Annotated in this window: 90 protein-coding genes; 35 read left to right on the top strand and 55 right to left on the bottom strand. The window is 68.2% G+C overall.

Features of this window, described 5'->3' with window-relative positions:
- The 3 genes from B2869_RS09290 to B2869_RS09280 all read right to left on the bottom strand — a co-directional run.
- The coding region (locus tag B2869_RS09290; protein ID WP_292765457.1) for a hemolysin family protein at positions 1–1,040 on the bottom strand (1,040 nt) is incomplete at its 3' end.
- A complete protein-coding gene (locus B2869_RS09285; protein WP_021199868.1) occupies positions 1,037–2,353 on the bottom strand; it encodes a hemolysin family protein in 1,317 nt (438 codons plus the stop codon). The genes B2869_RS09290 and B2869_RS09285, both read right to left, overlap by 4 nt.
- A 112-nt stretch (positions 2,354–2,465) precedes the next feature.
- Entirely contained in the window at positions 2,466–3,920 is a 1,455-nt protein-coding gene (locus B2869_RS09280) for a GuaB1 family IMP dehydrogenase-related protein (protein ID WP_292765452.1), read from the bottom strand.
- Between the two features lie 160 nt (positions 3,921–4,080).
- Between B2869_RS09280 and B2869_RS09275 the strand changes: the two genes are divergently transcribed.
- On the top strand, positions 4,081–7,758 hold the full coding sequence (locus B2869_RS09275; protein ID WP_292765449.1) for a multifunctional oxoglutarate decarboxylase/oxoglutarate dehydrogenase thiamine pyrophosphate-binding subunit/dihydrolipoyllysine-residue succinyltransferase subunit: 3,678 nt from the start codon (positions 4,081–4,083) through the stop codon (positions 7,756–7,758).
- Positions 7,759–7,821: 63 nt separating this feature from the next.
- Here the strand turns inward: B2869_RS09275 and B2869_RS09270 are convergent, their stop codons facing one another.
- From B2869_RS09270 to B2869_RS09260, 3 genes are read right to left on the bottom strand one after another with little or no spacing between them, the layout of a single operon-like run.
- The gene (locus B2869_RS09270) at positions 7,822–9,123 is read right to left on the bottom strand and encodes a GNAT family N-acetyltransferase (protein ID WP_292765446.1); all 1,302 of its coding nucleotides are present in this window, start codon (positions 9,121–9,123) and stop codon (positions 7,822–7,824) included.
- A gap of 34 nt (positions 9,124–9,157) precedes the next feature.
- The gene (locus B2869_RS09265; protein ID WP_021199864.1) at positions 9,158–9,403 is read right to left on the bottom strand and encodes a zf-HC2 domain-containing protein; all 246 of its coding nucleotides are present in this window, start codon (positions 9,401–9,403) and stop codon (positions 9,158–9,160) included.
- Complete coding sequence (locus B2869_RS09260) at positions 9,400–10,062, bottom strand: sigma-70 family RNA polymerase sigma factor (protein ID WP_021199863.1); 663 nt, start codon at positions 10,060–10,062, stop codon at positions 9,400–9,402. The genes B2869_RS09265 and B2869_RS09260 overlap by 4 nt, the downstream gene beginning before the upstream one ends.
- A 70-nt stretch (positions 10,063–10,132) precedes the next feature.
- Here B2869_RS09260 and aroA point away from each other — a divergent pair, with 70 nt between their 5' ends.
- Genes aroA through bcp form a run of 3 tightly spaced genes read left to right on the top strand, consistent with a single transcriptional unit; the run spans position 10,133 to position 13,005 of the window.
- Entirely contained in the window at positions 10,133–11,449 is a 1,317-nt protein-coding gene (gene aroA, locus B2869_RS09255) for a 3-phosphoshikimate 1-carboxyvinyltransferase (protein ID WP_292765443.1), read from the top strand.
- Between the two features lie 2 nt (positions 11,450–11,451).
- Entirely contained in the window at positions 11,452–12,522 is a 1,071-nt protein-coding gene (gene rsgA / locus B2869_RS09250; RefSeq protein ID WP_136023837.1) for a ribosome small subunit-dependent GTPase A, read from the top strand.
- Between the two features lie 9 nt (positions 12,523–12,531).
- A complete protein-coding gene (gene bcp / locus B2869_RS09245) occupies positions 12,532–13,005 on the top strand; it encodes a thioredoxin-dependent thiol peroxidase (RefSeq protein WP_021199860.1) in 474 nt (157 codons plus the stop codon).
- 54 nt (positions 13,006–13,059) lie between these two features.
- Here the strand turns inward: bcp and B2869_RS09240 are convergent, their stop codons facing one another.
- Complete coding sequence (locus B2869_RS09240; RefSeq protein WP_292765440.1) at positions 13,060–13,446, bottom strand: hypothetical protein; 387 nt, start codon at positions 13,444–13,446, stop codon at positions 13,060–13,062.
- A gap of 230 nt (positions 13,447–13,676) precedes the next feature.
- Between B2869_RS09240 and B2869_RS09235 the strand changes: the two genes are divergently transcribed.
- Complete coding sequence (locus B2869_RS09235) at positions 13,677–13,925, top strand: WhiB family transcriptional regulator (RefSeq protein ID WP_017203224.1); 249 nt, start codon at positions 13,677–13,679, stop codon at positions 13,923–13,925.
- A 63-nt stretch (positions 13,926–13,988) separates the two neighbouring features.
- On the opposite strand, the gene B2869_RS09230 is transcribed toward B2869_RS09235, so the two are convergent.
- Positions 13,989–15,473, bottom strand: a complete 1,485-nt coding sequence (locus tag B2869_RS09230) for a sensor histidine kinase (protein WP_029266826.1) — start codon at positions 15,471–15,473, stop codon at positions 13,989–13,991.
- Between the two features lie 24 nt (positions 15,474–15,497).
- Entirely contained in the window at positions 15,498–15,884 is a 387-nt protein-coding gene (locus tag B2869_RS09225) for an Rv3235 family protein (protein WP_292765411.1), read from the bottom strand.
- 131 nt (positions 15,885–16,015) lie between these two features.
- Between B2869_RS09225 and B2869_RS09220 the strand changes: the two genes are divergently transcribed.
- On the top strand, positions 16,016–16,627 hold the full coding sequence (locus B2869_RS09220) for a hypothetical protein (protein WP_292765408.1): 612 nt from the start codon (positions 16,016–16,018) through the stop codon (positions 16,625–16,627).
- Here B2869_RS09220 and B2869_RS09215 read toward each other — a convergent pair.
- Positions 16,615–16,893: a helix-turn-helix domain-containing protein gene (locus B2869_RS09215; protein ID WP_292765405.1), complete on the bottom strand. Its 279-nt coding sequence runs from the start codon at positions 16,891–16,893 to the stop codon at positions 16,615–16,617. The two genes, B2869_RS09220 and B2869_RS09215, sit on opposite strands and share 13 nt — an antisense overlap.
- A 97-nt stretch (positions 16,894–16,990) precedes the next feature.
- On the opposite strand from B2869_RS09215, the gene B2869_RS09210 reads away from it, so the two are divergent.
- The gene (locus B2869_RS09210; protein WP_292765402.1) at positions 16,991–17,611 is read left to right on the top strand and encodes an SAF domain-containing protein; all 621 of its coding nucleotides are present in this window, start codon (positions 16,991–16,993) and stop codon (positions 17,609–17,611) included.
- Entirely contained in the window at positions 17,608–18,849 is a 1,242-nt protein-coding gene (locus B2869_RS09205) for an AAA family ATPase (RefSeq protein ID WP_292765399.1), read from the top strand. Before B2869_RS09210 ends, B2869_RS09205 begins: the two co-directional genes overlap by 4 nt.
- Here B2869_RS09205 and B2869_RS09200 read toward each other — a convergent pair.
- Positions 18,773–19,999, bottom strand: coding sequence for a pyridoxal phosphate-dependent aminotransferase (locus tag B2869_RS09200; RefSeq protein ID WP_021199852.1), 1,227 nt, complete (start codon positions 19,997–19,999; stop codon positions 18,773–18,775). The genes B2869_RS09205 and B2869_RS09200 overlap by 77 nt on opposite strands.
- Before the next feature lie 64 nt (positions 20,000–20,063).
- Positions 20,064–22,865, bottom strand: coding sequence for a preprotein translocase subunit SecA (gene secA, locus B2869_RS09195; protein WP_029258246.1), 2,802 nt, complete (start codon positions 22,863–22,865; stop codon positions 20,064–20,066).
- 190 nt (positions 22,866–23,055) lie between these two features.
- Here secA and B2869_RS09190 point away from each other — a divergent pair, with 190 nt between their 5' ends.
- Both B2869_RS09190 and B2869_RS09185 read left to right on the top strand, forming a co-directional pair.
- The gene (locus B2869_RS09190; protein WP_292765392.1) at positions 23,056–23,676 is read left to right on the top strand and encodes a PadR family transcriptional regulator; all 621 of its coding nucleotides are present in this window, start codon (positions 23,056–23,058) and stop codon (positions 23,674–23,676) included.
- 105 nt (positions 23,677–23,781) lie between these two features.
- The gene (locus B2869_RS09185) at positions 23,782–25,107 is read left to right on the top strand and encodes a hypothetical protein (protein ID WP_029258248.1); all 1,326 of its coding nucleotides are present in this window, start codon (positions 23,782–23,784) and stop codon (positions 25,105–25,107) included.
- A gap of 76 nt (positions 25,108–25,183) precedes the next feature.
- On the opposite strand, the gene hpf is transcribed toward B2869_RS09185, so the two are convergent.
- The 5 genes from hpf to mtrA all read right to left on the bottom strand — a co-directional run bounded on the left by hpf (position 25,184) and on the right by mtrA (position 30,796).
- Positions 25,184–25,840 (bottom strand): ribosome hibernation-promoting factor, HPF/YfiA family, encoded by a 657-nt coding sequence (gene hpf, locus B2869_RS09180; protein WP_029258249.1) that lies wholly within the window; start codon positions 25,838–25,840, stop codon positions 25,184–25,186.
- Positions 25,841–25,975: 135 nt separating this feature from the next.
- Positions 25,976–26,620: a ComF family protein gene (locus B2869_RS09175; protein ID WP_029258250.1), complete on the bottom strand. Its 645-nt coding sequence runs from the start codon at positions 26,618–26,620 to the stop codon at positions 25,976–25,978.
- 93 nt (positions 26,621–26,713) lie between these two features.
- A complete protein-coding gene (locus tag B2869_RS09170) occupies positions 26,714–28,432 on the bottom strand; it encodes an LpqB family beta-propeller domain-containing protein (RefSeq protein WP_292765384.1) in 1,719 nt (572 codons plus the stop codon).
- On the bottom strand, positions 28,429–30,108 hold the full coding sequence (mtrB, locus tag B2869_RS09165; RefSeq protein ID WP_021199845.1) for an MtrAB system histidine kinase MtrB: 1,680 nt from the start codon (positions 30,106–30,108) through the stop codon (positions 28,429–28,431). Before mtrB ends, B2869_RS09170 begins: the two co-directional genes overlap by 4 nt.
- A gap of 7 nt (positions 30,109–30,115) precedes the next feature.
- Complete coding sequence (mtrA, locus tag B2869_RS09160; RefSeq protein WP_021199844.1) at positions 30,116–30,796, bottom strand: MtrAB system response regulator MtrA; 681 nt, start codon at positions 30,794–30,796, stop codon at positions 30,116–30,118.
- 119 nt (positions 30,797–30,915) lie between these two features.
- Here mtrA and B2869_RS09155 point away from each other — a divergent pair, with 119 nt between their 5' ends.
- Genes B2869_RS09155 through B2869_RS09135 form a run of 5 tightly spaced genes read left to right on the top strand, consistent with a single transcriptional unit; the run spans position 30,916 to position 36,462 of the window.
- Positions 30,916–32,316, top strand: coding sequence for a hypothetical protein (locus B2869_RS09155; RefSeq protein ID WP_292765380.1), 1,401 nt, complete (start codon positions 30,916–30,918; stop codon positions 32,314–32,316).
- Positions 32,313–32,954 carry a DUF4129 domain-containing protein gene (locus B2869_RS09150; protein ID WP_292765377.1) on the top strand — a complete coding sequence of 214 codons (642 nt, stop codon included), beginning with the start codon at positions 32,313–32,315 and terminating at the stop codon, positions 32,952–32,954. The genes B2869_RS09155 and B2869_RS09150 overlap by 4 nt, the downstream gene beginning before the upstream one ends.
- A complete protein-coding gene (locus B2869_RS09145; RefSeq protein WP_292765374.1) occupies positions 32,951–34,186 on the top strand; it encodes a DUF4350 domain-containing protein in 1,236 nt (411 codons plus the stop codon). Before B2869_RS09150 ends, B2869_RS09145 begins: the two co-directional genes overlap by 4 nt.
- 44 nt (positions 34,187–34,230) lie before the next feature.
- Positions 34,231–35,154 carry an AAA family ATPase gene (locus B2869_RS09140; RefSeq protein WP_292765475.1) on the top strand — a complete coding sequence of 308 codons (924 nt, stop codon included), beginning with the start codon at positions 34,231–34,233 and terminating at the stop codon, positions 35,152–35,154.
- Positions 35,155–36,462, top strand: coding sequence for a DUF58 domain-containing protein (locus B2869_RS09135; protein WP_292765371.1), 1,308 nt, complete (start codon positions 35,155–35,157; stop codon positions 36,460–36,462).
- A 16-nt stretch (positions 36,463–36,478) separates the two neighbouring features.
- Here the strand turns inward: B2869_RS09135 and B2869_RS09130 are convergent, their stop codons facing one another.
- Positions 36,479–37,471: a stage II sporulation protein M gene (locus B2869_RS09130; protein ID WP_021199838.1), complete on the bottom strand. Its 993-nt coding sequence runs from the start codon at positions 37,469–37,471 to the stop codon at positions 36,479–36,481.
- A gap of 16 nt (positions 37,472–37,487) precedes the next feature.
- On the opposite strand from B2869_RS09130, the gene B2869_RS09125 reads away from it, so the two are divergent.
- Complete coding sequence (locus tag B2869_RS09125) at positions 37,488–38,297, top strand: RDD family protein (RefSeq protein ID WP_292765367.1); 810 nt, start codon at positions 37,488–37,490, stop codon at positions 38,295–38,297.
- Between the two features lie 60 nt (positions 38,298–38,357).
- Here B2869_RS09125 and B2869_RS09120 read toward each other — a convergent pair whose 3' ends face one another.
- The 4 genes from B2869_RS09120 to B2869_RS09105 form a co-directional block, all read right to left on the bottom strand.
- Positions 38,358–39,572 carry an ABC transporter permease gene (locus B2869_RS09120; protein ID WP_292765364.1) on the bottom strand — a complete coding sequence of 405 codons (1,215 nt, stop codon included), beginning with the start codon at positions 39,570–39,572 and terminating at the stop codon, positions 38,358–38,360.
- On the bottom strand, positions 39,569–40,321 hold the full coding sequence (locus tag B2869_RS09115; RefSeq protein ID WP_081859744.1) for an ABC transporter ATP-binding protein: 753 nt from the start codon (positions 40,319–40,321) through the stop codon (positions 39,569–39,571). The genes B2869_RS09120 and B2869_RS09115 overlap by 4 nt, the downstream gene beginning before the upstream one ends.
- Entirely contained in the window at positions 40,318–41,244 is a 927-nt protein-coding gene (locus B2869_RS09110; protein ID WP_136023848.1) for an efflux RND transporter periplasmic adaptor subunit, read from the bottom strand. Before B2869_RS09110 ends, B2869_RS09115 begins: the two co-directional genes overlap by 4 nt.
- A 100-nt stretch (positions 41,245–41,344) precedes the next feature.
- A complete protein-coding gene (locus tag B2869_RS09105) occupies positions 41,345–41,551 on the bottom strand; it encodes a DUF3499 family protein (RefSeq protein WP_021199833.1) in 207 nt (68 codons plus the stop codon).
- 78 nt (positions 41,552–41,629) lie between these two features.
- Between B2869_RS09105 and B2869_RS09100 the strand changes: the two genes are divergently transcribed.
- The gene (locus B2869_RS09100; protein WP_292765355.1) at positions 41,630–42,058 is read left to right on the top strand and encodes a hypothetical protein; all 429 of its coding nucleotides are present in this window, start codon (positions 41,630–41,632) and stop codon (positions 42,056–42,058) included.
- 30 nt (positions 42,059–42,088) lie between these two features.
- Here B2869_RS09100 and B2869_RS09095 read toward each other — a convergent pair whose 3' ends face one another.
- The 4 genes from B2869_RS09095 to manA form a co-directional block, all read right to left on the bottom strand.
- Entirely contained in the window at positions 42,089–43,474 is a 1,386-nt protein-coding gene (locus B2869_RS09095) for a DUF5719 family protein (RefSeq protein ID WP_292765352.1), read from the bottom strand.
- A complete protein-coding gene (locus B2869_RS09090; protein WP_292765349.1) occupies positions 43,471–46,530 on the bottom strand; it encodes a glycosyltransferase in 3,060 nt (1,019 codons plus the stop codon). The genes B2869_RS09095 and B2869_RS09090 overlap by 4 nt, the downstream gene beginning before the upstream one ends.
- Before the next feature lie 102 nt (positions 46,531–46,632).
- Entirely contained in the window at positions 46,633–46,953 is a 321-nt protein-coding gene (locus B2869_RS09085; protein WP_081859749.1) for a WhiB family transcriptional regulator, read from the bottom strand.
- Positions 46,954–47,117: 164 nt separating this feature from the next.
- On the bottom strand, positions 47,118–48,248 hold the full coding sequence (gene manA / locus B2869_RS09080; protein WP_292765344.1) for a mannose-6-phosphate isomerase, class I: 1,131 nt from the start codon (positions 48,246–48,248) through the stop codon (positions 47,118–47,120).
- Positions 48,249–48,316: 68 nt separating this feature from the next.
- Here manA and B2869_RS09075 point away from each other — a divergent pair, with 68 nt between their 5' ends.
- Both B2869_RS09075 and B2869_RS09070 read left to right on the top strand, forming a co-directional pair.
- On the top strand, positions 48,317–49,732 hold the full coding sequence (locus tag B2869_RS09075; protein WP_292765341.1) for an O-antigen ligase family protein: 1,416 nt from the start codon (positions 48,317–48,319) through the stop codon (positions 49,730–49,732).
- Entirely contained in the window at positions 49,729–51,027 is a 1,299-nt protein-coding gene (locus B2869_RS09070) for an O-antigen ligase family protein (protein WP_021199826.1), read from the top strand. Before B2869_RS09075 ends, B2869_RS09070 begins: the two co-directional genes overlap by 4 nt.
- 13 nt (positions 51,028–51,040) lie before the next feature.
- On the opposite strand, the gene galE is transcribed toward B2869_RS09070, so the two are convergent.
- On the bottom strand, positions 51,041–52,030 hold the full coding sequence (gene galE, locus B2869_RS09065) for a UDP-glucose 4-epimerase GalE (RefSeq protein WP_292765335.1): 990 nt from the start codon (positions 52,028–52,030) through the stop codon (positions 51,041–51,043).
- Positions 52,031–52,180: 150 nt separating this feature from the next.
- Here galE and B2869_RS09060 point away from each other — a divergent pair, with 150 nt between their 5' ends.
- The 3 genes from B2869_RS09060 to B2869_RS09050 are packed head-to-tail and all read left to right on the top strand — an operon-like array spanning position 52,181 to position 55,627.
- Positions 52,181–54,079 carry a glycosyltransferase gene (locus tag B2869_RS09060; RefSeq protein ID WP_292765332.1) on the top strand — a complete coding sequence of 633 codons (1,899 nt, stop codon included), beginning with the start codon at positions 52,181–52,183 and terminating at the stop codon, positions 54,077–54,079.
- Positions 54,076–55,038 carry a glycosyltransferase gene (locus B2869_RS09055; protein ID WP_292765329.1) on the top strand — a complete coding sequence of 321 codons (963 nt, stop codon included), beginning with the start codon at positions 54,076–54,078 and terminating at the stop codon, positions 55,036–55,038. The genes B2869_RS09060 and B2869_RS09055 overlap by 4 nt, the downstream gene beginning before the upstream one ends.
- A 4-nt stretch (positions 55,039–55,042) precedes the next feature.
- Complete coding sequence (locus tag B2869_RS09050) at positions 55,043–55,627, top strand: hypothetical protein (protein WP_292765326.1); 585 nt, start codon at positions 55,043–55,045, stop codon at positions 55,625–55,627.
- Positions 55,628–55,645: 18 nt separating this feature from the next.
- Here B2869_RS09050 and B2869_RS09045 read toward each other — a convergent pair whose 3' ends face one another.
- Both B2869_RS09045 and B2869_RS09040 read right to left on the bottom strand, forming a co-directional pair.
- The gene (locus tag B2869_RS09045; RefSeq protein WP_292765323.1) at positions 55,646–56,011 is read right to left on the bottom strand and encodes a hypothetical protein; all 366 of its coding nucleotides are present in this window, start codon (positions 56,009–56,011) and stop codon (positions 55,646–55,648) included.
- A gap of 44 nt (positions 56,012–56,055) precedes the next feature.
- Positions 56,056–56,754: a hypothetical protein gene (locus tag B2869_RS09040; protein WP_292765320.1), complete on the bottom strand. Its 699-nt coding sequence runs from the start codon at positions 56,752–56,754 to the stop codon at positions 56,056–56,058.
- Between the two features lie 128 nt (positions 56,755–56,882).
- Between B2869_RS09040 and pseI the strand changes: the two genes are divergently transcribed.
- The gene (gene pseI / locus B2869_RS09035) at positions 56,883–57,944 is read left to right on the top strand and encodes a pseudaminic acid synthase (RefSeq protein ID WP_292765317.1); all 1,062 of its coding nucleotides are present in this window, start codon (positions 56,883–56,885) and stop codon (positions 57,942–57,944) included.
- Here the strand turns inward: pseI and B2869_RS09030 are convergent, their stop codons facing one another.
- Entirely contained in the window at positions 57,945–59,375 is a 1,431-nt protein-coding gene (locus B2869_RS09030) for a bifunctional UDP-2,4-diacetamido-2,4,6-trideoxy-beta-L-altropyranose hydrolase/GNAT family N-acetyltransferase (protein ID WP_292765314.1), read from the bottom strand.
- A 174-nt stretch (positions 59,376–59,549) separates the two neighbouring features.
- Here B2869_RS09030 and pseB point away from each other — a divergent pair, with 174 nt between their 5' ends.
- From pseB to B2869_RS09015, 3 genes are read left to right on the top strand one after another with little or no spacing between them, the layout of a single operon-like run.
- Entirely contained in the window at positions 59,550–60,539 is a 990-nt protein-coding gene (pseB, locus tag B2869_RS09025; RefSeq protein ID WP_292765311.1) for a UDP-N-acetylglucosamine 4,6-dehydratase (inverting), read from the top strand.
- Positions 60,540–60,541: 2 nt separating this feature from the next.
- A complete protein-coding gene (pseC, locus tag B2869_RS09020) occupies positions 60,542–61,666 on the top strand; it encodes a UDP-4-amino-4,6-dideoxy-N-acetyl-beta-L-altrosamine transaminase (protein WP_292765307.1) in 1,125 nt (374 codons plus the stop codon).
- Positions 61,552–62,394, top strand: a complete 843-nt coding sequence (locus B2869_RS09015; RefSeq protein WP_318391109.1) for a glycosyltransferase family protein — start codon at positions 61,552–61,554, stop codon at positions 62,392–62,394. Before pseC ends, B2869_RS09015 begins: the two co-directional genes overlap by 115 nt.
- A 19-nt stretch (positions 62,395–62,413) precedes the next feature.
- Here B2869_RS09015 and B2869_RS09010 read toward each other — a convergent pair whose 3' ends face one another.
- The 10 genes from B2869_RS09010 to rfbA form a co-directional block, all read right to left on the bottom strand.
- Positions 62,414–63,151: an ABC transporter ATP-binding protein gene (locus B2869_RS09010; protein ID WP_292765302.1), complete on the bottom strand. Its 738-nt coding sequence runs from the start codon at positions 63,149–63,151 to the stop codon at positions 62,414–62,416.
- On the bottom strand, positions 63,151–63,969 hold the full coding sequence (locus B2869_RS09005; protein ID WP_292765299.1) for an ABC transporter permease: 819 nt from the start codon (positions 63,967–63,969) through the stop codon (positions 63,151–63,153). The genes B2869_RS09010 and B2869_RS09005 overlap by 1 nt, the downstream gene beginning before the upstream one ends.
- Before the next feature lie 10 nt (positions 63,970–63,979).
- Positions 63,980–65,116, bottom strand: a complete 1,137-nt coding sequence (gene glf, locus B2869_RS09000) for a UDP-galactopyranose mutase (protein WP_292765296.1) — start codon at positions 65,114–65,116, stop codon at positions 63,980–63,982.
- A gap of 93 nt (positions 65,117–65,209) precedes the next feature.
- Positions 65,210–67,273, bottom strand: a complete 2,064-nt coding sequence (locus B2869_RS08995; protein WP_292765293.1) for an acyltransferase family protein — start codon at positions 67,271–67,273, stop codon at positions 65,210–65,212.
- 99 nt (positions 67,274–67,372) lie between these two features.
- Entirely contained in the window at positions 67,373–68,638 is a 1,266-nt protein-coding gene (locus B2869_RS08990; RefSeq protein WP_292765290.1) for a lipopolysaccharide biosynthesis protein, read from the bottom strand.
- A complete protein-coding gene (locus tag B2869_RS08985; protein ID WP_292765285.1) occupies positions 68,635–69,528 on the bottom strand; it encodes a glycosyltransferase in 894 nt (297 codons plus the stop codon). Before B2869_RS08985 ends, B2869_RS08990 begins: the two co-directional genes overlap by 4 nt.
- A gap of 134 nt (positions 69,529–69,662) precedes the next feature.
- Positions 69,663–71,807, bottom strand: coding sequence for an acyltransferase family protein (locus B2869_RS08980; protein WP_292765282.1), 2,145 nt, complete (start codon positions 71,805–71,807; stop codon positions 69,663–69,665).
- Positions 71,804–73,219 carry a bifunctional dTDP-4-dehydrorhamnose 3,5-epimerase family protein/NAD(P)-dependent oxidoreductase gene (locus B2869_RS08975; RefSeq protein WP_292765279.1) on the bottom strand — a complete coding sequence of 472 codons (1,416 nt, stop codon included), beginning with the start codon at positions 73,217–73,219 and terminating at the stop codon, positions 71,804–71,806. The genes B2869_RS08980 and B2869_RS08975 overlap by 4 nt, the downstream gene beginning before the upstream one ends.
- A 5-nt stretch (positions 73,220–73,224) precedes the next feature.
- Complete coding sequence (gene rfbB / locus B2869_RS08970; protein WP_292765276.1) at positions 73,225–74,223, bottom strand: dTDP-glucose 4,6-dehydratase; 999 nt, start codon at positions 74,221–74,223, stop codon at positions 73,225–73,227.
- Entirely contained in the window at positions 74,223–75,092 is an 870-nt protein-coding gene (gene rfbA, locus B2869_RS08965) for a glucose-1-phosphate thymidylyltransferase RfbA (protein ID WP_058632643.1), read from the bottom strand. Before rfbA ends, rfbB begins: the two co-directional genes overlap by 1 nt.
- Positions 75,093–75,195: 103 nt before the next feature.
- Here rfbA and B2869_RS08960 point away from each other — a divergent pair, with 103 nt between their 5' ends.
- Genes B2869_RS08960 through B2869_RS08950 form a run of 3 tightly spaced genes read left to right on the top strand, consistent with a single transcriptional unit; the run spans position 75,196 to position 78,453 of the window.
- Positions 75,196–77,274: a hypothetical protein gene (locus tag B2869_RS08960; RefSeq protein ID WP_292765265.1), complete on the top strand. Its 2,079-nt coding sequence runs from the start codon at positions 75,196–75,198 to the stop codon at positions 77,272–77,274.
- Positions 77,275–77,311: 37 nt separating this feature from the next.
- On the top strand, positions 77,312–78,049 hold the full coding sequence (locus tag B2869_RS08955) for a glycosyltransferase family 2 protein (RefSeq protein WP_292765262.1): 738 nt from the start codon (positions 77,312–77,314) through the stop codon (positions 78,047–78,049).
- 11 nt (positions 78,050–78,060) lie between these two features.
- Entirely contained in the window at positions 78,061–78,453 is a 393-nt protein-coding gene (locus B2869_RS08950) for a DUF2304 domain-containing protein (protein WP_292765259.1), read from the top strand.
- Between the two features lie 3 nt (positions 78,454–78,456).
- Here B2869_RS08950 and B2869_RS08945 read toward each other — a convergent pair whose 3' ends face one another.
- The gene (locus B2869_RS08945; RefSeq protein ID WP_292765256.1) at positions 78,457–79,380 is read right to left on the bottom strand and encodes a glycosyltransferase family 2 protein; all 924 of its coding nucleotides are present in this window, start codon (positions 79,378–79,380) and stop codon (positions 78,457–78,459) included.
- A complete protein-coding gene (locus tag B2869_RS08940) occupies positions 79,373–80,221 on the bottom strand; it encodes a glycosyltransferase (protein ID WP_292765253.1) in 849 nt (282 codons plus the stop codon). The genes B2869_RS08945 and B2869_RS08940 overlap by 8 nt, the downstream gene beginning before the upstream one ends.
- A 54-nt stretch (positions 80,222–80,275) precedes the next feature.
- On the opposite strand from B2869_RS08940, the gene B2869_RS08935 reads away from it, so the two are divergent.
- The gene (locus B2869_RS08935) at positions 80,276–81,526 is read left to right on the top strand and encodes a glycosyltransferase (protein WP_292765250.1); all 1,251 of its coding nucleotides are present in this window, start codon (positions 80,276–80,278) and stop codon (positions 81,524–81,526) included.
- Here B2869_RS08935 and B2869_RS08930 read toward each other — a convergent pair.
- Genes B2869_RS08930 through B2869_RS08920 form a run of 3 tightly spaced genes read right to left on the bottom strand, consistent with a single transcriptional unit; the run spans position 81,510 to position 86,013 of the window.
- On the bottom strand, positions 81,510–83,435 hold the full coding sequence (locus B2869_RS08930; RefSeq protein WP_292765247.1) for a DUF6541 family protein: 1,926 nt from the start codon (positions 83,433–83,435) through the stop codon (positions 81,510–81,512). The genes B2869_RS08935 and B2869_RS08930 overlap by 17 nt on opposite strands.
- Positions 83,432–84,331 carry a glycosyltransferase family 2 protein gene (locus B2869_RS08925; RefSeq protein ID WP_292765244.1) on the bottom strand — a complete coding sequence of 300 codons (900 nt, stop codon included), beginning with the start codon at positions 84,329–84,331 and terminating at the stop codon, positions 83,432–83,434. Before B2869_RS08925 ends, B2869_RS08930 begins: the two co-directional genes overlap by 4 nt.
- Positions 84,328–86,013: a glycosyltransferase gene (locus B2869_RS08920; RefSeq protein WP_292765241.1), complete on the bottom strand. Its 1,686-nt coding sequence runs from the start codon at positions 86,011–86,013 to the stop codon at positions 84,328–84,330. Before B2869_RS08920 ends, B2869_RS08925 begins: the two co-directional genes overlap by 4 nt.
- Positions 86,014–86,247: 234 nt before the next feature.
- Between B2869_RS08920 and B2869_RS08915 the strand changes: the two genes are divergently transcribed.
- Both B2869_RS08915 and B2869_RS08910 read left to right on the top strand, forming a co-directional pair.
- Positions 86,248–87,084: an ABC transporter permease gene (locus B2869_RS08915; protein WP_292765238.1), complete on the top strand. Its 837-nt coding sequence runs from the start codon at positions 86,248–86,250 to the stop codon at positions 87,082–87,084.
- Positions 87,068–87,817 (top strand): ABC transporter ATP-binding protein, encoded by a 750-nt coding sequence (locus B2869_RS08910; RefSeq protein ID WP_292765234.1) that lies wholly within the window; start codon positions 87,068–87,070, stop codon positions 87,815–87,817. The genes B2869_RS08915 and B2869_RS08910 overlap by 17 nt, the downstream gene beginning before the upstream one ends.
- 1 nt (position 87,818) lies before the next feature.
- On the opposite strand, the gene B2869_RS08905 is transcribed toward B2869_RS08910, so the two are convergent.
- Complete coding sequence (locus B2869_RS08905) at positions 87,819–88,892, bottom strand: glycosyltransferase (RefSeq protein WP_292765231.1); 1,074 nt, start codon at positions 88,890–88,892, stop codon at positions 87,819–87,821.
- 122 nt (positions 88,893–89,014) lie between these two features.
- Here B2869_RS08905 and B2869_RS08900 point away from each other — a divergent pair, with 122 nt between their 5' ends.
- Together B2869_RS08900 and B2869_RS08895 are read left to right on the top strand one after the other, a co-directional pair.
- Positions 89,015–90,778 carry a DUF4012 domain-containing protein gene (locus tag B2869_RS08900; RefSeq protein ID WP_292765228.1) on the top strand — a complete coding sequence of 588 codons (1,764 nt, stop codon included), beginning with the start codon at positions 89,015–89,017 and terminating at the stop codon, positions 90,776–90,778.
- A gap of 143 nt (positions 90,779–90,921) precedes the next feature.
- Positions 90,922–91,506 (top strand): hypothetical protein, encoded by a 585-nt coding sequence (locus B2869_RS08895; RefSeq protein WP_029258296.1) that lies wholly within the window; start codon positions 90,922–90,924, stop codon positions 91,504–91,506.
- A gap of 209 nt (positions 91,507–91,715) precedes the next feature.
- On the opposite strand, the gene B2869_RS08890 is transcribed toward B2869_RS08895, so the two are convergent.
- The 6 genes from B2869_RS08890 to B2869_RS08865 all read right to left on the bottom strand — a co-directional run bounded on the left by B2869_RS08890 (position 91,716) and on the right by B2869_RS08865 (position 97,659).
- Positions 91,716–93,170: an LCP family protein gene (locus B2869_RS08890; protein ID WP_292765223.1), complete on the bottom strand. Its 1,455-nt coding sequence runs from the start codon at positions 93,168–93,170 to the stop codon at positions 91,716–91,718.
- Positions 93,167–93,634, bottom strand: a complete 468-nt coding sequence (gene purE / locus B2869_RS08885; RefSeq protein ID WP_292765469.1) for a 5-(carboxyamino)imidazole ribonucleotide mutase — start codon at positions 93,632–93,634, stop codon at positions 93,167–93,169. Before purE ends, B2869_RS08890 begins: the two co-directional genes overlap by 4 nt.
- Before the next feature lie 141 nt (positions 93,635–93,775).
- Positions 93,776–94,900, bottom strand: coding sequence for a 5-(carboxyamino)imidazole ribonucleotide synthase (locus tag B2869_RS08880; protein WP_292765220.1), 1,125 nt, complete (start codon positions 94,898–94,900; stop codon positions 93,776–93,778).
- A 115-nt stretch (positions 94,901–95,015) separates the two neighbouring features.
- Positions 95,016–95,519 carry a PH domain-containing protein gene (locus B2869_RS08875; protein WP_292765466.1) on the bottom strand — a complete coding sequence of 168 codons (504 nt, stop codon included), beginning with the start codon at positions 95,517–95,519 and terminating at the stop codon, positions 95,016–95,018.
- Between the two features lie 86 nt (positions 95,520–95,605).
- Positions 95,606–96,376: a biotin--[acetyl-CoA-carboxylase] ligase gene (locus B2869_RS08870; RefSeq protein ID WP_292765217.1), complete on the bottom strand. Its 771-nt coding sequence runs from the start codon at positions 96,374–96,376 to the stop codon at positions 95,606–95,608.
- 2 nt (positions 96,377–96,378) lie between these two features.
- Positions 96,379–97,659: a CDP-glycerol glycerophosphotransferase family protein gene (locus tag B2869_RS08865; RefSeq protein ID WP_292765214.1), complete on the bottom strand. Its 1,281-nt coding sequence runs from the start codon at positions 97,657–97,659 to the stop codon at positions 96,379–96,381.
- A gap of 117 nt (positions 97,660–97,776) precedes the next feature.
- Between B2869_RS08865 and B2869_RS08860 the strand changes: the two genes are divergently transcribed.
- Positions 97,777–98,850, top strand: coding sequence for a glycosyltransferase family 2 protein (locus tag B2869_RS08860; protein ID WP_292765211.1), 1,074 nt, complete (start codon positions 97,777–97,779; stop codon positions 98,848–98,850).
- A gap of 91 nt (positions 98,851–98,941) precedes the next feature.
- Here the strand turns inward: B2869_RS08860 and B2869_RS08855 are convergent, their stop codons facing one another.
- From B2869_RS08855 to B2869_RS08845, 3 genes are all read right to left on the bottom strand, one after another.
- Positions 98,942–100,378, bottom strand: a complete 1,437-nt coding sequence (locus B2869_RS08855) for a CDP-glycerol glycerophosphotransferase family protein (RefSeq protein WP_292765208.1) — start codon at positions 100,376–100,378, stop codon at positions 98,942–98,944.
- Positions 100,375–101,628, bottom strand: coding sequence for a CDP-glycerol glycerophosphotransferase family protein (locus B2869_RS08850; protein WP_292765205.1), 1,254 nt, complete (start codon positions 101,626–101,628; stop codon positions 100,375–100,377). Before B2869_RS08850 ends, B2869_RS08855 begins: the two co-directional genes overlap by 4 nt.
- A 48-nt stretch (positions 101,629–101,676) precedes the next feature.
- Positions 101,677–103,017, bottom strand: a 1,341-nt coding sequence (locus B2869_RS08845; protein WP_292765203.1) for a S1C family serine protease, incomplete at its 5' end; no start/stop codon positions are given.

The following is a 103,017-nucleotide window of genomic DNA, read 5'->3' as shown; positions in this document are numbered from 1 at the left end:
GTCGCGTCCTGCACCTCCCCGACCAGCTCCTCGAGGATGTCCTCGAGGAACAGCACGGCGGTGGTGTTGCCCTGCGCGTCACGCACCTTCGCCAGATGCCGACCCGCGCGACGCATGACCGCGAGGGCGTCCTCGAGATCCGTGTCCTCCTGCACCGGCACCATGTGGTGGATGCGCTTGGCCGGAACCGGCTCGACCATCTTGGCCTCGGCGTCGGGGCCTTCGGACGCGCGGAGGATGTCTTTCAGGTGCACATAGCCGATCGGTACGGATGCATCGTCGACGATCACGTAGCGCGAGAACCCGTATCGTGCGACCGCCTTCTCGATGTCGTCGGGCGTCGTCGACTGGGGCAGCGTGACCAGATCGCTCAGTGGCACCGCGACGTCCCGCGCCTTCTTGTCGGTGAACTCGACCGCTGCGGCGACTGTTCCCGCCGTGTCCATGAGCACGCCTTCACGACGCGACTGGCTGACGATGGTCGCGACCTCATCGAGCGTGAACGTCGATGCGGCCTCGTTCTTGGGCTCGACCCGGAACAGGCGCAGGACGCCGTTGGCTGCCGCGTTGAGCACCCAGATCACGGGCATGAACACCTTCGACACCCACACCAGCGGTGGGGCGAGGATCAGCACGGCACGGTCCGGCACCGAGAACGCCAGGTTCTTCGGCACCATCTCGCCGAACACCACGTGCAGGAAGGACACGATCACCAATGCGATCGTGAACGACACGGCGTCGACCGCACCGTCCGGCCACCCGAGCGCGTGCAACGGCACGGAGAGCAGATGGTGGATCGCCGGCTCGGACACATTGAGGATGAGAAGCGAGCAGATCGTGATGCCCAGCTGCGACGTCGCGAGCATCAGCGTCGCGTGTTCCATCGCGTACAGCGCGGTCTTCGCGGCGCGCGAGCCCTGGTCGGCTCGAGGCTCGATCTGCGATCGTCTGGCCGAGATCACCGCGAACTCGGCACCGACGAAGAACGCATTCGCGACCAGGAGCACGACGAGCCAGGCGAGTCCTGCCCAATCGCTCATCGGGTCACCTCCTCATCGCCATCGAGGGGATTCGGCACGTAGCGCACCCGATCCACCCGTCTGCCATCCATGCGGACCACCTGCAGCACGCCGCTGTCGAGAGAGACCTCGTCGCCCACCGCGGGCACGCGCTCGAGCACGCTCATGACGTAGCCGCCGACGGTGTCGTACACATCGCCCTCGGGTACTTCCACACCGGCACGGCGACGCAGCTCGTCCGGGCGCAGCTCTCCGGGGAACGTGACGCCCTCCCGGTTGCGGATGACTCCCGCGCGGGTGCGATCGTGCTCATCGGCGACTTCTCCGACGAGTTCTTCGACGAGGTCTTCCAAGGTCACCAGCCCCGCGGTCCCGCCGTACTCGTCCACGACGATCGCGAGTTGATAACCGCGTGCACGGAGTTCCGCGATCAGGGCGTCGACGTGCACGGTCTCCGGAACGCGCAGCGGTTCCGTCGCGAGGGCGCCCACCGGCACCTCCGTGCGCCGCTCGCGCGGAACCGAGATGGCGGCTTTCAGGTGCACGACGCCGGTGATGTCGTCGAGGTCGTCGTCGTACACGGGGAAGCGGCTGTGGCCCGTGCGTCGCGCGAGCTGGATGACGTCGTCCACCGAGTCGCCTGCGGCGATCGCGTGCATGCTCGGTCTGGCCGTCATCACGTCGGCGGCCGTGAGGCGCGAGAACATGAGGGTGCGGTCGAGCAGCGAGGCGGTGTCGGCCTCCAGCAGGCCCGCGTTGGCGGACCGCCGCACGAGCGATGACAGCTCCTCCGCGCTGCGGGCGCCTGAGAGCTCTTCTTTCGGCTCGATCCCCATGCCGCGCAGTACGCCGTTCGCACTGCCGTTGAGCACCACGACGGCAGGTTTGAACACGGTCGTGAACGCGATCTGGAAAGGGATCACGAGCTTCGCCGTGGCCAGCGGCAGAGCGAGGGCGAAGTTCTTGGGCACGAGTTCGCCGAGGATCATCGAGAGCACCGTCGCCACCAGCATCGCCACGATGGTCGCGATCGGCGCGACGGCCGCTTCAGGGAGGTTCCAGGCGATGAGGGTCGGGCGCAGGAGGTTCGACAGCGCCGGCTCCATCGTGTAACCGGTCAGAAGCGTCGTGAGCGTGATGCCGAGCTGGGCCGCCGAGAGATGCGTCGATGTGTGCCTGAGGGCGCTGATCGTGAGCGAGAGCCGCGATTCGCCGCGTGCCTGCCTGGCTTCGAGTTCGGCGCGATCGAGGTTCACCAATGCGAACTCGCTCGCCACGAAGAGGCCGGTGCCGACCGTGAGCAGGAGCCCCACGCCCAACATGATGTAGTCCATCAGAGGTTCCTCTCCTGTGAGAGAGGCGGACAGTGGGGCGATGTTCTACAACTGGGAGGGTCGTCCATTATGCCGACGATTGTACCGAAGACGACGGGGAGTGCGCTCGCGGTCACCAGCTGACCGGCAGCGCCTTGCCCTCTTCGTAGCCGGCCGCAGACTGCAGGCCCACCACGGCGCGCTCATGGAACTCCGGTACAGACGAGGAGCCGGCGTAGGTGAAGGAAGAGCGGACACCGGAGGTGATCATGTCGAGAAGGTCCTCGATCCCGGGACGGAGCGGGTCGAGATAGATCTTCGATGAGGAGATGCCCTCGGCGAAGAGCTCCTTGCGAGCACGCTCGTAGGCGTCGAGGCGACCGAAGCGCGCCTGGACAGCCTTGGTCGACGCCATGCCCCAGGACTCCTTGAACAGACGCCCCTCTGCGTCGCGCTGCAACTCTCCCGGCGCCTCGATGGTGCCGGCGAACCAGGATCCCACCATGACGGAGGCCGCGCCGGCGGCGAGGGCCAGAGCGACATCGCGCGGATAGCGCACGCCACCGTCGGCCCAGACGTGCGCACCGAGCTCGCGTGCCGCCTGCGCGGTCTCGAGCACGGCGGAGAACTGCGGGCGACCGACCGCGGTCATCATGCGGGTGGTGCACATGGCGCCGGGGCCGACGCCGACTTTGAGGATCGAGGCCCCCGCGTCGACCAGATCGGCCACGCCGTCGGCAGTGACGATGTTGCCTGCGACGACGGGGAGGCCGAGGTCGAGCTCGGCGACCGCGCGCAGAGCCCGCAGCATCCCCTCCTGGTGGCCGTGGGCGGTGTCGACAACCAGAACGTCGACGCCTGCCGCTGCGAGTGCCTTGGCCTTGGCCGCGACGTCGCCGTTGATCCCGACGGCCGCGGCGACCGCGAGGCGCCCATCGGAATCGACCGCAGGGCGGTAGAGCGTCGAGCGCAGCGCACTCCGGGCGCTCAGCGTTCCGACGAGGTGTCCGTGGTGCACGACGGTCACCATCTCGACGCCTGCGTCGGTGATCACATCGAACGCGTGGCGCTCCGAGCCGATGTCGTCCGCGTCGATCGCCGGCGTGCCGTGGTGCACGAGATCGCCGAGCTGCGCATCGGGGAGCGCCGTGGCCAGGCGGGTCGCCGGGAGGATCCCGAGGATGCGCTCGACGTCGATCGGCGCCGTGCCGCGGGCGACGACGATCCCGTGACCGCTGGTCGCCGGGAGCAGACGGAGCGCATCGGCCGCCGATGCTTCGGGAGGCAGCACGATGGGCGTGTCCCAGAGCACGGGCTGCGACTTCACCTCGCGGATCGCCGCATCGAGATCCTGCAGCGGCAGGTCCTGGGGCAGCACGCCCAGCGCGCCACGCCGCGCGAGCACGGCTGCGATGCGCGGGCCGGTCACGGAGTTCATGTTCGCGGCAACGAGTGGCAGGGTCGCCGGGGTGCCGTCCTGCGGGGCGAGGTCGACCTGGAGACGGCTGGTGACCGCGGATCTGCGCGGCACCAGGAAGACGTCGGAGTAGGTCAGATCGACGGTCGGCTGCTCTCCAGAGAACTTCATGCTTCCACGGTACCCAGATCGCGACGCGGTGGGCGCTCAGCTTCGACGATTCCCATAGCGAAACACGTTAGGCTTGTTGGTCGAGAGTGTGCGGGCCCGAACGCATCCTGCGTCGACGTCCGCACCAGAGAGCTTCAGCGATGAAAGAGGGCGATCGAGAGTGTCGAACCAGGTGACCGGCGTCAACGGCGACGGGGGGTTCGGAGCCAATTCCTGGCTCGTTGAAGAGCTCTACGAGCAGTTCAAGGTGAACCGCGACTCCGTCGACAAGGAGTGGTGGCCCATCCTGGAGAAGTACCACTCCGAGACGGCTTCCGCAGCTCCCGCGGCAACACCCGATGCGCCGGCGGCTCATCCCGTCACCGCACCGATCCCGGTGATCGGTTCGCAGCCGGTGGCGCGCACGACGGCCAAGCCCGCCGCTGCCGCGCCGATCCCCGCCCAGGCCCCGAAGCCGGCGAAATCCGAGTCGAAGGACGCTCCGGCGCCCGCCGAAGAGGACAAGGTCACGCCGCTGCGCGGTCTGCCCAAGACTCTCGCCGCGAACATGGACGAGTCGCTCACCGTCCCGACCGCCACCAGCGTGCGTACCGTCCCGGCCAAGCTGATGATCGACAACCGCATCGTCATCAACAACCACATGGCACGCACCCGCGGCGGCAAGGTGAGCTTCACCCACCTCATCGGTTGGGCACTCATCCGGACACTCGACGAATTCCGCAGCCAGAACGTGTTCTACGCGGAGGTCGACGGAAAGCCCTCCGTGGTCGCGCCGGCGCACGTCAACCTCGGCATCGCGATCGACCTGCCCAAGCCCGACGGCACACGCGCCCTCATGGTGCCCAGCATCAAGCGCGCCGACACCCTCACCTTCACCGAGTACCTCTCCGCCTACGAGGACCTGGTCACCCGCGCCCGCGGCAACAAGCTGACGGCCGGCGACTTCCAGGGCACCACGGTGTCGCTGACGAACCCGGGTGGCATCGGAACCGTGCACTCGGTGCCGCGTCTGATGAAGGGCCAGGGCTGCATCATCGGCGCCGGTGCCCTCGAGTACCCCGCCGAGTTCCAGGGCGCGAGCGAGAAGACGCTCAACGAACTCGCCATCGGCAAGACGATCACACTGACCAGCACCTACGACCACCGCGTCATCCAGGGCGCCGGCTCCGGCGAGTTCCTCAAGAAGGTGCACGAGCTGCTCATCGGCCAGCGCGGGTTCTACGACGACATCTTCGCGGCCCTGCGCATCCCCTACGCGCCGATCCGCTGGAACCCCGACATCGCCGTCGACCTCGCCGAGCGCGTCGACAAGCAGTCCCGTGTGCAGGAGCTCATCAACTCGTTCCGTGTGCGCGGACACCTGATGGCCGACATCGACCCGCTCGAGTACGTGCAGCGCTCGCACCCCGACCTCGAGATCGAGAGCCACGGCCTCACCTTCTGGGACCTGGACCGCGAGTTCGTCACCGGCGGGTTCGGCGGTCGGCGCATCGCGAAGCTCCGCGACATCCTCGGGGTGCTCCGCGACTCGTACTGCCGCACGCTCGGTATCGAGTACATGCACATCCAGGACCCGGAGCAGCGTCGCTGGTTCCAGGAGAAGGTGGAGGTCAAGTACCAGAAGCCCGGCCACGACGAGCAGCTACGGGTTCTCCGCAAGCTCAACGAGGCCGAGGCCTTCGAGACCTTCCTGCAGACCAAGTTCGTCGGTCAGAAGCGCTTCTCGCTCGAGGGCGGCGAATCGCTCATCCCGCTGCTCGACGAGATCCTTCAGGGCGCCGCGACCGCCGGCCTCGAGGGCGCCGCGATCGGCATGGCGCACCGCGGCCGTCTGAACGTGCTCACCAACATCGCCGGCAAGACCTACGGCCAGGTGTTCCGTGAGTTCGAGGGCACGCAGACCCCGGGCAACCAGCGCGGTTCCGGCGACGTCAAGTACCACCTCGGCACCGAGGGCACCTTCGTCGCCGACGACGACTCCGAGCTTCCGGTCTACCTGGCCGCCAATCCCTCGCACCTCGAGACCGTCGATGGCGTGCTGGAAGGCATCGTCCGCGCCAAACAGGACCGCAAGCCGATCGGCACCTTCGCCTGGCTGCCGATCCTCGTGCACGGCGACGCGGCCTTCGCCGGTCAGGGTGTCGTGGTCGAGACGCTGCAGATGTCGCAGCTGCGCGGCTACCGCACCGGTGGCACGATCCACGTGGTCGTGAACAACCAGGTCGGATTCACCACGACGCCGAACGACGGCCGCACGTCGATCTACTCGACCGACGTCGCCAAGACGATCCAGGCGCCGGTGTTCCACGTGAACGGCGACGACCCCGAGGCCGTCATCCACGTCGCGCAGCTCGCGTTCGAGTACCGCGAGCGCTTCCACCGTGACGTCGTGATCGACCTCGTCTGCTACCGCCGACGTGGTCACAACGAGGGCGACGACCCCTCGATGACGCAGCCGTTGATGACCGACCTCATCCAGGCGAAGCGTTCCGTCCGCCGCCTGTACACCGAGTCGCTCGTCGGCCGTGGTGACATCACCGAGCAGGAGTACGACGAAGCCAAGGCCGATTTCCAGAATCGCCTGGAGATCGCGTTCGCCGAGACGCACGCCGCCGAGACCGGCGCTCTGCCGATCGCTCCAGAGCAGGCCCCCGTCGACGACCAGGTCGGTGCCCCCGAGATCACCGGTGTGCCGAGCGAGGTCATCCAGATGATCGGCGACGCCTTCGTGAACAAGCCCGAGGGCTTCACGGTGCACCCGAAGATCCAGCAGCTGCTGGACAAGCGCCTCGACATGAGCCGAAACGGCAATATCGATTGGGGCTTCGGCGAACTGCTCGCATTCGGTTCGCTGCTGGTGGAGGGAACGCCCGTCCGGCTCGCCGGCCAGGACGCTCGCCGCGGCACGTTCGTGCAGCGACACGCGACCCTGCACGACCGTGCGAACGGCCAGGAATGGCTGCCGCTGTCGAACCTCTCCGACGCTCAAGGGCGCTTCTTCGTCTACGACTCGCTGCTCAGCGAGTACGCCGCCCTCGGCTTCGAGTACGGCTATTCGGTGGAGGCTCCCGAGGCGCTCGTGCTCTGGGAGGCCCAGTTCGGCGACTTCGTCAACGGTGCCCAGTCGGTCATCGACGAGTACATCTCGGCCGCCGAGCAGAAGTGGGGACAGCAGTCCAGCGTGACCCTGCTTCTCCCCCATGGCTACGAAGGCCAGGGGCCGGACCACTCGTCGGCACGCATCGAGCGCTTCCTGCAGATGTGCGCGCAGGACAACATGATCGTGTCGCGTCCGTCGACCCCCGCGTCGTACTTCCACCTGCTGCGCCGCCAGGCCTACGCCCGACCGCGCAAGCCGCTCATCGTCTTCACACCGAAGGCGATGCTGCGTCTGCGCGGCGCGACGAGCCCGGTCGAGGCGTTCACGCAGGGTCGTTTCGAGCCGGTCATCGATGACGACCGCGGGCTCGACCGCACCGCCGTCAAGCGGGTGCTCGTGCACTCGGGCAAGGTGCACTGGGATCTGCGTGCCGAGCTCGAGAAGAACCCGAACCCCGAGGTCGCCCTCGTCCGGCTCGAGCAGCTGTACCCGACGCCGATCGACGAACTCAAGGCCATCACCGACTCCTACCCGAACGCAGAACTGGTGTGGGTGCAGGAAGAACCGGAGAACCAGGGCGCCTGGCCGTTCCTGGCGCTCGCCTTCGCCGACGTTCCCGGAGACCGCGCGTTCCGCCCGGTGTCGCGCCCGGCCTCGGCATCGCCGGCGACCGGATCCTCGAAGGTCCACGCGGCTGAGCAGGCCGCGCTGATCCGCGCGGCGGTCACCCTCGGCTGATCGTCAGACGAGAAGGGGCGCCGCGACTTCGGTCGTGGCGCCCCTTTCGTTTCCCCTCCGGAATCAGTACCAGATGTCGAGCGACGGTGCCGGGAAGGCGACGAGCGCCCGATCGAGCGCCTCGACCGCCGCGGATTCGGCGGAGATCCGTCCGGCACCCTGCAGTGTGGACGCGCGGACACCTCCCGCGTAGAGCGCGGAGAGCGTCGAGACGTCGAGTGTGACGTCGACCGCGGAGCCTCCCGCGGCCGCGTCCACCGTCCCGACCCCGGCGCCGTCGACGCGCAGACGCCAGTCGCCGCTCGCGAAGCCCAGAGAGTCCTCCACGCGAAGGACCGTGTCGATCGGTGCGGAGTAGCGGCGCGCGGTCAGGGCGGTCGGCAGATCCAGGATGCGCAGCCACCCGTGATCGTGCACCTCCTGCTTCACCCCGCGGGTGTCGTGGACCAGCCACAGCAGCGGGTCGTCGATCGGGCGGAGGTCGGCGACCACCTCGTCGACGAGATCGTGCTGCAGCGCGAAACGCCACAGCGCGGTGCGCGCATCGTCGGTCTCGGCGGCCAGCAGGCGCACGTCCATCCGGAAGCGGAAGGTTCCGCCGGCCTCCCCCACCGTGTACGCCATCACACCGCGCAGCGCACCCTCCTCGTCGAGGTAGCGCACCCCACGCGCCTGGTCGCGATCCGGGGTGGGCGCGACGCCCGCGTACCCCTCCCATCGACCCTGCCAGCCGGGGATCTGGCCCGACGCCCGGCCCCGGGCGCGCTCGTGCACCGTGCCGAGATCGGCGGCGAGGGTCTCGCCATCGATGTACTCGAGCCGGCCGGTCGGCGTCGGACCGCTCCAGCCTGCGCGTCGGGTGTCGACCGTGTGACGCGCGACCGGGATCGCCGATCCGAACCCGTACCGACCGTAGATCGTCGCCTCAGACACGGTGAGCCCCGCGATCGGCACTCCTGCGGATGCTGCCGCGCGCAGTTCGCCCTCGAGCAGTGCCCGGGCGATCCCGCGACGCCGGTGCGTCGCCGAGACCGTGACCACGCTGATGGCCCACATGGGGATCTCGCCGCCGGGGACGGTGAGCGGAGTCACCCAGCTGTTGATCGTCGCCACCGGCAGAGCGGTCGCCGGCGGTGTCTTCTCGAAGACACCGATGTTCCGTCGCTCGGCGAACGTCTTCCGCACCTGAGCCCGCATCTCGGCGTTCGGGTCGGACCCGAGGAACCCTCGGTCGACAGCGCGGGCGACGGCGGAAGCGCTCGCCTCGTCGCTCAGATCGACGACTCGGTACTCGAGCCCGGATCCGGCCAGTCTTTCCGTCGAGGTGTTGTCAGCGGGAACGTCGCGCGCATCGATGGAGGTCATCCATCCACACTAGCGACGGCCTCAGACGCGTGTGTCAGTGCTGTGTCGCCTGAACGGCCCGCAGACGCGCGAACACCTGGTCGCGCAGCTCCTCCGGAGCCGTCTCCTTGCAGGCACGAGCGATCACATCGGTGAGGGTGGTGGCGACGAGCGCCTCGTCCCTGCACGACGGGCAGTTCTCGAGATGCTCGCGGATCTCGGTGTGCTCGGTCTTGCACACCTCGTTGCGGAGGTACTCCTCCAGATCCTGACGGGCTTTGTCGCAGCCGCAGTCGCTCATTTCTTGCTCCTCGTCTCAGCCGCGGCGATGCCCCGCTCAGCGGCGTAATCTGCCAACAGCTCCCGCAGCATCCGCCTGCCACGGTGCAGACGGCTCATGACGGTGCCGATGGGGGTCTTCATGATGTCGGCGATCTCCTGGTACGCGAAGCCCTCGACGTCGGCGAGATACACCGCCAGCCGGAAATCCTCCGGAACGGCCTGCAGCGCGTCCTTGACGACCGACGCGGGCATCCGGTCGATGGCTTCGGCTTCGGCCGACCGGCTGTGCGACGCCGTGGTCGACTCTGCTCCGCCCAGCTGCCAGTCCTCGAGCTCGTCGATCGTTCCCTGGAACGGCTCCCGCTGGCGCTTGCGGTAGATGTTGATGTAGGTGTTCGTGAGAATCCGGTACAACCACGCCTTGAGGTTCGTGCCCTGCGAGAACGTCGCCCAGGACCCATAGGCCTTGACGAAGGTCTCCTGCACGAGGTCGGCGGCGTCGGCCGGGTTGCGCGTCATGCGCATCGCCGCGGCGTAGAGCTGATCCATGAAAGGGATCGCCTGCTCCTCGAACTCGCGCCGAGGGTCGCTGACGGTGTCTGCGGTTGCGGTGTCATCCATCATCGGCCAGTCTAGGCCGCTGAGGTCGAACACCTCGCGCTCCAACGTCGCCGGCATACTCTCTCCTTCGCGTCGGGATGCCTGTCTTTCGCGACGAAGCTCCCTGTGTTTACTAAGGTGAGAACCGATGAGCGCCAACAGGTATTCCCCTTCCCGTGTGCAGGGCGCCTATGCCGCGCCCACGACCGACGTGCCGGTGCACGCCGAGCTCACGATCCCCGGTTCGAAATCGCTGACGAACCGCGAGCTGATGATCGCCGCGATCGCCGACGGGCCCGGCCGCCTGATCTCGCCGCTGCACTCCGACGACTCCGCGCGCATGGTCGACGCTCTCCGCGCTCTCGGGGTCGGTATCGAGGAGGTGGACGCCGGACACGAGTTCGGACCCGATCTGGTCGTCACCCCTGCGAAGCTCCGTGGCGGCACCACGATCGATTGCGGGCAGGCCGGAACCGTGATGCGATTCATCGCCCCGCTCGCCGGACTCGCGGAACATGACGTGCATCTCACCGCCCATGAGACCGCCCTCCACCGTCCGATGGGCGGCCTGATCAGCGCGCTGCGCGATCTCGGCGTCGACATCGACGACGAGGGCACCTGGGCCCTCCCCTTCACGATCCGCGGTCACGGTCGGATCCGCGGTGGACGGGTCGAGATCGACGCCTCGGCATCCAGCCAGTTCGTCTCCGGGCTTCTGCTCGCCGCTCCTCGGTTCGACGTCGGCCTGCACCTCGTCCACACCGGCGAGCACCTGCCGAGCCTCCCGCACATCGACATGACGATCGAGGCCCTCAGCCGACGCGGCATCCGCATCGAGCGCCCCGCTGCCGGCGAATGGCTGGTCGAAGCGGGCGTGCCGCGCGCCAAGGAGATCGCGATCGAACCCGATCTCTCCAACGCCGCACCGTTCCTCGCTGCGGCACTCGTCACGGGCGGATCGGTGTCGATCACGGGCTGGCCCGCCCACTCCACCCAGCCCGGTGCGCTGCTGCCCGAGATCCTCCAGGCCATGGGAGCGCACGTCGGCCGTCACGGCGGCACGCTCACCGTGCGCGCCGGCTCCGGAATCCGCGGCCTCGATCTCGACCTCTCCGCGGCCAGCGAATTGACGCCGACCCTGGTCGGCCTCGCCGCCTTCGCGGAGTCTCCGACCACGATCCGCGGCATCGGGCACATCCGTCTGCACGAGACCGACCGGATCGCCGCACTCATCGGCAACCTCCGAAAGCTCGGCGGCGAAGCCGAAGAACTTCCCGACGGCCTCCGCATCATCCCCCGCCCACTGCAGGGCGGCGGATGGGCCGCGCATCACGATCACCGGATGGCCACCACCGGAGCGCTCATCGGCCTGCGCATCCCCGCCGTCGAGATCGACGACATCGGTACGACCGCCAAGACCCTCCCGGAGTTCACGATGCTCTGGGAGCGGATGCTGCGGGGCTGAGGATGAGCTGGCTCGACGACGCCGACGACCTCGAAGACGACTTCGAGGACTTCGACGAGAGCAGCATCCGGACGCGCCCCAACCCGAAGGCGAACCGCCCGCGCACCAAACGTCGCCCAGCGCACGAGGATGCGCAGGTGGGTCGAGTGCTCGGCGTCGACCGCGGCAGGTACTCCGTCCTCCTCGGCGAGGACACCGCCGAGGAGCGCATGATCACCACCACGCGCGCCAGAGAGCTGCGACGTATGCCGATCGTCACCGGCGATCAGGCACGAGTCGTCGGCGACACATCGGGAGACGAAGGCACCCTCGCCCGCATCGTCGGCATCATCGACCGCACCTCGTTGCTGCGACGCAGTGCCGACGACACCGACCAGGTCGAGCGCGTGATCGTCGCCAACGCCGATCAGATGCTCGTCGTGGTCGCGGCTGCCGACCCCGAGCCCCGCGCCCGACTCGTCGACCGCTATCTCGTGGCCGCGCTGGATGCCGGCATCCGCCCACTCCTCGTCGTCACCAAGACCGACATCGCGGATCCCACCGAGTTCCTCACGCACTTCGACGGGCTCGACCTGCGGGTGTTCACCAGTGCGCAGGATCAGATGCCCGTTGACGAGATCGGCGAATCCCTCGTCGGACACTCCACCGTCTTCGTCGGCCACTCCGGAGTGGGCAAGTCCACGCTCGTCAACGCGCTCGTCCCGACGGCGTTGCGCGCCACCGGCCACGTGAATCAGGTCACCGGACGCGGGCGGCACACCTCGTCGTCGACGGTGTCGCTGCGCTACGAAGGCCCCCGCGGGACCGGCTGGGTCATCGACACCCCCGGCGTGCGCTCGTTCGGTCTCGGACACGTCGATCCCGCGAACATCCTTGCGGCGTTCACCGAGCTCGCCGCGATCGCCGAGAACTGCCCACGCGGCTGCACCCACCTCGCCGACGCCCCCGACTGCGCCCTCATCGAGGCCGCGGAGAGCGGCGAACTGGGCGAGACCGGTCGAGCGCGGCTCGACTCCCTGCAGCGGCTCCTGCAGACCTTCGCGGACAAGGCGGAGCAGGCGCCCGGCCGTTAGGCTGGACACGTGACTCAGCGCCTCGAACCCGGAACCGCCGCCCCCGACTTCTCCCTCCTCGACCAGGACGGGAACACCGTCCGTCTGGACGACCTGCGCGGCCAGAAGACCGTGCTGTACTTCTATCCGGCGGCGATGACCCCCGGATGCACCACCGAGGCCTGCGACTTCCGCGACAGCATCTCCTCACTCCAGGGCGCCGGCTATCGGGTGATCGGCATCTCGCGCGACGAACCCGCCACGCTGACGAAGTTCCGCGAGCGCGACGGGCTGACCTTCCCGCTCCTGAGCGATCCCGACCACGCGGTGCACACGGCGTACGGCGCGTGGGGCGAGAAGATGAACTACGGCAAGCGCATCGAGGGCGTTATCCGCTCGACCTTCGTGCTCGACGAAGAGGGCAAGATCGCTCTCGCGCAGTACAACGTCAAGGCCACCGGCCACGTCGCACGACTGCGCAAGCAGCTCGGAATCGACGCCTGAGCCGCGACTTTCGATCCGAGGCCGATGGGCCCCGCGGCCCGCACGGCGCTGAGGTCACTCGGCAGCGCGCTGCGGGCCTTCCAGACGCGCGCTCGAGATCAGCAGGACGAATCCGAGCAGCCCGGGAAGCCCGACGCCGAGGGTGAATGTCCACGCGATCGGCTGCAGCGTGAGAGACGCCAGCGCGAGAGCCACGGCGAGCACCTGGAAGACCACTCCCCCGGACCGCGCCCACGACTTGCCCACACGTGTGCCGACGGCGAACGCGACGAGGGCTGCGGCACCGATCAGGGTGAGCACGATGAGTGCCAGCGCCGTCGGCAGCGAGGCCGCGTCGCCCGCACCGAGGCCGGCGAGCTCGATCACGGCGAAGACCAGGAGAGCCACCGCCTCGAGGGCGAGGACCGCCGCAGCCGCGAGGGCAATTCCGGGTGCGCGCACGGTGTCTCCCAAGGATCGAAAGAGGAGAAAACCCTTGATTTCACGGTTTTCATGTAACAGAATAGAGAAAGTCATGTGCTCCCACAGCGGCGTGGGGCGAGCGTTCGCGCTCGCATCACAATTCGCGGGCATTCCGTCCGCATCTCAACAGGGTAGCGGAACCCGAACTACTACCCGAATCCGAGAGGTCGCATCGCGACATCTCTTGAAATCCACACCGAGGAGCCCCCATGGACTGGCGCGATAAGGCCGCCTGCCTGACTGTCGACCCCGAGCTTTTCTTCCCCGTGGGGAACACCGGCCCGGCCGTCGATCAGATCGAGAAGGCGAAGACTGTGTGCGCCACCTGCACCGTCACCGAGATCTGCCTGCAGTACGCCCTGGAGACCAGCCAGGACTCGGGCGTGTGGGGCGGTCTCTCCGAAGACGAGCGCCGCGCTCTGAAGCGTCGCGCCGCCCGCGCCCGCCGCGCCTCCTGATCGTCCGGAAGCGGCCTGAGATCGACTCTCAGGCCGCTTCCGTCTGTTCGGGAGCGGCCTGACTCACCTCTCGAGCCAGCGCAGCGGGATGTCGATGACCACCTCGGTGCCTTCTCCGTCGCTCCCGTGCCATTCGATCGTTCCACCGAGTTCGCCCTGGATGAGGGTGCGGATGATCTGAGTGCCGAGCCCCTGGCCGATCCGCCCCTCCGGCAGGCCGAGTCCGGTGTCCCTCACCGTCACGCGGAGGTTCTCCTCGGTGCGCTTGGCGTCGATCGTCACGACGCCCTCCTGCCCGGCGAGACCATGCTCCACGGCGTTGGTCACGACCTCCGTCAGCGCGAGTGCGAGCGGAGTCGCATACTCGCTCGGCAGCACTCCGAAGCGTCCGGTCGACTGTGTGCGTGCGCGCGTGTTGGGCGCAGAGGCAACCTCGGCGACGAGCTTGAGCACGCGGTGGAAGACCTCATCGAAATCGACCTTCTGCGTGAGTCCCTGAGCGAGCGTGTCATGCACGACGGCGATGGCATCCACGCGGCGCATGGCCTGCGTGAGCGCGTCCCGCGCCTCGTCGGAATGCGTACGACGTGCCTGGATCCGCAGCAGGGAGGCCACCGTCTGCAGATTGTTCTTCACCCGGTGGTGGATCTCGCGGATCGTCGCATCCTTGGTGATGAGCTCCTGCTCCTGATGGCGCAGCTCCGACACATCGCGACAGAGGACGATCGCCCCGATCCGGGTACCGTGGTCCTTCAGCGGAATGGCGCGCAGCGACACCGTCACCCCGCGGGCCTCGATATCGGTGCGCCAGGGCGCGCGTCCGGTGACGACGACGGGCAGAGACTCGTCTACCTGTCGGGAAGGCGGCACCAGCCGAGTGGTGACCTCGGCGAGCGACTCCCCCTCGAGCTCGTCGTCGAAACCCATCCGGTTGAAGGCGGAGAGCGCATTCGGGCTGGCGAATGTGGTGATCCCGTCGACGTCGATGCGGATGAGTCCGTCGGAGGCTCGCGGGGCGCCGCGACGCGGTGACGTCGGTGCGGTGAGGTCGGGGAAGCTTCCGTCGGCGATCATGCGGAAGAGATCGTTCGCGCACTCGTCGAAGGTGATCTGCTGACGGGAGGGCGTGCGCACCTCGCCGAGGTTGGTGTGCCGGGTGACGACTCCGATCACGGTGGACTGGGCATCGGCGCCGCGGCGGACGCTCACGATCGGCACGGCTCGCACTCTGGTGGGCGTCTCTTCGAACCAGTCAGGTGAAGAGGAATCGACGATCTCGGCGGACTCGAAGGCGCCCTGGACCTGCGTGCGCCACTGCGGCCGCACCCGTTCACCGACGATGTCGCGATAGAAGAGGGTCGCGGCGCCGCTCGGTCGCGCGTGTGCGACCGCGATGAAGGAGCCGTCGTCGGTCTGGATCCAGATCACGATGTCGGCGGAGGCCAGGTCCGCGAGGAGCTGTCCGTCGCCGGCGAGACGGTGGAGCCATTCGACATCGCTGTCGTTCAGGAGTCCCTGGGCATGGGCGAGATCGCTGAGGGTTGACACCTGACCAGCCTACGGTCACATGCCTCAGAGAATCGCCAGCGAAGTCGCGCGCCAGCGACGATCCGTCCCTTCCAGGCGCACGGCGACCGCCCGGGTTCGACCGGGACCCGCGACCACCACCACGGCTTCGATGACACCGTCGAGGGGCTCGGCGACTCGTAGCGCTCGGATCTCGAAGGTCGGACGTGCAGGAGGTACTCCGCGCGCGCTGCGTGCCCGCGCGGAGAGATTCGATCGGGTGACCAGGCTACGGAACGCCTCTTCGCTGAACCATCGGGCGAGCTGATCGACTTCTCTGACACCGGCGAGGACCTCGAGCACGCCGTGCGTGAGGCTGCGCAGAAGCGGCACAGGGTCTGGCAGCTCGATGGTCGGTGTCGGCTGGGGTGCGAAGTACTCGTGGGGCATCATGTCGAACTCTCGATCGGGGAGGTCTGCGAGTGAGCAAGTACAGCACCGCGATGCCCGGACGAGGGAGGAAAAGGTGGAGGAATGTGGATAACTCGTACAGCCGGGGAATGGTGTCGCCTACGCTCTGTCGAATGCACTGGGACCGACTGTTCGAAGACCTCGAAGGCCAGCTGGCATCGGAATGGGAGGCCGAGCGCGCTGTGCTGGATGCCGAGTCGGAACGGCTTCGCATCGCGCGACTGGATCTGCGCTCTCGGCTGCGCGCGCTGTGCCGCACCGGTGCGGACGCCACGATCGACCTCACGAACGGGAGACGGATTCCCGTCTCGCTGCAGTGCCTCGGTGCGGATTGGGTCGCGGTTTCCACGCGCGGCACGGGCGCGGCGCACGGCGGCTCCACCGCCCTCTTCCTTCCGCTCGCGGCCGTCAGCGGTGTCGCGACGGATCACGGCCTGCTCCTGGCGAGCCTCGACGCACCGCCCTCTGCTGACATACCGCTACGAGAGCGGATGACTCTCGGCTTCGTGCTGCGTGACCTCGCGCGGCGACGCGTCCCGGTGCACATCAGCACCCGGGTGGGCGACGACGTCCATGGCACGATCGACCGCGCCGCCGCCGATCACCTCGATCTGGCCGTGCACGACGCGGGACAGGCTCGGCTCGCCGGGGCCGTGCACGGGTTCCGCATCATCCCGTTCTCAGCATTGGTCGCGGTACGCGCCCCCGGCGATCAGCTGCGATGAGCCGATGATGTGCCCCAGACCTCGGGGAAGCTCGCGGTCTGGGACTGGTGCCACAGCGCCATCCGTCGGGAGTTCTCGGACTCCTCGGCCAGATACCCCTCGAGACTGGTCTCTTCCACGCGCCACCGAGGCGGCGATCCGAGTTGCGCGCCCCGAAGTCGTCCCTCATGCACGAGCGAGATGACCTCATCCACCTCGATGCTCAGCAGCTCGGCCACCTGTGCCGGCGCGAGATAACGCGAGGCGCGAACGGGAGAGGCGGACATGTCCTCATTCTCTCCCACGGAGAGCCAGAATTCCGGTCCGATCGCCTCCTGTGGATAACTCACGGACCATCGACGTCGTTTCTGTGACGATATCGGCATGGCATCCCTCCCTCCTCCTCGACGTGCGTTCTGGGGCGACGTCCGCTTCCTCGTGGGCATCGCACTGGTAGCGCTCTCCATCGCAGGCGTCTGGCTGATCGTGTCGGCGTCAGACCATGCAGTACCGGCCCTCCAGACCACGCGGACGATCACGCAGGGAGAGGAGCTGACCTCCTCCGACTTCCAGGTCGTCGACGTCGGTCTGGGCTCGTTGGCCGACGACTATCTCGGGCCCGATGACGTCCGGCCCGGCAGCGTGGCGGCGCGCACTCTGCAGAGCGGCGAGCTCGTTCCGACGTCAGCCCTCACCGACGCCGACAGCAGCCGTTCCACGACCGTCGTGATCCAGAGCAGCACCGGGATCCCGGAAGGAGTCGAGGCGGGCACGGTTGTGGAGATCTGGCAGGCGCCGCCCCTCGACGAGGGCCGATCCCACGATGTCCCGCGCATCCTCGTCGCCGACGTGATCGTGCACGACGTGCTCGACCAGGAGGGCGTGCTCGCCGATACCGGAAGCCAGCTCGAAGTCGTGATCGACCGCGCCGATGTGGCCGACGTGCTCGCCGCGATCACCGGTGGGGCCGCCCTCTCGGTCGTGCCGGTCGGGTCCGGATCGTGACGGCCGTCGTCGTGGCGGTTCCCGAGCCCCGCGCGAGCGTGCTGGCCGCGGAACTCGGGCTGGAAGGCATCGAGGTGGTCTCGATCGTCGCGCCCGGCCCGGGCGTCGAGATCCCTCCCGGCACCGAAGCCGTCATCGTCCCCGCCACGCGCGCGGTGCTGACCCCAGAACTGATCTCCACGTGCGATCGAGCCGGTGTACGCATCCTGGCTCTCGGCGGAGCGGACAGCCGCTTGCTGGGCCGTCTCGGACTGTCCGCGGCCCTGCGCGCCGACGCCGCGGGATGGGAGGTCGCAGCGACGTTGGCGACAGAGGCGGATGCGGCGCCGCGGCCGCCGTCCATCCTCCCCCACCGCGTCATCGCCGTCTGGGGTCCGCATGGCGCCCCGGGGCGATCCACGCTGGCTATCCAGCTGGCGGCGGAGCTCGCCCGCACCGGACGCAGGACCGCTCTGGTCGACGCCGATACCGTCGCTCCGGCTCTCGCTCTCCTGCTCGGGCTCGGTGACGACTCACCGGGTGTGGCCGCCGCGTGCCGGCGGGCGGAGCGCGGGGCTCTCGACTCCGCCGAACTGACCAGACTCGCCACCACGGTCTCCACGGGCGGAGGGGACATCGAGGTGCTGCCCGGCATCAACCGTCCCAGCCGTTGGCCGGAGCTCTCTGCGACGCGCCTCAGAGCGACGTTCGCCGCCTGCCGCGAGTGGATCGAGGACACCGTCGTGGACGTGTCCGACGCCTTCGATGCCGACGACGAGGTCACGTACGATCTCGCGGGGCCGCGTCGTCACGCGGCGACCTCGGCGACATTGGAAGAGGCTGATCTGATCATCGCGGTCGCCTCGGCCGATCCGCTCGGAATCAGCAGATTCGTGCGCGACCATGCCGAGCTGCGACGCATCGCCGCACGCACTCCCGTGGTCGTCGTGGTCAATCGGGTGCGACCGGGGCCCCTCGGGATCGATGCGCGAGGGCAGGTACGGCGCACGCTCGAGCGGTTCGCGGGCATCACCGACGTCGCCTTCCTGCCGTTCGACCAGCGCGCGGCCGACGCGGCGCTGCTGCATGCGCGCCCCATGACCGATGTGGCTCCTCGCTCGCCCTTCGCTGCCGCCGTGAGACGACTGGCGACGACGCTCTGTCCCGCCGAGGCGGAGACCGCTACTGCCGGTAGCTCGAGAGGAAGTTCCCCAGTCGTTCGACGGCTTCGCTCAGCACTCGGGGTTCGGGGAGCGTGACGAGCCGGAGGTGGTCCGGGGTCGCCCAGTTGAAGCCGGTACCCTGGACCAGCAGGATGTGCTCCGAGACCAGCAGGTCGTACACGAGCCGTGCGTCATCCCTGATCTCGTGCACATTCGGGTCGAGCCGCGGGAACGCATACAGGGCCCCCTGCGGCTTGACGCAGGAGACGCCGGGGATCGACTCGAGCCCCTCCCATGCGATGTCGCGCTGCTCGTGCAGGCGGCCGGTCGGAGCGATCAGCGCCTCGATCGACTGCACTCCGGAGAGCGCCGCCTGCACGGCGTGTTGGGCCGGGACGTTCGGGCAGAGTCGCGTGGACGCCAAGAGCGTGATTCCCTCCAGGAAGCCCTTGGCGTGGTCCTGCGGTCCCGTGATGACCATCCATCCGGACCGGTATCCCGCCACCCGATACGTCTTGGACAGGCCGTTGAAGGTCAGGCACAGCAGATCGGGAGCAAGGGTCGCCGTCGGGATGTGCACGGCGCCGTCGAACAGGATGCGGTCATAGATCTCGTCCGACAGCAGTAACAGCTGGTGCTCGCGGGCGATCTGCACCAGCCCCTCGAGGATCTGACGGGAGTACACGACGCCCGTGGGGTTGTTCGGGTTGATGATGACGAGCGCCTTGGTGCGTGGCGTGATCTTCGAGCGGATGTCCTCGAGGTCCGGCTGCCACTCGTCATCCTCGTCGCAGAGGTAGTGCACGGGCGTCCCGCCGGCGAGGCTGGTCATCGCCGTCCAGAGCGGGTAGTCCGGCGCCGGGATGAGCACTTCGTCGCCCTCATCCAGCAGCGCCTGCATGGTCATCGTGATGAGCTCGGAGACACCGTTGCCGAGATACACGTCATCGGGGTCGAATCGAGGGAAGCCCTCGATCTCCTCATAGCGGCTCACGACAGCACGCCGGGCGGAGATGATGCCCTTGCTGTCGCTGTAGCCGTGCGCCGTCGGCAGCGCCGCGAGCATGTCGCGCACGATCTGATGCGGAGCGTCGAAACCGAAGATCGCCGGATTGCCCGTGTTCAGCTTGAGGATCTTGTGTCCCTCGGCTTCCAACCGCGCCGCCTCGACGAGGGCGTTTCCGCGAATCTCGTACAGGACGTTCTTGAGCTTCGACGACTGGTCGAAGTTGCGCGTTGGGGTCATCGGCCAAGCCTACAGCGACGAAAGGAGGGCCAATCCACGCGGACTGGCCCTCCTTGCGCTGACGCTACTTCTTCTTCTTGCCCTGGGCGCGACGCTGCTCGCGGTTCCCGGCAGCGGGCGCCTCTGCATCGGTGCGCTGACCGAAAGCCCCGCGCGGCGCTTCCTCCGGCTCGGTCTGCGGTGCCTGCGCGCGAGCCGCCGCCTGGCGTACGCGATCGGTGGCCGCCTGCTGGACCTGACCGCGGTCGTTGCGCACCTCGACCTCTCCCGCATCGTTCGCGGCGGAGTACTCGAGTCGCTGCTCGCCGCCGTCCGTGGCGAGGCCCTTCGCCTCGACCTCTGCGGTCTGCGAGTCACCGGCACGACGCACCTCGACCTCGAGGTTGTAGAGGTAGCCGACCGACTCCTCCTTGATCTGCCCCATCATCGACTGGAACATCGCGTAGCCCTCGCGCTGGTACTCGATGAGCGGGTCGCGCTGAGCCATCGCACGCAGGCCGATGCCGTCCTTGAGGTAGTCCATCTCGTAGAGGTGGTCGCGCCAGCGGCGGTCGAGCACCTGGAGCACGACACGACGCTCGAGTTCACGTGTGGCGGCTTCGCCGAGCGACTCCTCGCGCGCCTCATACGCGATCTTGGCGTCGGAGAGCAGCTCACGGGTGAGTCCATCGGCATCGATTCCGCCCTTGCGGTCGGCGGCCTCGGCCACCACCTCATCGATCGTCACGCCGACGGGGTAAAGGGTCTTGAGCTCGGTCCAGAGAGCATCGAAGTCCCAGCTCTCATTGTGACCTTCCCCGGTGTGATCCTTCACGACGCCGCTGATGGCGTCTTCGATGAAGTGCTGCACCCGGTCGGCGATGTCATCGCCCTGGAGGATGTGTCGGCGGTCGGCGTAGATGGCTTCGCGCTGGCGGTTCAGGACGTCGTCGTACTTGAGGACGTTCTTGCGCATCTCCGCGTTGCGGGATTCGACCTGCGACTGCGCGCTGCGGATCGCACGGGACACGAGCCCCGACTCGATCGGCACGTCGTCCGGGAAGTTCGTGCGGGCGAGGATCGCCTCGGCCGCCCCCGACTGGAACAGACGCATCAGGTCGTCGGTGAGGCTCAGGTAGAAGCGGCTCTCACCGGGGTCGCCCTGACGTCCGGAACGGCCACGGAGCTGGTTGTCGATGCGGCGGGACTCGTGACGCTCGGTGCCGAGCACGTAGAGGCCGCCGGCCTCGATGACCTTCTCGGCCTCCTCCGCGACGACGGCCTTCATCGCCTCGTAGGTCTCATCCCACGCGACCTCGTACTCCTCGGGCGTCTCCACGGGGTCGAGGCCCTTGCCCTTGAGCTCCTGGACGGCGAGGAACTCGGCGTTACCACCGAGCATGATGTCGGTTCCTCGTCCGGCCATGTTCGTGGCGACGGTGACGGCTCCCAGGCGACCGGCCCGAGCGACGATCTCGGCCTCGCGTGCGTGGTTCTTCGCGTTGAGGACCTCGTGCTTGACGCCCTTCTTCGCGAGCAGGCGCGACAGGTATTCGCTCTTCTCGACGCTCACCGTTCCCACCAGCACCGGCTGACCGGATGCGTGACGCTCGGCGATGTCCTCGACGACCTGTGCGAACTTCGCCGTCTCGTTCTTGTAGACGAGGTCGGACTGGTCCTTGCGGATCATCGGACGGTTCGTCGGGATCGGGATGACACCGAGCTTGTACGTGGACATGAACTCGGCGGCCTCGGTCTCGGCCGTACCGGTCATGCCGGCGAGCTTGTCGTACAGGCGGAAGTAGTTCTGCAGGGTGACGGTGGCGAGGGTCTGGTTCTCGGCCTTGACCGGCACGCCCTCCTTGGCCTCGATGGCCTGGTGGATGCCCTCGTTGTAGCGACGACCGACCAGGATTCGGCCGGTGTGCTCGTCGACGATCATGACCTCGTCGTTCATGACGACGTAGTCGGTGTCCTTCTTGAACAGGGCCAGCGCCTTGATCGAGTTGTTGAGGAAGGAGATCAGCGGGGTGTTCGCGGACTCGTAGAGGTTGTCGATGCCGAGGTAGTCCTCGACCTTCTCGATACCGGGCTCGAGCACGCCGACGGTGCGCTTCTTCTCGTCGACCTCGTAGTCCTCGCCGACTTCGAGCGTGCGGGCGATCTTCGCGAACTCGGCGAACCAGCGGTTGGCCTCGCCCGACGACGGACCCGAGATGATGAGCGGCGTGCGCGCCTCGTCGATGAGGATCGAGTCGACCTCGTCGACGATGGCGAAGAAGTGCTCGCGCTGCACGAGGTCTTCCTTGCGCCACGCCATGTTGTCGCGCAGGTAGTCGAAGCCGAACTCGTTGTTCGTGCCGTAGGTGATGTCAGCGGCGTACTGCTCGCGGCGCACCGCGGGAGTCTGACCGGAGACGATGATGCCGGTGGTCATCCCGAGCGCGCGGAACACGCGCCCCATGAGCTCGGCCTGATAGCTGGCGAGGAAGTCGTTGACCGTGATGACGTGGACGCCCTTGCCGGCGATCGCGTTCAGGTAGGCCGGGAGCGTGGCGACCAGCGTCTTGCCCTCACCGGTCTTCATCTCGGCGATGTTGCCGAGATGGAGGGCGGCGCCGCCCATGATCTGCACGTCGTACGCGCGCATTCCGAGCGTGCGCTTGGCGGCCTCGCGCACCGCGGCGAACGCCTCGGGCATCAGCTGGTCGAGCGTCTCGCCCTTCTCGAAGCGAGCACGCAGCTCCGTGGTCTCGTTGCGCAGCTCGTCGTCGGTGAGCTTGGAGATGTCCTCTTCCAGCGCCCCCACTGCCTTGACGACCTGATTCAGGCGGCGGATGACCCGCCCTTCGCCCGCACGCAGCAGCTTCTCAAGAGGATTGGCCACGGATGTCATCTCCCTGTCAGTGGGTAAATCGCCGGTCATCGGTGAACCCGACGCCAGGCATACTTCGCCATGTTACCGGGCTGTGACCTGCACGTCGCCTGCATGGCGGTCCCGCGCGTCGGATCGTCGGGTTGCCCGGCAACCATATACTCGGTATCGCATTCCAAAGAACGGTCACGGGGGACGAACGATGTCAGTACGCCAGAGTCTGCTCGCCATCCTCGCGCAGGGGCCCTGCTACGGATACCAGCTCCGCCACGAATTCGATCGCCGCACCGGATCGGTCTGGCCGTTGAACGTCGGACAGATCTACAACACCCTCGAGCGCCTCGAACGTGACGGCCTGGTGTCGCGCGGCGAGGCCGACGATCGCGGACACGTGTACTGGCGGATCACGGATGCCGGGATCGCCGACGTCGACGAGTGGCTCTCCTCCCCCGTCGTGCGCCCCCAGGGCACCCGGGACGAACTCGCGATCAAGCTCGCGGTCGCGGCGACTCTTCCGGGCGTCGATGCGACTGCAGCGATCCTCGCCCAGCGATCGACCTCCCTGCGACAGCTGGAAGCTCTTCGGCAGGAGCGCCGAGCACGGGGCGACGCCGACGATCCCGAAGGACTCGCGTGGGCCCTCCTGACCGACTCCATGATCTTCGCCGCGGAGGCCGAGGTGCGCTGGCTCGATCACACCGCTCAGCGCCTCAGCGGGCATCCCCGCCATGCGATGGCGCTCGAGCTCACCGCCGATCGCCCCAAGCGCGGGCGACCCGCGAAGACCGTGTCGGCGATGTCCGACGCCCTCCCGGCACTCTGACCCACGTCACAGGCGCGCTCCGCACGCCAAGACGGACACGGGATCGCCGTTCGCCCCGAGCGGATGCTCAGCCATCCCTGTGCCCGGGGAAACTAGGATCGGGTCATGGCTGGATTTTGGGGCAGACGCAAACGCGAACAGGAAGAACTCGCCGCACAGGATGCCGATCTGGCTCGACGTGCTGAGCAGGCCCTGGTCAGCGCCGACGAGCGGATCCGCACGACCTCCGACGAGCTCTCCTTCGCGGAAGCCGAGCTCGGCGAGTCGCTCACCGCTGATCTGCGCACGGCACTCGCTGCGGTGCGCACCCACTTGCGCGAAGCGTTCCAGCTCCACCAGCTGAACCACGACGAGATCCCGGACACCGACGAGGAGCTGCGTACGCGCAACGCGCGCATCCTCCAGCTCTGCGACTGGGCGCAGGACCTGCTCGACGAGAAGACCTCCGTCCTCGCCGAGTCGGTCGCCAAGGTGCGACGCGCCCCGGAGATCATCGCGCAGGTGCGGGCCGAGGCAGCCGCGCTCAGCGCCCGCATCCCCCAGACCAACGAAGCCGTCTCCCGTCTCTCGGCCCGGTACGCCGATTCCGCCATGCACCAGATCACCGCCAGCGCGGCGGAGGCGGAGCAGCTCATCAGCTTCGCTACGCACAGCGCCGACGTGTCGGAACGCCGTCGCGCGGCGAAGCAGAACGAGGAGGCCAACGTCGCCCTCGAGACGGCGACGGAAGCCACCCGCCGTGCGTCTGCCCTGCTCGATGCGGTGGAGGACTTCGAGATCGAGGCCCTGCGCGCCGAATCCACCCTGGCCGAGGTGGTCGCCGACTCCCGCGGCGATCTCATCGCGGCGCGGACAGCCCCGAACGTGCCTGCCGTCGCCCAGGCGGTCGCCGCACTCCAGGCCGCGCTGGGCGCGCTGACGCCCTCCGGACAGCCCAACGATCCGTTTGCCGAGCTGTCCCAGCTGCGCGACGCGAACTCGGCCCTCGACCAGGCGATCGCTCAGGCCCGTCACCGCGCCGAGAACCCTCTCCCGAGCATCGCTCAGGTGCAGCACGCGATCGACGATGCCGACCGGCAGCTGGGGGTGGCGCGCGGCCTCATCTCCGGACACCGCGGCTGGATCGGTGCCGACGCCCGCACCCGCCTCGCCGAGGCGGAGCGCCTTCGCGTCGATCTGTCCGACCTCCTCCCCGCCGAGGACACTCGCGAAGCGGCGCTCGTCCAGGCGCGTCGCGTCGCGCACCTGGCCTCCGAAGCGCTGCAGCTCGCGCAGCGCGACATCGATTCCTCGCGTCCCCAGGATCAGAACTGGGGCGGCGGTGGCGGCTGGGGCGGCGGCGGACGGCGCGGCGGTGGCGGCGGCGATCTCGCCTCGGGCATCCTCGGTGGCCTCGTGATCGGCAGTCTGCTGGACGGCATCTTCGACTGACATTCAGTCTCCGCCGCATCCCTCGACACAGAAACGGCCCGGTCCCTCACGGGATCGGGCCGTTCTGCGATTCAGATCAGGAGGCGAGCGCCTCGGACGGCGGAGCCTGAGTGCTCAACGCGATGACACCGTAGTCCCAGCCCTTGCGTCGATAGACGACGCTCGGGTGGTCGGTGCGGACGTCGACGAAGAGGAAGAAGTCGTGTCCGACCAGCTCCATCCTGTCGACCGCCTCTTCGACGGTCATCCATTCGGCGTCGAAGCTCTTCGTGCGGATGACGACGGGCGAATAGTCGTCTTCTTCGGTCTGCTGCACCGGCACGCTGCCGGTCGCGACCGCGTGGAGGATGTCGGCCGATGCCGGCTGGACGTCGATGCCCTCGAGCGCTCCGCTCTCCTTCTCGAAATGCGCGCCGCGCGGGTGCTGTCGTCCGTCGACTCGCTTCTCCTTCGCGCGACGCAGCTGCTCCGACATCTTGTCGACCGCGAGGTCGAGGGCCACGAACTTGTCTCCATCCGTCGCCTCTGCGCGGACGACCGGACCCTTGCCGATCAAGGTCAGCTCGACGGTCTCATCCGGGACATGACCGTTGCGATACACGCGATGGGTGACTTTCACGTCCAGCCGTTGCGCGCGAGACGCGAGCATCTGGATCTTGGCGATCTTCTCTTCGACAACGGTTCGGAAGCGATCGGTGATACCCACTCCGACGCCAACGATGCTTGTTTCCATTGCTGCCTCCTTGTCCCGGTCCTCCCGGCCAAGGGCGGACCGTGGTCGCCTTGTGTCCCCCCACCGTAGTCCGCCCGCCGACGGATGTCACGGGATCATTCCGCTGTGTCGCCGGTGCATTCCCGATGAGGTTCATCAGAATCCGCCACGACGCGGCGTGGCGGCGAGCGCGACCGCCGCCACGACGCGGAAGCCGGTCGATCCCAGTGCGCGTGCCGCTTCGTCGAGGGTCGCGCCCGTGGTGACGACGTCGTCGACGATGACCGCCTCTGCGCCCCCACCTGACCGGCGTGCCTGCATCGCACCATGCACGTTGGACTCTCGTGCGCGTGCACCGAGGCCGCGCTGATCGGCGGTATGGTCCGCAATCGAGAGCAACCGGTGAGGCTCTGCGTGCGCGCGACGGATCAAGAGCTCGGGCACGCGGTATCCGCGACGCCGAAACGCGCTTCTCCTGGTCGGGACCGGCACGACCCACGTGCTCGGCGTGACCACAGGCTCGAGCACCGCCGCCAGGGCGGCGCCGAGGGGGCGGGCGAGAAGCGTCTCCCCCTCTCCCTTCAGACGGCGGATGCAGCGCGCAGCCACCCCATCGAACACGAGGGCGGTTCGGACCGGAATGCCTCCAGGAGTCTGCCCGAGCTGCAGGGCGGGCCGGAGTGCCGCTTCACACCGCCCGCACAGGAGCGTGGCCGGCTCATCGCATCCGGCACACGTGGCAGCGAGGAGGAATGCGGCGATCTCGGCACCGACGCCGCGGGGCCCCCTTGTCTTCCACATCCGAAGATCCTGCGCCCTCGACCTCCGCCGGAGCTGCCGATCATCCCCGTTGCGCGAATGAGCTGAAGGCAGGTCCCCTCCGTGCAGGGAAGGTCATTCACCCACGCGTGTCGCGAGCACGGAGACGTCGGAGGCGACCTCGCGCCAGGCCGACCCCGCGTGCGCGAACAGCTCGCCGTTGGAACCGAGGATCCTCACCCCGGATGCGGTGCGTGCGCCGGCGATCGAGACGGCGTTGCTCGGTGCGGCCTCCGCCGACCCCGGACCGCCGACCACCTGGGTGAGGAGACGCGGGCTGCTCTGGTCGGCGAGCACACCCACACGATCGGCCCCCAGCCACACCAATCCCATCGCCGGCTCGGAGAGCTGGGTCAGCTGCGTGAACTCGCCGAGCTCGATCGGGATGCCGGCGGCGTCACGGACGACCGCCGCGACGACCACCCACATCTGCTTGCCGACGGTCACCACGGCCGCCACCCTGGCGCCGTCTGCCGATACCCGCAGATGAGAGATCGCCGATGCGCTCGGCCATGCCTTCGCGATCTGATGCCCGACGGCATCGCTTCCCGCCGCCTGCACCGCCGCCGGTGCTCCCGCGGGGACCGACCAGGTGTAGCCGTACGGATCGAGTGAGGGCTTGATGAGACCAGGGCGGGCGTCCAGCTCGTCGAGACTGCCTTCGCCGATCAGATACACGTGCTGATCGGCGAGCTGCACGGCGGCGCGGGAGTCATCGGCGGCGACGTCTATGGAGACGATCGGCTGCGTGACGGCGCTGATCTCCGAGCTGATACCGGGGATGGGCGAGATCTCATCGCCGACGATCCGCCCGAACGCGCCGTTCTGCAGCACGAGAGTGCCCGTCGTGGCCGACGGGGGGACGACATCCGCCACCCCGGCCTCGAGGTTGCGGCCGTCCACCGTGAACCGGACCTCGGTCACCGCGACGCCGGCAGCGCGGAGGGTCGCCTGGAGCTGGGTGCGCATCCGGGAGAGCGTGGCGGCATCGAGGCCCGAGGCGGGCCGGGTGAGCGCGACATCCGCGATCTGACCGACGATGGGAACCGCGTCCTGCGCCAACTGCACGTCGGCGGGGAAAGCGTTCTGCACTGCGGGGTCCAACCACTCGCTGGGCTCGCCGCCGATGAGCGCCCGTGTCACCGTCGTCGCGGGGCTCTGGCGCCGCGGGAACCAGCGCATGTCGGGCACCAGCCTCGACCAGCCGAGGTCGAAGTACTGCAACGGATACCCTTCGAACACCTTGGTGAATCGCGTCTCATCGATCACCACGCCGTCCGGCGCCTGCGTGATGCGCCATTCGCCGTTCTCCATCCGCTGCAGCGTGAATGCCACGTTGGACGATCCGAGGGCCTCGGAGTACTCCCCGGCGTCATCGACACTCGCGACCAGGTCGAGCGTGACCTGGACCTCTGCGGTGTCCGCACTCTCCACCTCATCGTCGGGGACCGAAGAGGTGACGGTTCTGGTGTCCGTTCCGATGTCGATCGACACCCCTGCCGACGGGCTCCAGCTGCGCTGCAACGAAGGCGCGAGGAAGTCGCGCGCGGTGTCCCAGTTGTCGGTCGTCGTGATACCGGCCTCGAGGAAGCCCTCGACGATCTCCTCGGGTCCCGCACCGGTGATCGGGCCGGAGGCCACGGGGAGGATGTCGACGTCCTGCGGGGACTCCCCCAGCTTGAGGCCGACCGCGACGTCACCACTCGTCGGCAACCCCGCGCATGCGGGAAGCAGCGCTGCGACGAGTATCAGCGCGAGGCCTCGCAGCCGCCGATTCGGTCTCCGCTCGGTCACGACCAGTCCTCCTCATCGAACATGCCGGCGGGCGCGTCCGTCAGCGAGATCGGCTGGGTCGCGTCGCCGAGCTCCGCGAAGGGCTCCTGGGGTTCGATCGGGATCGGGCTCGGACCGTCCAGGACTCCACCGTGTCGGGGAATCGTGAGCACGAAGTTCGTCCCGACGCCGAGTTCGGACCAGACGTCGAGGGTACCGCCGTGCAGGGTCGCATCTCCCAGGGCGATCGACAGCCCGAGTCCCGTCCCCCCGATCGTGCGCTGACGCGAAGGGTCGGCGCGCCAGAAGCGATCGAAGACACGCTCCGCATCGGCCGGCTCCATGCCCAGGCCGAAATCCCGCACCCCGGCGGCGACCGCGTGCTGGTTGCTGTCGACCGTGACGACCACCGGGCGTCCCTCGCCGTGCTCGATCGCGTTGCCGATCAGGTTGCGCAGCACCCGGCGCACCCGACGCGGATCCATGTCGACGGGCGAGTAGCCGCCCGGTGCCACCAGCCGCAGCTCGGTGCCGTGCCCCTCGGCCAACGGACGCATCTGCTCGATGATGTCCTCGGCCAGGTGGGTGAGACTTGTCGCTTCCAACTCGAGCTGCACCGATCCCGCGTCGTAACGGCTGATCTCGAGCAGATCCGACAGCAAGGTCTCGAAGCGCTGCACCTGGGCGTGCAGCAGCTCGGCCGTGCGGGCGGTGGTGGGGTCGAACTCCTCACGCTGGTCGTTGAGCATGTCCGCGGCGAGACGGATGGTGGTCAGCGGAGTCCGCAGCTCATGCGACACGTCCGACACGAACCGCTGCTGCACCATCGACAGCTCGCCGAGTTCCTTGATCTGCGACTCGATGCTGTCGGCCATCGCGTTGAACGACCGTCCGAGAGTGGCGAGTTCGTCCTCTCCGTGTACTTCGAGGCGCACGCCGAGATCCCCCGCCGCCAGCCGCGCGCTGGTCTCCGCAGCCTGCACGATCGGGGTCGAAACGGCGCGGAGGACGATCCATGAGATCGCGGCGACGATCGCCACGAGACCGATCCCCGCGATCCACAGCGTCCGCTGCACGAACACCAGGGTCTGGTCCGCGTCGCCGAGGTCGTAGGCGAAGTAGATCGCGAACGCGCCGGCTTCCGGCACCTGGAGCTGCTGCCCGACGATGATTCCGGGAACCTCTCCCCCGTCCGGGGAGGGCAGAGCCACCGACTGCCAGGCCTGGCGGTCGTCGAACTCCACGACGCGCGCCTGGAGCTCCGGGCTCAGCAGGCTCCTGCTCAGCCCGGCCTCGAAGCCGTTCAGTCGGACGCCGTTCGCATTGTCGATCTTGAAGCCGGCGAGCTGATCGGTGCTCGACGTGCGGGTGAGATTCGACTGGACGCTGTTCCACAGTTCGGTGAGGGCTGCGGAGTCGTCCCCCACCTCGGCCACGTCCAGGATCCCCTGCGCCTGATCGACCGCGCGGCGGGAGTCCTCGAGGGCGACGTCCTTGCGGGAGATGAAGAGATCGTTCTGGATGACGAGTGCCATCGTCACACACGTGATGAAGATCGCCAGGGAGGTCGCGAGCAGGGTGATCGAGAGCGTGCGGAACCGCAAGGAGCGGCGCCACAGGATGCCGAGCATCGTCGGCCAACCTCGCCAGTCGCGCAGGACAGCGACCGTCGCGGTGGTCGCTGTCGTCGCGGCCATCGTGCTCCTAGCCGACGCTCCCGGCGCGGTAGCCCACGCCGCGCACCGTCATGACGATCTTCGGGTTGTCGGGGTCGAGCTCCACCTTCGCGCGCAGGCGCTGCACATGCACGTTCACCAGTCGGGTGTCGGCCTTGTAGTGGTAGCCCCACACCTGCTCCAGGAGCATCTCCCGGGAGAACACCTGCTGGGGCTTCGACGCGAGTGCGACGAGAAGCTGGAACTCCAACGGCGTGAGCGCGATCGGAGCCGTCCCCCGACGGACCTCGTGCGCATCGACGTCGACGGTGAGGTCGCCGACGCGGAGCTGCTCGCTCGTGGCCTGCGGCGTGGGACGAAGCCGGGTGCGGATGCGGGCGACCAGTTCCTTCGGGTTGAAAGGCTTGACCATGTAGTCGTCGGCGCCCACCTCGAGCCCGCGGACGACGTCGGCGGTGTCGCTGCGCGCGGTGAGCATGATGATCGGCACGCCGGACTCGGCACGGATGCGGGTGCAGATCTCGATCCCGTCCATGCCGGGGAGCATGAGGTCGAGCAGCACGAGGTCGGGTCGCTGCGCTCGCCACTCGTCGACGGCGCGCGCACCGTCCGCGCAGAAGACCGGCTCGAAGCCTTCGGTCCGCAGCACGATCCCGATCATCTCGGCGAGCGCGGTGTCGTCGTCGACCACGAGAATACGTGAGGTCATAAGAGTTACCTTATGGCACCGAGTCCCAGCGATCCCAGGTCTGCGCACCGTGTGCGGGATATGACGCGCCGCGCGAGGGATATGACACGATGGGAGCGCACGATGGAGAGGGAGTGCCTGTGACCGGACAGACGTGGACGCCTGCCCCGAAGAAGGGCATCATCCCCCTTCATCCGCTCTCGTTCGGAATGCTGCTGGGAAAGGCCTTCGCCGCGCTTCGGCACAACCCGAAGGTGCTCTTCGGCTTCGCCGTGGTCATCCAGCTCGTCGTGGTGGTCGTCACGGCCGTGGTCATGGGCGTCGTCTTCTTCACGACGTTCAGCCGCCTGGAGACCGTCTCTCCCTCTTCTCCGGACTTCGAAGCGGTGATGGCGGGGACCATCGCGGTGAACCTGATCGCCGGGCTCGCCGTGGGTGTCGCCTCGATCGCCTTCACGGCGATGATGCAAGGCGTCGTCGCCGCGGAGATCGGCTATGCCGCGATCGGAGTGAAGGCGACGCTGCGGATGCTGTGGCGCCGGATGGCCCCGGCGTTCTGGCGACTCGCCGGCTTCGCTTCCCTCTCCGTCGCGGCCGTGTTCGGCATCTTCATCATCGCTGCCGTCATCATCGCGGCCTTCATCGCCGGCGGCATGGGCGGGAGCGCCGAGATGGTCGGCGTCGTCGTGCTCGTGGTGATCGTCATCGTCCTCGCCTGCATCCCGCTGGCGGTGTGGCTCACCACGAAGCTGCTGCTCGTACCGTCGATCCTGGTCCTCGAGCGTGCACGTTTCCGAGACGCTTTCGTCCGCTCCTGGAGGCTCACCCGCGGGCGCTTCTGGGTCGCATTCGGTGTGACCTTCCTCATCAGCGCGATCATGGGCATCGCGGCCCAGGTCGTCAGCGTCCCCGCCACGCTGCTCGGCTCTCTCCTCGGCTCGGTCGTCGCGCCCACAGGAGCACAGGACCCGAGTGCGGTGGTCGCCTTCGTCGTGACCTTGATCGCCCCGCAGATCCTGCTCCTCGTCATCCAGGCGATCACCCTCGTGGTCCAGAGCACCGGGTCGGCGCTCGTCTACCTCGACTGCCGGATGCGCTACGAGGGTCTGGACCAGACCTTGATCGCATACGTGGAGCGCCGAGACCTCGGCTGGACCGACGAGCAGCAGGACGATCCGTTCCGCGTCGATCCGTCGCGGGCCGTCACCTCTGCACCGCCGCCCCGCCAGGTGCCGGAGCACGTCATGATGTCGCAGGGCTACGGGTATCCGCCGTACGGCGCACAGCCGACGTTCGGAGAGCCTGGAGCGCCTCAGGCATATCCCGCACAGCCGTACCCCGCACAGGGCCAGCCGGCGCAGCCTTCGATGCCGTATCCGGCGGCGGCGCCCGTGACACCGCCTGCCGTCGCGTTCCCGCCACCGCCGCCTCCCGCGCAGACCGCCGCATCGGGAACATCCACCATGCCGAGCGTGCCCTCAGCGGAAGCAGCACCCGATGACGGCGGGTGGGCCGCGCCCGGCGCAGACGGCACCGCATGATCCGACCGTTCGACGACCTGTTCGTCCCCGACGGGGACGAAGCCCGACGCTGGGCGGAGGAAGAGCTCTCCAACCCTCGCTACGCCGACGCGAAGCCCACGTGGTTCGATCTCCTGGCGCGCGACATCGGCCGTTTCCTCGCCGACCTGTTCAGCTCCGGCAACGGGGCGGGCATCGGGCCGTCCGCCCTCATCATCGTCATCGTCATCATCGCGGCCGCGCTGGTCGCCGCTCTCATCATCTGGGGCAGACCGCGCAGCTCTCGCGCCGTCAGGCGGGCACAGGGGGACCTCCTCGGAGCGGCCGACGACCGCAGTGCGGCGCAGCTGAGATCGGACGCCGAGCGGGCCGCCCGCGAACGAGACTGGGACGCCGCGACGATCCTCCGGTACCGGGCGATCGCGCGCAGCCTGCGGGAGCGCGATCTGATCGATCCGGCGCCGGGCGCGACGGCGCAGTCGATCGCCCGCGAGGCGAGCACGGTGTTCGTCGACGAGGCAGCCGCCATGCGTCGAGCGGCCTCCTCCTTCGACGACGTCCGCTACCTCGGGCACGCGGCGAACGCCGAGACCTATCGGGACCTCGTCGACATCGATGATCGGATCCGCGCACGCCGCCCCGAGGCGGTGCCGGCATGACCGTGATCGAGCCTGACCACGCCGCCTCCTCCCCGGCTGCCCCTTTCACGGCTGAACGCCGCCCGAGCCGGGCCAAGACGATCATCGGATGGACGATCGTCGCCGTCCTGGTCCTGATCGTCGCCATGGTCGGGCTGCGTGTCGCCGTGACCGCCCCCGGCGCGCGCGGTGCTCTCGACCCCGAAGCCCGAGACGACGGCGGCGCCCTCGCGCTCGCGGACATCCTGCGCGATCAGGGCGTCGAGGTCGACGTGCGCCGCTCGCGGGCCGAGGCGCTCACAGCGATCGACGAAGACACGACACTCGTGATGGCCAACCCGTACACCCTGACCGACGAAGCCCTGGAGACGCTCACCGCTCCGGCGGGGCGCGTCGTGTTCCTCTCGACGGGCACGCACCTGCTGAACGAGCTCGGCATCGGAGAGAACGCCACGGGAACACTGCCGGCGGCGGCCCCCGACTGCGACGTCGCCGAGTTCGCGAGGGTCGGGACCATCCGCGCCGACCGCCTGTTCACCCCGGCGGACGGCGTGCAGGCCTGCTTCGGCGATGCCGAGGGCGCCGCCGTCCTCGTGGACCGCCGTTCCACGCCCGAACGCGTGGTGGTGGAGGGCACCAGGCTCTTCGGCAACGCCTATCTCGCCGAGAACGGCAACGCCGCCCTCGGGTTGGCGCTGCTCGGCCAGACCGATCGCGTCGTCTGGTACGTCCCCAGCTTCGCGGACTCGGACATCGAGGCCGAGCCGGTCGACACCCTCGGCAGTCTCACGCCTCCCTGGGTCACACCTGCGATCCTGCTGCTGATCATCGCGGGGATCGCCACCGCGATCTGGCGCGGTCAGCGGTTCGGTCCCCTGGTCGCCGAGACGCTGCCGGTCACCGTGCGCGCGTCGGAGACGATGCACGGACGTGCGCGTCTCACGGCCAGAGCCGCGGATGCACCGCACGCCGGGCAGGCGCTCCGCGACGGAACCCAGCGACGACTGGCTCGACGGCTCGGACTCGCCGTCCACGCAGGCGCAGACGAGGTCGCGGATGCGGCCTCTGATCGACTGCGGATTCCCCGGGGCACGCTCCAGGCGCTGCTCGCCGGGCCGCTCCCCGAGAACGACGCCGCTCTGGTCGACCTCGCCAGACGCCTCGACGAGCTCGCGACCGCAGTGGACGACAGCACGCACGTCGACCGATCAGAACCGACCACCCATCCCCGAGAAGCAGAGGGAAACACGTGACCGTTGAGAACCATCCCACCGACGACGCCGCACTGCGCCAGGCCATGCACCGGGTGCGCACCGAGGTCGACAAGGCGGTGGTCGGCCAGGCCGGCACCGTCACCGGGCTGCTCGTGTCGCTGCTCGCCCGAGGCCATGTGCTCCTCGAGGGTGTGCCGGGCGTCGCGAAGACGCTGGTCGTCCGCTCTTTCGCACGAGCGCTCGGCCTCGACACCAAACGCGTCCAGTTCACTCCCGACCTGATGCCGGGCGATGTCACCGGCTCGCTCGTGTACGACGCGCGCACCGGCGAATTCGACTTCCGCGCCGGACCGGTGTTCACGAACATCCTGCTCGCGGACGAGATCAACCGCACGCCGCCGAAGACCCAGGCCGCACTCCTGGAAGCCATGGAGGAGCGCCAGGTGTCGGCTGACGGCGTCAGTCGCCCCCTGCCCGATCCGTTCCTCGTCGCCGCGACGCAGAACCCGATCGAACACGAGGGCACCTACTCGCTGCCCGAGGCGCAGCTGGACCGCTTCCTGATGAAGCTCGTCGTCGGCATGCCCGAACGCGACGCGGAGGTCTCGGTGCTGCGTCGACACGCGGAGGGCTTCTCGCCGCGCGAGCTGACCGGTGTAGAGGCGGTGGTCACCGCCGACGAGATCCGCGCAGCCCAGCAGGCGGCCGCCGCCGTCGAGGTCACGGACGACGTGCTCGGCTACGTCGTCGCCCTCGCGGGGGCGACCCGCCAGTCTCCGTCGGTCGAACTCGGTGCCAGCCCGCGCGCATCGACCGGTCTGCTCGCGGCGGCGAAGGCGTGGGCGTGGCTCAACGCCTCCTCCGCGGTGACCCCCGACCACGTGCAGACGATGCTGGTGCCCGTGTGGCGCCACCGCCTCCAGTTGCGACCCGACGCGCAGATGGAAGGCGTGTCTGCCGACGCGGTGCTCACCTCCGTGGTGCAGCAGACCCGGGTGCCGATCTAGGTGTTCGTCACCGGCCGCCTCGCCGTCGCCCTCGCCGTGGGCGTCGTCCCGCTCGTCATCGCCGGACTCGCGGGCTATCCGGCGTACGCGGTCCTCGGCGCCTGGATCGGCCTGTGCGCGCTGCTCGTCGCCGTCGACGTCGCGCTCGCCGCGAGCCCCCGATCGGTGACGGTGAGTCGCAGAGTGCCCGCGCGCGTGCGCATCGGGGAGCCGGTCCCGGTGAGCGTGGCCGTGCACAACCACGGCACCAAGCCACTGCACGCCCTGCTTCGCGACGCATGGCAGCCGACGGCAGGGGCACCGTCGGACCGGCAGCACCTTGTCGTCCCGCCGGGTGAGCGCGGCCGTGTCGCCGTTCCGCTCCTCCCCCGCCGTCGTGGGGAGCTGGCCAGCGAGTTCGTGATGATCCGCTCCCGCGGACCACTCGGCATCGCGGGCAGGCAGGCACGGCATTCCGTACGCGGAGCGATCCGCGTGCTCCCTGCCTTCTCCTCGCGCAAGCACCTTCCGTCCCGCCTGGCTCGGCTGCGCGAGCTGGATGGCAACACGAGCATCCAGGTGCGCGGTCAGGGCACCGAGTTCGATTCGTTGCGCGAGTACGTGCGCGGGGACGACGTGCGCTCGATCGACTGGCGGGCGACCGCCCGCGCAGGAACGACGATGCTGCGAACCTGGCGACCGGAACGGGACCGTCATGTGGTGATCATCATCGACACCGGACGTACAGCGGCAGCTCGTGTCGGCGACGGTACGCGCGTGGACGCCGCGCTCGAGGCGGCACTGCTGCTGGCGGCACTCGCCTCGCGTGCCGGTGATCACGTGCACCTGCTGATGTACGACAGGGTCGTCCGCGGGCGGGTCACCGGGGTCGACGGCGCCGCGTTGCTTCCGGCTCTGACCGACGCCATGGCTCCCGTGCACGCGCGGCTCGTCGACACGGACTGGCACGGCGCATTCGCCGCCGTGCGCTCGCTCACGACGCGTCCCTCGCTGATCGTGGCCCTGACGGCGCAGGACGCGGTCGAATCGGCCCGTGGCTTCCTCGGCGCCTTCCCGAACGCCTCACGTGCGACCACGGTCCTCGTCGGATCCGTGACCGACGACGGCATCTCCGCTCTCGCGCGCCGTCGTGATTCCCGCGAGGACGTGTATCTCGCCGCGGCCGCCGAGCGGACTCTCCGCGACGCCGAGAACGTCGCCGACGCGATCCGCAGGGCCGGGGGCGAAGCGATCGCCGCCGACCCGGAAGACCTCCCACCGCGGATCGCCGACCGCTACCTCGAGCTGAAGGCCGCCGGTCGACTCTGACGCCGAACCGATCGCGTCAGCCGACGACCAGGCGCGGGGTGCCCGCTTCGTATTCGACGAGGTCGCCGGTCTCACCCGCGCGATGCGCCCGCCCGCCGATCACCAGCATGTAGATGAGGAACACGGCGAGCGCGGCCGCACCGATCCCGATCTTCACCGGCCAGGGCAGTGCCCAGCCCGTCACGAATCCCTCGACGAGCCCGGCGAGGAACAGCGCGAAGACCAGACCCATCGCGACGGTCGCCAGCGCCCTTCCCTGCTCGGCGAGCGCCTGCCCACGCGTACGGTGCCCTGGGGCGACCCATGCCCAGAAGACGTGCAGCCCGGCGGCGGCCGCGACGAAGATGCAGGTCATCTCGAGCATCCCGTGCGGAAGGATGTACAGCACCATGAGGTCGGCTTTGTCGTGGACGGCCATGATCGCCCCGGTCGTGCCGAGACCCATCGCGTTCTGCACCAGCACGTACACCGGCCAGATCCCCGTGACGCCGAAGAGCACGCACTGCATGGCGATCCAGGCGTTGTTCGTCCAGACCATGCCCATGAACGCCGCTGCCGGGTTCTCCGTGTAGTAGCCCGTGAAACTCTCCTCCGCATACTGCGCGAGGGCCGCAGGCGGCCCCAGGGTGGCCACGATCGCGGGGTCGCTCGCGATCCATGCGGCGGTGCCGACGGCGACCGCGATGAACGAGATCGCGATGACCAGCGTCGTCCAACGCAAGCGGTACAGGGCCGCGGGCAGCTGCCACCGGAAGAAGCGGCTCGTCTGGGTGAGGATGCTGTCGGATGCGCCGGTGAGTCGCAGCCGGGCGCGGACCAGGATCGTCGACAGGTACGCGCCCTGCGGCGAGTCGCCGACGGACGTCTTCAGTTCGGCGAGATCGGCGGAGGCCGCCCGATACCGGACGATGAGCTCATCGACCCCGTCGCCGTCGAGACGGGCGCGACTGAGCTGGTCGAGCCGCTCCCATTCGGCGCGGCGTGCATCTGTCAGCGCATCGGCATCCACCTGATTTACTGTACTCATGTCCGTCCCGATCGACGTCTCCGACGAGGTCCTGTCCGGCGAGGCCGTCGCGCTCGACGTGCAGCCCGTCGGGTTCCTGCTGCGAGCGCTCGGCGCCGCGATCGACATGCTCCTCGGCTACGCCGTCTTCATCCTGTGGATCTTCCTGCGCATCTGGCTGCTGGACGCGGGGGTGCTCGATGAGACGACGGATCGCATCGCCGTGGTCTCGGCGTTCGTGGTGAGCTTCGTCGTGCTCCCGATCACGATGGAGGTCGCGTTGAAGGGACGCAGCCTCGGCAAGCTCGCGGTCGGTGGACGGATCGTGCGCATGGACGGCGGCGCCGCGGGTTTCCGTCACGCGTTCATCCGCGGGCTGCTCGGCGTCCTCGAGATCTACATGACCTTCGGCGGGATCGCCGTGCTCACGGGCGCGTTCACCGCGCGATCGCAACGTCTGGGCGACCTCGTCGCCGGGACCTACAGTCAGCGCGTGCGCACACCCGCTCTGAGCTCGCACGTCCCCGGCCTTCCCTCACCGCTGGCAGGCTGGGCGCAGATCGCCGACGTCGCACGGTTGCCCGACCGTCTCGCACGCCGGATCTCCCAGTTCCTGCAGAGTGCCCCGCGCATGATCCCGGCGGCGCGGGCACGCGTCGCCCAGGATCTGCTCACCGAGGCGAGCCCGTTCGTCTCACCGCTGCCCTCGGCGCCGCCCGAGCAGGTTCTGATCGGCATCACCGTTCTGCGTCGCGAGCGCGAGCGGCGCGCGCTGGAGAACTCCGATCGTCGTGCCGAACGGCTCACCGGCCGTCGGGTCGGCGTCTAGCGGACGTCCGCAGGAACCCTCCCACCACCACGGGGCGACCCGATCGAGCCTGCCGGTGTGTCAGAAACGGATCGCGTCGATCACCTTCACCCGCAGGGCGACGAGGGCGGGGATGAAGCCCGACACCGCGCCGACGATGACGGAGGCGAGAAGCCCGATGAGCGCCGCCCGCATCGGGAACGGCGGGATGTCCTGGATGCCGTAGAACAGCGACGTGATGACCCATTCCGACCGCAGCACCGCGACGACGATCGCGATCCCGATCACGCCGGCCACCGTCGTCGCCACCAGGCTCTCCAGGAACACCGCGAAGAAGACCCGCCCCGAGCTCGCCCCGAACGCGCGTCGTACACCGATCTCGCGCACACGCTGGCGCATCGCCACGAGCTGGATGTTGATGAGGCTCAGCGCTCCGAGGGCGAGGATCAGCGCGGCGATTCCTCCGGTGATCATCTCGAAGGTCGCCTGGGCGTCCATCGCGCCGGGCTGCGCCGCCCAGTCCGATCTGTTCACCGTGACCGTCTGTCCGGCAGGCAGGCCCGCCCGGAGGTCCATCGCGAGCACCGGGGCGATCTGGTCGACCTGCCCCGTGCCCATCCAGATCTCGTACTGGGTCCACGCCTCCGTGGGCAACGCGTCCACGCGAGCCCGGTACGCGTCGTAGAGCAGATCGACGCGAAGCTCTTCGTCGCCGAAGCCCTGGCGAGGTGTGACTCCGATCACCTGGTACGTGCCACCGGCCGGACCGCTCAGGGTCACCGTCGGGTGCTGCGACAGCGGCACACGCCCCAGACGGTCCCAGAGGGGCTCGGTGATCACGACGGGGGGTGCCATCGCCTCGGTGTCCGAGTCGATGAACCAGCGCCCGTCCAGAAGCCGCTCGCGATGGATCTGCGAGAACGCAGGATCCATGATGCGCGCCGGAACCGGCGCGATGCCGTCGGGAAGCTGCAGGTCGACCGTCAGCCCCTGGGAGATGCGCGCGGTGTGGCTGAAACCGAACCGCTCGGACACACGACTGAAGCGGGCATCGAAGCCGTCGGCGTCGACGGGAGAGCCGTCATCGGTGTTGACGGAGACGACGACGGTCGCGGCGCGCCCGCCCCACCGGTCGGACTGCTCGGCCTGGAACTGGCGCTGGTACTCGGAGAACGCGACGACCGCGGTCAGAGCGCCCACCGACACCGCGATGCCGATCAGGCTGAGCAGCACACGCAGCTTGTGCACCCGGATCTCGGCCCAGGCGTCGGAGAGAGCACCGAGGAAGCCGGTCATGCGATCACCTCCGGCGGCGCCGAAGGCACCGACGCCGCGAGGGTCGACGCTTCGAAGGCGCGGCTGAGGTCGGCGGCTTCCAGGCGGCCCGCATCGAGGCGGTAGTGCCGACGTGCCCGTGCCGCGACATGGAGGTCATGGGTGATCGTGACCAGTGCGGCGTCCGTCTCGGTCGCCACCTCGTCGAGGAGCGACATCACGGATGCGCCGGTGTCGATGTCGAGCGCGCCCGTCGGCTCGTCGGCGAGGATCAGGACGGGTCGGCGGACCAGCGCCCTGGCGATCGCGACGCGCTGCTGTTCGCCGCCGGAGAGCTTGTCCGCGATCTGCTCGACACGATGCCCGAGGCCGACCCGCTCCAGCATGTCGGCGGCGATCTGACGACGGTTCCAGAACATCTTCCCCTTGGCGTGGCCCAGCGGCATCATCACGTTGTCGATCGCCGTGCGCCCGGGAAGAAGATTGAACTGCTGGAAGACGAAGCCGACGTTGTCCCCGCGCAGGCGGTCGAGCCGACCGGAGCGCATCCTGCGCACCTCGCGCCCTTCGAATGCGACGGAGCCCGATGTCGGTGCGTCCAGCATGCCCAGGATGTTGAGCAGGGTGGATTTCCCGGATCCCGACCGACCCACGATCGAGACGTGGTCACCGGCTCCCACCTCGAGGGTGATCCCGCGGAGGATCTCCAGCCGGGAGTCATCCGCCAGGAGCACGCTCTTGGAGACGTCGTCGAGCGCGACGAGACTCACCAGTTCATCCCGCTGTCGCACTGCTCCACTCCCGGGGAGACCTCGTAGCAGAACTCCTCGACGGGAGCCACGAAGCCGGGGACGAACTGACGGATGCTGTCACCCTCGGCCAGCCCCTCCGTCACCTCGACCGTGACGCCGTCGTTGACGCCGAGCGTCACTGCGCGCTCCTCGGGGTCGGATCCGTCGCCCGCGTCCACCCAGACTTTGCCGGATCCCGCGCCGCCCTGGACGGCGGTGACCGGGATCACCAGAGCATCGTCGACCTGGCCGAGAGCGAGGTCCATCTTCGCGGGGAGTCCGGCGAAGACGGTCTGATCGACGGGGATGGCGCAGCGCACACTCGCCGTGCCCTCCGCGGTGACCTGCACCCCGACTCCGGTGCACGCGAACGGCGCGGGACCGCCGGTGATGGTGACCGTCGCCTCCGTGGGCGCGTTGACGAGGCGGTACAGCTGCACAGGGTCGACCGTCGCGAGCAGGTGGTACTTGGCCGGGGTGAGCTTGTACGCCTCTGTCCCGACCGTGGTGGCCTGGCCTTTGACCATGGCGAACTCCGACACGTCGCCCGCTTCCGGCGCGACGACGTCGATGTCCTTCCGCGGCTCTTCCTGGCGCACGGTGTAGAGCTTCTGGCCGGCGGCCACCGCTGCTCCTTCACCCACGTGCACGGCGAGGACGGTGCCGTTGAGCTCGCCGCGGACGACGTAGGCGTCGTCGCGGGCCACGTTCCCACTCAGGCTCAGCGCGTTGACCACCGAACCGCGTTCCACCATCACCACCGGATCCGTGATCCCCGCCTCAGGGCTGACGACGCTCTCCGCGCGGTCGGGGAAGAACGCGATCTTGACGAGTGCCGCGGCACACGCTCCGAAGACCACCACGAGAAGCAGGGGGAAGATCCAGCGGCGCCAGACGATCACGAGTGCCTTTCCGGCCGTGCCGCCCTGGCACGCCTGCGGTCAGCGTATCCAGACTTCGGATCCTCGCCGACGGCTGCGTCCGCGTGTCGACGCAACGCCGTCAGGCGCGGAGGGCCTCGTGACGCACGACGAGCCAGCCCGCGGGAACCGAGAGCCGGTCCGCATGCGGTGAGCACAGATCATGTGCCTGCGGGTCGTTCGCGGCGCCGAGCGGGCCGAGCGCCGCCATCTGATCGCCGTAGTCGTAGGTGAGGGTGGCTACGGCTTCGCGCGCGCAGCCGACCTTCGAGCACAGTCGTCCGTCCATCTCAGCCAGCGTACGGCGCACCCCGGGTGAGCGTCGGATGCCGCGCCGAGTGATCCTGGCACCGCCTAGACTTTCGTCATGCCCCGCCGCCGCACCGCTCATGCCTCCGCTGCCCCGCGGCGCGGTGCACGCCACGGACGACACGGGCGTCTCGGCCGCAGCGAGGTCGTGCGACCGCCGCTGGCTCCACTCGACGGCCGCCTCGACAGATTCGACCTCACCGTCGGAACGGCCGTGGAGTTCCTCCGCGGGACGTGGCCAGAGTTGCAGGACGTCCGGTTCGAGATCGGCGCGATCCCGGGTTTCGAGGCCGGCGAAGAGGTGCCGCGCTGGTACCTCGATCGCGACAATCGGCGTATCGTCCTGTTCCGACTCCCCATCGAGCGGCTCCTGCCTCCGGGGCACGACGATGCCGCTCACCGACGCATGGCCATCGAGAGCGCGGTATTCCGCGCCGCAGCGGAGTACGTCGGCCGTGAACCGTGGGATCTCGGTCACGAGCACTGACGCTCCGGCCCCCGAGGCGCCCGCATTCCGTCAGGGATAGACCGTGATCGGCTTCTCTCCGCCACTGCTCGCCTGCACCGGGAGCACTGCGAGCGCACCGGGTGCCGTGAGGGTCACGGCCGCGTGCACGGGCGCCGTCGTCCGCATCCGGTACGTCGTCCGCCCCTCGACCGCGGTCCCGCCGGTCTCCCCCGCGGGGATGACGACCTCCTGGGCCTGACCGCCGTCGACCGGCTCGAGTGTGACGGTCGCGTCCCGGTCCGAGGTGTTCGACACCTGCAGTCGTGCCGCGGGACCGGAGGGCACGGCGAAGACCACGTCGGCGTCGATCTCCGGCGCGGGAGTGATCCACGCGAAGTCCGAATCGAGACCGAAGCCGTCCTGCTGTCTGACCCCGGCGAGGAGCGGCACGTCGGATTCGACCTCGACGGTGTACCGACCGGGCTCGAGGCCGGAGAGCGAGACCTGAGCGGGAAGATCCGCCTCGACGGGAACGGTGAACTCGTCTGCAGGCCCCGTCGCTCCCTCGGCCTGAACCTTCACCTGGACCCGAGCGTCGACGCCGGGGGCCAGCACCCGCAGAACGGCCATCTCCGCGTCATCGCCGTTGGCCGGGAACGCCTGCACTCCGGTGAAGACGAGTCTCTGCTGGGGGCCCGCGACCGAGTCCTGGAGATCGATGCCCGCAGGATCGAGGACGCGCACGAGCGAGGACTGCAGGGCCGCTCTCACCGGAGCTCCCACCGCGCTCACCTTGACAACCGGCAGATCGTTGCCGGCGGCGAACGAGGTCAGAGGAAGCGCCGTCTGCGAACGCGGAGGGACGATGACGGTCCGGGTGCTCCGGGCGGCTCCGTACACGGCGAGGGTCACCGTCGACGGGACCTCGGTCGCGTTGGTGAGGGTGATGATGTCTTCGGTGCCCGTGTCGATGCTCCCGCCCACGAGCCACGACTCCAGCCTCGGCACGCCGCAGGGCAGGGCGGCGTACCCCGCGAGGTCGTCCGCGGCGATCGTGACGGACTCGGCACCGGCGATCAACGGTGCCGAACGCCCGTCGACCGGGCCGGTGAGCACCTGAGGTCCGCCCGCATCGGGCAGATCGGTCACCGCGAGCGCCTCGGACGACGGTCTCCCGGCCGTGCCTCCGGACGTGAGGCTCGTCGATGCCGCCGAGAGCATGTCCAGGGGAGCCGACGAGTCGCGACCGAGCGCACGGAGATCACCGTTGCAGACCAGGACGCTGTCGCCGGGTACGGGTGTGACCTCGACCTGCGCGGGGTCGTGCGCGACGGTCGGCCACGGCGCATGGATCGCCGCGGCGACACCGACGACGCAGGCGGCGATCACGGCCACCCCCGTGATGACACGGGCGCTGGTCGCGGCGACTCGGAAGGCGCGGTTCCCGTTGCTCATCGGTCCTCCTCCATCGGCTTCGCGTGTTCGTCGTGGAGGCTCGCCGAAGCGCCGTCCACCGACCCGCCGTCCACCGACCCGCCGTCCGCTGTCGCGTCGTCCACCGGCCCAGAGGCGTCTTCCATCACCGGGTCAGCGATCGGCGCCAGTGCCTCGTCGTCCAGGGCGGGCGCGTCCTGGGGGTCCTCGATCACCCCGACGGGCGCTTCATCGAGGGAATCCCTGTCCTCCGCGTGCCGAGGCAGCAGGATCGGCTCCTCAGGCACGCGACCGACGATCCGCGACTGGGCGCGAGCCGCACGACGCGACGCACGGGTCGGGATGGACAGCAGGAGGGCCGCGAAGACCGAGAGCAGCTGCACGGTGATCACGAGGCGAGCGGTGCCCTGCTGGGCGGATGTCAGCGACGGCTGCGCGGCGGCGTCGGCATCGAGACGCCAGAGCACGCCGCGATCGGTGGTGCCCGCGTGCACGAGGCCGGCGCGCTGATCGATCGAGGCGACCGCCGCAGTACGGAGCGCCCGCGCCTTGTCCCCTTCACCGGGCGCCTGAGCGACCAGGACGTAGCTGATCCCTTCGGCGGCCAGTGCTCCTGGAGCATCGAAGTCGCGGGCCGAGAGGAGATCCACGGCCAGGGTGGAGATGTCGGCCCCCTGTGGTTCGACCGCGGTGGAGATCATCGTCGACTGCGACCCCAGCGTCTCGCTGGCTCCCCAGGCCACTTCTGCGGCCAGTCCGCCGTCGTTCTGGGGGGTGAGCACGAGGGTCGCGATCGGCCGGTCCCCTGCAGCCTGTGCGGCCACGTACGAGGGCAGCGTCGACTCAGGACCGTTCGTGAGCACCGCGCGCCCCAGGTGCAGGGCGCTGAACGCCGGGATCGCGCAGACCGCCAGTGTCACGGCGGCGGCGACCGCCGCGAAGATGCGCAGGCGCGGAAGCGTGAGCGCGGTGTCGAGCGTCACGAGGGCAGCCCCCACGACACCGATCCACGCCAGGCTGAGTCCGGTGCCCGGCCAGATCGCGACCGGCGTCCCCTGCGCGAAGCTCACGGTGACCCCCACCGCGAGGAACGCCGTGGCAAGCCCGGACAGGGCGACCACGAGCAGGGTGATCCCCGCGCGCCAGCGTGGAGCGACCGCAGCACCGAGCGCCAGCACGGCGAGAGGTGCGCACAGGAGTGGTGCCCACACGGCGATGGGTGCGGGCAGAAGCGCCATCCAGCCGCCCAGCTCCGACGTCGGGAAACCACCGGCGATCGCAAGGCGTCCGGCGACGTCAGCGGCGGCCTGGGGGCCTGCCCAGATGAGTCCGGGGTCGCCGAGGATCCCCAGAGGCGTGCCGTGAGCGAGCTGCCAGATCACCAGTGGTGCGAACAGTGCGATCGTCGGCACCGGCAGCCAGAGCAGTCGCCCCGCGCCTCGGAACTGCGCCGTTCCCAGCACGATGCCCAGGGCGACGATCCACAGCAGCGCGAGGGCGGGTGCCAGCGACGGTGCGCAGGCGAGCACGGCGGCGAGGAGCAGCGACGCGCTCCCCGCCGCCCCCCATGAACGATGGGCGACAACAGCACTGTGGAAGAGCCAGGGAAGCAGGAGATGGACGAGCACCGCCGCCGGACGTCCGTCGACCAGGGCGGTGAGGAACGTGGGCGCGAGCGCCCACGCGATGCCGGCGAAGATCCGGAGCCCTCCGCGATCGGTCACTCGCGTGGCGGCGAACCACCCTCCCAGAACCGCGAGCGGGAGGGCGAGGATCCACAACAGCACCATGGCGAAGGAAGGACCGGCCGGCCAGAGCGTCCCGAGTACCGCGACCACGGAGGCGAAGGGGTCGGCAGGGCCGACGAGGCCGAGGGCGACGTCGCGGGTTCCCCACGCCGCATCGCTCCAGAGCGCGGCGACGGTCTGTCGGAGCGGCAGCAGTCCCCCGCCCCCCAACGTCGGCCAGGCCAGCAGGCTCGTGAAGGACGCAATGCTGACGACCAGGGCCGCGAGCACGGCCCAGGCCCCACCACCGGAGAAGAAGCGCAGTTCGCTGACCGCACCTCCCTCACTTCCGTGCCCGTCGTCCAGACGCCGACGGAGCTCGGAAGACGTCACCCGCAACGGAGCGATGCTGGCCCAGGTGGAAGTGCGGAAAGCGCGGATGCCGGCGCGGGAACGTGCGACGGCACCGAATCGGAACATCGCCGTGAGGGCAGCCCCCCATTCGGGGAGGACAGCCTCGGGCCGCTTGCCGACGAGGTCGGTGATGGACCGCCACAGCGCAAGCGGAAGCAGACTGAGCCAGTGCAGCGGCACGGCCGCGGCCGGCGCATACGCCAGCCGTCGGTGCAGCTGGGCCAGGCGGGTCACGTAGGCGCGGCGCGATCGACCAGAAGGAAGCGCGGCAGGACCGCCCGACGATGCCGAGACCCGCGCACTCGGCGCGAGGACGACACGGCCACCCCCGAGGCGTGCACGGACCCCGAGGTCGAGTCCCTCATCGGCGCCCGCGAGGGCCGGATCGGGTCGCAGGGCATCGCGCACCTCGCCACGGATGAGCATCCCCCGCACATCGGCGCCGAGAGCATCGTCCGAACGGTCGTGCTGACCCTGATCGAGCTCTCCCGCCGCGAGTTCGACGGAGCGGCCCCACGCGGTCATGCTGACGCCGAGCGAGACGATCTCGCGCTCGTTGTCCGTGGCGACGAGCTTGGGGGCGACGATGGCGGCGGACGGCGAGCGCTCCAGCGTGCCGCTCAGACGCTCCAGCGCCCGAGGGTGCGGCGTCGTGTCCTGTGCCAGCAGCCAGACCGCAGACCCCTCGGGCACTCGAGGTCGGGCGAGCTCCACCGCCTCGGCGAAGGACGTCGAGGCACGCGCCTCGATGATCCCTTCGACGGTGCCCGCGACGGCCTCGCTCTCGCGCACGGACGACGCATCGCCGCATACGACGAGGGTCACCGCGGCCGCGGGGGTGGTCTGCGTGCGAAGGGCGTCGAGAGTGCGGAGGAGTTGCGCTCGGGAAGAGGATCCAGTGCGCGCGACGATGATGGCGTGAACTCGGGCTGGCATGACGTCGTCAGCCTATGCGCGGGAGGGGCGACGTCGGAGCACCGGATACGGCGCGCCCGCGAAGCCGGTGGCATCGTGGCTCTCGGGCCGATGCGGGTCCGTTCAGCTCGCGCGGCGCTTGAGCTTCCTGCGCTCGCGCTCGGACAGGCCACCCCAGATGCCGAACCGCTCATCGTTGTTGAGAGCGTATTCCAGGCACTCCCCGCGGACGTCGCACGACGTGCAGATCCGCTTGGCGTCCCTCGTCGATCCACCCTTCTCAGGGAAGAACGCCTCCGGGTCGGTCTGCGAGCAGAGAGCGTCGCTCTGCCAGGCGAGAGCGTTGTCGTCATCGCCGGCGTCGGTGCGTCGAACCCCGGGAACACCGAGGTTGATCGGATCGACGAACCAGTTCTCCGGTACGTCTGAACGGTAACCCGTCATCTCGATCTCCAACCCTGTCTCCGCCCCCCGGCGGGCCGTGCGCATGACTAATTACACCCGTGTCATTCGCTCCGGTCAAGTCGCGGATCGTAAACCCTCAAGCGACTATTGAAGGTTCATGGACCATCACCGGCGTGTCGGGATGCGGTGATCGGCCGCGGGGATCACCGCCCTGGACCAGCGATGAAGACCTCGCCCACGCCCGAGAGCGTGACGGTCGCCTCGTCCGCGTCGGCGAAGGCGACCGTGCCGACCGCGAGCACGATTTCGTCCCCGGAGGCCGAAGAGACGGTGACTTCTCCCGCGGTGGCGAGCACCATCGTCGGCCCGGAGACGTCGAGGGTGAGGACGGCTCCGTCGACCACGACGCGCTCGAGGGCGAAGTCGGATACCGGAACGGGATACGGCGTGACCGGCCCCGCGCTCTCTGCGCGCAGCACCGGCACCTCCCCGGGAGTGGTGTCGAGGATGGCCAGGAGCTCGGGCACATCGATGCGCTTCGGCGTGAGGCCCCCGCGGAGCACGTTGTCGCTCGCGGCCATGATCTCGACGCCGAGCCCGGAGAGATAGGCGTGCAGCAGACCGGCGCGCAGGAACACGCCTTCTCCACGCTCGAGCACCACGTGGTTCATGAGCAGCGCCACGACGACCCCCGGGTCCCCCGGGTACGTCTCCGCGACGTCGGCGATGGCGCGGAGCGTCGTGCTCCACTCCCCCGCCTCGCCCCGAGCCGCGGCCGTGACGATCGCGCCGATGATCTCGTCGACCTCGTCGTCCGCCTCACCGCCGAGCAGCCAGGCGATCACGTCGCGGAGGGCGTCGCCCTCGGCGCTCAGACGTGCGCGCAGCTGTCGGACCCCACGGCTGTCATCGAGCTCCTCGAGCAGAGAGAGCGTGTCGGGGACGGGACGCAGTCCGCTCAGCGACTCGAACCGATCGCTGAGCGCCACCAAGAGTTCGGGTTTGTGGTTGTCATCCCGATAGTTGCGCTGCGGGTCGTCGGTGTCGAGACCGCTCTCCCGCGCCCACCCCGCGCGCGCCTGCTCGATCGTCGGATGCACCTGGATCGAGAGCGGGCGTCCCGCCGCGAGCAGCTTGAGGAGGTAGGGAAGCGTGCCTCCCGTGACCTGATCGAGTGTGCCACCACCGGCGACGTCGGCGGGGTCACCGGGGTGATCGCCGAACCAGACCTCCGCCTCCGGAGCGCCGGTCGGTGTGCGTCCCTCGAGTCCGGCGAGGAGGAAGTCCGATCCCCAGGCGTAATCGCGGGGCGTGTTGGTGAGGCTCAGCAGCATGCCACCAGCGTAGAGCCGCGTCGCCGCGTTCAGCGACGTCGGGAGCGCGGGGCGGTAGCCTGAACGCGATGGCCCAGTACACGAAGCATCCGGTGTCTGCCCCGCCCACCGCGCCGGAGCGCGAGTCGACGGGGCATCTCATGCTGCGCGGGTATGCGATCGTCGTGCTCTTCGTCACCTTCGCCCACTCTGCCGTCTACAACCTGCTCGGGCCGGAGGGCGCCGGGATCACGCTCGCCGTCTTCACGCTGGCGACGCTCGGCATCGGCGTCCCGATGCTCGCCCGCAATCGCCCGCAGCCTTTCCGCTGGCGTCGCCTGCCCTGGACCGCGCTCGGCTACACGACCCTCGCGCTCGTATCCGTGGCCTGGTCGCAGTGGCGCGGGCCGACGCTCATCACGTGGGTCCTGCTCGCGTCCGTCACGGTCAACGCTCTCTTCATCGCCCACGTGCTCACCTGGCATGAGATCGTCCGCGCTCTCTCCTCCGCGTTCAAGTGGATCCTCGGCCTCTCCCTGGCGATCGAGCTCTGGGTCTCTCTGGTGCTTCATGGACCGCTGCTGCCGAACTTCCTCGAACTCCCGGACGGAAAGATCGATCCGCAGTGGTACTGGGTGCGCGACAACCTGTTCGACGGGGGCAGGATCCAGGGCATCGTCGGAAACGCGAATCTCCTGGCGATCATCTCGCTCTTCGCGATCATCACATTCGGAGTGCTGTTCGCCGCCAGAGCGCGGTGGCGCACGACGCTCGCCCTGTGGATGCTCCTCGCGGCGTACTTCCTGTTCCGTACGGCATCGGCCACCGCGATGGTGTGCGCAGCCGCCGTCGCGGTGGTCCTCGTCGTCGCACTCCTGATGCGCCGCGCCCGCACCCCCGGCGCACGCACGCGCATCTACATCGTGGCCATCGGCGGCGCGGCGATCGCGGCCCTGGGCGTCTGGCTGCTGCGCGAGCCGCTGCTCGGTCTCCTCGGCCGCAGCGCCGATCTGACCGGCCGTTCGGACAAGATCTGGACCAAGGTGCTGCAGCGCGCCGGCGAGCATCCGATCTTCGGCAACGGCTTCTCGAGCCCCTGGATCCCGACGGACCCCGCCTTCGACGAGTGGATCACCGACCACGGCATCACCGTGTTCCACGCGCACAACATGTGGTTGGACGTCCTGCTCCAGCTCGGCGTCGTCGGCGTGGTGCTCATGGCGGTCGCGTACGGCACGCTGCTGTGGCGCTCCTGGTTCTTCGCCGTCGACCGTCCCCGCTGGGATCTCGACGGCGCACGACCGTTCTCCCCGCTGACCCTGCTTCCCAGCCTGTTCACGGTGGTGCTGCTGGTGCAGGGCTTCTCCGAGTCCACCCCGATCATGCTGTGGGGGTGGATGCTCCTGGTGCTCCTGTCGTTCAAGCTCAAGTCGGTGCCGCTGGTCGGCGTCGGCGAGCGCGACCTCCTGTTCGAACGCGGCGCTCGGCAGCGGCGGGTGCCGTGACGCCGGCGCGCCCGATGGTCCGCCTGCTCGGATCGGTGGAGCTGGCTCGTGCGTTCACGCTCGCTGCTCTGACCGCGGTGTTCGGATCGTACGCGATCCGACAGATGACGTCAGCCGTCACGCTGGCGACGATCATCGCGGCGCTGTGCCTGCTCGGCGCGGCGATCCTGTGGGTGCGCAGGGACGAGCTCTCACTTCTGCGCATCGCACCGTCGTCGCTGCTCGCGTTCCTCGCCTGGGCCCTCGTGAGCGTCTTCTGGAGCACGGACAAGTCCGACACGATCTTCGGCTGGATGTCCCTGTTCGGCTATGCGTTCCTGGCGATCACGATCGGACACATCCGGGACACCCTCCAGACCGTGCGGGCGATCGGAGACACGCTGCGGGTGCTCCTCGCCGCCTCGCTCGCCGTGGAGATCCTGTCGGGCGTGCTGCTCGACCTGCCGTTCACATTCCTCGGCGTGCAGGGCGACCTCGCGGCGGGCGGCCCGATCCAGGGGCTGTTCGGCAGTCGCAACATGCTCGGGTTCATCGCGGTCATCGCACTGATCACGTTCGTGATCGAGTGGCGGACGCAATCAGTGAACGCACCGCTCGCCGTGATCTCGATAGGGCTGGCGGGGTTCCTGGCGGTGCTCTCCTCCTCTCCGACCGTCCTGGTGCTCGCCGGTGCCGTCGGCGTCGTCACGGTGGCGCTCACGATCGTCCGGCATGCGCCTCCGGAACGACGGACGATCGTGCAATGGATGCTCGGGGTCGTGGTCACCCTCGCTCTCGCCGCCGGGTTCGCGCTGCGCCACCAGATCATCGCCCTGCTCGACGCCGGATCCGACTTCTCGCTCCGCGCCTCGCTGTGGAACACCATCCTGGACTTCGTTGCGGTGAAGCCGATCCAGGGCTGGGGCTGGTTCGGCGACTGGGCGCGCGGCGAATACCCGTTCACCTACATCAACTTCCAGCTCGACGATCGCCACCAGAGCGCGCTCAACGCGTTCTTCGACGTGCTCCTGCAGCTCGGCGCCGCGGGCCTGGTGGTGTTCCTGCTCCTGGGCGGTGTCGCCCTGATCCGCTCCTGGCTCGTGGCGAGCACACGACGATCGGTCGTCTACGCGTGGACCCCGATCATGCTCGTGACCCTGGCGGTCGACTCGATGTTCGAGAGCTTCACGCTCGTCGGCGCCGGGTGGTTCATGCTCGTGCTGTGCGCGCTGCGTGCCGGGCAATCGCGGTCGTGGCGCGAGAACATCGACGCGGCGCACACGGGCGCCATCCCGACGCTTCGTCCGCAGGAATAGCCGGAGAGCGTGGTCAGCGCAGCGAGGAGAGCTTCTCCGCCCAGGTGATCGCGTCCCGCACACCGTCGTCCACAGAGCGCTCCGCACGCCAGTCCAGGACATCCGCCGCGCGATCGACGATCGCGAAGGCGCCCGCCTGGTCTCCGGGGCGGCGATCGGTGTCGATCGTGGGAAGGGGCTCACCGGTGACGCGCTCGAACGCCGCCACGAGCTCGCGGACGGTCACGCCCTCCCCTGTACCGATGTTGATCACCTGGTAGGGCTCATCGGGTGTGGAGACGTCGTCGAACCTCTGGACAGCAGCCACGTGCGCGAGTGCGAGGTCCCAGACGTGGATGTAGTCGCGCAGCCCTGAGCCGTCGCGGGTGGGCCAGTCGGTGCCCGTGATCGAGAACGGCTCGCCGGTCGCACGGGCGCGCATGATCTTCCCCAGCGCATGCGAGGGCACGGGGTTCTGCAGGCCGGTACGCATCTGCGGATCGGCACCGATCGGGTTGAAGTAGCGGAGAGCGATCGCCCGGAAGTCTCCGTTCGTCGCCGCGTCCTTCAGGATCTGCTCGACCATGGCCTTGGTCGTGGCGTAGGGACTGGACGGTGCGAGCGGGCTGTTCTCGTCGGCACCCTGTCCGCTCTCCCCCGCGTACACCGCTGCCGAGGAGCTGAACACGATGCGGGAGACACCCGCGTCACGGAGTCGCTGGAGCAGCAGGATGGTCCTGCCCACGTTGGTGTCGTAGTAGCCGAGGGGGTCGGTCACCGATTCGGGCACCACGATCCGTGCCGCACAGTGCACGACCGCATCGATGTCGGGGTGATCCGACAGGAGACGGGTCAGGATCTCCGGGTCGGCGATGTCGCCCTCATAGAGATCGCGCCCCTCGCAGAACGCTCGAAGGCCCTTGGACAGGTCGTCGAGGATGACCACTTCCATCCCCGCCTCGATGCACGCGGTGGCGACAGTGGATCCGATGTATCCGGCGCCGCCGGTGATCAGTACCTTCATCGCAGCCAGTCTAGCCATCGTCTCTCGGCAGCCGAGGTGAGCCTCTCCGCTGATCCGGAGGGAGCGGACGGTAGGCTACTCACTGCTCATCGAGTCCGGTGGCTGCATTGCGACAGCCGCCTGCGGCATCAACATCGGAGAAACCAGCCCGTGGCACACGTCCTGCAGAACGTCGTCTTCCCTGATGCAGACGACCCCGCCGTGTTCCCGCTCTACGTGGACCCCGAGCACCGGCCGACCGCAGAGGGCGAGCATGCGGCGGGCGCTTCCGCCACACCGATCGACGGCGTCCTCGGCCGCTACAGTGCGCGCGTCCCTGCGCAGAGCACCTGGTCGTTCAGCACCTATTTCAACGCCTTCCCCGCCTCATACTGGCGCCATTGGACGAGTGTGCGAGACGTGCGTCTCACCGTGCGCTCCACCGGAACCGGCACCGTGCTGCTGCATCGTTCGGATGCGCAGGGCGAGTCCCAGCGGATCGATGCGCGCCCCGTCGCCGGAGACGCCACGACGATCTTCGATCTCGATCTCGACGGTCACGACGACGGCGGCTGGATCTGGTTCGACGTCGTCGCAGAGGACGAGCCCGTCGTCCTGGATGGCGCGCGGTGGGAGACGGAGCGGGAGCCGGTCCGCACCGGGAAGGCGTCGCTCGGCATCACCACGTTCGACAAGCCGGACTACTGCGTCGAGACCCTGCGCACGTTGACGGCGTCCCCCGATGTGCTGTCGCTCGTCGATCGCATCTTCCTCGTCGACCAGGGCACCCGGCTGGTCAGTGAGGAAGAGGGATACGAGGCGGTCTCCTCACTCCTCGGCGACACCCTTCAGGTGATCCGCCAGGACAACCTCGGCGGCTCCGGCGGGTTCGCCCGGGCGATGCACGAGTCACTCCACCGACCGGAGAGCGCGTTCGTGCAGCTGCTCGACGACGACGTCCGGCTCGAGCCCGAATCCCTCCGCCGCTCCATCGTGTTCGCCCGATACGCGACCGAACCCACGATCGTCGGTGGCCACATGTTCGATCTGAGAGCACGGTGCACGCTGCACGGCTGGGCCGAAGTGGTCGACGAGGCGGCCTTCGCCTGGGGCGACACGAACCCTGACCGCATGCCCCACGACTTCGCGACGGCGAGCCTGCGTCGTTCGCCCTTCCTGCACGCTCGCATGGACGCCGACTACAACGGCTGGTGGATGTGCCTCATCCCGCTCGAGGCGATCCGTGAGATCGGGCTCGCACTGCCGGCGTTCATCAAGTGGGATGACGCCGAATTCTGCCTCCGCGCGGGGAAAGCGGGCTTCCGCACCGTGTCGGTTCCCGGCGTGGCCCTGTGGCACGTGTCGTGGGTGCACAAGGACGACATGATCGACTGGCAGGCCTACTTCCACGCCAGGAACCGGATCGTCGCCGCGCTCCTGCACTCGAATGCGCCTCGCGGCGGACGACTCCTGGTGCACAGCCGTCGTGTCGATCTCAAACACCTGATGATGATGCAGTACTACCCCGTGGCCCTTCGAGCGAAGGCGCTGCGCGACATCCTGGCCGGGCCGCACCGGCTGCGCGCGAGTCTCGCGACATCGATGCCCGCCGCCCGCGCGCTCGCGTCGGAGTTCCCGGAAACGGTCGTGCACCGAGACGACTCGGCCGTCGGTCACCCGCGGACCGGACGTCGACGATATGCGCAGGCGCCGAAGAGCCCCGAAGGACTGCGGCTCCGCTGGCTGACGCTCTCGACCCTCGTCATGAACTGGTTCCGCCGTCCCGCTCCAGAGAATCTCGCCGCTCCCGAGACGGAGTTCCGGAAGAAGGATGCCGTGTGGTGGCGACTGGGCAACGTCGACAGCGCCCTCGTCGAGACTGCGGACTCCACGGGAAAGCTCCTGTACATCCGCGACCGGCGCACGCACCGTCAGATGTTGCGCGAATCGATTCGGCTGCACGCCGAACTGCGCCGTCGCTGGCCCGAACTGCAGAACCACTACCGTGACGCGCTCCCCGAGCTCGTCTCTCCCACGTCCTGGCAGCAGATCTTCAAGGAGAAGGCATGACCGCGGCACCCGCTGCATTCGACCCGACCACGGCGACGATCGTCATCGTCACATACAACCGCTCGCACCTTCTCACCGGTCTGCTCACGAGCATCGCGGCGATGGACCCGAAGCCGGGTCGCGTCGTGATCATCGACAACGCTTCGGTCGACGACACCACCGAAGTGGTCGACTCGTTCCGTGACGGCATCGGTACCGAGATCGTGTACCGCCGTCTCGACACCAACACGGGCGGATCAGGCGGCTTCAGCGAGGGGATGCGCACCGCATACGACCTCGGCGCCGAATGGATCTGGATGATGGACGACGACGTCGAGGTCCTTCCGGACGGCCTGGCCAGGATGGGCTTCTGGACCCCGCGGTTCAAGAGCATCCAGGGTCGCCGCTTCGACTACGACGGCAGCGAGTTCTACTGGCAGTACCGCATCGCCGAGCGCATGGGCATCCCGATCCCCTTCGCTCCCTCCGGGTTCGACACTTCCGGCTACAAGGAGATGAACAGCGGCTGCTTCGAGGGCATGTTCATCCACCGCTCCGTCGTCGCCCAGATCGGCCTGCCCGACCCGCGCTTCTTCATCTACTGGGACGACCAGATGTACGGGTGGCTCGCGTCCCGCAAGACGACCGCGGTGATCGTGGACGAGTTCGTGCTGCGCCGCACGCGAGAGATCAAGCAGTGGGACATGGGCGTCCGGCACATGAACGCGTCGAGCAACGCCTACCGCTTCTACATCATGCGCAATCGCGCCTACATCAAGAACTACTACCGCGTGCACGGCGTCTACAACCCCGTGCTGTTCGGCCTGGGGACGGCGATGACCTTCGCGAAGGAGCTCATCCGACTGGTGTTCGTGGAGCGGACGGTCCGCGGCACCAGCAACCTGTTCCGAGGCCTGAGAGAAGGCGGCAGACTCGCCCGCGATCGGTCCTGGCAGCCGATGCCTCCGCTGGAAGGATGAGGCCATGACCGACGAACCGCAGCCCGAGCTCCGTTGGGCCCCCATCGAACCCCAGCCGCGCAATCGCGGACGAGTGTGGTTGATCATCGGACTCTCCGTCCTCGCCCTGCTCGTCGTCGCGGCGCTGCTGTTCTTCCTCCTTCCCAGGGATGGGACACCGGCGCCGGGCGCTTCGACGTCTCCGACAGCCACGACGACGCCTACGCAGACGCCGTCCGCGATTCCGTCCGCGTCCCCGGACCCCACGGCACCGGTCGACACTCCCCCACCCGTGGAGGACCCGTCTCTTCCCGCGTTCCGCGACCGCGTGGGCGTGTGGCTGGAATCGGCGCCGGTCGGGCTGGACATCGTCTCCGAAGGCGAAGGAGACCTCGAATCCGTTCTGAACGCGATGCAGGAGGACGCGCAGCGCCTGGCAGAGTCGCTGCCGCCGTCGTCGATCGCTCAGGAGTGGAGCACGACGACGAGCGAGTACTTGAGCCGACTGGACTCACTGCGCTCCGCGGTATCCTCCGGATCGAACATCAGTCAGGCGGTCGATGCCGCGCGCGTCAGCGTCGACGCGCTGCGCAGCCTCGCCGGCCTCTAGCCTCCGAGTCGCCCGCGGCTATCGAGCGGGCGACTCGAGACGTCGGAGACGCTCCTCATAGTGCGAAGCGAGCTCGAGCCGGATACGGGCCCGCTCGTGTTCGGCTCTCGCTCGCACGAGATCGCTCTCCGGATCCCCGTTCGCGAGGTCGAGCTGATGCCGCAGCCACTCGAAGCGCTGCTCCAGCGCAGCGACCTGCGGGGCGATGCGATCGAACTCGGAACGGATGTAGGAGAAGTCTGCCTGGTTGCCTGCCAAGCGAGCCTCATAGTCGGCGCGGTCGCGCTCGAGGCTCGCACGGGCCTCCTCGAGGCGCGCGTCCACTCTGGCATCCACGCGGCGCACGACAGCAGCGTCGATTCGTCGACGGATTCGGTTCAGCATTCAGTCCTCAATCATTCGGGTGATTGGTGATGGTCGGGTCGGGGTCAGCGGTGATAGGAGATGCGCCCGGAGTCGATCCACTCGCGCACGAGCATGGATTCGAGATCGATGCGGTGTTCGGCCCCGACGGCTGACGGGTCTCCGTAAGCGTGGTTCCAGGCGGTCTGATCGGGCGCATCCACGAAGGAGAACCCGGTGACGTCGATCTCGACATCGGGGAACAGCCTGGTCGCGATCCAGAGCATCACCGTGCCGGTGGTCGCCCATTGTCCGCCCTCGTACGGGTCCACTCCCATCGCCTCGCCGAGCGGGAGGATCACCTCGCGGTTCGGCATCGTCACGATGCCCAGGTCCGGCGGCCAGAACTCGGGGGTCTTCGGGTTCTCCCACAGCAGACGCCCCGGCTCGATCATGAGGTAGAGACGGTCGGTGTATTCCGAGAAGAACCATGGGGTCGGTCGGACCCCACGGTTGAAGACCACGACGTCGACGCGCCGCCCGACGGTCGCCGGACCATCGATGTCATCCATTCGGAAGCCGTTGACGCGGATGACGAGGTCTGCGGAGTCGATCCGCTCCGCACGTTCCGGAGACTCGGCCAGAGGCTGATTCCCCACGACCGCGACTCGGCGGATCCCCTCGGGCCGGCCGAACGACTCAACCAGCGGTCGAAGCCCGTCGTAGAAGGCTTCCTCGCCAGTCGTCGCACGCTCGTCGCCGACGAGCTCCGTCACACGCCCCATAGACCCACAGCTTAGGGCAATATTCCGGCCTATCCGGAATTGCGGTATGCAGTTCGCAGGGCCGGAGCGGACGCCCCGCGCAACGCATGTCGCCTCGTCGAGGAACGCCCCCGTCTAGAGTTGTCGGCGTGACTTCTGCGCAGACCATCGATCTCTCCTCGGCGAAGATCGGCACCGGTTCCCCCGTGTTCACGATCGCCGAGATGTCGGGCAACCACAACGGGGACCTCGAACGAGCGCTCGCGATCGTGGATGCCGTGGCATCGACAGGAGCGAACGCCCTCAAGATCCAGACCTACACCGCCGACACGCTCACGATCGACTCCGACCGCCCCGGCTTCCGTGTGAAGGGCGACCACGATCTCTGGGGCGGACGCAATCTGTACTCCCTGTACCAAGAGGCGCACACTCCGTGGGAATGGCACGCGCCGATCTTCGAGCGCGCCGCCGCGCACGGTCTGATCCCCTTCTCCACACCATTCGACCCGACCTCCGTCGAGTTCCTCGAGGGTCTCGGCGTCGAGCTCTACAAGACGGCGTCCGCGGAGATCGTCGACCTTCCCCTCCTCCGCGAGGTCGCTCGCACGGGCAAGCCGATGATCGTATCGACAGGAATGGCCACCCTCTCCGAGATCGACGCCGCGGTGACGGCCATCCGCGATTCGGGCAACACGCAGCTGGTGCTGCTCGCCTGCACCGCGGCCTACCCCGCCATCCCCGAAGAGGCGCGACTGGGCAACATCCGGACGCTGAGCGAGGCCTTCGACGTGCCCATCGGACTCTCCGACCACACCCTCGGCATCGGGGTCGCCGTCGCGGCGGCCGCTCTCGGAGCCGTCGTGATCGAGAAGCACGTGACGCTCGACCGGGGCCACGGAGGCGTGGACGCCGATTTCTCCCTGAGTCCTGCCGAGTTCGCCTCCCTGGTCAGCGCGTCGGAGCAGGCACGGATCGCCGCAGGAAGCGGAACCGCCTTCGGTCCCACCCCGCAGGAGCAGACGGTCCTCGCACTCCGCCGATCCCTGTACGTGACGGCGGACGTCCGGGCCGGTGACGTCGTCAGCGCGGCGAACGTCCGCTCGATCCGCCCCGCCGGCGGTCTGGCACCGGAAGCCTTCGGGCTGGTCGAAGGGCGTCGATTCAGTCGCGATGCGGACCGAGGCACCCCTCTGTCCTGGGATCTGCTCTAGTCAGCCAGCCGGCGAGAGACGCCACTTCGCGAACGTGGCGAAGCCGCCGGCATCGGTGGGAAGGTGCGGCAGGTATCCTGCCCGCTGGAACAGCTTCGATGAGGCCGTGTTCGCGGTGTGGACGGTCGCGAGGAGGCGACTCGGCGCCTCCACGTTCAACGCCTCTTCCGAGGCGGCGAGCACGGCACCGGCGAGGCCACGTCCACGCTGCTCCGGGGCCATCGTGATCGACGCCTCCCAGTCTGTCGCAGAACGCCGATCCCACCGCGTCGAGGCCACGAGTCGTCCTTCCGACTCGACGACCAGGAGTCGCCGGTCCGGATCGGCGAGGGTGCGGTCGAGCCACGAGACGTGCGAGCTCCATTCGAGAGGTTCGCTGGACCGGGAGTGCGCTCGAGTGGACTCGTCGTTGCGCCAGTCGTAGAGCACCCTGGCATCGTCCCGGGCCGCGGAGCGCACGTTGACCGGCGGCGAGGGACGGGGCGGATCGGGCACCGCATCGACGAGCTGCTCCCAGGATGCGACGATCCGCCATGTCCCGAGTCCGTCGACCGTCTCCCGAAGCTCGGCTGACTGCGCCGCCAGCACGTCGCCGTCGCGCAGGAGGGCGCCCAGCTCGGCGACCCGTGCATCCAGATCGGCATGGGGCGGAACACCGAGTCCCCACGCGAGACCCCGCTTCACGACGTTCGTGTAGCCCGGACGCTGATTGTCGACCGCGCACAGGACGGCCATCGGAACTCCCATGCAGGCGAAATCCCACACGGATGTCCCTGCGGCCGTCACCGCGAGATCGTGCTCACGCGCCAGGGCAGGCAGGTCTTCGACGAAACCGCGCACCTGCACGTCATGGACGGACAAGGCGGCAGCGTCTCGCACCTCGACGCGGTCGCGCGGATCGACCACCGTGACGCGGAGTGGTCCCGGGACACCGTCGAGCGCTCGCACGACATGAGCTGTGAGCCCCCGCGGGTCGGAGCCGCCCATGACGACGAGCACACGGGGCACTGCGCTCAGCCGGTGTGATGCGGCGCGCTGGCGGAGCACCTGCTCGCGCACCACCGCGACATCGAGACCGACCAGAGGGTGGCGAGTGAGGTCCGGACGCGCGAACGTCTCCTCTGCCCCGAGGTTCGCGTCGATCGAGAGATCGGCTGCCCTGACGCCGTAGGGGCCGTCCTGCATGTTGCTCACCAGGGTCCCGGCGCCGCGGACGTCTGGCACGTCGGTGTATGCGTCGAGGTGCAGGACGTCCACCTCTCCTGTCGCTGCGAGCATCGCTTCGGGAAGCTCGGGCGCGCGCACGGATCGGATGGCGAGGTCGGCCTCGATGCGGTGCACGGCGGCCGATCCGGCCTCGTCGATGTCGCCGATGAGTGACACCGACCACCCGCGTTCCCTGGCGACGGCGGCGATCGCGAGTGTGCGCATGAGGTGCCCCATGCCGTGCTCAGCCCCGGCATTGCAATGGAGGAGGGCTCGTCGTCGACTCATCGTTCGCCCTTCATCACCGACCGCAGGCACGGCCGTGCCCACCCGATAGGATAGGCCGGGCGTGATTCAACCCGGGAATCCGCACCATTCCACGACGCTGAGGGAGACAGAGTGTCGGTTCTCGAGGGCTCGAGCATCCTCATCACAGGCGGCACCGGATCGTTCGGCAAGGCGTTCATCCGCCATGCGCTGACGCACCTCGATCCGCGGCGCCTCGTGGTCTTCTCCCGCGACGAGCTGAAGCAGTACGAGGTGAGGCAGCAGTTCGGCGACGACCCACGGTTGCGCTGGTTCATCGGCGACATCCGCGACGAGCGGCGCCTCGTCCGCGCCCTGCACGGAGTCGACTACGTGGTGCACGCGGCAGCACTCAAGCAGGTGGACACCGCGGAGTACAACCCGTTCGAGTTCGTCAAGACCAACGTCCTCGGCAGCCAGAACGTGATCGAGGCGTCGATCGATGCGGGTGTCAAGCGGGTCGTCGCCCTGTCGACGGACAAGGCCTCCAGCCCCATCAACCTCTACGGTGCCACCAAGCTCACGGCCGACAAGCTCTTCATCACCGGGAACCACTACGCGGCCGCCTACGACACACGCTTCGCCGTGGTGCGATACGGGAACGTCATGGGCTCGCGCGGCTCGGTCATCCCATTCTTCGAGAGACTCGGAGCCGAGGGGAAGCCGCTGCCGATCACCGACCTTCGCTGCACGCGATTCTTCATCACGCTGCCGCAAGCCGTCGAGATGGTCGTCGACACCTTCGAGCTCATGCAGGGCGGTGAGCTGCTGGTCCCCCGCATTCCGTCGATGAAGGTGACCGACCTCGCTCACGCCGTCGTGCCCGGCGCCGAGCTCGTCGATGTGGGTCTGCGCCCGGGCGAGAAGCTGCACGAGGAGATGATCAGCCCCGAGGAAGGGCGCCGTGCCGTGGTGGTCGCCGACGGCAGGTACTTCATCATCCAACCCGACCTCGCGTCGTGGGGATATCGCGTCCCGAAGGATGCCGTACCGGTGCCCGAAGGGTTCGCGTACCGGTCTGACAGCAACGACCAGTGGTACTCGCAGGCCGAGATCGCGGCGATCATCGAAGCGGGTATCTGAGGATGCTGCCGTACGGGAGACAGTCCATCTCCGAGGACGACATCCAGGCAGTGGTCGAGGTCCTCCGCGGAGACTGGCTCACCACCGGACCCCTCGTCTCCGCCTTCGAGTCCAAGATCAGCGAGCTCACCGGCGGACACCGCGCGGTGACGGCCACCTCGGGCACGGCGGCGCTCCACATGGCGTATGCGGCAGCGGGGATCTCCACGGGCGACGTCGTGATCTCGACGCCCATGACCTTCATCGCGACGACATCGACCGCGTCCATGCGCGGTGCACGGATCGTCTTCGCCGATGTGGAAGAGGACACCGCGCTCATCGACCCGGCCGCGGTGGACGCCCTCATCGACGAACGCACCCGCATCATCGCCGCCGTCGACTACGCCGGTCACCCCGCCGACTACGACCGGCTCACCGCGACGGCATCACGCCATGGAGCCCTCGTCCTCGACGATGCCGCGCACTCCATCGGCAGCACCTACAACGGCCGGCCGGTCGGCGACCTCGCCGACATCACGACGCTGTCGTTCTTCCCGACGAAGAACCTCACCACCGGCGAGGGCGGAGCGCTCGTCGCCAAGGATCCCGAGGTGGCACAGCGTGCGCACGAGTTCCACAACATCGGTCTCGTACGGGACGCCTCACGCTTCCAGGTGCCCGGCGAGGGGGCCTGGCATCAGGAGGTGCACGAGTTCGGCGTGAACTACCGACTCACCGACATCGCCTGCGCGCTCGGCTTGTCCCAGCTCTCCAGACTCGACGCGTTCAAACGTCGGCGGGCGGAGATCACGCGGCGCTACGACGATGCGCTGGCCGATCTCGACGGCGTTCGGCGCCCGATCCAGCGTGACAACGTCGATGCGATGCGTCACCTCTATCCCGTGCGCATCCTCGACGGGCGACGTCGTGAGGTCTTCGATCGGATGCGGGAACTCGGCGTCGGCGTCCAGGTCAACTACATGCCCGTCTACTGGCACCCGGTGTACGCCGACGCAGGCTACCGGCGAGGGATGTGCCCCAACGCGGAGGCCTTCTACCGCGAGGAGCTCTCGCTGCCGATCCATCCCGAACTGACCGACTCGCAGGTCGACCAGGTCGTCGACGCCCTCGCGGAAGCGCTGCGGTGACACGAGTCGGGATCATCACGCAGGCGCGGATGACCAGCACCCGGCTCCCCGGCAAGGTCCTGCTCACCGCGGGAGGACGTACCCTGCTCGATCATCACATCGACAGGTTGCAGAAGCTCGATGTGCCGCTGATCGTGGCCACGACGACGAATGCGAGCGACGATCCGATCGCGGCACTCGCCCTGTCCCGCGGAGTGCGTGTCTTCCGCGGCAGCGAGACAGACGTGCTGGGACGATTCGCCGGTGCCGCGCGCGATGCCGGGCTCGACGTGGTCGTTCGCGTCACGTCGGACTGCCCGCTCATCGACCCCGCGCTCGTCCAGCAGGGCATCCAGCGGTTCGCCGAACTCGACGACCCCACCGCACACGTGTCCAACGTGCTCGCGCGGACCTATCCTCGCGGCTTCGACTTCGAGGTCTTCTCCGCCGCTGCGCTTCTCGAAGCGGACGCGCTGGCATCCCTTCCCGCTGATCGCGAGCACGTCACCCCTTTCCTGTACAGCGGCCGGGGCGCCGAGACGAGCCTGCACCCGATCACCGGCCCCCGCGATGCGTCCCGCTTCCGGGTCACCGTCGACACCCCAGAGGACCTCGCGGTCATCCGCGCCCTCGTCGAGACCTACGGCGCGGCAGCCCTCGGCGCCGACGAGATCATCGGGCTGCTCGAAGAGCACCCCGAGCTGGTCGCCCTGAATGCGGACGTGGAGCAGAAGAAGCTCGGAGAGTGACCTCCGGGTCCCACGAGGTTCAGCGCGCGTTGTAGTCGTCGTTGTAGCGGTCGAGCACCTCGGAGATCGGTGCATCCAGAACGAGCGCCCCCTTGTCGAGGTACAGGCCCCGGGTGCAGAAGCGGCGCAGGTCGCGTTCGTTGTGGCTGACGAAGAACAGCGTCCGACCGTCCGAGAGCAGTTCGTCGATCCGTCGATAGCACTTCTCGCGGAACGCCTTGTCGCCCACCGCGAGGACCTCATCGACGAGAAGGATCGGCTCATCGAGCTGAGAGACGACGGCGAAAGCGAGCCGCACCTTCATGCCGTTCGACAAGTGCTTGTACGGAGTGTCCTCGAATCCGGCGAGTTCCGCGAAAGCGATGATGCCGTCGTAGCGTCGGGAGACCTCGTCACGCGACATGCCGTGGAGCCCCGCCGTCAGCCGCACGTTCTCACGCACCGTGAGGTCCCCGACGAATCCTCCGGTGATCTCGATCAGCGGAGCGACGCCGCCGTTGAGCGTGACCGTGCCCTCGTCGGGCAGGAGCACCTTCGCCACCAGTCGGAGAAGGGTCGACTTCCCCTGGCCGTTGCGACCCACCACGCCGATCGACTCCCCCGGCTGCACCGAGAACGAGACATCGCGCAACGCCCAGAACTCGCCGGGTCGTGAGCGACGGGAAGCCCCGCCGAAGAGATCTTTGAGAGTCCGCGTGCCGCGCCGATTGCGTCGGAAGCTCACTCCGAGACCGCGCACTTCGATCGCCGTCGTCATCACAGCTCCTTCAGGACGGGTCGTTCCAGTTTCCGGAAGGCCCAGATCCCGAGTGCCAGGATCAACAAGCTCATCGCGATGCTGATCGTCAGCGTGAACAGGTTCCACTGATCGGGGAAGAACGGCATCCGATAGAGCATGAAGATTCCGGCCAACGGGTTGAACGCTCCCAGGGTCTGGAAGATCCCCGGCAGGTCGGTCACGTTGTAGATGATGGGCGTGGCGTAGAACATCGCACGGAGGATCAGCGCCGTCGTGCGCTCCAGGTCGACGAACAGCACGCACAGCGGCGCCACCAGCAGGCCCAACCCGATCAGAAGGATCGTCTGCAGCACGACCGCCAGCGGAAGCCAGAGGACGCCCCACCCGATCTGCACGGTCCGGTCGGGGTCGACCTCCACCAGCAGGTTGACGACGATGAACAGCACGAGCACGGGGAGAGAGAACAAGAACTCGATGCCCTTGCTGAGGACGATGCGGTTCACCCAGATCGAGCGGGGAATCGCGGTCGAGCGCACCAGCCGGGAGTCCTTCTTGAACGCCTTCGTGAAGTCCGAGACCGAGCTGTTGAACCACACCCAGGGCAGCAGCGCGCTGATCAGGAAGATGATGTACGGCTCTTCGCCGACATCCCGCTGGAACACCTGGGTGAAGACGAACCAGTAGATCACGCTCATCACGAGCGGATCGAGCACCGACCAGAGATAACCGAGGATGCTCGTGGAGTAGCGGACCTTGAGGTCCCTGGCCGAGAGCAGCCACAGCGAATGAAGGTATCGCCGCGGCGTCCCCGGGGCCCCGACAGCAGCGTGACTCACAGTGCCGAGTCTAGGCGAGCTCGTTGTTCCACATCGACAGCGCAGAGCCGATCGCCATGTGCATGTCGAGGTACTGGTACGTTCCGAGGCGACCGCCGAAATGCACGTCCGGCTCTCCCTTGGTCAGCTCACGATACGCCAGCAGCCCCTCGCGGTCGGTCGGGGTGTTCACCGGGTAGTACGGCTCGTCCTCGCGGTCGGCGAAGCGCGAGAACTCCCGCATGATCACCGTCTTGTCCTGGGCGTAGACGTCCTTGCGCTCGGGATGGAAGTGCTTGAACTCGTGGATTCGGGTGTAGGGAACGTCCATGTCCGGGTAGTTCATGACACTGGTGCCCTGGAAGTCGCCGATGCTGAGCACTTCCTGCTCGAAGTCGAGGGTGCGCCAGCTGAGCGCGCCCTCGGCATAGTCGAAGTAACGATCGACGGGCCCGGTGTAGACGACCGGGACCTGGCCCACCGTCGCCTTCTTGTTCAGCGGCTGCGCATCGTCGAAGTAGTCGACGTTCAGCTTCACCTCGATGTTGGGGTGGTCGGCCATGCGCTCGATCCACGCGGTGTAGCCGTCGGTGGGGAGCCCCTCCCACGTGTCGTTGAAGTAGCGGTTGTCGTACGTGTAGCGCACCGGGAGACGGCTGATGATGTCGCCCGACAGCTTGTGCGGATCGGTCTGCCACTGCTTCGCCGTGTAGTCGCGGAAGAACGCCTCGAACAGCGGACGTCCGACGAGAGCGATGCCCTTCTCCTCGAAGTTCGCCGCCGACTTCACATCGAACTCCCCCGCCTGCTCCCTGACGAGGGCCCGTGCCTGGTCGGGAGTGTAGGCCGCCTGGAAGAACTGGTTGATGGTGCCCAGGTTCACCGGCATCGGGAAGACGGTGCCCTTGTGTGTCGTGTACACGCGGTGGACGTAGTCGGTGAACGTCGTGAAGCGGTTCACGTACTCCCACACCGTGGCGTTCGAGGTGTGGAAGAGGTGGGCGCCGTAGCGGTGCACCTCGATTCCCGTCTCGGCTTCTGCCTCGCTGTAGGCGTTGCCGCCGATGTGGTGCCGGCGGTCGATGACCGTGACCTTGCGTCCGGCGTTCGCGGCGCGCTCTGCGATGGTGAGGCCGAAGAAGCCCGATCCGACGACGAGGAGATCCATGTTGCTGCTTTCTGCCCGATGAGGCTCCGATGCGCACGATGACGCGCGCCACACACGCTTTCCACTCTACCGGGGCTCTCCCCGGGAACCCTGTCAACCACCCGCCGACGCGAGCACCCCGCCGTCGTCCAGCATCGACTGCAGCATCGGCGCGAGCGTGCGCCCGTACGCATCGGAGAGGTGGTTGTCATCGATGTACACGGCGACGTTCCCGATCACGCCGAGGCAGAGGGAATCGGGGCACATCCACGGCCGGAAGTCCACGGCGGTGATCCCGTCCCTCTCGGCGAGCACATCCAGGGATGCCCCCTCCTCGAACCCGATCTCCGGGACGTCGCACGTCTCCTCGGCAAGGAAGACGCAGGCATACATGTCGAAGTCGAACCGCGGATTGTCGCGTACCGCGATGACCTGGATGCCTCGATCGAGCAGCAGCGAGGCGATATCCTCGATCCCGTCCACCAGCACCTCGGGCGATGCCGGGCTGGCGCGCGTGACCACGAGGTAGACCGCATCCGGCTGCACACGGAGGGCGTAGTCGATCGCCGCCGACCGCCAGTCCTCGCACGAGACCGCGTCCGAGGCGGACGCTGCCGGGGAAGGCGCGCCGAGCGCGATCGAGCATCCGCCCCTGAGCAGGGCGATGAGTTCCCAGTCCTGCCCCTCGGCGGAGACCCGGAGCGGCGACATCAGCTGCTGCGCGTGCGAGTCACCCATGACGAGCACACGTCGTGTCCCGGGTTCGGCGGCGCGCAGGGTCTGCGTGCACGTGCCGTCCAGAGCCGGCTCGACGGCGACGAGGTCGCCGCTGCACTCCTGTCCGAGATAGACCCACTCCGCATCGAGCGTCGTCGGGTCGGGGATCAAGGGCAGGTCCACGCCCGCGAGGTCGATGGGTGAATCGAGCTGGGCCGCACCCGGATAACCTCGGGAATCACTCGCCTGGATCGCGTTGGTGCGCTGCACGATGGTGCCCTGCCACACGCCGAGCGGGACGGCGACGGCCAGGACCGCTGCGACGAGTACCCCGGCCCCGAGGCCCCTGGAACCGTCGAGAGACCTCGCCTCCCGGATCGGCCGCTCGACGAATCGGGAGAGCAGCCTCGCGATAACGAAGGACAGCCCGATGATGCCGAGCCCCGCCCACACCCCCGGTTCCGATCGACCGCTCACGACCATCCAGATCACGAGGATCGGCCAGTGCACCAGGTAGAGAGCGTAGGCGTCCCTGGAGACGTACCGCAGAGGGCTCGAGGAGAGGAACGCCGTCGGGCCGCCGCGCGCCCGCTCCCGGCCCGCGACGATCACGAGACCGGCGCTCACGATCGGCCACAGGGCGAGGTACCCGGGGAAACCTCCCTGCACGTCGATGATGATGCCGCAGAGGACGATCCCGAGCACGCCGATCCACCCGAGCACGGCGGCGCCCCGAATCCGGACGCGCAGGAAGGGCAGCGCCAACGCGATCAGTGATCCCGCTGCGAACTCCCACAGCCGCGTGCGGGTGTCGAAGTAGGCGAAGTCCTGTGCTCTGCCCGTCTCCACGATGGAGAAGACCAGGGACACGACGAAGACGGCACCGAACACCGCGAAGAGCGCGGGAACGATCAGGTGCCGACGGTTTCGGAGCGCCAGCCACACTCCGGCGAAGAGCACCGGCCACAGGAGGAAGACCTGCCCTTGCACGGACAGCGACCAGAAGTGCTGAAACGGGCTCGGGGTCTGCGATGCCCGCGCGTAGTAGTCCACCTCGGAGAACGCGAGAGTCCAGTTCTCCACGTAGAACAGGCTCGACCATGCCTCGCTCCACACCCGCGGCCACTCGGTCCGCGGAAATGCGACGAGCGCCACGGCGAGCACCCCCGCGATGGTGACGGCCGCGGCCGGAACGAGGCGCAGGAAACGCCGGATCCAGAACGCCCCGAGCTGGAGCGGTCTCGCATCCTGCATCCGCCGGACGAACGAGCCGGTGAGGAAGAACGCGGAGACCATCAGGAAGACGTCGACCCCTCCGGAGACCCGTCCCAGCCACACGTGGTAGACGACGACGAGCAGGATCGCCAGGGCGCGGAGGCCATCGATGTCGGCGCGGTGCGGTGACGCTGCGCCTGAGGGCGGAGCTGCGCCCGGGGACGGCGCGAGGAACGACTGTTTCATAGCGGGTGGGCGTGCCGGCGAACGGGCGCCGCGGTCTGTTCGGGGAGACCGTAGCCGCCCCCAGCCTAACGTCGTCGCGGCGGACTGTGAGGCCTGTCCTCAGACCTCGGGCAGCGGTGTCGCCGGCGGAAGATGCCGGATGCTGCTGGCTCGCAGCAGCACGGTCGTGCGGTACATCGCGACGAGCACGGCGGAGGCGGCGATCACGCCGACGATCCCGACGAGACCCCATATCAGCACGGCCGGGATCATGAGCGGGAGGCTGATGACCGCCGCGACAACCGACGATTTCGCGAGTTCTCTCTCCTTGCGCAGGGCCACGAGACCGGCGAGACCCACGATCTGCGCCACGCACTCCCCCGCGAACCCGATGCCCGCGATGACCGCGATCTCGAACGGGATGACAGCCTGTCCCACCGTCAGCGGGATGGAGATCGGGGTGGCCAGGAACGCGAAGCACGCACCGCCGAACAGCCCCACCCCCAGCCCCACCCACAGCGAACCCCGCGCTCGCACGCGGGTCTGCTCCGGTCCCGCCTCCGGCACCCACCCCTGGACGGCCTGAAGGATGGGGGCGAGCACGAGCACGCCGTATCGGTACAGCTTGTCCACGGCCGCGAAGATGGGCAGGACCGGTTTCATGTACACGTCCACGAGGACGACGGGGAGCATCGTGGAGAGGTTGCCGAAGAGCACCGTCGCGAGTCCCGGAATCTGTGCACGCATGGTCGACCCGAGCTCCCGCACCCTGGTGCGGGTGAGGCGCACCCCATCGCGCCTGCGCAGCGCGAAGAGAAGCCCTCCCACGACGCCGGCGACCGTCGCGATCGCGACGCAGTAGAGGTAGGAGGTCAACGAGGGCACGATGACCACGGCGACGAGGGCGGCGACCTGCCCGAGAACGGCGGGAAACGCGTCGAAGACGAGCATCGCGACGGGCCGATTGGTCCCGATGAAGTACCAGGCGGCACCGATACCCGGGACCGAGTACGCGATGGTCGCGAGAACCGCAGCCAACGGGTCGGCGCCGAGCGCGATGCCGAGGATGACGGCGAGCGGACCGACGATGAGGAACAGGAGAACGCGGGCGACGACCGAATCAGCGAGGAACTGGCGCCTCTTCGTCTCCGGTAGCGCCGACACCGTGCTGGGCCCCGTGGCACCCCATCCGAAGGCGATGAAGATGGAGGCGAACTGGCCGATGATCTGCAGCACGAACAGACGCGCCCATTCGTCCGTGCCGATCGTGCTGATCAGAAGCGGGATCGAGACGATGCCCACCACCGTCGACGCGACGATCGATACCGAGAACAGGGCGCTCCGACGCAGGAGGTCGTGTCGAAGCAGAGCTCCCAGCCGGCTCACGCTCGGCGACCGAGCCGACGGAGCACGTCGGGCCGGATGCGACCGAGCGTGCCGCGCCGACCATCGCGCCAACCGGCGCGGACGGCACGCAGCTGCGCGATCCGGTCGGGAGCGAGGACGCTCCCCCACAGCACCATCTCCGCCATCTTGCGGTTGCGACGACGCATCCAGCCCCGGTGCCCCGCACCGTACTGCCGCGACAGCCAGATGCTGTTGCGAACCATGTAATAGGTCCGCCACGGGGCGTGGTAGAGCACGTGTCGCTGTTTGCCGAGGATGACCAGGGGCCGACCGAAGACCGAGAGGGGCACCGCCTCGCCCAAGGCGTGTTCCATCGTGAGCTCCTCGTCGACGAGGAACTGGAACCCGGCCTCGCGCGCGCGCACGGTGAACTCGGAGTCGACCGCGTCGATGAAGAGATCGGCTCGGAACTCACCGATCGCCTCGAACGCACCGACGGGAAGCAGCTGCCCGGACTGGATGGGGTCGAACGGCCCTCCGCTCGGATCGCCCAGAACCGGTGCTCCTCCGACGACGCCCGGCACGGCGGCCGCGACGTTCACCCCCTGCGATTCGGCGGCCTCGATGCGGGTGAGCAGCCGCTCCACGTGCCCGTCGGCCAGAGCCGAGTCCTGGTCGAGCGTGAGGATGTGCGTCGCCCCCAGCTCGCGCGCCCGACCGATCGCGGTGTTCAGCGCGGTCGCGATGCCACGGTTCTCCTCCGCGGAGATGACCTCGGTCCGATCCGGGAACGTCACGGTCTCGACGGAACGCGAACCGTCGTCGACGACGACGACGGAATCGACCTGGCGCAGGATCGACTCGATCGTGCGCGGCAGATTCTCCGGTGCACGGAACACCGGGATCACGGCGACTATACGATGCGGCATCAAGTGCTCCTGTACGGGTCGGAGGGAGGAACCGGAGTCGGGGAAGTCCGCCGGCGACGGGCCAATCGATCCTACCGAGGTCGGCTGGACGGCTCGCTCAGCGGGCCCCGCGACGCTCCGGCAGACGGGGTTCCTCAGCCATCGGAGAGGACCTCCTCGATCGCTGCCGCGATCTCGGGGGCGAGCATCCGCACGTATTCCAGGTTCAGGTGGTCGGCGTCGTAGTAGACGGGGACACCGCCGATCACCGCATAGCACCGCTCAGCGTCGCAGAAGCGATCCGTCAGGTCCAGCACGGTGATCGAGTCGGACCGCTCGGCCGCGCCTGCCATCAGGACAGGGTCAGCCGGCTGGGCTTCCGCCCGCGGTCGCGCGCATGCCACGGGGTCGGAGGAGTTCAGCAGCACGCAGTCCGCGTTGCGCACCTCCCCGTTGTACGGCGGGTCCGCGATCGCCAGGACACCGATACCCTCATCCGCCCAGGTCGTCCAATAGTCCACCAGGCCTGCGCTCATCTGTTCGGACGCGGGTTTCCCACTGCCGTCATCCACCAGGTCCTGCCGGGCGGCCATGGCGGTGATCACAAGATCGGGCTTCGCCGCACGGATGGTGGAGGAGAGTTCATCGGACCAGGTGTTGCAGCGGTCGGCTTCCGCCTTCCCCCACGCTCCGCGGAACCCGAGGAAGTCCACATCCGCGACCGGGCATCCCCCGAGATAGCTCGTGGTGACGATCCAGTTCTTCTCCCTGGCGATGTCGAACACGGCTCCCTGCCACTGCTGCGCATGGGAGTCGCCGACCAGCCAGACCTGTGTCGGATCAGCAGCCCCGCCCGAGAAATCACACCTCAACGTCGTCTGCTTCTCTCCGTAGGTGAGGATCGGCAGGAAGGTGCCGCATTCGGGCGGCGTGAAGAAGTATTCGTTCTTCGAGGTCATCACCGTGTACTCCGCCGGCCCGAATGCGTCGGCGCATTCCGCTCCGGGGGCCATCGCCGATGGCCCCTCGCAGGACGCTGCGACCACCTCGGCGGGAGGTCGGTCGGCGTCGACACGCGTCTGGTACCAGGCGAGCACTCCTGCAACGAGCGCGGCGATCACGACCATGCCGACGAGCATGAGGCCGAGCGCTCTGCGAGTCGAGGTGCGCCAGTACCGCCACTTCTGTCCTCTGTCCTCGACGAAGGTCTTCGTCAGGGCGGCGAGGAGAAGGGAGATCGCGAGCACCCCGAGCTTGGAGAGCGTGCTGGCTTCCGCACCGATCACGAACGGAGCCGCGACGATCAGCGGCCAGTGCCAGAGGTACAGCGAGTAGGAGATTCCTCCCACCCACTGCACAGGTCCCAATGCCGTCACCTTCGTATGCCAGAGCCGGGCATGCGAGGTGCCGGCGACGATCACGGCTGCCGTTCCCAGCACGGGAACCAGGGCGGCATATCCGGGGAACGGCGTCGTGTGGTCGTAAACGAGCGCAGAGAAGGCGATGAGTCCGAAGCCGAGGATGCTCACGATCTGGGCGACGATGCGCGGCAGCGTCACCCGCGCGCCGAGCAGAGCCACGGCACCGCCGACCGCGAACTCCCAACCCCGGGTGAAGGTGGCGAAGTAGGCCTGCGGCGGAGCGAGCACCGTGTAGATGATGCTCGCTCCGAGGGAGAGCACCCCGACCGCCGCGACCACCACGATGAGTGCGCGTGCGCCGCGACGATCCTGCACACTGCCACGAGGTGACCCGCCACCGATGCGGCCGGAGGCGGCCACAGCCGCGAGCAGCAGAAGCGGCCACACGATGTAGAACTGCTCTTCGACCGAGAGCGACCAGTAATGCTGCACCAGGCTCGCCGCGTCGTTGAGCGCGGAGTAGTTCACCGACATCGCCGCGAGATACCAGTTCTCGACGTAGCCGGCACTCGACGCGATCTCCCAGGCGTTGCGCCCCCAGCGCGGATACGGCAGGAACGCGACCAGCAGGACGAGGGAGGCCGCGAGCACGACGAACGCCGCCGGGAGCAGCCGTCGGATGCGCCGCGCGTAGAAGGCCCCGAGACGCACGCCGCCCGTTCTCGTCATCTCCCCCACGAGGTGCCCGGTGATGAGGAACCCCGAGATCACGAAGAAGACGTCCACGCCGACGTAGCCGCCCGTGACGCGGGTCGGCCAGAGGTGGTTCAGGAGGACGAGGCCGATGGCGACCGCACGCAGCGCCTGGATGTCGGTGCGGAACACACGCTCACGAGGGCCGGCGGAGCTCGGTGCCGTCGTGGGCAGCGGAGCGCTCACGAACCGAGGTAGTCCTGCAGCAGATCGTCACCCGTCCGAGGGGAGAAGCCGGTCGCGATCACGCGGGTCAGATCGAGTTCGCTGTTCCGCGGCCGAGGAGCGACAGGACCGGATGCCGACGTGAAGTACTGCTCCGTGGAGACGCCGGTCACGCGGGAAGGATCATGCCCCGTCAGCTCGTACACGCGCCGCGCGATGTCCGCCCAGGTCATGGTCTCGCCTGCCGAGGTCAGGTTGTACACGCCGGGCGCCGGGCGCACGGTGAGCAGATGGCGTATCAGCTCGGCGATCTGCGAGGCGAAGGTCAGGCGACCGTGCTGGTCGTCGACCACGGTCGGGTCGACGCCCTTCTCGGCGAGCGAGGCCATCGTCTTCACGAAGTTGTTGCCCGCACCGATCACCCAGGATGTCCGGATGATGTAGTGCAGCGGAGCCGTGGCCACGGCGATGTCACCCGCCGCCTTCGATTGTCCGTAGACGCCGAGCGGGCAGACGGCGTCGTCTTCACGGTACGGGCGATCCCCCGATCCGTCGAAGACGTAGTCGCTCGAGACATGCACAAGCGTGATGCCGTACTCCGCGGCGATGCGAGCCAATGCCGCGGGTCCTGCGGCGTTGACCGCCCACGCGTCCCGCCGTCCGTCCGTGGTCTCGGCACGGTCGACCGCGGTGTACGCGGCGGCGTTGATGATGGTGTCGTAGTCCCGCCACCGGCGCGCGGCCCCCAGGTCGGCGGCGCCGAGGTCGATCTCGGCGCGCGTCGTCCACTCGATGTTCTCCGCACCGTGGAACTCCTCGCGCAACGCCGAGCCGAGCTGACCGGACGCGCCGATCACGAGCGTGCGACGCGGAGCGATGGGCGACACGTTCGCGAGGCGCGGGTGTGCGAGGTCCTTCTCCGAGACCTCTGCTTCTGAGAGCGGGATCGGCCAGGCGATCGCGGCGGTCTCATCGGCGAGGTTGAGGAAGGAGTACGACACATCGGGCGACCAGTGGTCGTTCACCAGGTAGGTGTACGCGGTGTCCGCCTCGAGCGTCTGGTACGAGTTCCCGACGCCGCGCGGAACGAAGATCGCCCTCGACGGGTCGAGCTCGGCGGTGAAGACCGCACCGAACGTCGGTCCCTCGCGCAGGTCGACCCACGCGCCGAAGATCCGGCCCGTCGCGACGGAGACCCACTTGTCCCACGGCTCGGCGTGGATACCCCGCGTGGTGCCGACGGCGTCGTTGAAGGACACGTTGTTCTGCACCGGCCCGAAATCGGGCAGGCCGAGCGCGGTCATCTTCTCGCGCTGCCAGTTCTCCTTGAACCACCCGCGCGAATCACCGTGCACGGGCAGGTCGAAGATCACCAGCCCGGGGATCCCGGTCTCCGCCCGACCGAGCGCCTTGCCGAAATCGATGTCGCTCACGACGTCTACTGTCCCTTCGTCGCGTAGAAAGCCTCGGTGGAGTCCTTCGACGGCGCCCACCATGCCTCGTTGTCCCGGTACCACCGGATGGTCGCCGCGAGACCGGATTCGAAGTCGGCATACTCCGGGGACCAGCCCAGCTCGGTGCGGAGCTTCGTCGAATCGATCGCGTACCGCAGGTCGTGGCCGGCACGGTCGGTGACGTGGTCGTAGGCGTCGCGCGGCTGACCCATCTCCTCGAGGATCAGCTCGACGACCTCCTTGTTGTTGCGTTCGCCGTCGGCCCCGATGAGGTAGGTCTCACCGATCCGCCCCTTCTCGAGGATGGTGAGCACGGCAGACGAATGGTCGTTCGCGTGGATCCAGTCGCGCACGTTCTCGCCGGCGCCGTAGAGCTTCGGACGGATGCCGCGGATGACGTTGGTGATCTGTCGGGGGATGAACTTCTCGACGTGCTGGTACGGGCCGTAGTTGTTCGAGCAGTTCGAGATCGTCGCCTGGACCCCGAAGGAGCGCACCCACGCCCGCACCAGCAGGTCGCTGCCGGCCTTCGTCGACGAATACGGCGACGAGGGGTTGTACGGCGTCTGCTCTGTGAAGCGCTCCGGATCGTCGAGCTCGAGATCGCCGTACACCTCGTCGGTCGAGATGTGGTGGAACCGCGTCTCGTGCCGGCGTGCCGCCTCGAGCAGCGTGTACGTGCCGATGATGTTGGTATCCAGGAAGGGACGCGGGCTGTGCAGCGAGTTGTCGTTGTGGGACTCCGCGGCGTAGTGCACCACGGCATCGGCGTCGGCGGTGAGCGTGTCCACCAGCTCCGCGTCGGTGATGTCGCCGTGCACGAAACGGACACGGTCTTCGGGGAGACCCTTGAGCGAAGCCCGATTACCCGCGTAGGTGAGCGCGTCGAGCACCGTCACCGTGTGGTCGGTGTTCTCGACGGCATAGTGCACGAAGTTGGAGCCGATGAAACCGGCTCCGCCGGTGACGAGGATGTTCGACATCAACGACCTCTTTCCAGGGTCTCGAGGAGGTAGGTGCCGTAGCCGGACTTGACGAGCTTCTCGGCGCGCTCGCGGAGCTCGTCATCGTCGAGGAAGCCCTGACGCCACGCGACCTCCTCCGGTACACCGATCCGGAGTCCGGTGCGACGCTCCATCGTGCGCACGTAGTCACCGGCGTCGGACATCTGGTCGAACGTGCCGGTGTCCAACCATGCGGTGCCGCGGGGCAGGACCTCGACCTGGAGCGCGCCGCGCTCCAGGTAGGCACGGTTGACGTCGGTGATCTCGTACTCTCCGCGTGGGCTCGGCTCGAGCGAGCGGGCGATCTCGACGACGTCGTTGTCGTAGAAGTAGAGGCCGGGCACGGCGTAGTTGCTCTTCGGCTGCGCCGGCTTCTCCTCCAGGGAGACCGCACGGCCATCGGCATCGAACTCCACGACACCGTAGGCGTTCGGCTCCGCCACCCAGTACGCGAACACCGCGCCGCCCTCGACATCGGTGTACCGCTTGAGCTGCGTGCCGAGACCGGGGCCGTAGAGGAGGTTGTCTCCGAGGACCAGGGCCACCTTGTCGTCGCCGATGAAGTCGGCACCGATCACGAAGGCCTGGGCCAGTCCGTCCGGAGAGGGCTGCTGCGCGAATGTCAGGTTGACGCCGAACTGCGAGCCGTCCCCGAGGAGACGCTCGAACTGCTCCGCATCGTGCGGTGTCGTGATGATCAGGATGTCCTTGATGCCCGCGAGCATCAGCGTGGACAGCGGGTAGTAGACCATCGGCTTGTCGTACACCGGGATCAGCTGCTTCGAGATTCCGATCGTGATCGGGTGCAGTCGAGTTCCGGAGCCGCCAGCGAGAATAATGCCTTTCACCCCCATATCGTGCCACATCCCGGCGGGGAGCGCGGTGGGAGGATTCGCTTGCGTCACTTCAATCACAGTGGCATCATCTGTATCTTTCCGTCACACTAGGCAAGTGACCAGCTCAGTTTCCCCACGCCTGCGCGCCCTCGTCGCGAGTACAGCCGCAGTCGTCTTTGCTGCCTCCCTTCTTCTCGCGAGCCCTGCGACCGCTGCGGGAGGAGGTGATCCTGCCAGTGCCGCCGCGGCACCCACGCGATCCGCGCCCGAAGCGACCGACATCGTCAAGACCGCGGACCTGTCCCTGTTCCGGCCGGGCAACATCATCGCCGACGCGGTGTTCTTCAACGCCGCGACGATGAACGCAGGGCAGATCGACTCGTTCCTGCGGAGCAAGGGCCCCACCTGCCGTGCGGGCTTCGTCTGCCTCAAGGACTACCGGCAGAACACCCCGAATCGTTCCGCCGACGCCTACTGCAACGGCTACGCCGGTGCCGGCAACGAATCGGCGGCGACCATCATCGACAAGGTCTCCAAGTCGTGCGGCATCAACCCCCAGGTGCTCATCGTGATGCTCCAAAAGGAGCAGAGCCTGGTCACCTACCCCAACCCATCCCCGGGTCGCTACAACATCGCGATGGGTCAGGGATGCCCCGACAGTGCCGCGTGCGACCCTGCGTACAGCGGGTTCTTCTACCAGGTCTATTACGCGGCACGGCAGATGAAGATCTACGCCGAGGGCCGCTGGTTCACGTACTACGCTCCCGGTCGCACATGGAACATCCTGTTCAACCCGGAGCCGAAGTTCAACTGCGGGTCCGCACCGGTGTACATCGAGAACATCGCGACGGCGGCGCTGTACTACTACACGCCGTATCAGCCGAACCGCGCTGCGCTCAACGCCGGTTACGGAACGGGAGACACATGCTCTGCCTACGGCAACCGGAACTTCTACCAGTACTTCACCGACTGGTTCGGCAGCACGCAGCGCATCACCTCCGTGATCGTGCGCGGCGACGGCCCCGAGGTGTATCTGCTGTCCGGCGGATACCGCTTCCACATCAAGACGGCTGAGGACCTGCGAGCGTTCTCCGCGAAGCTCGGTGCCGTGAGCCAGGTACCGGCCTCCTACCTCAAGACCATCCCCCTGGGTTCTCAGATCTCCCGCTACGTGCACGATGCGCGTGAGGGAATCCTCTATCTGATCGATCCCGACGGCACCCGACACCGGTTCGGCAGCGAGAAGCAGATCCTCGATTTCGGCTACGCCTTCAACTCGTACGTGAATCTCGCGCCCGCGCTCATCGACGCGTTCCCCCGCGGCGAGGATGTCGGGAACCTCTTCCACGTCGGCGTCGACACCCAGATCTACTCGCTCGACAACGGGCAGAAGAGATATGTCCCCAGCGTCGAGACCTGGCGATACCTCTCCGGGGGCAAGCTCGGCTACGTGGCCTCGATGGACCCGAGCGCGGCGGCGAAGTTCCCGCAGGGTCGAGTGGTCCTCATGCCGCGGTCGATGGTGCGCGAGGTCGACAAGCCGTCCGTGTACCTCGCGACCGCGGGCACGACGCTCATCCACACCCCCAGCCTCGAACTCGGCGCGGCGTTCGGCACGTCGACCGCTGTCACCGTTCTCCCGTCCGGGGCACTCACCGGATACACTCCCGCAGCCACGACGCTGTCTCCCTTCGTCACGTGCGACGCGGCGCCCTATGTCATCTCGAGCGCCGGCCTGCAGCGGATCTCCGGAAGCATCCCGGCGACGCGGTTCAGCACCACGGCCCTCACGGCCGCGGACTGCGCCGCTTTCACCCCGAACAACACACCGACCGCCCAGCCGTTCTTCATCCGCACCGACGAACGGGGCGAGGTGTACCGTCTGCTCGACGGCCAGCTGCAGTACATCTCCTCGTACTCCGACCTGGTCACCCTCTCGGGGGGCACCATCCGCCTGGTCGGATGGAAGGACGCCACCGTGGGCGTGCTCGGCGTCACCAAGCCGATGATCCCCTCGGGAACCGTCGTCCAGTTCGCCGGTGACGGCCGTGTCTTCCGTTGGAACGGCTCGCAGCTCTCGCACATCACGACGTACGAGGCCCTGCTGAGGATCGGCGGCGGAAAGGCGCCGACGATCGCGACGATCCCGGCCAGACTCGCATCCGTGATGCCTGTCGGCGCTCCGACCGCCTAGGGTCGCCGTCAGGGTCGGCTTGGTAGGCTCAGACATCATGCCAGAAACCACGCTGATCATCGTCCCCGCCTGGAACGAAGCGCAGAACATCCCGACGACGGTCCGTGAGATCACCGCAGCATGCCCCACGTACGACGTGCTGGTCATCGATGACGGGTCCACTGACTCGACGGGCGCGGTCGCCGACGCCGCGGGCGCACGCGTGGTCCGGCTGCCGTTCAACCTGGGCGTCGGCGGCGCGATGCGCGCGGGATTCCTGTACGCCGCGCGTCACGGCTACAGCCGCGTCATCCAGGTCGATGCCGACGGCCAGCACAACCCGCAGGACATCGATCGCGTGCTCGCAGGACTCGAGCACGCCGATATCTCCATCGGCGCGCGCTTCGCCGAGGTCGGCGACTACGTCGCCCGGGGTCCTCGCCGGTGGGCGATGCGCGTACTCGCCCGAACGGTGTCCCGCGTCTCGGGTGCCACTCTGACCGACGTGACGAGCGGGTTCAGGGCCGCCAACCGCCGCGCGATCGCCCAGTACATCACGTACTACCCCGCCGAGTATCTCGGCGACACGCTCGACTCCCTCGTCGCGGCCGTGCACGCAGGATTGACGGTCACCCAGGTTCCGGTCGCGATGCGTCCGCGCCTGCACGGAAAGCCGAGCCAGGGGCCTCTCTCGGCCTCCGTCTACCTGCTGCGATCGGTCTTCGCCCTGACCTTGGCCATCGTCCGGCGTCCGATCCGACGTTCCTCCGCCCCGTCCCCCGTCGTCTCAGCGTAGGAAGGCACCTCATGGTTGTTCTCGGCGCACTCGTGCTCTCCATCGCCCTGCTGTCGTTCATACTCTGGATGCTGTTGACGCGGCGTCTGCGGGAGAAGTATGCGGTGCTCTGGCTCCTCATCGGCGTCGCCGCCCTCATCGCGTCGGTGTTCCCGCAGCTGCTCTTCTGGCTCACGGGGGTGCTCGGAGTCGAGCTGCCGGCGAACCTCTTCTTCCTGCTCGCCATCCTGCTCCTGCTCGGCGTCGCCCTCCATCTCTCGTGGGAGCTCTCGACGTCCGAAGAGGAGATCAGAGTCCTCGCCGAGGAGGCGGGTCTCGCCGAGACGCACATCACGGAGGTCCAGCAGCGGTTGAGCGCGCTCGAGGCTCGACTGGAGGAGCTCGACGGCGGCCCGCGAAGCTGACCGTCAGCGGGTCACTACGCCGCTGGGCCTGACCGCGGCCAGGAGCAGGCGCCGAGCCCGAGCGAGGTCTCTGCCAGCGAGCGCAGCGACCATCTCGCTCGCGGCGTTGAGCCGGGAGATGCACCGTCGCCGACCGATCCTGGCTGCCCGCGCCCAACCTTTGGCCTTCATCCGCGCGGCGTACTCGTCGAAGAACGCGGCTTCCTGCTCGAAGCGGCTTCCCGATGCGGCCGTGACCGACGACACGGAGCGCATGTGCCTGCGATAGTCGAAGACCACGTCGTCGGTCACCAGCATCGACCCACCGTCCAGTGCGATATCCAGGAGAAGCCCGAGATCGAGCGCCACCGCCCAGTGGTCGTCGAACCCGTGGCTGCGCGCCACCTCGCTCTTCCAGACGATCGACGGGAAGTACGCCCAGTCCGCTCGGATCAGGCTCTCCGCCATGTGCCGGGCGTCGAGGATCCGGCCGCCCTCCCCCACACGCGGCCTCACCCAGCGCTTGACGCGATCCGCGAGGGGCAGAACGGGTCTGCCCGACTCGTCGATGACGCGTACTCCCGGCTGGACCACGTCGACCCCGGGATTACCCGCGATGAGCCGTGACAGCACGCTGATGTAGTCCGGATGCATCCGGTCGTCATCCCCCATCATCACGAAATAGGGCGCTTCGACCAGATCGAGACAGCGATTGAAGTTCTTCGCCAGCCCGAGGTTCTGCTCGTTTCTGACGTACACCACGCGCGGGTCGCCGAGCGCTTCGAGACGCTCTCGGATCGGATCACCGGGATACGCGTCGTCGACGCAGACGAGTCGCCAGGAGTCGCTCGTCTGCTCGAGGACCGAGCGGATCGCCTCCCACGCCGAATCCGGGTGACTGTAGTAGGGCAGCATGACGTCGATCGTCACGCCAACGGGCTCAGTCATCGATCTTCCCGGTGCGCCCCGCCCGAGCATCTCGCCAGCCGGCCCAGGCATCGCCGACCGGCACACGTCCTGTCCTGCGCCATCCCACGATCAGCTCCTCCGCCGCGCGACGACCGAGCGCGAGCGAACTGCGCACCCTGCCGAGCCCCGCCTTGCGCGCGAACAGTGCCATGTTCCGGACCCCGAGTCGCAGCGGATGGGATCCCGGCTCCTGGGCGGCGCGCACATCGAGCACCACGGTCCGCCAGCCGTGTTGTCGGAGTGCCCACCCCGTGTCGACGTCCTCGAAGTACAGGAAGTACATCTCCTCCATGCCGCCGATCCCACGGAGCGCGCGCGTCCGGTACATCACGACCGCACCGTCGACCCAGTCGACGTCGCGGGTTCCCGAGGCGGGGGCCGTCACATGGTGATAGGCGCGCCCGCCCTTGGTGAGCACTCCACCCGCCGAGAACACGACATCGGGCCTGGACACCCAGTACAGGGTCGGTGCGGCCGCACCCACGTCCGGAAGACGATCGAAGGCATCGAGCATGCGCGCGCTGAGGTCCTCTTCGAACCAGGCATCATGCGTCAACACGAGCAGATTCTCGATCCCTCGCTGCTCGCAGACCTCGAGAGCCAGGTTGACGGCTGCGCCGTACCCGGGGTTGTCACCCCGTCGGATCATCACGGGAGGTCGACCGTTGACATCCGTCAGCACGTCATCAGGCAGATCGCCGCCGTTGTCCACGATGATGACCTGAGCGCACGGCACCTCCTGAGCGTCCAGTCGCGCGAGCACGTCCCTGACCAGATCAGGGCGTCGGTATCCGATGACCAGCGCGGCATAGTCGCTCATGGGCGTGATTCCTCCTTCAGTCGCCTGAAGGCAACGACGCCTAGGCTAGCTAACATGTCCAGACCGTCCGATCCGCCCGCTCTTCCATCCCTGGTCAGCGTCTCGAAGTACCTGCCCTTCGAGGGTATCCGCCATGCGGGGGGCCAATACGCACTGCAGCACTATCGAGCGCTCCGCGACGTGTTCACGATCCACGTCGTCGCTCCATCGACACGCCTGAACCGCGATGCGTCCGCGACGAACCCCGACCTGGACTACCGGCTGCTCCAGAGCAGGAGCCCGCTCTCGAAGGACGCCGGTAAGCCCCTGGCCGATATGCAATCCGTCGTCGCGGGGAGCAGCGCGCACCCGTGGTTCCGCCGCGCGCTGGCGAACGATGGGCCTTCACGCGCGTTGCTGGCCACGGCGGACATCGTCGAGTACCAGTGGTCGGAGATGTCGAGCCTCACCCGGACGGTGCGACGCCTGGCGCCCGGAGCCAAGACCGTCATCATCGCTCACGACGTGATCACGCAGCGATGGGAACGCGCAGCCGAACAGGCGACGAACCCGTTGAAGCGGATGGCCTTCGCGGCGGCCGCCCGGGCGAGCAGGCGCCGGGAGCGCCGCTCGTTCGACGAGGTGGATGCCGTGATCACGTTCAGCGAGAAGGACGCCGCCCTGGTCCGCGCCCTCTCCCCCTCCTCCGCGCCTGTCGTGGTCCACCCCGGGTTCCCCGTCCCGCCGGATCGTCGACGGCCCGCTCGATCCGCGACGGTCGTGTTCACCGGCGCCATGAACAGACCGGACAACGACGAGGCCGCGCGCTGGTTCCTCTCTGCCGTCTGGCCACGCGTGTCGGAAACCCTGCCAGACGCCCGATTCCGGATCGTCGGCGCGAATCCGAGCTCGGCTCTGCGCGCGGCCGCATCGCGCGCCCGCGGGGTGGAGGTGACCGGAGCGGTCGATTCCTTCGATGACGTGTACGCGGAAGCCGATGTCTGCGTCGTGCCGTTGCTCAACGGCGCCGGGGTGAAGTTCAAGACGATCGACGCGATGATGTGGGGAATCCCGGCGGTCACGACCTCCGTGGGCGCGGAAGGCATCGAACGCGCTGACCTGCTCCACGCGGTCGTGGACGATCCCGATGCATTCACTGATGCGGTGATCGGTGCTTTGCGTGGAGCAGGCGAGGACACCGCCGTCGCCGCCAGAGCCTGGGCCGTGTCCGTATACGGTCTCGACGCGTTCCGAGACAGGGTCAGAAGCGTGTACGCCGGCCTTCTGGACTCCCAGGCTCAGGCGCGACTCAGTCGCAGCCGGTGATCTGGTAGAGGACGGCGTCGCCTTCGGCGTCGATCTCGGTGACCAGGTCGGACCGCCCGAGTCGCTCGAGGCCGCGATAACGATGCTCGTCGCCGTGGATCTCCTGCGAGCCGAAGTCGAGCACGTAGTCGACCCCTGAACGCTCGACCGCGTCGCATACCTGCGCCTCCGATCCGCGCCGGGAGAGCTCGTCCATGATCTCCTGCTCCTCCGGACTCATCCCCATCAGGATGTGGGGCATGACGACCTCGCGATCGGCGAAGGCGTACGCCATGCCGGTCCCGGTCCATGGCGAGCCGATGATGAGCGCATCGTCGGGTACCTCGTCCGGAAGCCGCTCCAGCAGAGCGCGCTCATCCTCCGAGATGAGAGGCGATGTCTCGGTGTATCGGTATGCCACCGCAGCGGCGGTCATCGCCTGCGCCATCGCCAGCGCCTGGCCGCCGAGGAGCACGACGGCCCCCACGGACATCCCGACGACGACGGACCGCCGCACCGACGGGGCTCCCACCCTCAGACGCACCCAGGCCAGCACCCATGCGGCCCCGACCGCCGCAAGCGGTACCGCCACGACGGGAAGGAGCGCCGCCAGGCGAGGAGCGTTGTTGTACCAGGCAGCCGTCATGAGGTCGCGCAGCGGCTGGAACGGCATCGCACTCGCGACGACGAACAGAACGGTGACGGCGAACATGAGCGCGAGCGCGACCACGTCCGCGCGACGGTGACGCTTCGCGACGACGATCACGCCGACGACGAAGAGCACCGCCATCAGCAGCGGGATCAGTTGGTATCGCGGAGAGAGCGTGAGCGCCTGACCGAGCGCTTGACTGATGGTCTGCTCGGTCGGCCATCCCCGGGCTTCGAGCGGCGGACGCAGCACGCGCCACGCGGCGAAGCTCGCGAGAGCGAGCGCGCCGAAACCGACGGAGGTGAGGATCACGCGCCGCCGCTCCGGACGGCTAAGGAGGAATCCGATGAAGGCGAGCGAGACCGCGATCATGCCGAGGATGATCAGCGCCACGAGCGCACCGGGGTGCGCCACGGCGATGCCGGGGATCAGTCCGAGGACGACCAGGACGAGCACGGCATCCGGAATCCGGTCGTCATCTCCGTGGAGTCTCACGAGCTGGATCACGGCGGCGAGCGCGGCGGGCACGAGACTGACCCCGAGCAGGTACGGATAGAGCACGCCGTAATCGAGCATCAGCAGCGGGAACGCCGGGAGGAGTCCGCTCAGGAGCACGGCGCTGACGACGATCGTCAGCCGCCTCCCGAACAGCACCACGGTCAGCAGCGCCACCGTGGCGGGCCACACCACGGCCGCCGTCGCGATCGTCACCGTGTTCGTGGCGACCATGATCGTCGTCCCCGTGAGCTGCACGACGAGAGCGACGATCGAGTGCCAGGCGGCCGGATAGAACGCCGACGTCGCCGGCGCGCTCGTCATTCCGCCGACGCTCATCGGCGAGGCGTTCTGGGTGTCGAGGATGTACCTGACGGCGTTCAGGTGGAAGACATTGTCGAACGTCTGGGAGATGTTCTCCGGAGCCCCCACCACGAGGGCGATCTGAAGCCCGAACAGGAGCGCTGCGACCACGAACGATGCGGCGATCAGGGCCGTGCGTCGCGAGACCCGGCGCGCGGGTCGATCGACACGACTGAACCGGGCGACGACGAACCCGATGAGCGCGAGCCCGAGCGTGGTGACCAGCACCGGCAGCACGGACCACGGGATACCCAGGACGCCTGCCCCGAGCGAGGCGAGGACGATGACGCTCACCGATGCCGGAGCGGCGACACCCCAGGCCCAGAGGCCTCGGAGCGAGAGTGCCCTGGCGACGACGTATCCGGGAAGGAAGAGAACGGCGACCGAGATCAGGAGGACGGGAAACGCCTCCAGCCAGCTCACGCCTCTTCCGCCTCGGGATACCGAACCCGGGGGTTGAAGGTGATCCCCTGGAGCCACTTGCCCAGAAGCCGGGCACGAAGGTCGAGAGACACTCTTCCGCGATGGAGGCTGACGAACAGACGCGCACCGAATTCGACATAGTGCAGGAACCCACGGTGGTGGAGCTGCCACGATGCTTCGTTGCGCACCCCGTAGGAGAACTTCCAGAGACTCTTGCGATCCACCATCGCGAAGTTCACACCGCGGTTGTCGCCCATGTCATGGACCACGGAACTGTCGAGGACCTGGACCCCGGGGCACCGCTGCGTGAGGCGCAGCGTGTACTCGCGGTCATCGAACCAGATGAAGTACTCGGAGTACGGGAACCCGTACTCCGCGATCGCCCAGCGCGGGATCAGCACCGACACGAACGAGCATGCCGTGACCATCACGTTCTGCTGCCCCTTGACCAGGAGCCGGCCCCAGTCCCACGTGGGGACCGGATTGTTCATCTCGCAGATACTGCCGTCGGTGAACTCGACCACCGAGCACGCGAAAGGCACGTCAGGACCGAGTTCGGCCACGGCATCGTCGAATCCGGCGATCAGTGCCGCGAGTGCACCGGGCTTCGGGTAGCAGTCGTCATCCATGATCCAGACGTGGTCTGCTCCCGAGGCGTATCCGCGGCGCATTCCCTCTGTGAAGCCCCCGGCTCCACCCGAGTTCGTCTCCATCGTGACGACCTCGACCGGAACCGCCAGCTCCAGCCCGGCCAGGTAGTCGGCCGTGCCGTCGGTGGAGGCGTTGTCGATGACGAAGAGCGTCTCCACCGGGTGGGTCTGCGCCGCGACGGAGGCCAACACCGTCTTCAGCTTCTCCAGTCGATTGAATGTGACGACGACTGCTGCGACGCTCACCACGAGCTCACCTCTTCCTGGAACCACGAACTCGCGGACTGCTGAGACAGCAGCTTCTTCTCTGCCTTGCGCTCCTTGCGCCAGAGCGATTCTCTCGCGGTCTCGTCACCGAGGAGCGGAACGACGGCATCCGCGAGACGCCGTGCAGCGATGTGGGAGAAGCGCGGCACCAGAGCGGCCGGCGGAACGATGTCGCGCTGCGCCCCGACGTCCGTCGACACCACGGGCACGCCATGGGAGATCGCCTCGAGCGTGGTGAGCGTCAGACCTTCGTTGTGGGACGACACCACAAGGACATGTGCTTCATCGAGCGTTTCGGATACCGGCGTCTGCGACGTGCGCCGGACGATGTCGGCCGTCATCCCGGCGGTCTCGATGATGTCGTCGACCCAACCGGCGAGCTCGCCGTCGCCGTGGAGGATGAAGCGAATCGTGTGCCCCTGGCGCTTGAGGCGCTGCGCCATGGCGATGAAAACTTCCGGGGCCTTCTGGCGCGCCAGCCGGCCGATGAACGCCACCGTGAACACGTCGCCCTCGGCCCGGGGGCGGAAGACCGCGTCTTTGGGCTTCACGGTGAGACCGCCGAGCGGAGCCATGACGACGCGCTCCGACGGCACGCCCTGCACCTCGGTCATCCAGCGTGCGAGACTCGGCGAGATGACATGGTGCTTCGTCACCGAGTCGGCCGCGATCGCACTGCTCAACGGATAGCCTCCGCCCCGGTACTCCACGATGTGGGTGCTGTCGACGATCGGGATGCCCGGTCGTGACGCGGCGATCCATGCAGCGCGGTCGTAGAGCCACTGGTTGTGGTGGATCACGACGCCGCGCACGTCGAAGGTGCGCAGCAGGGCACGCAGAAGCGGTTCGATGCCCGGCGTCTGCGATTCGACCGTAGGCTCCGAGAACGGGATGAGAAGTGCGCCGTCGAGCTCGGGCCGCGTGATCCACGGCTGATGGGAATCCCGATTCGTCAGCACGATCGGCAGGAAGCCGGCTTCACGGACGAGTTTCACGGTCTCGAATGCCCAGAGCTCGGCCCCACCGAGCTGGAACCAGTGCAGGCCGATGATCACGGCTCGCGGCGCATCCTGGGGAGCCGGCGATGCGGGAACGATGACGTCCGCTTCGTGAAGCCCTCCCGGAAGGAACTCCGACTCGTAGTGACGCCGCTTCACCGCGGTGTTCAGCTGGCGCCGGAATCGAAGGAGCGAGAGGTCGCGGAGGTCGTCGTAGAAGAGCGGGGCACGCGCCTTGACCTGCCGAGCCACGCGGCCGATCAGGTCTCGGCGAGGCGCTTGATAGGGGTCGGACTCCAGGACGAGGTCGGTCGACACATGCAGATGGCGAACGGTCGAAGCCGTGAGCGCGGCGGATGCGGCCTCCGAGGGCTGTTCCGCGCGCGGTTCCGGAGCGACGGCGCTGACGACGTCGAAGGTCGCCAGGCGGCGACGATTGAATCGTGACATCCCGTCGAAAGTGCTGTCGTCGGTGAGCCGAGGCGGGGTCTCCCGTGTGCCGTCGTAGAGGTGCACACGGAGGGAACGCCCCGGCGCCATCAGCGCGTGGAAGTTCAGAGCACCCGCGAGCAGACGACGCTCTCGCAACGAGAGATCCGTTCCCGTGCCCTCATCCGCGAAGCGGAAGAGGGCCGGCTGATCGAGAGCTTGCAGAGGTGTCACGAGTAACGATGGCCTTCGGATCGACGGATGCACAGACGTCGGCGAGCATATCAGCGCTGCCGAGCCCCACCCTGGGCCTCCCCTGAGCCACGAACCGGCCGCGACCGTCGGGTCGACATTGACAGGTACCGCTCAGAGTCACTCGTATGATTGTCTCCGGTGCGCGCGAGACCGTCGGCGCATACGGAAGGTGGATTCGCGGTGCAACAGGCTCGCACGCTCGATGCGCAGAGGATGACGACCCCCGGCGCGAATCGAGGGCTTCTCGAAGTCTTCCGACAGCGCTACCTCCTCTCCCTCATCGTGCGCAAGGAAGTGCAGATCAGGTACCGGGGCTCGATCTTCGGCTGGCTCTGGTCGTATGTGAAGCCGCTCGTGCAGTTCGTCGTCTTCTTCGTGGCCATCGGTGTCTTCCTCGGCCTGAACGATCGGGTCGAGTTCTTCCCCATCTACCTGCTGTCGGGGATCACCGTCGTCACGTTCTTCAACGAGGCCTTCTCGAACGGCACGCGCTCCCTCGTCGACAACGCGGCGCTCATCAAGAAGATCTACCTGCCCCGCGAGATGTTCCCGATCGCGAGCATGATGATCGCGGCCGTCAACACGGTTCCGCAGATCATCGTCGTCGTGGGCATCTCCCTCTTCTTCGGCTGGGCCCCGTCCCTCGCCTCCGTCGCCGCGATCGTTCTCGCACTCGTGATCATCGCCGTGCTGGCGAGCGGGCTCGGGCTGTTCTTCGGAGCGATCAACGTCACGTTCCGCGACGCGCAGAGCTTCGTCGAGATCATCGTCATGGTCGCGATCTGGGCGTCGCCGGTCATGTACGAGTGGACGCAGGTCGCCCGTGTGGCTCCGGAGTGGCTCTTCGTCCTCTACCGGCTGAACCCGATCACCGCCGCGGTCGAGCTGTTCCACTACGGCATCTGGTTCCCGCTCGGCCCGAGCGACGCCGCTCCCCTCCCCGACCTCTGGATGTACGGGCTCATCGCTCTCGTGACGTCTCTCACCGCGCTGGTGATCGGCCAGCTCGTCTTCCGCCGACTGGAGGGCCGCTTTGCCCAAGACCTCTGAGACCCAGACGCCGACCCTGCCGCGTGTCGTGATCGATGACGTCCACAAGACGTTCAAGCTGCGTCACACGCACTCCATCAAGGAGACGGCGCTCGCCGCGATCCGCCGCAAGCCGCTCACGACGAACTTCCACGCCCTGGACGGCGTCTCCTTCGAGATCGGCGAAGGCGAGTCGGTCGCGCTTCTCGGTTTCAACGGATCCGGCAAGTCGACCATGCTCAAGCTGATCTCCGGAGTGCTCGAGCCCGACACCGGCACCGCGCTCACTCGCGGCCGAGTCGCCGGCCTCATCGAGGTGGGGGCCGGATTCCACCCCGACCTCTCCGGCAGGGAGAACATCTTCCTGAACGCCGCCATCCTCGGCATGAGCAAGAAGGAGACCGAGGCGCGGTACGACGAGATCGTCGCCTTCAGCGAGATCGAGAAGTTCATCGACACCGAGGTCAAGCACTACTCGTCAGGGATGTTCCTGCGGTTGGCGTTCTCGGTGGCGATCCATACCGAGATGGATGTGCTGCTCATCGACGAGATCCTCTCGGTCGGCGACGAGCCTTTCCAGAAGAAGTGCCTGGCCCGTGTCCGCGAGCTCCACGCGCAGGGAAAGACCCTCGTGGTCGTCAGCCACGACCTCAACATGGTGTCCAACCTCTGCGAACGCGGCATCCTGTTGAAGGGCGGGAAGGTCCACTTCGACGGCCCGAGCAAGGACGCCGTCGAAGCGATGCGGGCCTGACTCAGAGATCGGCGTGCAGTCCCCAGAGGCGCTCAGCTGAACTGGCCCACGAGAAAGCCCGCGAACGGTCGGATGCGAGCACTCTGAGGCGTGCGGCCGCACCTCCGGTCGCCTCGCCGATCGCGTCGGCGATCTCCGCGGAGGGGACGAGCATGCCTCCGTCGGCGATGACGTCCCGGTGCGATCCGTTGGAGAGGGCCACGACCGGGATGCCGAGCACCATCGCCTCGACCGCGCGCCAGGGCCATCCGGCGACAGCGTCGGTCGCGACGTATGCGGCAGCTCCCGAGAGGAGCGCCGCACGGTCCTCGATGCTCAGCCTGCCTCTGACGTGCGCGCGCCTCTCCGGCAGCCCTGCAGCGGAAGCCGCATCGGCGTAACGAGGCTCCGCCCCGTCCGGGGCGTCGAGGACGACCGCGTCCAGACCTGCGGACGCCGCACCGCGGAAACCTTCGGAGACGCTCTCGGACGAGCCCGTGAGCACCACGTACTCATCGGGAAGGGAAAGCGCGTCCCGACGCGCGGATGCGTCCACGGGGACACCGAATTGCTGCGGCGGCGCCCCGGCGATCACGCGGACGCGGTCGCCGATCTTCGCGAGCTCCGAAAGCCGCTCGGCCACCGCGTGAGACGGCACCACGACGGCGTCGGCGTGTCTCACGGCTCGTCGCAGCATGCCGCGCTGCCAGGCGACACTGCCCTTGGAAAGCTGCTCCGGCGCATCCCAGGCTCGCAGATCCCACACCGTGACCGTGGTCTGGTCGTTGTCATGCACTCGATCGTGGCGCACGAGGGGGGCCATCAGCGTCGGCGAGTGGATGAGCCCGCCGCCGACGCCCGGAGTGATCCCGAGCTGCCAGGCTGCGGCGAGTTCACGGCGCGCCATCCCGAGTGTGCGGGTGTCTCCGATCCCCGCCACGGGGACGGAGCCGCCAGCGGGAACGATGGCATCCACCGCGCATCCGGAAGGTGCCGTCACGACCAGACCGGTGGCGAGCCCCACCGCGGCTTCCGCGTGATCGGCATCGACGACGCTCACCAGCTGATCGAGAACAATACGCAGCCGAGCACCCATGCTCACAGGCTATCCTCGCGGCCCTCTCTCCCCCGGGAGCGCACCGCCCGCGCCGCGCGAATTTCAGCGTTCACACAGTCTTCGCCCCCCACGACCGCAACGGTTCATGCTTGAATGCTCGGGTGAGCGATGGTCGACTTCCCGTCCGGCGCCGATGGATCGGGTGGACCGTCGGCATTCTGCTATCCCTCCTGGTCATCGCCGTCGGTTGGGTCACCGTCCGCGGAATCGGCGCCGTGAACGACCTCCAGCAGGTCGCGAAGGGTGCCTCGCAGCTGAAGGCTTCGATCGCTACCGGAGATCTCGAGGGCGCGAAGCCGATCGCGCGGAGCATCGCTCACAATGCGGAATCCGCGCACGCTCTCACCTCTGACCCGGTGTGGCGGGCTTTCGGCGCCCTCCCCTGGATCGGACCGAACTTCAGCGCCGTGAGCGACATCGCCGAGATCGCCGACGATGTGTCGAACGACGCCCTCACGCCGCTCCTGGATGTTGCTGCGGACTTCGACCTGGCGAGCCTCGGCTTCGCCGGCGGCACCATCGACCTCGCACCGTTCGCCGAGATCGCCGGCCCGCTCAGCGCCGCGGACACGGCGCTCGGCACCGCGGAGTCGAAGGGCAGACGCATCGACGCGGACGCCACGCTCCCCCCGCTCGCCGATGCCATCCGCACCATGCGTTCATCGGTCGACGAGGCGGCGACCGTCGTCGGCTCGCTCCACGGCGCCGCCGTGCTGCTGCCGACGATGCTCGGCGGCGAAGGCCCGCGCAACTATGTGCTCGCGATGCAGAACAACGCGGAGCTGCGATCCTCGGGCGGGATCATCGGATCGATCGCCCTGCTGCATGCCGAGGGCGGCAAGATCACGCTTCAGACCCAGGCATCGACTCGGGACTTCCCTCCGCTGGAGACCGCGCTGCCCCTCAGCGACTCCACGATCGCCCTGTTCGAGGATCGCCCGGGCCGATATCTGCAGAATCTCACCAGCATCCCTGATTTCCGTGAGGCCGGCGCCGCCATCGCCGCGCGGTGGCAGGGACGGTTCGGCGGGACCGTGGACGGCGTCATCGCCGTGGACGCCGTCGTCGCGAAGCATCTGATCGCCGCGACCGGAGATCTCACCTTCGGCCCCTTCACGGCCACGTCCGAGAACATCACCGACATCCTCCTGTCGGAGATCTACGCGGCCGTCCCCGATCCCGCGGTACAGGACGAGATCTTCGCTCAGGCCGCTGGAGCCCTGTTCGGTGCCGCCCTGTCCCGCGCGGAACCGCGCGCACTGCTCGGAGCTCTCTCGGACTCGGCGGCCGAGGGGCGCATTCGCATCTGGAGCGCCCACGAGCCCGAGGAGACCGTGCTCGCGGCCTCCGCCCTGGGCGGGACGATCCCCGACGACACCTCCGATACGACCTCCGTCGGGGTGCTGATGAACGACACCACCGGCGGCAAGATGGACTACTACACCCGCGCCGCCATCTCGACATCGGTCGGCACCTGCCAGGGAACACCGACCACGCAGGTGCGGGTGACGTGGACGAACACAGCCCCCGCCGACGCCGCGACCACCCTGCCCGCCTACGTCACGGCCGATGGCTTCTACGGCGTACCGGCCGGAACGGTGCGCACTCTGATCGCCGTATACGGCCCCGAGGGGTCGACACCGTCACATATCGATCGGGACGGCGCAGAGGAGGGCGTGCAGACGGCGATGATCGGGGATCGATCGGCGGTGCAGCACGAGGTCTCCCTCGCGCCCGGAGAATCGACCACGATCACGATCGAGTTCCAGGGCACCGGCGCAGGTGAACGTCTCACGGAAGTGCTGCACACCCCGCTGATCGACACCCCCGACACGAGTCGAACACCGCTCCGATGCGCTTCGTGACATTAACAGCTCGATAGGGTACTGTCGACTCACTGGGGAATATCTGACGTCCGCAATCCTGCCGTGGGGGCAGGGCGACGTCACGCAGTTGGATGCAGGGGTGTGTCCAAAGGCGATTCCGCGTGAAATTCTGGGGAGAAATCATGCTGAAGAAACTGGCTGCCATCAGCCTTGCCGCCGGCGCGCTCGTACTCGTCGCGCCCACCGTCGCAACCGCTGCGCCGACGGTTCCGTCCGCGTCGTCCGACTCGTATCCGACGCCTCCCGGCGCCAAGGTCGGCGATCCGATCATCGACATCTGCGAAGCCTCGACGATCGTGTTCGGACCGGGCTACTTCCTGCCGTCCGAGAACGTGAACGTTTCGGTTTCCGGCTACAACGCAGGGAAAGCCGCGGTCTCCGGCAACACCGCTGCCGGAGACGGCAGCCTGACGCTCACGTTCCGTCCGCCGTCCGACGGAGAGGGCTCCTACGCCGTCGCCTTCAACGGCTCGCGTTCGTACACGGCGACGATCACGGTCTCGCACGGCCACGATGCTGCCGTGAGCTGCGACCACGATCCTGGAGTCGCGGCCGCAGGTTCTGAGCTGCCGCTCACCGGCGGGGGGATCGAGCTGGCCCTCACGGGCGGGAACGTCTCGCCGTGGATCCTCGGCGGCGGAGCAGCTGCGCTGGTCGCCGGCGGAGCACTCGTCGCGGTCGGAGCTGCACGCCGCAAGCGCGCCTAGGTCCGGCTGCCGCCTCGTGCGGTGGTCGACTGGACGACGGTGATCCCTCCCCCTCCGATCACCGTCGTCTGGTGCATCCGGTGGAACCCACCGGAAGCCCACGGCCGCTCTCCTTCGGGAGGCGACCGTGGGCTTTGTCATGCGCACTGACCTCGCGCTCCAGCAGGCACGGACCCGCACAGAAGTCCGCCGCTCCGGGGCACCCGGGGTCACGGCTCAGGAGTCGGCGTCTCCGTCGGAGGATGCAGCTTCTGCTGGATCATCTCGTGGATGAATGCGTAGTCGGGCTGGTGCTCGTCCACGCCGGTCTCGGGTGTGAGTTCGATCGAGGTGACCGGTTGCTCTTTGGCCTTGAGCATCAGATCGAAGAACTCCGGGAGCTTGTCGGAGGGAAGGTCGGTGCTGATCAGCGCCGTCCCCGCCGCGGCCACCTCGTTGAAACGCGTGAGAACCGTCTGCGGGGTGAACTGCGCCAGAATCGCGGCCTGCAGCTCTCTCTGACGCTTCATGCGATCCCAGTCGCTGGTGGTGTACCGCGAGCGGGCGTACCACTGCGCCGTATCGCCATCCATGCGCTGCTTGCCGGGCTCGATCCATCCGATAGCCCACTCGTTCACATCGCTGCCCGTCCATCCCTCCGGCGGGCCGCCCTTCGGCAGACGCTCGGTGACGTCGATCTCCACGCCGCCCAGAGCGTCGACGAGCTCTGCGAAGCCGTGCATGTCGACGAAGACGTAGTACGGGATCTCGATTCCGAGAACTCCCTCCGCCGCGTCCTTCGTCGCCTCGATCCCGGGTTCCGAGCCGTTGGCCTTGGCATCCGGATAGAGGCTCGTGCCACCATCCTCTCGACAGACCTCCGCGGCGTTGCGTACATGGTTCATCCAGCCGTTCCAGCCGCAGGTCGATGAGCCATGGCCTTCGAACCCGTTCGGATACAGCTCCTGCATCGGACTGCCGTCGCTGAACGGCGCATTCGGAAGCTCTCGCGGGATACCGGTGATCGTGACAGCCCCGGTGTCGGCGTTCACCGAGACCACCGAGATGCTGTCGAACCGCATCGAATCACGCCCGTCACCACTGTCGGCGCCGAGGAGAAGGATGTTGTAGTAGCCGTCGCTGGGCTGCACGCTCGGTCCGCTCTGTCCGAAGATCGAGCCGATCGTGTTGCGCACCGATCCGACGGCGGTCGCCGCATACGCCGCCCCGCCTCCGACCAGCCCCAGCAGCACCAATGCCACGACCGGAATGGCGAATCGGGACAGACCCGGCACCTTCACGACCCGCACCAGCCGGAGGGTGTCGAAGGTGAGCACGGCCCAGAGCACGACGTATCCCACCAGCAGCACCTGAACGATCGTCAGGACGGCGGCGGAGAAGAAGCCGCCACCGATCGTGAGCCAGAGCAGGACAGGACGCGCGAAGAGGGCGAGGCCCAACGCGACGATCGCGAGGAACCACGAGAGCAGCGTCGCACCGAGGCCGAACCGGCCCAGACGGCGGTTTCCGGCGAGGACCTGCGCAGACCCGGGAACCAACAGGTTCACGGCGATCAACCACCAGCCCCGTTTGGCCATCATCCCCGCATCGGCGGAATCAGGATGCCGCAGCGGCCGGGTCTCGATGAGCGGGCGCCGTGATGCGCGCGGAGGCGCTAGCGTCACAGCGAATCCTTCAACCGTTCGTTCTTCTCCTCGACCTGCGCCTCGAGCGCACGTGCGTATTCCTCGACGCGGTCGGCGAGAGCCTCATCCGACGTTCCGAGAATCCGCGCGGCCAGCAGACCGGCGTTGCGCGCCCCGCCGATGGACACCGTCGCCACCGGGATGCCCGCGGGCATCTGCACGATGGACAGCAGGGAATCCATGCCGTCCAGATATGCGAGCGGCACCGGGACGCCGACGACGGGAAGCGGTGTCATGGAGGCGAGCATGCCGGGCAGATGGGCGGCGCCCCCGGCACCGGCGATGATGACGCGGATGCCTCGTGAACGCGCGTCGCGCGCGTACGACATGAGCTTGTCGGGTGTGCGGTGCGCGGAGACGACCTCCACCTCGTGGGGGATCCCGAAATCCGTGAGCGCCTGAGATGCATCGCTCATCACGCGCCAGTCGGAGTCGGATCCCATCACGACGCCGACCAGGGGCTCGGCGGAAGAGTGCAGTGGCTCGGTCACCAGATCAGGGTACGGTCTGCCGCTGTGAGATTCCCCGAACGGCACACCACTTGCCGCGCATGTGTCGGCGAAGAGCCGACACATGCGATCTGATCAGACGAAGTGCGCGGCGACGGCACGGGCGACGTAGACCGCATCGTCGAGATCGTCGTCTGCAACGTTCACGTGGCCGACCTTCCGGCCGGGCCGGGGCGCCTTCCCGTAGGTGTGGATCTTCGCCTGCGGGTGCTCAGACATCGCCGCCCCGAAGCGCTCGTCCAGCGTCCCTTCGGCCGGGCCGCCGAGGATGTTCACCATCACGGACCACGCGGCACGCGGCGCGGTGCTCCCGAGAGGAAGACCGGCGACCGCCCGCAGATGCTGTTCGAACTGGCCGGTGACGGCGCCGTCCTGACTCCAGTGGCCGCTGTTGTGCGGACGCATCGCGAGCTCGTTGACGAGTATCCGCTCGTCGTCGGTCTCGAACAGCTCGACCGCCAGCATGCCCGTCACGCCCAGACCTTCCGCGATGGTGCGACCGATCGACTCCGCGACTTCCACCAAACGCTCGGTCGCGGCGGGAGCCGGGGCGATGACCTCGGCGCACACCCCGTCGCGCTGAACGGTCTCGACGACGGGGTAGGCGATGATCTCGCCGCCGACGCCACGCGCCACCTGCTGGGCGAGCTCACGCACGAACGGGACGAGCTCCTCGACGAGCAGCGCTTCTCCGTCGGCGAGCGCCGCCAGCCAGTCCTGTGCCTCCTCCGCCGCACGCACGACCCGCACGCCCTTGCCGTCATAGCCTCCGCGTGGCGTCTTCACCACGCCTCCTCCGGCGTGCTCGTCCAGGAAGGCCTGCAGTTCGGTGGCGGTGCGCACAGCCGCCCATTCGGGCTGAGGGATCCCCAGCTCTGCGAGGCCCGCCCGCATCACGAGCTTGTCCTGGGCGTACTGGAGCGCATCCGGCCCCGGGTGCACGGAGACGCCGTCCGCGACCAGTTGTCGGAGAACATCCTGCGGCACGTGCTCATGGTCGAAGGTCACGACATCGACGCCGGCCGCGAAGGCCCGCACCGTATTCAGGTCTCGGTAGTCGCCCACGGCGGTGGACGCCAGCTCGGCGGACATCCCCTCCCCCTCTGCGAGCACCCGCAGTTCGATCCCGAGCTCGACCGCCGGAGCGATCATCATCCGGGCCAGCTGTCCTCCGCCGATCACGCCAACACGCAACGCCATGTGCCGCCTCCATTCGTCTGCACCCATTCTTCCGCACGCGACCGGGCGCGCACGACCGGTTGCCGATGGGCGTCGCCGGCGCCGGCTCGCTCCGCGGCGTGTGCGGCGAGGGAACTCAGTCGCCGACGGCCTGCGCGTCGCGATGGGCGAGGATCTGCCCGACCTCGATCTGGTCGGCAAGTGTCTCGTGCACCAGAGTCACGTTCGGCACGTTCGGCAGTCGCAGCGGGGCGTCGACGCCGTTCGAGAGGATGATCGTGCCCGACCCCCACAACCGCTGCAAGGGCCCCCGCCTCACGGCGATCGTGTAGCCCCGGGCATGCGACATCTCATGGCGCCGACGAGAACCGATCCCCTGGCGGACGATGACCCGCCGCGTCGTGACGGTGGTGCTCCGCGAGTACCAGACGATGAACGGCAGCACGACGGCGAACAGCAACAGCGCACCTGCCACGGCGAGGAGCATCCAGTCCTCGAAACCCGTCGGGAGATTGCCGAAGAAGTATGCCGTCGCCCCGAAGGTGGCGATGAGGACGAGAGCCGACCAGAACAGGCGACGTGCGTGGCTTCGGAAGCGCGCGATCAACAGCTCCTCCGAAGGCGTACCGGGCGGCGGCATCAGGGGCCGCCCGCCGAGCGTCACAGGCTGGGTCACCCCACCATTGTGCCCGTGATCTGCGACAAAGCCGTCTGTGCGGCGGCGTGTCAGCTTCCAGCCGGCCGCACGTGCACGACATCCCCCGCGGAGATCGCGTGCTCGAGACCTTCGGATTCGACGAGAAGACGTCCGTCCGGGTCGATCGCCGTCGCCACTCCTTCGAGAGAGCGTCCAGCCGGCAGCGACACCTGCACCGTCTGCCCGAGTGTCGCGCACCGTGCAGATACGACGCCGTGCAGACCGCTCACGACCGCGTTCTCCGTGACGGTCAGCGCGGAGAGCAGGCCGTCGAGTCTCTCGAGGTAGTTGGACAGCAGGAGATCGTCGTCCGCGACGGCGCCGAGTGCGGCGAACGACGTGGCCGACGGCACGGGAAGCTGCTCGGCCGTCATGGCGGTGTTCACGCCGGCGCCGAGAACGACGGCGTCCGTCGTCGCCTCCGCGAGGATGCCGCAGATCTTGCGTCCATCCACGAGAACATCGTTCGGCCACTTCACGGCGACGTCGTGCGTCGGAAGCTGCTCGGCGATCGCCTCCGCCATGGCCACCCCTGCGGCGAGCGGAATCCACCCGCGCGCGGCAGGATCGGCGGGAAGCGCCCGCAGCAGGACCGAGACGGCGATGGCCGAGCCCGCAGGCGCCGTCCAGGTGCGGTCGAGGCGGCCACGTCCGGCCGTCTGGTCGTGCGTGACCAGGACCGCCAGGTGCGGCCACGCGTCGGCATCGGACGCGTGCGCGCGCAGATCGGCGTTCGTGGAGCCGGTGGCACCCACCAGATCGAGGCGACCGGCGATCGCACGCGCGAGGGGGAGATCCATGATCAGGAGTCCTCGTCGGCTTCTTCGTCGTCGTCGTCCTCGTCGGTTCGAACGGTCCCGACCTCGTGAGCCTGCCAGCGCTCCCACTCCTGCATGAGGCCGTCGACCGCCGCATGGAACTTCGCGGTGGCCACCCCGTGCGTCGTGTCACCGAAATAGTGCTGGACCCACATCCGCAACCGGGCGATCGCAGCCCCATCCGCGCGGACGCGGTCGACCTCGGCCACGATGTCGGCCGCCGCCTCGGCGGTCAACCATTCGCAGTCCGCCAGGTAGCCCTGCGTGTCGATCGAAGCCTGCTCGTCGGTCGGACGCGTGATCATCAGCGGCTTCCCCGCCGCAAGCCGGTCGTACACCATCGCGGAGATGTCGACGATCGCGACGTCAGCCGCCGTCAGCTGCCAACCGAGTTCCGGAGCTGCGTCGTAGATGTGGTGTGCGTTCGGGTCGGCCGCGTTCGCCGCATGGATCGCAGCCACGATCCGTCGGTGCGCGGCTCCGTACTCCTCGTCGACGACCCCGCTGCGAGGGTGGGGACGGTAGATGACACGGTGGGCGCCGGTCGCGAGCAGGCGAGACACGAGAACCTCGCCGTGCGATGCGATCGAACCGTAGTGCGCGCTGGGTCGGTCTCCCTCCCACGTCGGCGCGTAGAGCACGACGGTGCGCTCATCGGGAGTGTACGGAAGAGTGCCGGCGTAATGATCGGCCTGCGGGCGACCGATCTCGATCGTGCGGCGGTCGACGTCGTAGTCCCACAGCGTGCGCGAGAGACGATCACGGGCGGCCTGTCCGGCGACGAACGCGTAGTCGTAGGCCTTGTACTGGTTCGTCGTCATGTACATCTTGTCGGACTCGCCGTGGTTGATGAACACGTGCCAACGCCGCCCGTAGCGGAACATCTGGAAGTTCCGCGTGTTCTGGTTCACGTAGAGCACCAGCCGGATGTCCTGGGTCGCGATGAAGCGCTCCATGTCGCGCACCTTCGGCACGAAGGCCACGGGCGGCGAATCCTCCTCGAGCAGCTTCTCGGCCCCGGTCGCCTGGCGGGAGAGCACGACGACGGGCCAGCGCTTCGAGAGCTCGGCGAGCGGGCGGTACCACTGGCGCATCTGGTACATGTTCACCGCGCCGTCGGCGAAGTAGACCGCGACCTTGAAATGATCGGCCGGAAGCGGTTCGCGCTCGGCGAGCCGCCGCCGCACACGCTGCACCGCGGTGCGAGACGCGAGCGCCCGCTTCAGCAGACGATATGCCTTCTTCGCGTCAGACAGTGCACCCATCCCTCCAGAATAGTTCGTCCGCGTCGCTTTCTCCGGCTGAGCGCCAGCCGCGCACCCGAGGTCTGCCCCTCCCACACCCTCAGGCAACGTGCGTCGACGCCGTGCCATGATCGTCATGTGCCCGCAGACGAATTCCCCACTCCCCGGCCCGGGGTGTCCTTCGTGATGCCGGTGCTCAACGAGCGTGCATACCTCGAACACGCGATCGCGTCGGTGCTCGCGCAGGATGTCGACGCTCCCACCGAACTCGTGCTCGCGCTGGGGCCGTCGACGGACGGCACCACCGAGCTCGCGCGACGGCTCGCCGACGCGGACGACCGCATCCGGCTGGTCGACAATCCGGCGGCGCACATCCCCGTCGGCCTGAACGCCGCGATCCGCGCAAGCCGCTACGACACGATCGTGCGGGTGGACGCGCACTCCGAGCTCTCCCCCGGTTACGCCGCTCGGGCGCTGAAGACCCTGGAACGCACCGGCTCCGCGAACGTCGGCGGCGTGATGCATGCCGAAGGACGCACCCCCTTCCAGAAGGCCGTGGCGCGTCTGTACAACTCGCCGGTCGGGCTCGGTGGTGGCGCATATCACGGGAGCTCCCAGGAGGGCGAAGCGGAGTCGGCCTACCTCGGCGTGATGCGGCGTGACGTGCTCGACGAGGTCGGGTTGTTCGACGAGTCGATTCGACGCGGCGAGGACTGGGAACTCAACCTCCGGATCCGCCAGGCAGGTCATCGGGTCTGGTTCGACCCCGACCTGTCCGTCACCTACTGGCCACGGGAGAGCTGGCTGCGCCTGGCCCGACAGTTCCGTGCCACCGGAGCCTGGCGGGGCGAGCTCGTTCGGCGGTTCGGACGGAGCAACGGGCTTCGATACTTCGCCCCGCCCGCACTTGTCGCGGTCGTCGCCCTCGCCGTCCTCGTCGGGGGCCTGCAGGTGACCGGCGTGCTCACCGGGGTGGCCTCGATGGTCGCCTCCCTTCTCGTGTACGGACCGCTCGCCCTCTACCTGCTGCTCGTCCTCGGCGTCGCGCTGGCTCCCGGCGGAGGGGGCGTGCGACAGCGGATGTGGACGCTCCTCGTCCTGCCGACGATGCACATCTCCTGGGGTCTGGGCTTCCTCGGCGGCGTGCTCCGGGGAGCCCACGACACCGTGGACGCCTCGCGTCTCGGCACCCGCAACACCCCGCTACCCTGACCCCCTCGCACGGAAACCGTGAGCTGACGCCGCGCTGACGAGATCTCTCGCCGGAGGTGTTCCACGCGAGCGTGCTCGCGCGGCGCCGCGCTCAGGCTGTGACGAACCCGAGGTCCAGGATGCGGTCGACCACGCGCCGCGCGGCATGACCGTCATCGCGAGCGTTGAACTGCTGACGCCAGGCGGCATAGCGATCCGCATACGTCGCCTCATGGCGCTCGTCGTCCAGGGCAGCGGTGAGTTCCTCCTGCGTCCGCACGAGCGGACCGGGCGCCCTCTCCGCGAGATCGAAGTAGAAACCGCGCAGCTGTCCGCGATAGTGATCGATGTCGGGCACCAGGAAGTACATCGGCTTCCCGGTGACGCTGAAGTCGAACATGACCGAGGAGTAGTCGGTGATCAGCGCATCCGCGGCGAGCAGCAGCCGCGCCGTCTCCGGGTACCCGGTCACATCGATGACCCGTGCCCCGGCGAGATCCCGCCCCTGTGCCAGAGTGCGGGAGTGACCGCGAACGAGGACCACGGCGTTCGCCTGGCGTGCCAGAAGCTCCGCGTCGACGAAGTCGACCATCTCGGCACGATCGTCACGCCAGGTCGGCGCGTAGAGCAGCACCCGCTCGTCGGGGCCGATGCCGAGCGCTACACGGACCGCAACGGGATCACCCGTTGTGAGCGCATCGTTCCTGGGGTATCCCTCCACCCAGATCGGTCGCCCGAAGAAGGCGTACGCCTTCCGGAGGATGCGCTCGGAATACGGGTTCTGCGCCAGCAGGACGTCCCAGCGCCGGGATTCCTTCACGACCGCCGCCATCCGGCGCGGATCGAAACCGGGACGGTGCAGCGCGAGCCGCTTGAGGGGTGTGCCATGCCAGGTCTGGAGGACCTTCTGGCCGGGCTTGCGGGCGAAGCGCCGTCGCAGCCAATCGTTCACCACCAGCAGTCGAGCGGCTCCGCGTGCGTGCCACCACTGCGGGCTGCCCTCGACGACCGCGATCGCGCCCTCCGGCACCTCGACGGAGAGGTCGACCACGCTCCAATACCGTCGCACCTGGGGGGCTCGCGCCGCCAGTTCCCGGTCGATGGCCCGAGGGTTGCAGCCGACGCTGCGTCCGTAGAAGCTCTCGAAGAACACGGCGTTCTCCGTGCCTCCCGCCTGTGCGACGTACCTCTCCTCGAGGGTGGATCGTCCTTCCGCCGTCTCGTACACCGGATCGATCGGCGCGGCGATGCGCACGACACCGGCATCGACGGCGATGCGCACCCCGGTGAGCACCACCGGAGCGATGCGCACACCGTCGAGGTCGGCACCGGCGATCCGCAGTTCGTAGGAGCCGGTCGGCAGCGGGAGCGAGGGCCCGCCCCAACGCGATGCCTGCAGCGGGAACGTCGCCTTCCAGGTCGCGCCGCCTCCGCTGATACGAGCCTCGACGTGCGCCCGCGGTCCGCGCAGGTCGGCCGTCTCCGGTCGCTGACCGGTCCCTTCGATGATCAGGGCCTCCGCCGCGTCATCGATGCGGGCCGTTGTCATACTGCTCCCTTCGGCGCGGGAATCCCCCGTGCGCGGATGACCTGATAGACGCGTTCGGTGTTGCGTCCGTCCCGATACGCGTGCATCTCCGCGCTGAGCGTAGCGGAACGGACGGATGCCCCGTCGCGGACGGCATCGTCTGCGAGGAGGGCGTCGAGCTGCGCGAGCAGTTCCGTCCAGTCAGCGGCAGCATCCGGGCCCGCGACGTCGTCGAACCGACCGTAGAACCCACGGGTGGTGGCGTACTCCTCCGCATCGGGAGCCAGGAAGAGCACCGGCATGCGCAGGAGACCGACGTCGTACGCGAGTGACGAGTAGTCGGTCACGAGCACGTCGAATGCCGCGAGCGCCGGCGTCACGTCCGCCAGCACTGGCGCCCCGAGCGCGCGCACCCGCCTGCTCGGAAGAGGCGGAGCATACCCGCCTTCGCCGAGAGGATGCGAGCGTACGAAAAGAACGGCGTCACGTTCTTCGAGGAGCCGGAGGATGCGGATCCACTCGTCGGCGGTGGGAACCGCGGGGTCGGGTGCACCGTCACGCCAGGTGGGCGCATACAGGATGCACCGCGCCGTCTCCGGGATCTCTCCCGCCACTGTGCGGAGAAGAGTGGATGCCGCCGATCGCACCTCGTCTACCGCACCACGCGAGAGCACGTCGACTCGGGGTTCTCCGGTCACCACCACGCGGTCGCCCGCGAGGCCGAAGGCCGACTCCAGACGCCCTCTCGCGCGGTGCGACGCCGCGGGGAGCACCCGGATGCGCTGGGCCGCCGCGCCGTAGAGGATGCCGACCGCACGGCGGAGCAGCGCTGCGCCGGGAACGTTCGGAACCTGTGTGGTCGCGGGCGAGTCCAGGCCGATGCGCTTCAGGGGAATCCCATGCCAGAGCTGCACCACGAAGGCGCCGCCGTTCGCATAGCGGTTCACGTCACCGAGCCCGTGCGTCACCACGAGCACCCCGGCCCGCGCTGTGTGCCACCAGCCGCGAAGGCCGCCCTTGCGCGCCGACCGGATGCCGAGCGCCGCCGCATCGCGATCCTCGCGCTCGGACGAGGTGAGCCATATCGTGTCGTGGCCGGCCGCCGATGCGAAGCGCTGCAGTGCAAGGGCGCCGTCGCCCACCCCGGCTCCGCAGCCGAAGACCCAGCGCCGACCGCGCGGAAGGAGGACCGTGCCGATGCGTCCGACGGCATACAGCGGGATCCGCAGGAGCTTGGCCGCATTGCCGGTGCCGAAAGAGAAGGACGCCACCCCGCGAGCCTATCGCGGGGTGGCGTCCTTCTCGGCGCGCGGTGGGCTTCAGCCGGCGAGTTCGCCGAGCTTCACCTCGACGTCGTACTGCTTGCCGCCGCGCACGTAGGTGACCTTGGCATCGCTGCCGGCCGCCGCCGCACGCACCTGAGCGGTCAGATCGCTCGCGCTGGTGATCGGGACTCCGTTGAACGTGGTGACGACGTCGCCCTCCTGGATGCCGGCCGCAGCCGCAGCGCCGCCGTCCGTCGCCTTGGCGATGTACGCGCCGGAGACGGTGGCACCCTGCACGCTCGACGCGTCCTGGACCGAGGCGCCGAGAAGACCGTGCGTCGCCGCACCGTCGGCGATGATCTCGTCGGAGACCCGCTTGGCGATGTTCGACGGGATGGCGAAGCCGATGCCGATCGAGCCCGACTCCTCGGAGCTTCCCGAGCTCGCGATCGCCACGTTGATACCGATCAGCTCGCCCTTGCTGTTCACGAGCGCACCACCGGAGTTCCCGTGGTTGATCGCGGCATCCGTCTGGATCACGGCGATCGAGATGGAGTCCGAGGTCTGCGGCGTGCCGCTGCCCGGGATGTCGAACTGGAACGGCCCCTGGCCCTGTCCCTGATCGGGCGTCTGCTGCTGGTTCGGAGCGTCCTCGGAGGACGAGTCGGGCAGAGCGGAGGAAGCGATCTGGATGCTCCGGTTCAGCGCGCTCACGATGCCCGTCGTGACCGAGTTCGCGAGCCCGAGCGGGGCGCCGAGCGCCACCGCGGTGTCGCCGACGTTGAGCTTCGAGGAATCGGCGAAGTCGATCGGGGTGAGTCCCTTGGCATCCTTCAGCTTGATCACGGCCAGATCGTAGATCGGGTCGGTGCCGACCACGGTCGCCTCGAAGATGCGTCCATCGGACGTGGTCACCCGGATCGTCGGATCCGCGACAGCGCCGCCGAGCGTCACGACGTGCGTGTTGGTGAGCACGTAGCCGTCATCGCTGATGATGACACCCGATCCGCTGCCTGCCTGGTCGGAGCCCGCCACCTCGATGGTGACGACGGACGGGAGTGCGGCGGTCGCGACAGCCGTGGTCTCGTTGACGGAACCGGGGTTGTTCACGGTCACCGTCTGCGGCCCGGTCGCCGTGCCCGAGGAGGGCTGGTCCTGGAGCCCGTTCAGCAGAGCGCCTCCGCCGAAACCGGCGACCCCGCCGACCAGAGCGGCCGCGACGATGAAAGCGGCGAACTTCGCGCCGCTACGAGGCTTCTGCTCCTTGGTCTTCGTCCCCTCGCCCGGCACGCCGGCGGCACCGCCGTCGAGCGGCTGCGTCGGCTGGGTGTACGACGATGCGGTGGGGATGCCGAACGCCGCGCCCTGCGCGGTGGCGGTTGCCGGCGCGGCGGC

It is taken from the genome of Microbacterium sp. UBA3486 (assembly GCF_002377845.1).
In the GTDB taxonomy this organism is placed as follows: Bacteria; Actinomycetota; Actinomycetes; order Actinomycetales; family Microbacteriaceae; genus Microbacterium; species Microbacterium maritypicum_A.
This window is presented reverse-complemented; position numbering and strand designations above follow the sequence as displayed.

Coding starts and splice junctions, on each gene's coding strand:
- B2869_RS09285 (WP_021199868.1), bottom strand. CDS start 2,353: ATGGACTACATCATGTTGGGCGTGGGGCTCCTGCTCACGGTCGGCACC.
- B2869_RS09280 (WP_292765452.1), bottom strand. CDS start 3,920: ATGAAGTTCTCTGGAGAGCAGCCGACCGTCGATCTGACCTACTCCGAC.
- B2869_RS09270 (WP_292765446.1), bottom strand. CDS start 9,123: ATGACCTCCATCGATGCGCGCGACGTTCCCGCTGACAACACCTCGACG.
- B2869_RS09265 (WP_021199864.1), bottom strand. CDS start 9,403: ATGAGCGACTGCGGCTGCGACAAAGCCCGTCAGGATCTGGAGGAGTAC.
- B2869_RS09260 (WP_021199863.1), bottom strand. CDS start 10,062: ATGCCGGCGACGTTGGAGCGCGAGGTGTTCGACCTCAGCGGCCTAGAC.
- aroA (WP_292765443.1), top strand. CDS start 10,133: ATGAGCGCCAACAGGTATTCCCCTTCCCGTGTGCAGGGCGCCTATGCC.
- rsgA (WP_136023837.1), top strand. CDS start 11,452: ATGAGCTGGCTCGACGACGCCGACGACCTCGAAGACGACTTCGAGGAC.
- B2869_RS09235 (WP_017203224.1), top strand. CDS start 13,677: ATGGACTGGCGCGATAAGGCCGCCTGCCTGACTGTCGACCCCGAGCTT.
- B2869_RS09225 (WP_292765411.1), bottom strand. CDS start 15,884: ATGATGCCCCACGAGTACTTCGCACCCCAGCCGACACCGACCATCGAG.
- B2869_RS09220 (WP_292765408.1), top strand. CDS start 16,016: ATGCACTGGGACCGACTGTTCGAAGACCTCGAAGGCCAGCTGGCATCG.
- B2869_RS09215 (WP_292765405.1), bottom strand. CDS start 16,893: ATGTCCGCCTCTCCCGTTCGCGCCTCGCGTTATCTCGCGCCGGCACAG.
- B2869_RS09210 (WP_292765402.1), top strand. CDS start 16,991: ATGGCATCCCTCCCTCCTCCTCGACGTGCGTTCTGGGGCGACGTCCGC.
- B2869_RS09200 (WP_021199852.1), bottom strand. CDS start 19,999: ATGACCCCAACGCGCAACTTCGACCAGTCGTCGAAGCTCAAGAACGTC.
- B2869_RS09190 (WP_292765392.1), top strand. CDS start 23,056: ATGTCAGTACGCCAGAGTCTGCTCGCCATCCTCGCGCAGGGGCCCTGC.
- B2869_RS09185 (WP_029258248.1), top strand. CDS start 23,782: ATGGCTGGATTTTGGGGCAGACGCAAACGCGAACAGGAAGAACTCGCC.
- hpf (WP_029258249.1), bottom strand. CDS start 25,840: ATGGAAACAAGCATCGTTGGCGTCGGAGTGGGTATCACCGATCGCTTC.
- B2869_RS09175 (WP_029258250.1), bottom strand. CDS start 26,620: ATGTGGAAGACAAGGGGGCCCCGCGGCGTCGGTGCCGAGATCGCCGCA.
- mtrB (WP_021199845.1), bottom strand. CDS start 30,108: ATGGCCGCGACGACAGCGACCACCGCGACGGTCGCTGTCCTGCGCGAC.
- mtrA (WP_021199844.1), bottom strand. CDS start 30,796: ATGACCTCACGTATTCTCGTGGTCGACGACGACACCGCGCTCGCCGAG.
- B2869_RS09150 (WP_292765377.1), top strand. CDS start 32,313: ATGATCCGACCGTTCGACGACCTGTTCGTCCCCGACGGGGACGAAGCC.
- B2869_RS09145 (WP_292765374.1), top strand. CDS start 32,951: ATGACCGTGATCGAGCCTGACCACGCCGCCTCCTCCCCGGCTGCCCCT.
- B2869_RS09140 (WP_292765475.1), top strand. CDS start 34,231: ATGCACCGGGTGCGCACCGAGGTCGACAAGGCGGTGGTCGGCCAGGCC.
- B2869_RS09125 (WP_292765367.1), top strand. CDS start 37,488: ATGTCCGTCCCGATCGACGTCTCCGACGAGGTCCTGTCCGGCGAGGCC.
- B2869_RS09120 (WP_292765364.1), bottom strand. CDS start 39,572: ATGACCGGCTTCCTCGGTGCTCTCTCCGACGCCTGGGCCGAGATCCGG.
- B2869_RS09105 (WP_021199833.1), bottom strand. CDS start 41,551: ATGGACGGACGACTGTGCTCGAAGGTCGGCTGCGCGCGCGAAGCCGTA.
- B2869_RS09100 (WP_292765355.1), top strand. CDS start 41,630: ATGCCCCGCCGCCGCACCGCTCATGCCTCCGCTGCCCCGCGGCGCGGT.
- B2869_RS09095 (WP_292765352.1), bottom strand. CDS start 43,474: ATGAGCAACGGGAACCGCGCCTTCCGAGTCGCCGCGACCAGCGCCCGT.
- B2869_RS09090 (WP_292765349.1), bottom strand. CDS start 46,530: ATGCCAGCCCGAGTTCACGCCATCATCGTCGCGCGCACTGGATCCTCT.
- B2869_RS09085 (WP_081859749.1), bottom strand. CDS start 46,953: ATGACGGGTTACCGTTCAGACGTACCGGAGAACTGGTTCGTCGATCCG.
- manA (WP_292765344.1), bottom strand. CDS start 48,248: ATGCTGCTGAGCCTCACCAACACGCCCCGCGATTACGCCTGGGGATCG.
- B2869_RS09075 (WP_292765341.1), top strand. CDS start 48,317: ATGGCCCAGTACACGAAGCATCCGGTGTCTGCCCCGCCCACCGCGCCG.
- galE (WP_292765335.1), bottom strand. CDS start 52,030: ATGAAGGTACTGATCACCGGCGGCGCCGGATACATCGGATCCACTGTC.
- B2869_RS09055 (WP_292765329.1), top strand. CDS start 54,076: ATGACCGCGGCACCCGCTGCATTCGACCCGACCACGGCGACGATCGTC.
- B2869_RS09050 (WP_292765326.1), top strand. CDS start 55,043: ATGACCGACGAACCGCAGCCCGAGCTCCGTTGGGCCCCCATCGAACCC.
- B2869_RS09045 (WP_292765323.1), bottom strand. CDS start 56,011: ATGCTGAACCGAATCCGTCGACGAATCGACGCTGCTGTCGTGCGCCGC.
- B2869_RS09040 (WP_292765320.1), bottom strand. CDS start 56,754: ATGGGGCGTGTGACGGAGCTCGTCGGCGACGAGCGTGCGACGACTGGC.
- B2869_RS09030 (WP_292765314.1), bottom strand. CDS start 59,375: ATGCGCACACTCGCGATCGCCGCCGTCGCCAGGGAACGCGGGTGGTCG.
- pseC (WP_292765307.1), top strand. CDS start 60,542: ATGCTGCCGTACGGGAGACAGTCCATCTCCGAGGACGACATCCAGGCA.
- B2869_RS09010 (WP_292765302.1), bottom strand. CDS start 63,151: ATGACGACGGCGATCGAAGTGCGCGGTCTCGGAGTGAGCTTCCGACGC.
- glf (WP_292765296.1), bottom strand. CDS start 65,116: ATGGATCTCCTCGTCGTCGGATCGGGCTTCTTCGGCCTCACCATCGCA.
- B2869_RS08995 (WP_292765293.1), bottom strand. CDS start 67,273: ATGAAACAGTCGTTCCTCGCGCCGTCCCCGGGCGCAGCTCCGCCCTCA.
- B2869_RS08985 (WP_292765285.1), bottom strand. CDS start 69,528: ATGCCGCATCGTATAGTCGCCGTGATCCCGGTGTTCCGTGCACCGGAG.
- rfbB (WP_292765276.1), bottom strand. CDS start 74,223: ATGTCGAACATCCTCGTCACCGGCGGAGCCGGTTTCATCGGCTCCAAC.
- B2869_RS08955 (WP_292765262.1), top strand. CDS start 77,312: ATGCCAGAAACCACGCTGATCATCGTCCCCGCCTGGAACGAAGCGCAG.
- B2869_RS08950 (WP_292765259.1), top strand. CDS start 78,061: ATGGTTGTTCTCGGCGCACTCGTGCTCTCCATCGCCCTGCTGTCGTTC.
- B2869_RS08945 (WP_292765256.1), bottom strand. CDS start 79,380: ATGACTGAGCCCGTTGGCGTGACGATCGACGTCATGCTGCCCTACTAC.
- B2869_RS08940 (WP_292765253.1), bottom strand. CDS start 80,221: ATGAGCGACTATGCCGCGCTGGTCATCGGATACCGACGCCCTGATCTG.
- B2869_RS08935 (WP_292765250.1), top strand. CDS start 80,276: ATGTCCAGACCGTCCGATCCGCCCGCTCTTCCATCCCTGGTCAGCGTC.
- B2869_RS08915 (WP_292765238.1), top strand. CDS start 86,248: ATGACGACCCCCGGCGCGAATCGAGGGCTTCTCGAAGTCTTCCGACAG.
- B2869_RS08905 (WP_292765231.1), bottom strand. CDS start 88,892: ATGGGTGCTCGGCTGCGTATTGTTCTCGATCAGCTGGTGAGCGTCGTC.
- B2869_RS08895 (WP_029258296.1), top strand. CDS start 90,922: ATGCTGAAGAAACTGGCTGCCATCAGCCTTGCCGCCGGCGCGCTCGTA.
- purE (WP_292765469.1), bottom strand. CDS start 93,634: ATGGGATCCGACTCCGACTGGCGCGTGATGAGCGATGCATCTCAGGCG.
- B2869_RS08880 (WP_292765220.1), bottom strand. CDS start 94,900: ATGGCGTTGCGTGTTGGCGTGATCGGCGGAGGACAGCTGGCCCGGATG.
- B2869_RS08875 (WP_292765466.1), bottom strand. CDS start 95,519: ATGCCGCCGCCCGGTACGCCTTCGGAGGAGCTGTTGATCGCGCGCTTC.
- B2869_RS08870 (WP_292765217.1), bottom strand. CDS start 96,376: ATGGATCTCCCCCTCGCGCGTGCGATCGCCGGTCGCCTCGATCTGGTG.
- B2869_RS08865 (WP_292765214.1), bottom strand. CDS start 97,659: ATGGGTGCACTGTCTGACGCGAAGAAGGCATATCGTCTGCTGAAGCGG.
- B2869_RS08855 (WP_292765208.1), bottom strand. CDS start 100,378: ATGACAACGGCCCGCATCGATGACGCGGCGGAGGCCCTGATCATCGAA.